The following is a 109,885-nucleotide window of genomic DNA, read 5'->3' as shown; positions in this document are numbered from 1 at the left end:
GATGATAGAGACGTACCAAGGTATAAAGATGATGTCACGCTTTATGAAGTGGATTGCCCTTATTGTCTTCATGTTTGTAATCGATTTAGCTCGTTTTATGGAGGCGCTAGAAAATAGTCTCTCACACGTGAAAAAATGGATCACGAAGAGTTAGAGAAATAGCAAAAAAAAGACCTCGAAAAGAAGTTCTAATTCACAATAATTGAGAGGTACATTAAGAATCCTATTCCCTTACTTTTATTCTAATATCCCGAACCTTAAAAAACACCTATGAAGTCAATAAGTTATAGGGTGGGAAAAATGTTGTGGCGGAGGGGGTGGGATTCGAACCCACGGTACAGTCTCCTGCACGCCGGTTTTCAAGACCGGTGCCTTAAACCGCTCGGCCACCCCTCCAAAACAAATACGTCTTTTTACAAAGTTCTTGCCAAAGGTCAATCATTTAAATGCATTTCTAAACGTTTTTAATAAAATTGCTTGAATACCACTCGAAATAAATTCTAGAATATCCTTTTTTTGAGAATTATACTAAATCTCGTCTTAATGTGAGCACTTGCAAAAAAGTCGCAAGAAATATGATATCTATAGCGAAATTTCATCTCTCATCGTCGATTGAAATTTTGAAGAGACTTTTTTCAAAAGAGTATTGGATGAAATTTTATACAAACTTCATATTCATCATTATAAATACTTATTGAATATTGCAAATAAACTAGCACTACCTTGAGTGTTTTTATTTTTGTCTAGAAATTAGCGGAAATCTATATTTATTGGAATAAAAAACAAAGTCATAAAGTAATACAATTTAGGTTAGGGAAAAATTTCTGGCAAATCTTTTGCCATAAAAACTTCTGATTCTTTTGGTTTTAAAATTTTATGGCACACTTCTTAGAACACTGCAAAATTTTTATAGTGGAATTTTGCAAGTTCAAAGCATTACAAGAAAAGCTAATAAAAAGGAACGCTTTATAGAATCATATTGGAAAATCTTATTCCCGCACCTTTATTCTAGCACCCCTAACCCTAAAAAACATATGAAAAATCAATAACTTATTTATGATATAAAATGCAATGGTGGGCGATGAGAGACTCGAACTCCCGACATCCTCGGTGTAAACGAGGCGCTCTACCAGCTGAGCTAATCGCCCAATGCAATGATCAGCAATCGAATAAGCACTCTTTAAGGAAAAAAAAATGTAAACGCAAGAATAAAGATGATGTTTGACGATTTTTTAAAAAAAATGCACAACTCTGCTTGACATCAACGAATGAACCCCTTACACGACCGCTTATACCAATCGTGAATTGGTTTGAGATGTGCGAGTGTAGCTCAGTTGGTTAGAGTGCTGGCCTGTCACGCCGGAGGTCGCGGGTTCGAGCCCCGTCACTCGCGCCATTTCTAAGTTTCTTTATTAATTCCTGTTTTATTAAGTAAAACGCTTTCGTATGCAGAATATATAGCCATAAAGTGTTGGCTTTAGGATACTCTTTAAAATAGAGATTTTTCTTCTTTTTATGTGCTTTATAAGAATAAGGCTTGCGTCTTTTTTTGCTCTGCGTTACCTATGCTGATAAGAAAAGTACCGCCCAACATGTCATGAAAACTATCTGAGCGGGATTAACAGAGCAGTTAATAATTTCTATTTGATTTAATAATGTGGAGTGATTACGTTAATTCATATCATTTCGTTTAAGGTGGAAGAAGATTATGACTCATTTATTGAGCTCTTATTTACCGGTTTTGATCTTTATCATTGTTTCAGCGGTTATTGCGGGGGTTCTTTTAATTATACCTTATATTGTGGCTTATCGTTCTCCCGATCCAGAAAAATTATCGGCTTATGAATGCGGGTTTAATTCATTTGATGATGCGCGCATGAAGTTTGATATTCGTTTTTATTTAGTATCAATTTTATTTATTATTTTTGATCTTGAAGTTGCTTTTCTTTTTCCTTGGGCAGTTTCGTTTAGTTCGATAGGGATGTTCGGCTTTTGGTCAATGATTGTGTTTTTAGCACTTTTAACTATCGGATTTATATATGAATGGAAAAAAGGAGCTCTTGAATGGGATTAATATCTAACAATTCAATGATGATTGCTCCAAAGCCAAAAGGGGTTATTGATCCCAATACGGGCAAGTTGATAGGTGCTGATGACGAATTCTTTCGTGATGTAAATGCTGAATTATCAGATAAAGGGTTTTTAGTTACCTCGGCAGATGCCTTGATCACTTGGGCGCGTACCGGTTCTCTCATGTGGATGAGCTTTGGTTTGGCTTGTTGTGCTGTTGAAATGATGCAGTGTTCCATGCCTCATTACGATAATGAGCGTTTTGGATATGCCCCACGTGCTTCACCCCGCCAATCAGATGTGATGGTTGTCGCGGGCACTCTCACAAATAAGATGGCACCGGCTTTAAGAAAAGTCTACGATCAAATGCCAGAGCCGCGTTATGTGATCTCTATGGGATCGTGTGCAAATGGTGGGGGATATTATCATTATTCTTATTCAGTTGTACGTGGCTGTGATCGTATTGTGCCTGTGGATATTTATGTTCCAGGGTGTCCTCCTACGGCGGAGGCGTTGCTGTACGGTATATTATTGTTACAGAAAAAAATTCGTCGTACTGGTTCTATAGAGCGATAGAGGCTTCATTGTGATGATGAATGAAACATTGGTTGAACTTGCTATCTATTTGAAAAACAGATTAGGCGATAAGCTTGAAGAAACCGTCTTGGCATTTGGTGAATTGACTATTGTATCGCGTCTTGATGCAATTACAGACGTTTTAATGTTTGTTCGTGATGATTCGCGCTGTCAGTTTATTAATATTACAGATATTAGCGGTGTTGATTATCCATTTCGTGATAAACGTTTTGATGTTTCTTACCAGCTCTTGTCTCCTCGCGAGAATTTGCGCTTGCGTGTTAAAGTGCGTACTGATGAAAATACTCCCGTTGCCTCTGCATGTTCTATTTACCCTGGGGCAGAGTGGTATGAGCGTGAAACATATGATATGTATGGAATTTTATTTTCAGGGCATCCTGATTTAAGGCGGATTTTAACGGATTATGGTTTCGAGGGGCATCCTTTGCGCAAAGACTTTCCTGTAACTGGATTTGTTGAATGTCGTTATGATAATGAGGTAAAGAGAGTGATTTATGAGCCGGTTGTTTTACGCCAAGAGATGCGCAGTTTCGACTTTCTTTCTCCTTGGGAAGGAGGGCAACATGTTTTACCATGTGATGAAAAAGGGAATGTCAATAAATGATATTGAAGCAGGTAAGGCTTAAGATGAGAGTATCAATTCTTAGAATAACCGAGTTCTTAGTATAATGAGCGTTTTTATTAATATTTGATATGAAGTTTTTTAGAAAAGCAAGGGGTTGATTGTGGCTGAGGTCAATGTTCGGAACTTTAATATCAATTTTGGACCGCAGCATCCTGCAGCGCATGGGGTTTTGCGCATGGTTCTGGAATTGGACGGTGAAGTTGTTGAGCGTGTGGATCCGCATATTGGATTGTTGCATCGCGGTACCGAAAAATTAATGGAAACAAAAACCTATCTTCAAGCGGGCCCTTATTTGGATCGTTTAGATTATGTTGCTCCTATGAATCAAGAGCATGCTTTTGTACTTGCTATTGAGAAATTGTTGGGCGTCGAAGTTCCAAAAAGAGGGCAGTTAATACGTGTTTTGTTTTCTGAAATTGGGCGTATTCTTAATCATTTACTGAATGTAACAACGCAGGCAATGGATGTTGGTGCTCTGACACCACCACTTTGGGGATTTGAACAACGTGAAAGATTGATGATTTTTTATGAGCGTGCGTGTGGCGCACGTCTTCATGCCAATTATTTTCGCCCTGGTGGTGTACACCAAGATTTACCAGAGTCTTTAATTGAAGATATTGGTAATTTTATTGATCCGTTTCTTGTTGCTCTTGGTAAGCTTGATGCACTTATAACGCCAAATCGGATTTTTAAGCAGCGTAATGTAGATATTGGAGTTGTGAGTATTGATGAGGCTTGGGCGCGTGGTTTTTCTGGGGTTATGATTCGTGGAGCCGGTGTAGCATGGGATTTGCGGAAGAGCCAACCTTATGAGTGTTATGATGAAATGGAATTTGATATTCCTGTAGGTAAGAATAGTGATTGTTATGATCGTTATTTGATTCGTATGGAAGAGATGCGTCAATCAGCAAAAATTATGCGCCAATGCGTAGATCGCTTGCTTAGTACTGAAAAAAATGGACCAGTTTCGAGTTTAGATCGTAAAATTGTGCCCCCCAAGCGGAGCGAAATGAAAAGTTCGATGGAGGCGCTTATTCATCATTTTAAACTTTATACTGAAGGTTTTCACACCCCTCCTGGTGAGGTATATGCTGCTGTGGAAGCTCCAAAGGGTGAGTTTGGAGTTTATCTTGTTTCTGATGGTACGAATAAACCTTATCGTGTCAAGTTGCGTGCTCCTGGTTTTGCTCATCTTCAAGCTATGGATTTTTTAACCAGAGGGCATATGTTGGCGGATGCTACCGCTATTTTAGGTTCGATTGATATTGTTTTTGGGGAGGTTGATCGCTAATGTCCGTACGCCGTCTTGCAGATGATATCTATCAGCCTAGAGAGTTTTCTTTTACAAAAGAAAATCAGATATGGGTGAAAAATACTATAGAAAAATATCCTGTCGGGCGTGAGCAGTCTGCTGTTATTCCATTGCTCATGCGCGCTCAAGAGCAAGATGGCTGGGTGACACGTGCTGCGATTGAGCATATTGCTCAGATTCTTTCCATGGCTTACATTCGTGTTCTAGAAGTTGCAACTTTTTATACTCAGTTTCAACTCAAACCCGTTGGGACAAAAGCACATATTCAAGTTTGTGGAACAACGCCCTGTATGTTACGTGGATCTGATGAATTGATTAAAGTTTGTCAGAAGAAAATTCATCATGATCCTTTTGTCACCAATCCGGATGGAACATTATCATGGGAAGAGGTAGAGTGTCTTGGTGCTTGTGTTAATGCTCCCATGGTTATGATTTTTAAAGATACTTATGAAGATCTTACAGCTGAACGTCTTGAAGAAATTATTGATGCATTTGAAGCGGGAAAAGGTTCTGAGATAGCGGTTGGTCCACAAAATAGCCGTCAATCATCGGAGCCGATTAGTGGTTTAACTTCCCTTATTGATGAAGAAAAGAAGTCGCTGAAATCTTCAAAGAAAAAGGATAAAGAAGGAATGGAAGCATAATAAATATTTTTTCTGATAAAAGATATTTTATTGTTTTATTCATTGCAGAGACATTTGATGAAAAATAAAAATTTTTGAAAAAATATTTAAGAATTGCGTTTGAGGAAAAGCTAAAAATGCTACGGGTAATAGAAAAAAAGGTGGGGTATGCTAGCTGATAAGGATCGCATTTTCACCAATATTTATGGTTTAAAAGATAAATCACTAAAAGCTGCAATGTCGCGCGGGCATTGGGATGGGACCAAGGCGATTATTGAAAAAGGCCGTGACTGGATCATTGATGAGGTGAAGGCATCAGGTTTGCGTGGGCGTGGTGGTGCGGGTTTCCCTACTGGAATGAAATGGTCATTTATGCCCAAACAAAGTGATGGTCGTCCTCATTATTTGGTTGTAAACGCGGATGAGTCAGAGCCTGGAACATGTAAAGACCGTGATATTTTACGCCATGATCCCCATACTCTCATTGAAGGATGTGCAATTGCTACTTTTGCCATGGGAGCAAATGTTGCTTTTATTTATATTCGCGGTGAATATATTCGTGAGCGTGAAGCGCTGCAAGCTGCTGTTGATGAATGTTATAGTGCAGGTTTACTTGGCAAAAAAACGAAATATGGACATGCATGCGATATTATTATTCATCATGGTGCGGGAGCTTATATTTGTGGTGAAGAAACGGCTCTTCTTGAGAGCCTTGAAGGAAAAAAGGGTCAACCGCGACTTAAGCCACCATTTCCTGCGAATATGGGAATTTATGGATGTCCAACGACCGTCAACAATGTGGAATCTATCGCCGTTGTTCCAACGATTTTGCGTCGGGGGGCTTCTTGGTTTTCCTCGATTGGACGTGCAAATAACGTTGGAACGAAATTGTTTATGGTTTCAGGGCATGTCAATGCGCCTTGTACATTTGAAGAAGCTCTTGGTGTTTCTTTTCGTGAGTTAATTGAAAAACATACAGGCGGTATTCGTGGTGGGTGGAATAATCTTTTAGCAGTTATTCCAGGAGGTGCTTCTTGTCCAGTTGTTCGTGGAGAGGATATGGTTGATGCGATCATGGATTTTGATGGAATGCGTGATGTAGGATCTTCTTTTGGCACTGGGGGTGTCATTGTTATGGATAAATCAACTGATATTATTAAAGCAATTTGGCGTATAGCTGCTTTCTTCAAGCATGAAAGCTGTGGTCAGTGTACACCGTGTCGTGAAGGTACGGGGTGGATGATGCGTCTTTTAGGGCGTATGGTTGAAGGAAGAGCGCAAAAGCGCGAGATTGACCTTTTGTTTGAGGTATCTAAACAAGTAGAAGGACATACTATTTGCGCTCTTGGTGATGCAGCTGCATGGCCTATACAGGGTTTGATACGTAATTTTCGTCCAGAAATTGAGCGTAGAATTGATGATTATACGCGAAATGTCGTGCAAAGAAAAAATCCTGCTTTAGAAGCGGTTGGATAGAGGTTTTTGTTTTATAAAGCAATGAATACAAATTTAAGTGGATTATCCGCAGGCTGGATGAGTGATGATAAATATCAAAGTTGATGGTAAAGAGATTGAAGTCCCTGATTACTACACGTTGCTTCAAGCTGCTGAAGCTGCTGGTGCTGAAGTGCCACGTTTTTGTTTTCATGAAACTTTGTCAATTGCTGGAAATTGTCGCATGTGCTTGATTGAGGTTAAGGGGGGACCTCCAAAACCTCAAGCATCTTGTGCTATGGGTGTTCGTGATTTACGATCAGGGCCTAATGGTGAGGCGCCAGAAATTTTTACCAATACAGAGATGGTAAAAAAAGCACGTGAAGGTGTGATGGAGTTTCTTCTCATCAACCATCCTTTGGATTGTCCTGTCTGTGATCAGGGCGGGGAATGTGATCTTCAAGATCAAGCAATGCTCTATGGACGTGATTGCTCTCGATATACAGAAAATAAGCGTGCTGTAGAAGATAAATATATTGGACCACTTGTAAAAACTGTTATGACACGCTGCATTCATTGCACACGTTGTGTTCGTTTTACGACAGAAGTAGCAGGTATTTCTGAACTTGGATTGATCGGTCGTGGTGAAGATGCTGAAATTACGACATATCTTGAAAAAGCCATGACGTCTGAGTTGCAAGGCAATGTTATTGATCTTTGTCCCGTTGGAGCTTTAACTTCAAAACCTTATGCATTTCATGCACGTCCTTGGGAATTGAGTAAAACAGAATCGATTGATGTCATGGATGCACTTGGGAGTGCAATCCGCATTGATAGCCGTGGTCGTGAAGTCATGCGGATTATGCCGCGGACAAATGAAGATGTAAATGAGGAGTGGATTTCTGATAAGACGCGTTTTATTTGGGATGGGTTACGTACACAGCGCCTTGATAGGCCATATGTACGCAAAGATGGAAAACTTCAACCTGTAAGTTGGACAGAAGCGTTTGAAAAAATTAAAATGGTGCTTTCTAAAACCTTGCCAGAAAAAATAGGGGCAATTGCAGGAGATCTTGCCTCCATTGAAGAAATGTATGCACTTAAAAAATTACTCATTTCACTAGGGTCTAACATCTTTGATTGTCGTCAAAGAGGAATGGCTTTATCTTCTGAATTAGGACGTTCAAGTTATATTTTTAATCCAACGATTGCAGGTATTGAACAGGCTGACGCATTGCTTATCGTGGGCTCTAATCCGCGCCATGAAGCGGCTGTTTTAAATGCGCGTATTTTAAAGCGTCAACGGATGGGACAGTTTCCCATCGCTTTAATTGGTGAGAAAGTCGACTTACGGTATCCTTATTCTTATCTTGGAGCTGGTACTGATGCATTGAGTGCGCTTATTCGTGGAGAAGATGCGTATTTTAATGTCTTAAAAGAAGCGAAAAGGCCGCTTATCCTGATTGGGGAGGGGGCTGTTTCAGGTAAAGAAGGTTTAGCTATTGTAAAAAATCTTGCCAAATTAGCTGATAGTGTTGGAGCTCTGAGCCAGGAATGGAATGGCTTTGCAGTTCTTCACAATGCAGCATCAACGGTTGGGGGATTGGACATTGGTTTTACTTCTGAGCTTGGGGTTGCAAATATTCTTAAAACCTGTGAAGTTTTATTTTTACTTGGTGCTGATGAAGTAGAACTAGCCAATGTAAAAGCGTTTACAATTTATATTGGTAGCCACGGTGATAATGGTGCACATGCTGCTGATGTTATTTTGCCAGCATCAGCTTATACTGAAAAATCAGGACTTTATGTGAATACAGAAGGACGTGTGCAAATGACGAATCGGGCTGGTTTTGCTCCAGGTGAGGCGAAAGAAGATTGGGCAATTTTACGTGCTTTATCGGATATTTTAGGGAAAAAGCTTCCATTTGATTCCCTTTCTCAGTTAAGACAGAAACTCTTTAATGATTATCCGCATCTTTGTGCCATTGATGATATCATACCTTCTGATATAGATAATCTTAAAGCGCTTGGTTCACATATGATTGCTCTGGAACGGCAAGCATTTACTTCTATGGTTAGGGACTTTTATTTGACAAATCCGATAGCGCGTGCTTCTGCAGTTATGGCTGAATGTTCATCTCTTGCGAAAAATCGTGCCACGCAAGCTGTAGAGTAGGGGCAGAGGGAAAAGAATAATGATGTATGATTTCTTTATGACTTGGCTATTACCATTACTCATTATCGTTGGCAAAACACTTCTCCTTTTGGTTGTTCTCTTGGTTTTAGTTGCTTATCTTCTTTACGCGGATAGAAAAATTTGGGCGGCGGTGCAATTACGGCGTGGTCCAAATGTTGTTGGTCCGTGGGGATTGTTGCAGTCTTTTGCAGATTTAATTAAATTTGTTGTTAAGGAGCCTATTATCCCTGCTGGTGCGAATAAGGGTGTTTTTCTTTTGGCACCGTTTGTTTCGGCAACACTTGCTTTGTCAACGTGGGCCGTTATCCCCGTTAATGAGGGTTGGGAGATTGCACATATTAATGTTGGTTTGCTTTATATCTTAGCTATTTCATCTCTTGAAGTGTATGGCGTTATTATGGGAGGATGGGCATCCAATTCCAAATACCCTTTCTTAGGAGCTCTTCGTTCAGCAGCACAGATGGTTTCTTATGAGGTTTCCATTGGTTTTGTACTTGTAACAGTCATTTTAATAAGTGGTTCACTGGATCTCACAACCATTGTTTATCAACAAACTCATGGGTTTGGAACGGCTCTTGGTCTTCCTTTTAACAGTTTTCTTGATTGGAATTGGCTTGTTCTTTTTCCGATGTTTATTATCTTTTTCATTTCCGCACTTGCCGAGACAAATCGCCCTCCCTTTGATTTAGTAGAAGCAGAATCTGAGCTTGTTGCTGGCCACATGGTTGAATATTCTTCAACGCCTTACATGCTCTTTTTTCTTGGAGAATATGTTGCTATTGTTTTAATGTGTGCATTAACAACTATTTTATTTTTAGGTGGTTGGTTGCCTCCTTTAAATGTTTGGTGGCTTAATTGGGTTCCTGGTGTTATTTGGTTTGTTTTAAAAGTTTGCTTTGTATTTTTTTGGTTTGCTATGGTCAAGGCGTTTGTGCCACGTTATCGCTATGACCAACTCATGCGGCTTGGTTGGAAGGTTTTTCTTCCTCTCTCACTAGCAATGGTTGTCATAACTGCTGCGTTTTTAAAGTATACTGGTTTTGCTTAAGAGGAGTTTTTACGATGTCAGGTCTTTTTCAGGCAGCAAAGTCACTCCTTTTATTAGAATTTGTGAGTGCTTTTTTCTTAGCCATGCGTCAGTTTTTTGCACCAAAGCCTACGATTAATTATCCTTATGAAAAGGGTTTTGTTTCTGAGCGTTTTCGAGGAGAACATGCGCTACGTCGTTATCCAAATGGTGAAGAACGTTGTATTGCTTGTAAATTGTGTGAAGCAATTTGTCCCGCACAAGCGATTACCATTGAAGCAGGGCCGAGGCGTAATGACGGTACGCGTAGAACCGTTCGTTATGATATAGATATGGTGAAGTGTATTTACTGTGGTTTTTGTCAAGAAGCTTGTCCAGTTGAAGCTATTGTAGAAGGACCAAATTTTGAATTCGCCACAGAAACGCGAGAAGAACTTTACTATGATAAAGAAAAGCTTTTAATGAATGGAGATCGCTGGGAGCGAGAAATTGCTCGCAATATATTGATAGATGCGCCTTATCGTTAAGTGCATCATTTGAGGTGTCGGATAATTTTTCCGATAAATTGTAATCTGGTATAAAATTTTGTACCAATTTTGTAGTTAATAAGGAGAAGCCTATGCTAACAGATCTAGCAGCGGCATTTTTCTATTTATTTGCTTTTATTATGCTTGCAAGTGCGGTTATTGTTGTAACTGCACGAAATCCTGTGCATTCTGTTTTATTTTTAATATTGGCATTTTTTAATGCTGCAGCTTTGTTTTTGCTTGCAGGGGCAGAATTTTTGGGACTGATTCTCCTCGTTGTTTATGTTGGTGCTGTAGCTGTTTTATTCTTATTTGTCGTTATGATGCTTGATGTTGATTTCGCTGAGTTAAAAAGTGGTGCGCTTCGGTATGCTCCTATTGGAGCTCTTGTTGGGGGCATTGTTGCTGTAGAATTAATTGTCGTTTTTGTCAGTAGCCATTTTTCTCCAGTTCTTAAAACACACATTACCCAGCCAATGCCAGATTTAGCACAGCGAACAAATACACAGGCATTAGGTGATATCATTTATACAGATTATGTTTTCTATTTTCAAACAGCTGGAATCATTTTATTAATTGCAATGATTGGTGCAATTGTTTTAACACTGCGCCATAAGTCAGGTGTAAAGCGGCAATCTATAGCAGTGCAAGTTTCTCGGACAGTAGAAAGTGCAATTGAAATCAAAAAAGTTGAATCAGGCAAGGGCATTTAAGGGGGGGCTATGCACATCGATATTACACATTATCTCATCGTTTCTGCTTTGATGTTTACAATCGGTATTGCTGGTATTTTTCTCAACAGAAAGAATGTCATTATTATCTTGATGTCCATTGAGCTTATATTGCTTTCAGTTAATCTCAATTTTGTTGCATTTTCAGCATTTCTTCATGATCTTGTGGGGCAGATATTTGCCTTATTTATCTTAACAGTAGCAGCTGCTGAAGCTGCAATTGGTTTGGCAATTCTTGTTGTTTTCTTCCGTAATCGTGGTTCTATTGCAGTTGAAGATGTTAATGTAATGAAAGGCTAACCAGTGATGTATTATACGATTGTCTTTCTTCCACTTTTGGGCTTTTTAATTGCTTCACTAGGTGGAAAAACTATAGGAGATCGCCCGAGTGAATTGATAACATGCAGCTTTATGGTAATTGTTGCTGCACTGTCATGGGTTGCTTTTTTAAAGATTGCACTTGGTCATAGTCCAGTGGTTGATGTCTTGGTATTGCATTGGCTTGATGTTGGTGGTTTAAATTTTGATTGGGCTCTCCATATTGATACATTAACAGCTGTTATGCTTATTGTTGTGAACAGTGTTTCGGCATTAGTGCATATTTATTCGATTGGTTATATGCACCATGATCCTTCAAGATCTCGTTTTTTCTCTTATCTTTCTCTCTTTACATTTATGATGCTGATGTTGGTGACATCCAATAACTTACTGCAGATGTTTTTTGGCTGGGAAGGTGTGGGGCTTGCGTCTTATTTGCTCATTGGTTTTTGGTTTCAGAGGGATTCTGCTAATAAAGCTGCGATGAAAGCTTTTGTGGTTAATCGTGTTGGAGATTTTGGTTTTCTATTAGGAATCTTTAGTATTTTTGTTTTATTTCAATCGGTTGATTTTAATTCTATTTTTGCCAAAGCGGCAGACGATAGCTTCGTACAAAATGTGACGTTTTTAGGTTGGCAGTTTGATGGACAAACGGCCATTACTGTTACTTGTCTCTTGTTATTTATTGGTGCAATGGGAAAATCGGCACAATTTCTTTTACATACATGGCTCCCTGATGCCATGGAGGGGCCAACGCCTGTCTCAGCGCTTATTCATGCAGCGACAATGGTAACGGCTGGTGTCTTTATGGTAGCGCGTATGTCGCCCATTTTTGAACTTTCTTCAATTGCTTTGACTGTGATTGTTATTGTTGGAGCCACGACAGCATTTTTTGCAGCAACGGTGGGGTTAGTGCAGAATGATATTAAACGTGTCATTGCTTATTCTACATGTTCACAACTTGGTTATATGTTTGTCGCTCTTGGTGTTGGAGCTTATGGGGCAGCTGTTTTTCATCTTTTTACGCATGCTTTTTTTAAAGCTCTTTTGTTTCTTGGTGCGGGCTCTGTCATTCACGCTGTCTCCGATGAACAAGATATGCGAAAAATGGGTGGGTTACGCAAGCATATAAAGATAACTTATTGGATGATGATGATAGGCACCATTGCCTTAACAGGGGTTGGAATTCCAGGAACAGTTTTTGGGACGGCTGGTTTTTTTTCCAAGGATGCGATTATAGAGTCTGCTTTTGCATCACATAATATTGCTTCAGGATATGCTTTCTATCTTCTTGTTTTTGCTGCCTTCTTAACAAGTTTTTACTCATGGCGGCTTATCTTTATGACATTTCATGGTAAACCACGCGCTACAGTTGATATTATGCATCATGTTCATGAATCTCCCTCAGTGATGTTGATTCCACTGTTTATTTTATCTCTTGGAGCAATATTTGCCGGTGTTATTTTTCAGCCTTATTTTTTTGGTGACTTATATGATGCTTTTTGGAAGGGAGCATTATTTACCAGCAGTCACAACCACATTCTTCATGATGCGCATCATGTTTTGAATTGGGTAAAATGGTCGCCCTTTATAGCGATGGTTCTTGGATTTACAATCGCTTATTTATTCTATATTTCTTTTCCGTCTCTTCCCAAAAAGTTGGCTGGAATTATGCCAGCGATGTATAACTTTCTGTACCAAAAATGGTATTTTGATCAATTATATGACTTTTTGTTTGTTCGTTCTGCTTTCAGAATAAGTTTCTTTCTTTGGAAGGTGGGGGACGGGAAAATTATTGATGGTCTAGGTCCGAATGGTATTGCAGCACGTGTTGTTGATATTACGAACAGAGTTGTTCGGATGCAAACAGGCTATCTTTATCACTATGCATTTGCGATGCTGATAGGTGTTGCATTGCTGATCACATGGATGATGATCGGGGGCGTGAACTGATGACCGATTGGCCTATTCTTTCTACGGTTACATTTTTGCCGCTTGTAGGTGTATTGCTCATTTTGTTTATCAAAGATGATAGCGAGACAGCACGGCATAATATACGCAATGTAGCATTTTTTACCACTGTGTTTGTTTTTATTATTTCCTTAGTGATTTGGGCAGGTTTTGATTATACAAACACGCATTTTCAAATGGTTGAGAAAGTCAATTGGTTAGGGGGTGGCATTAGCTATCATATGGGGGTTGATGGTATTTCTGTTCTTTTTGTTGTTCTCTCAGCTTTTCTTTTGCCTTTTTGTATTTTGGCAAGCTGGGAGAATGTGAAAGATAGATTAAAAGCTTACATGATTGCTTTTCTTCTCCTTGAAGTTGCAATTATTGGTGTTTTTTGCGCTCTTGATGCAATATTGTTCTATGTGTTTTTTGAAGGCAGTCTCATCCCAATGTTTATTATTATAGGTGTTTGGGGTGGAGCACGTCGTGTCTATGCAAGTATAAAGTTTTTCTTATACACTTTACTTGGTTCAGTTCTGATGCTGGTTGCTCTTATGGCTATGTACTGGCAGGTTGGAACACTCGATATCCCAACTTTACTCAACTATCAATTTCCTGCACATATGCAAATATGGTTATGGTTGGCATTTTTCGCTTCTTTTGCAGTAAAAATGCCTATGTGGCCAGTTCACACATGGCTCCCTGATGCTCATGTGGAAGCACCAACGGCAGGTTCGGTTATTTTGGCTGGTGTTTTGCTCAAATTAGGTGGTTATGGTTTTCTGCGTTTTTCTTTACCAATGTTTCCCATAGCTTCAGCTGATTTTGCACCTTTAGTTTTCACCTTATCGCTTATCGCTATTATTTATACATCGTTGGTTGCACTTGTGCAAAATGACATAAAAAAGTTAATTGCCTATTCCTCAATAGCACATATGGGGTACGTGACGATGGGGATTTTTGCTGCAAATGAACAAGCTATCCAAGGAGCTATTTATCAGATGCTATCCCATGGAATTGTTTCAGCAGCTTTATTTCTTTGTGTTGGAGTTATTTATGATCGCTTGCATACACGTGAAATTTCAGCATTTGGTGGTTTAGTGAATAACATGCCCAAATATGCTGTTGTTTTCTTAATCTTTACTATGGCAAATGTTGGATTACCTGGTAGCTCAGGATTTTTAGGTGAATTCTTAACCTTAATAGGTGTTTTTCGAGTGAATAAATTGGTTGTTATTTTTGCTACAACTGGCGTTATTTTATCGGCTGCCTATGCACTTTATCTTTATCGGCGTGTGGTTTTTGGTTCTTTGGATAAAGAGAATTTAAAAGTCCTTATAGATCTTTCTTCAAGAGAGAAATTGATTCTTTATCCAATGGTTGTTCTTACAATATTTTTTGGTGTCTATCCAACGCCACTTCTTAAAGCAACGGCGTTTTCCGTAGAAGCCCTCATCAATAAACTGCACTAGATAGGGAAGAATGCACATGCAAACTGAAATAATAGCACAATTAGTATTAATTCTTCCAGAGATTCTCATAGCATTAGGAGGCGTTGCATTACTTTTAATTGGTGTTTATTCCAGTGCGCGTTCCTTTTTAACGGTAACGGGTCTAGCCATTGCCCTTCTTGTTGCAACTATTATTATTATTGTTGTTTTTCCGAAAAGCGGCTTATTTCAAACCAATGCGCTCATTATTGACTCTTTTGGTCGTTATATGAAAATTCTAACGCTTGTTGGTGCACTTTTTGCTGTTATTATGTCGGTTGGTTTTATCAGTTCTCAAAAGTTCAATATATTTGAATTTCCTGTGCTGGTTCTTTTTGCAACTCTTGGCATGATGCTGATGATTTCAGCGGGTAATATGCTATCACTTTATATGGGGTTGGAATTACAATCCCTAGCTTTATATGTTCTTGCTGCAATCAATCGTGATAATGTAAAATCTTCTGAAGCTGGTATAAAATATTTTGTTTTAGGAGCGTTATCTTCAGGATTACTGCTTTATGGTATTTCTCTGCTTTATGGCTTTACTGGTCAAATTGGTTTTCACGAAATAGCCATTGCTTTAAAAGGTGAAAGCTTACAATTGGGGGTCATTTTTGCAATTGTTTTTATTTTAGCGGGTTTGGCTTTTAAAATTTCTGCTGTTCCATTTCATATGTGGACACCTGATGTTTATGAAGGAGCGCCAACACCTATTACAGCATTTTTTGCTGGAGCTCCTAAAATTGCCGCGATGGCACTTATTATTCGTGTGATTGTTACGGCCTTTATTCCACTGGAGAATACTGACGGTTCTATGCCTGCATGGCAGCAAATTTTGGTCTTCATGGCGATTACATCGATGCTCCTTGGTGCATTTGCTGCAATTGGTCAAAGCAATATTAAGCGTTTAATGGCTTATTCATCAATTGGTCATATGGGATATGCGCTTGTTGGTTTAGCTTCTGGTGATATGCTTGGAATAAAAAGTGTTATTCTTTATATGACTATTTATCTTAGTATGACGCTTGGTTCATTTGCTTTTATTCTTGGGATGCGCTCGAGTAATGGACATGTTGAAAATATTTATGATCTTTCAGGGCTCATAAAGACGAATCCGTTTATGGCTGTTGTGATGACAATACAACTTTTCTCTCTAGCAAGCATACCACCTATGGCTGGTTTTTTTGGGAAATGGTATACATTTTCTGCTGCGGTTCATGCTGGACTGACTCCCCTCGCAGTTATTGGGATGATAGCGTCTGTTGTTGGAGCTTTTTATTATTTACGAGTCATCAAAATTATGTGGTTCGATGATGCAAAAGCATCTTTTGTTGTGTTATCAAAAGAGCTGCAGTTTTGTCTTGGGCTTTCTGCATTATTTGTTTTATTTTATACGCTTTTTGGAGTTTGGTTCATGGAATTGGCAGAAAAGGCAGCAGCCGCATTATTTTAATATGGTCTATATTTTATCAGATTTTGCACAAAAACAAGGATATACTGTTGAAGCATACGAAAGTGTTGATTCAACAAATCTCATTGCACAACAGAAAGCGCAAGCTGGTCACAAAGGTTATCTTTGGGTTGTTGCACAAGAACAAACGAAGGGAAGAGCAAGAAGAGGGAGGGTTTGGTCTAGTCCGAAAGGGAATCTTTATTCTAGCCTTTTATTAATTGATGGCATTGTTCATCAAACTGCTGCTCAGCTTGGTTTTGTTGCTGGAGTAAGTGTGGTAGAGACCATAGAACAATTTACAGAAAATGAAAAGCAAAAGAGCGATATCGTTAGCTTAAAATGGCCAAATGATATTTTGCTGAGAGGAGCAAAAAGTGCAGGAATTTTGCTCGAGATTTTTAAATTGCCATCAATGCAGGACGCCTTGGTTCTTGGTATTGGAATAAATGTAAAACATCATTATGAAAACGCCCCCTATCTCACTTCAAGCTTAAAGAATATTGGTTTGGATATTGAAAGAGAACAGTTATTTACTGTTTTGACGGAGTGTTTTGCTAAAAATTATCTTCTTTGGAAACAGCTTGGAGGATGTGATGTAATCCGCGAAAAATGGCTTTTATATTCTGCTCACCTTGGGCAGCATGTCAAAATAGTGAATGACGAAAAAATCATCGAAGGTATTTTTGATGGTCTTGATCGTGACTTTAACTGCATCATAAAACAAAAAAATGGTGAGAAAAGCATTATAACAGCTGGAGATGTTCATTTTGGTTCGGCAGCTTCTGTTCATGCAGATCGTTATTAAAAAATTTTATTTTACTGTCGGATTGCCTTAATGATTGAGGAGATGTCTATGGTTTCAGCCAATGAAAATGAATTTGTTTTTTTACCTTTAGGAGGAGTAGGTGAAATAGGAATGAATCTGGCTGCTTACGGATTTGGACCACAGAATCTCCGTGAATGGCTGCTTGTTGATATGGGAGTTAGTTTTGCTGGTCCTGAATTACCAGGAGCAGATCTTATCCTTCCTGATATTCGTTTTCTGGAAAGTGAAAAACACAATGTGCGTGGTCTTGTTTTAACCCATGCTCATGAAGATCACTATGGCGGTGTTCTTGATTTATGGCCAAAGCTTAAAGTCCCACTTTACTGTACGCCTTTTACGGCAGGACTATTGGAATCTAAAAGACAATCAGATTTTGAATCCTATAAAATTTCCCCCAATATTTTTCAAGCTGGTGATTGTTTTCAAGTAGGTTCCTTTGCGCTAGAAGCTATAGCCGTTAACCACTCGATACCAGAATCTGTCTCTTTGGCAATTACAACGTCTTTAGGCACTGTCATCCATACGGGCGATTGGAAAATTGATCGTACACCGTCACTTGGGCCTGTAACGGATGAAAAACGATTACGTGCTCTAGGCAATAAAGGTATTTTGGCATTGCTTTGTGATTCTACGAATGCATGTCGGGATGGTCTAACACCCTCAGAACAGCAAGTTCAGACAAGCCTCTGTGAAGTTTTTTCAAAAGTTGAAGGGCGTGTCGTACTTGCAACTTTTTCCTCTAATATTGCTCGAATACGTTCCATTGCTCTTGCAGCTGAATCCGTTGGGCGCAAGGTTCTTGTTATTGGGCGCTCTCTAAAACGAAGTATTATGGTTGCTCAAGAGCTTGGTTATATGGATGGTTTGGCACCATTTGTGACAGAAGATGATTATGGGTATATTTCACGGAAAGATCTCGTTTTAGTCGTCACAGGAAGTCAAGGGGAATCGAGTGCGGCTCTAGCTAAACTTTCACGTGGTGAAATGAGAAATATTACACTTTCTATTGGTGATACTGTTATTTATTCGTCACGTAGTATTCCAGGAAACGAGAAAGCTATCCTTGAGATACGAAATCGTTTTATCGATAGGGGAATAAAAGTGATTACGAATGAAGATGCTCTTGTTCATGTTTCTGGTCATCCTCGCCGCTTAGAACTTTTACAAATGTATGATTGGGTAAAACCACAAATCCTTGTTCCTGTACATGGTGAGGCAATACACCTTACTGCTCAGGCAGATTTAGCACGTCAAGCAGGTATTAAAATTGTTAGGGATATAAGAAATGGTCATATGCTGCGCCTTGCACCAGAGCCAGTAGAAGTTATTGATCAAGTTCCTGTTGGTCGTATCTATAAAGATGGTTGTCTTATTGGAGATGAAGATGAATTAGGAATTCGGGAACGTCGAAAATTAAGTTACGCTGGTCACGTTACTGTTTCTCTCCATATGAATAGCAAGCATGAGTTATTGGGTGATGTCGGTCTTACCACATTCGGTTTGCCTGAAAGCAATGGAAAAGGGGAAAAATTGAAAGATATCCTTTTAGATATTGTAGAGAATACAGTTTATAGCATCCCACGCATAAAACGAAAAAGTAATGACCTCATTCGAGAAGCAGCGCGACGTGCAGTGAGAGCGGCTGTTTATGAAATTTGGCAAAAAAAGCCTCTCTGTACAGTTTTTTTACATCGATCAAAATAGGAGTATTTGAGTATTGCGGTTTTTTCTTTTTAATGAAGAAAAAGAGAAGGGAATTATCAAATCATTTTATTGCTAGAAGCAAGCATCAGAAGCAAGAGAGTTCATAAATTTTTTAACAATCTGTTCGTTATGTTTGCAAGCATTCAGAATGTCGCTATAGATAAGTATATACTCTTTTTAAATTTTTCTCATATGATAGGTCTGATTAGGAGTTCGTTATTTCAATGCGTCTTTCTCAATATTTCCTTCCACTTTTAAAAGAAAATCCTAAGGAAGCAGAAATTGTTTCTCATCGATTGATGTTACGTGCAGGTATGATTCGTCAACAAACTTCAGGGATTTATTCTTGGCTTCCTTTGGGGAAGAAAGTACTCGATAAAGTTTGTAAGATTATTCGTGAAGAGCAAGAACGAGCAGGTGCGATAGAAATATTAATGCCTACCATTCAGTCTGCAGATCTTTGGCGTGAAAGTGGTCGTTATGATGATTACGGTTTGGAAATGCTCCGTATGAAAGATCGGCAAAAGCGTGATTTACTTTATGGTCCAACAAACGAAGAGATGGTAACAGATATTTTCCGTTCCTATGTTCGTTCTTATAAAGATCTTCCGCTTAATTTGTATCATATTCAATGGAAGTTTCGTGATGAAATCCGTCCACGTTTTGGTGTGATGCGTTCACGAGAGTTTTTAATGAAAGATGCTTATTCTTTTGATCTTGATTATGAAGGTTCTCAAACATCTTATAATCGTATGTTTATTGCTTATTTACGTACTTTTTCTCGACTTGGCTTAAAGGCAATTCCTATGCGTGCTGATACAGGCCCAATTGGTGGTGAACTGAGCCATGAATTTATTATTTTAGCAGAAACTGGAGAAAGTGCGATATTTTGTGATAGACAATTTCTTGAACTCACCGTTCCAGATAGTTCAATCGATTTTAGTGATAGAGCTGTTTTGGCTGATATTGTTAAACGGTGGACGTCTTTTTATGCAGCGACAGAAGAAATGCATAATGAAGAAGAATGGGCTAGAGTTTCTGATCAAAATCGTCTTTCAGCGCGTGGCATTGAAGTAGGGCATATTTTTCACTTTGGTACGAAATATTCTGCACCCATGGGAGCAAAGGTTATGGGACAAGACGGAAAAGAGCATGTCGTCTCTATGGGATCTTATGGTATTGGTCCCTCACGTCTTGTTGCAGCCGCGATTGAAGCTTCTCATGATGAAAATGGTATTATTTGGCCAAAGCCGATTGCTCCGTTTGATGTGGGTATCATCAATATGAAGCCTGATGATGAGAAATGCACATATGCATGTGAAACTCTCTATCAGGCGTTAAAATATGCTGGTTTTGATCCATTATTAGATGATAGAAATGAGCGTCCTGGGTCGAAATTTGCAACGATGGATCTCATTGGTTTGCCAACACAAATCATTGTTGGACCTAAAAGCATTGCACAGAATGAAGTTGAAATGAAAGATCGAAAAACAGGTGTCAAAGAATCTTTAACGGTTGAAGATGTACTCAAACAGTTTTCTGTAGTTTGATAGGCAATGTTATGAAGAGGTTGAGCAGTAAATGGTTTTCATCTTATGAGTGGATGATCGCTTTTCGTTATATGATTCCCAATAAAAAACATGTTGTAGCATCTGTGATTTCCATCATTTCTCTGATTGGAATTATGCTGGGAGTGTTTGCTTTGGTCGTCGTCATGGCAGTGATGAATGGTTTCCGTACAGAGCTTCTCAACCGTATTCTTGGTATGAATGGGCACCTTGTTGTTCAAGCAGTTGATTCTGGTTTTACCGATTATAAAACTCTTATTTCTTCTTTAGAAGCTGTGAATGGTGTCAAGTTTTCTCTACCTGTTATTGAAGGTCAAGCGCTTGTTCAAGGTGAGCTTCAAGGAGGGTCTGGTGCGTTAGTTCGCGGTATGCGCAAACAGGATTTAGAGAAGCTTAAAACAGTTTCTCAAAATATTAAGTTAGGTTCAATTGCGCAATTTGATAAAGAGGAAGGTGTCGCAATTGGCAGTGGTTTGGCGGAAAAATTGGGACTTACCATTGGGCGTGATCTTCGTATTATTACTCCAGATGGTGATGACACTCCTTTTGGAGTAACGCCACGTGTTAAAGCGTATAAAGTGACGGCTATTTTTGAAGTTGGTATGTCTGATTATGATTCAATATTCGTTTTTATGCCTCTTCATGAAGCGCAAATGTTTTTTAATTTAGGAGATACGGTTCAATCTTTAGAATTATTTTTGAATAATCCTGATGCCGTTGATCGAATAAAACCAGTTATAGAAAAAGCTATAGGTCAACAAGTTTATTTAATTGATTGGCGTGAACGCAATCAGGCTTTTTTTTCAGCCTTACAAATTGAACGCAATGTTATGTTTTTCATTCTTTCTCTGATCGTTCTTGTTGCGGCTTTGAATATTATTTCAGGACTCATTATGCTTGTAAAAGATAAAAGCCATGATATTGCCATTTTACGTACCATGGGTGCACAACAAAGTACGATTTTACGTATATTTATTGTTACAGGCATGATGATTGGATTCATTGGAACAATATTAGGCTTAGTGTTTGGTGTGATAGCGACCGCGAATATTAATCATATCCAAGATTTTATTTCTTGGTTATTTAATGTCGATGTTTTTAATCCTCAACTTTATTTTTTAACAAAATTGCCGGCGCAAATTGAATGGGGACAGACAGTTCTCGTTGCCATAATGGCTTTATTTTTATCATTTTTAGCAGCTCTTATTCCAGCATGGCGTGCTGCTAAGCTTGATCCTGTCCAAGCTTTGAGGTATGAATAATGGCAGCTATTTTAGAGCTTGTAGAGATTGAGCAGCATTTTTTTGAGAGTCATAAACCTCTCATTATTTTAGATAAAGCAAATTTTACTCTTAATCGTGGAGAACTTGTCGCACTTGTAGCACCATCTGGTGCAGGAAAATCAACTCTGCTTCATATTGCAGGATTATTAGAAAAACCAACGGCTGGTGATGTGATGTTACGGGGCGTTTCTTGCGCAAAACGTTCTGATAGTGAGCGAACAGCTATCAGACGAAATGATATCGGTTTTGTTTATCAATTTCATCATTTGCTTCCAGAGTTTACAGCGTTGGAAAATGTGATGATACCACAAATGATAGCGGGATTTAAAAAATCTCTTGCTGAAGATCGTGCACTTAAATTACTGACATATCTGCGTATTTCTCATCGCGCCAATCATCGCCCATCAGAATTATCAGGTGGAGAACAACAACGTGTCGCTATTGCACGTGCAGTAGCAAATGGCCCTTCAGTGCTTTTGGCGGATGAACCTACCGGAAATCTTGATCCTGTCACTTCAGCTTATGTTTTTCAAGCTTTATCTGCGCTTGTTCGCCAATCTGGTCTTTCTGCTCTTATTGCAACACATAATTACGCTTTGGCTAAACAAATGCATCGTCGAATTACGCTCAAAGAAAAGAAGATTATTGAACTTCCCTAGATGATGAGGGTACAGAATTTATTCTACAAATCGGAAATTTTACTTATACATCATCACTGAATTCAAGGAGACATTTATGGCAGTTTTTGTCGTTGACGAAAATCAATTGGATGCGCGTCGCCGCCGATTGATTTTTCGTGCATGGCACCGTGGTATTCGTGAGATGGATCTCATCTTTGGACACTATGTAAATGCACATATTTCTGGGATGAGTGATAAAACGGTTTCTGAACTTGAGTATATTATGTCTTTTGATGATCGTGATTTATTAACATGGGTTACAGGAGAAGTGTCTCCCCCTGCTGAAGTTAATAGTCCACTTTTTCGTGACATTGTAAATTATCATATTTGCATAGATTTAAATTGATTCCGATGTCTATATTTAAAAAAATTGTTATTCCCCAAAATATTTCTACTCCCATGATTTTTGATGGGATTACCGATGGATTTGAAGCCTTTGCACTTGCTCAATTGCGTTCAAAAATTGCACAAGATAAGCCACTTATCTATGTTATTCGTGATGGAACAAAAATTTCCCATTTACAGCAAGTTTTAAGTTTTATTGAGCCACATTTACCTGTTCTTCAATTTCCTGCATGGGATTGTCTCCCCTATGATCGGGTCTCACCTGGAAGTGCTGTTATGGCAAGTCGGCTCTCGACTTTGGCTCATATAAGCAGTTTGCGTAAAAATCCACAGGCTGCAATTATATTAACAACAGCAAATGCAATTATGCAAAAATTGCCTCCTCGTGAAATAATTGAAACTCAAGTAATTCACGCACGTGTTGGCCAACGTATGGGGATGGGGCATTTCATTCAATTTTTAGAATCTAATGGTTTTGAACGTGTTACAGTTGTTCGTGATGTTGGTGAATTTGCTGTGAGAGGAGGAATTCTTGATATTTTTTCTCCCATTGATACTGAACCATTACGGCTTGATTTTTTTGGAGACACTCTAGAAACCATCCGTGTATTTGATCCTGCAACCCAAAGAACAACAAGCAAACGAACGGAATTTCTTCTACATTCAATGAGTGAGGTGGTTCTTACAGGTGAATGCATCAGCAGGTTTAAAAGTAACTATATTCGTACATTTGGTGTGTCACAAAAAAAGAACATGCTTTATGAAGCTCTTTCTCAAGGGCGACGTTTTTCCGGTATGGAACATTGGTTACCTTTTTTTTATGAGAAACTTGACACTTTTTTTGATCATTGCGGTAATTTACCAGTAGTTTTTGAACATCTCATAGAGGAAGTGCTTATCGAACGCCATCGCCTTATTGAAGATTATTATAATGCGCGTAAAGAGCATGAAAATGATAAAGAAAATCCTACTTCTTATCATCCCATAAAGCCTAACCTTCTTTATTTAACACCAGAGGATGTCGTAGAAATCACTAAAACATCCGGACAACGTATTGATTTTACGCCTTTTAATGTCCCACAAACTTTTGGAAAAACGGTTATTCATGCAAATGTCAAACTGGGATATGATTTTGTAAAAGAGCGCAATGCGCAAGAGAGAAATGTTTTTTCAAGTGTTGTTCATCATATTACTTCACTGCGTTCTGCTGGCAAGAAGGTATTATTAACTGGTTGGAGTGAAGGATCTCTCACACGTTTGCTGCAGGTTCTAGATGAGCATGGAGTGAAAAAAATAGATGTTGTAAAATCATTACAAACGGTAAAAGCAACACCACGTGATCGCATAACAGCAGCTGTTATACGAATAGAGCATGGTTTTGAAGTGGAAGATTTTGCTCTCATAACAGAGCAAGATATTCTCGGTGACCGTTTCATAAGATCACCCAAACGACGGAAACACAATACAAACTTTATTTCTGAAATTGCAGCTTTAAATTCTGGCGATATGGTTGTGCATGTCGACCATGGTATTGGACAATTTGTTGGTCTTAAAACGATTACAACAACCGGAATTTTACGAGATTGTCTTGAAATTAAATATGCTGGAGGCGATAGGCTTTTCTTACCTGTTGAAAATATCGAACTTCTTTCACGTTATGGATCGGAAGGAACCGATGTTACATTAGACAAGTTAGGTGGTGTTGCTTGGCAAGCGCGCAAAACACGACTTAAAAAACATTTATTGGAAATGGCAGGCCAATTAATCCGTATAGCGGCAGAGCGTGCTCTGCGTTATGCACCTGCTCTAGTTCCGCCAATTGGCCCCTTTGATGAATTTGTTGCACGCTTTCCCTATGAAGAAACAGAAGATCAAATGAATGCTATTGACGCTGTATTAGATGATTTGGCATCAGGCAAACCGATGGATCGCTTAATATGTGGCGATGTTGGCTTTGGAAAAACAGAAGTTGCCATTCGAAGTGCTTTTGTTGCCGCTTTAAATGGATATCAGGTTGCTGTGGTTGTGCCGACAACATTACTTTCACGACAACATTACAAAACTTTTCTTTCACGTTTTCAAGGATTACCTATTAAAATTGGTCATGCATCAAGGCTTGTGAAAGCTAAAGAACTAGCACAAGTCAAAAAGGGTATTGCAGATGGTACGATTGATATTGTCATTGGCACACATGCTCTCTTAAGTGATGCCGTTCATTTTTTACGGTTAGGACTTCTTATCATTGATGAAGAGCAACATTTTGGCGTAAAACACAAAGAGCGTTTAAAAGAGCTCAAAAGTGATATTCACGTTCTCACACTCTCGGCAACTCCCATACCGCGCACTTTAGGACTCGCATTATCAGGGGTACGGGAACTGTCATTAATAACCACTCCTCCCATTGATAGAATGGCGGTGCGTACTTTTATTTCTCCCTTTGATTCACTTGTCATACGCGAAACATTGCTTCGAGAATATTACCGTGGTGGACAAAGTTTTTATGTTTGTCCTCGTATTTCTGATCTTGTTTCTGTAGAAGAGTACCTCAAAACACATGTACCTGAACTCAAATTCGTTGTTGCTCATGGGCAAATGCCAGCTGGACAACTTGATGATATTATGAATGCATTTTATGATGGACAATATGATGTTTTGCTATCAACAACCATTATTGAATCAGGCCTTGATATTCCAACAGCGAATACATTAATCGTACATCGTGCTGAGTTGTTTGGTCTTGCTGCTCTTTATCAATTACGTGGCAGGGTAGGGCGCTCAAAACAACGTGCTTACGCACTTTTTACCTATCCCTCAGGTAAAGTTTTAACGCCTACTGCTGATCGTCGTCTTAAAGTCTTACAATCTCTGGATAGCTTAGGAGCTGGTTTTCAATTGGCAAGTCATGATATGGATATTCGCGGTTCAGGAAATTTTTTAGGTGAAAAACAATCAGGACATATCAAAGAGGTTGGATTTGAACTCTATCAAAAAATGCTTGAAGAAGCTGTTGCTGAATTAAAAGATGGCAAACAGAATGAGGATCAACAATGGTCTCCTCAAATTTCACTTGGTACAACAGTGATGATACCAGAAAGTTTTGTACCTGATTTACCATTACGCATGGGGCTTTATCGTCGTTTAACAGAACTTGATAATTTGGAACAAATCGATGAATTTGCTGCCGAATTAATAGATCGCTTTGGTCCTTTGCCATTGGAGGTTCAGCATCTTCTTAAAGTCTTTTATATTAAAACCTTGTGTCGAAAAGCACATGTGGAAAAATTAGATACGGGACCAAAGGGACTTGTTATACAATTCCGCAATAATTATTTTGCAAACAGTGTTGCTCTTGTCCAGTGGATTGGAAAACAAGGTTCAATGGCAAAAATTAGACCAGACCAAACGATAGCTCTGATTCATGATTGGTTAACGGTCGATGAAAGGCTTACTGGAGTAGCAAAAATTATAACACAGCTTGTAGAAATGGCAGAACACCATTCTGTTTAGAATGTTGTTCTGTATTACATTTATAGCAAAATAATTAAAGAATAAAAATAATTGTAACAAATATTTAGTATGTGTCATAATTAATAAAATGAAATTAATTTTTGACGACCCATAATTTTATAAATAGCAGAAAATAACAAAAATATAAATATATACTCAATAAGTTTCTTATACAGTTTTTATTAAGTCAAAGTATATTAAAGTAAAAATTATTATAAAATAAACTATTTTAGATACAAAAAAATCTACGCCATCTAGATGAAAACGCTGTTGGTTTTCGCGTAGAGAATTATATTGTATGACATTGTTCTTTCTATACTATTTTTTAGTATAATATCTATTATGAACATTGAACTTTTTTCATTTCATGAAGAAATTGTAACAAGAGTTTATAGAACTAAATTTTACTAAACCATTCGTGCATATAGAAAAGCATACGACTTATAATATTTTTTCTTTTATTTGGCAAAACTATATTATGCACTCCCTCAAATGCTCTGCAAATCATAGGTATATTTTCCAAAGATGAATCCCCACGTATGACAGCATTTATTATATTGTCATACAACTCTTTTTTATAATGATAAGGTCCTGTTTTTAGAAGTTCTTTAATGCTTTTGACTAACTTTAGATCTATTGACTGGATTGCATCTTTTGCCCAATTGAAATCCTTCTTTTTCCAACCAAAATCTTTGCGCAAAACAGCAGCTATATCACTATGCAAGATGCTTTCAAAGGTTCTGCAAGCAACAACAAAAATAAGATAGTTTTTCATTATCTCATCATTACCTAAAACATTTTCAGTTACTTTCCATTCATTAAAAAATTGAATTCTTTCTAAATATTCCTTTGCTTTAAGACGCTTTTCTTCATATTCTTTTTCCTCATACTCTTGCGCGATGTATGTTCTATATATCAATTTAAGTTTTTCTTCAGCTAACTTATTTAGTTTTAAAGTAAGCCTGAAATGTTCCTGACTGAGGTCATCCTGTTTTTGCAAAAGCTTATTCTGTTCATGCAAAATCTTGGAGTGTTTTATACGAGGAGTACGTTTTATCAAAAGATTCAACTCATCCAGTTTTTCTTCAATGAATCCAATTTCACTGTCAACAATAATTTTTCTATCTTTAAAACGTTGATATTTTTCATCAAGAGTTTCATTAAAAAGAAATGCAGCATAAACATTTTTTACTCCACATATCAAAGCGAGTAATAAAAAGATCATATTTAACAATCTTTGTAATGAGGAAATCATCTTATTTCACTTTATAAATGGTGTTCTCTATTTCAATAGCGCACTGTTTAATATATTTGCCTGATGATATCAACTCAATTATATACAATATGTGTAAAACGTGTCAGTTAAAACACTCAAAAATTTTTATATTTTACCAAAATATCACTTTTAATTAATACATATCGATACAATATTTTTTTAATGACAGTAATAGATTCATATGATTTTTAGAAAGAATGAAATGTTTTCTTTATTACAAAAATTACTTTTATAGCTTTTTTGTTACTCACTTTAATTTGTTGCTTCAAAAATTCTTATGCAGAGTCCAGCTTAGCCAAATTATTTTTTGATGAAAAATATCAGTATTTTAAAGAGAAAAGAGAGAATATTAACAGTAGAGTAAAATTTATTGAAGAAAAACTTGCTAATTTTAATCTTTTTAAAAATCGCAGTTCTAAGAATACAGAATACTATGGACTCTTGCAGGAACAGAATACGCTTTTGCAAGAACAGAAAGATCTGAAGGATGAATGTTATAATTTGGGTTCTAAATTAAATAGTCTCACTGAAAAAACTAAAATTTATATCTAAAATGCATGTGGCAGGGGAGTACTACGTAGAAGAGTATGAGGAAAAGCTCATTAGAGCAAAAAAATATTTGAAAAAGACTCAATTATTTAACGAATTGAAAATGAATGAAGGTGTTAGAGGTGATGATGAAGTAATGAAGAATTATTTAACCTTTACGATTTTTTTAAAACTCTTTGGAACATATTGCAAAGCGATATAGGTGTTATTTTACGCAAAGATTTTGATTGGAACATAAAGATTTTATTTGGGCAAATAATTCAATAAGTCCCGTTTTAATAGGAGTATTAAAGAATTGTTAACGAACAGTTCTGATAGCTATGAAAAAGAACTATTTAACAATATAAAGGCTGCTATTACACAGGATGACATGTTGTTGAAAAGAGATGCACCTATGCTTTGTAAAACCATGAGAGAAGTACATAAATATAATGCTTTCAATTAAAAGGAAGAATATTCTAAATCGGACAGTTTCTCGTATTGAAGAGTGCTTTAATCAAAGGTAGTTGTTTCTATTCTCGTTACACTTTATGTAAAGTGGAAAGGCTTTTAATTTTTGTACAATAATATATTGGGAGCAAAGCATAAGAAATAATGCTGTCATATAGCATGAAACAAACACTTATAGTGAATACATTAAAATTTCAATTAAGGTTATAGAATAAAGATTTACTATATAATTTATAGAAGAGGCTGATAATATGATTTTTGTTAAAAAAATTTATTACAATATGCTATTAGTTTCGTTCTGTTCTTCGCTGAAAAATATTGATATTTCTACGTTTTAGGAAATTCTTATAAGAAGATTTCACATTATTAGCTTTTTAGTTTATGTTTAACTTTATTTACGAATCTTTGTAAATTTATACCATATATAATAAGTACATACTTATTTTTCTAGAGAGCCATTGCATATGGCTATTCTAGATTAAGTAAAATACAGTAAATTTATTAAATAAATTCTAAATTTAAAGAAGAAACATAACGATTTTTTTTTATTTTATGTAAAAAATAAAGCTATTTTTATAAAATTTTATTATTTTTATCAATATGTTATCATAAATAAAATAATTTTTGTTTAATTATTTTTTACTGACACCACCAAACAGGCAGAGATATCCATAAATTGATATATTAGTAGGGTATTTAATGTATGATCAACGCGTTATCCACTGCAGGTAAATGATACAGAGCTATATAGTAACTTCCAGAAATCAGAATTCTATCCAAAGCTCGAACTTCTGCAATGAAATCAACATCTGGTGTGCATCAAGCATGGCTTTTATCATTGCATCTATAGCAAGATCAGTTGCTCCAGAAAAATTAAAACTCCCTTTTAAATTTCGAGAAGTAGAACTCCAACATTTTATTTGTTCGTTTGCTGGAGAGAGCGTTTTTAAATTTTGCTATAATCATATCATAGTTAAACATTCCCAAACGGTTTTGGTATGACTATCATAAACAGTTCTGACTTCAGCGTGAATACTTATGCGTGACAACATATTTTGAAAGGCAAAAGCAATTTTTGCTTTTTCACGTGATTGAGTCATAATTTCAAATTAAAAAGGCAAACCATTACGGGTAATAGCTTTATTATTTTTTTCGTAAATCCTACTTTTTATAAAAGTTTTCAAGCTTTTTTCATCCTTGATCGATCCATACTTGATCCATTTGTTTTGCAAATACACCAGTTTTCATCAAAAACCTCAGAAAGAACTGTATCAGGATAAGGTGCTAAAAGTGTTTTTTCTTTTTCGCTTGCTGGTTTTCCAACAGATAAAAGAAATAGCTACATCCCAATAATCTCCTATTCTACTATAGATATGATTGCAAAGGCAATGATTGGCCAATTCAAACTCAAAAAGGAGAGACAAAGCTCATCATATTTTTTTATCTTTAAAAATGTTACGATGTGTATAAAAACAGATCTTATGAGATCGACAGAAATTCCCTTTGAGAAATTATTCTTTAATAACACGTTCTTCGCGGACAGCTGGAAAATTATAGGAGTGTTGCCCACGATTGGGATTTGCCTCAATAAAAACAACAATCATACCTTTTAAAGAGGTCCAAAATATGCCATATTATTACAAAATATTCCATTTGCATGCTATCAAAGTTATTTAATCCTTTATTAATGGAAAGATTTTTCCTCAATAATGAGGATTGCGTTTATAAATAATTCATTCACTTAGATCAGCATGTTCAATAATATAGGGACTGCTTCCTGAAATTTTATTCGATTCATTTTGCAAAATCATCAACATTAATAATATGTCGAAGTACTATAAGCATTAGGCTTGCCAAAAAAAATGGAAATTTGCGATCTTTTGAACGTCGGAAGCGTATACCATATAATCTTTGATTCTTTCGATAGCTTCTATATATTTCATATAGCGATCAAATTGAGGTCTTCCTTTATCTTTAAGAAGTTTTATTGTGAAGAATACGTTTTCAACTGTAGTAGCTTTGCATTTGAAAATGCGCACTTTTGGATTCAGAAAAAATAATGTCAGTGCGTGGATTATTTAATTCAACTTTTCTGCCGAGAGGTTATTAAAGTGTAAAAGCTTCATCGCGAGATGCATACCATCATTGTTTTATAAACAAGACTAGAAAATTGTTCATCAGAAAAAAGTTCTCTCGCAGTTGTTCTAAAACTGCGAATGATGAAGAGATTTAATCCATCAAATGTACCAACAAAACCTTAAGTAATTCTACTTTTTCAATTTGCATCAGGAAATGCATAAGGAAAATGTTTAAATTTTTCCAGTAATTTAGCAACTCCATGCATTGCAATATCTCTCGCTAGAGCTTTATGGTTTAAAAGAAGAAGTATAAATATAAAAAATTTAAATTAATAATATCTATAGAATAACAGAAGAATTTACTTTAACTATATTATAATACTGATTCGTTTATACAATTTTATCCCATTTCGTAACACTAAAGTATTTTGTGGATCAATTTCATAAAATCTCAATGCTATAAATGGTGGAATCTGTATAAGAATGCATAAGAATTCAGCTGGCAATTTGTAGTTTTTCCTCTAAATTTGACTTTTCTCTTTATATTGAAGTAAGAAGCGTAAAGAGAGGGTGTCATTTCATTGGTTTAATTTAATACACTTGATTGAAATTATATTTAGTATTCCTGTTGTTGGGGATATTATAAAAGCGCGTTGAAAGGATTAACTTAATCATGTCGCATAAAAATATCTATTCTGTTATTTCAGGGGTAGCGGGAGCTATTGCCCTTTTTTTTACAATTCATACTTCTGCAGGGGCGCAGACTTTATCTCAAGGTTGGTATAAGGTTTGCAGTAAGCAGCATGATGTTGATGTTTGTAACACCATGAACACTGTTGTATCAAATACAGGACAGCCTTTAACAGCCTTTAATCTTGTTGAAATAAAAGGAAAACAAAATGAAAAACGTATAGGTATTCAAGTACCTACAGGTCGTTTTTTGCCAGAAGGGGTTCTCATTCAAATAGGAGATAATTTCTCTAAAAAAGTTCCTTATATTATTTGTAACGGTCCTAGTTGTATTGCCAATGATGTGTTAGATGACAAGCTGATTACAGCTATGAAAAGTGGTTCAAAAATGGTTGTCACTACAATTAATTTCCGTGGTTCAGCTAATCCTATTGAATTTTCTCTTAATGGATTCACAGCTGCATACACAGGTCCTGGTATGGAGGAAAAAGATTTTCAACAAGAACAAATAAAATTGCAACAAGCCATTCAATCCAAGCAAAAAGAGATTGAAGATCGTATGCGCGCTGAGCAAGAGAAAGCGAAACAAAACTAACGAATATACGACACAAGTGAAGTATTTTTTGGATCTTTTTCGCTATGTATACTTGTTGAAACCGCCGCAAAATATTTACGGCGGTTTTCTTATATTTAATTTTTAGAAAGATTTCTACGTTTCCACCAACCAATGCGCTCAGTCTTTGGAGAATCATCAGGGGTTGATGATATAACAACAGGAGTATTGATTTTCTCTTCAACTTTGGAGAAAGTTGGTTTGGCAGTTTCCTCACTTACAGTTTTTTGTTCTGAAGTTTCTTGTGTTGTTAACTCTTTAGAGAGTGCTTTTTTACGCGTTCTACGTATTCGTTTTTTGCTATTTTCAAGCGTTTCTTCCGCGATCTCATGTGCAGTTTCATTCACTTTTTTTGTTTTAACCTTACGTTTTGGAGCTGTTATAGGTTTTTCTTCTAAAGACTCTGCTACTATTACATTTTGATCGTTTTCGATATTTTGCTGACTGTGCACTGTTTTTGACGAACGCGCTTTACGCTTTTTAGGTTTAGCAACCGTATCAACTTTTACAATGTCATCTTGTTGTATATTCAAGTGTTGCGTATCGTTTTTTGCTTCTTCTAATGGAACTGATGGAACAGATTTTTCAGCTGGAATACGACGTTTGCGATAGGCTGTCTTGATTTCTTCTAAGGCCTGTTTGGCAAAATCTCCAACTGGTTCCGCATAAGGAATACGAGGTTGATAAAAACTGTTATCCTGATTGTGCCGCCCACCACGACGTCCCCGACGACGTCCCCGACGACGAGTATCATCATTGAGTGCATCATCTTTTTTATGCATGGTGGAAAGAGAATTCTCATTCATTTCGCCTTGACGATTTTTACGTCGACGTTTTTGTTTTGTTTCAACAAGTGTTCTATCTTCGCTAACAGGGTTATCTATTAAAATCTCATCTGCGATTTCCTCTTTATGACTCTCTTCAAAGAGCAATGGAGTCTGAGAAACTGCTTCTGCTATTGTCCCTTTAGAAATAATGAGATGTTGCGTTCCAATGCTATCATCGGCTTCAATACTAATATTAAGTTTAAAGCGCGTTTCTAGATTAACAAGAATACTGCGTTTATGATTTAAAACATAAAGCGCTGTTGTTACGGGCGTGCGCACAGTGATATTGTGTTGCGGATTGTGAAGAAGATATTCTTCAATTGAGCGCATGACATGTAAAGCGATTGATGATTCAGAACGAACATTTCCTGTTCCAGCACAGTGCGGGCAGGGTTGTGTTGTACTTTCTAAAACGGATACGCGAATACGTTGACGGCTCATTTCCAAAAGGCCAAAATGTGAAATGTGACCAACTTGAATACGAGCACGATCACTTTTTAAGCAATCTTTCAATTTTTTCTCAACTAGTCTCACATTACGTTCTTCAAGCATATCGATAAAATCAATCACAATCAAACCAGCAAGATCACGTAAACGTAATTGACGTGCTATTTCTTCTGCAGCTTCAAGATTGGTCTGTAATGCTGTTTTTTCAACAGACAGCTCTTTGGTAGAACGACCAGAATTGACATCAATAGCAACAAGCGCTTCTGTTTGATTAATAACAAGATAACCACCAGATTTTAAAGAAACTTGCGGGTGCAACATTTTATCAAGTTGCATTTCAATATTATTGCGCGTAAAAATCGGAATAGGGTCACGATAAGGCTGTACAACTTTTGCATGACTTGGCATAAGCATACGCATGAAATCTTTTGCTTCACGATATCCTTGGTCACCTGAAACAAGAATTTCATTGATATTTTTATTGTAAAGGTCTCGTATAGAACGTTTTATGAGATTACTTTCTTCATGAACAAGACATGGAGCGGTAGATTTGAGAGTCAAAGTGCGGATAGTATCCCACAATCGGGTAAGATACTCATAATCGCGTTTAATCTCGGCCTTTGTTCTATTTGCTCCAGCCGTTCGTAAAATAACCCCCATGCCTTTAGGAACAGCTAACTCTTTGACAATTTCTTTAAGACGCTTGCGATCTTGTACATTGGTTATTTTTCGCGAGATACCACCCCCACGTGCTGTGTTGGGCATGAGAACAGAATAACGACCTGCTAGGGATAAATATGTTGTGAGTGCAGCACCTTTATTGCCACGTTCTTCCTTGATAACTTGCACCAACAAAATTTGACGCCGCTTAATCACTTCTTGAATTTTATATTGACGTCCTTGTTTTCGTTGATAGGTAGGGAGTTCTTCACGCACATCCTCAGCACCAACCATTTCAATATCATCATGAGCAATACTTGCACTAAAAGCTTCTTCTGCATCATCAACGGTTATTGCTTCAGATCTCATGTCATTTTCAACACCAGCTGCCATGACATCATTACGCTCATCTTTTTTTGTTTTTCTGGAGCGTCGTTTATTCTTTTTTGTTTCTTCAGTAGGGGCATCTACATCATTGTCTCCCACAGCAGCTTTTTCTTCTTCTTCGAGAAGGGCCAAACGATCCGCAATAGGAATTTGATAATAATCGGGATGAATTTCAGAAAACGTCAAAAAACCATGGCGATTACCACCATATTCTACAAAAGCGGCTTGGAGCGATGGCTCTACACGTGTAATACGTGCCAGATAAATATTCCCCTTAAGCTGCTTTTTATGTTCTGATTCAAAATCAAGTTCCTCAATTTTGTTGCCGTGAACGACAACAACACGTGTTTCCTCCGGATGGGAGGCATCTATAAGCATTTTGTTTGACATAAGTTAAAATCCTGAAGGCGACAAGCGCAACTTTATTCAAACGAATAGTATGGCTATTCGCAAATGTGAGGGGCTGTCTGCCATAAAAGGGAAGTACCAGTAAAACAGAACGGGATACTCCATAGAGATGCATGACTGCATTTACAGTAATTCTCATCATCATTTCCCTCTGTTTTTTGTGACTCATAATTTTTGTAAGTCTCCGGTAAAATAATCTTTTAAATAGCTCGGATATCCGAACCAGCGAATCTAAATAACGTAATCCTAGCTTTTGTGACACAAAAAATTTTCATCCATAAAAGCCTGAATGTATAACGTGGTAAGAAATATTCTAAAAAACAACTTAATATGGACTACAGATTATTTAGGTGGTTACTATTGGCTAGGAAGCCGTAAATGTTCTTTTATGTTGATATCATGATTTTGGCAAGTAACAATGTAAATACATATCATTATAATGCCTTTATTGCCTTAATTTAATTTTTAGAGGTATTTTTTAAAGTTGGAGAATTCAGCATTTATTGAAAAAGATGAAATAAATCTGATAGATCGCTTTTATACCATTGAGATCAATTGTTGCTAATAGAGAATTTAAGAGTATTTCACTTATGATAAAAGGGGTTTCTATCAAAAAGCCAAAAGCAGCCTATTGGGATATTATTTTGTACGTCCTATGTTATGTATTCTTTTTTTTAACATTTCAAATAAATATCCAAGCGGCAAATGCTTTAGAACTTGTTGATTTGCGAACTATTGGAGATAGTGCACGAACACGTATTATTGCGGTTTTTAATGCTGAACCCAATGTTCGTTTACAGATTTTGGATAAGCCTGCCCGTTTGATTATTAATTTGCCTACTGTTGATTTTTCCACACAAAATACACCTTTTAAAAAACAGAAGACATTATCAAGTATGTTATCAGATGTTCGTTATGGTTTTTCTGATATACGGACTTCACGCATTATTTTGACGAGTAAAATTGCGTTTGTTGTTGAAAAGAATACAGTCCAAAAATTAGAGAATGGTTTATGGCAACTCCTGATTGATATTCGTAAAACGACACAAGAAGAGTTTAATGAAATATTTGAAAAACAAGAAAGCAACAAGCTTGATACAAAAATACAACGAATAACAACACGTAATTTTCGTGTTGTTCTTGATCCTGGTCACGGTGGAATTGATGGAGGTGCGCGAGGTATTAGTGGGATTTTAGAAAAAGATGTAACACTTGCCTTTGCTCGTGTTTTGCGAGATGAATTAAAAAAATACTCTCATATCACCGTAGCATTAACACGCGATTCTAATATTTTTTTAAGATTGAGTGAAAGAGTTAAAAAAGCGCAAGAATTTGATGCCGATCTTTTTATATCTATTCATGCAGATACTATTAATTTACGTTCTCTTCGTGGTGCTACAGTCTATACCATATCAGACAAAGCATCTGATGCAATTGCAAAGTCCTTAGCTGAAAATGAAAATAGAGTTGATCTTCTGGATGGTTTACCGGCAGATGAATCGCTTGAAGTTACAGATATTTTGCTCGATCTTACCCGACGTGAAACGCACGCATTTTCGGTGAGTTTTGCGAATAGTGTTGTTGCAAATTTATCAAAAAGTAATATCAATCTGATAAATAATCCTCATCGATATGCTGATTTTCAAGTTTTAAGGGCCTCAGACATCCCCTCTGTTTTGATAGAAATTGGTTATTTATCCAATAAAGAGGATGAAGAATTATTAAACAATCCCCAATGGAGAAAACAAATGGCTATCTCAATTGCGCATTCTATCCGCCAATTTGCTGAATATAGGCAGAAAATTATGCAGCCTCTTTAAATTGGTGAGAAAATAAAGTATCAGTATCGGGTTCTGATAGAGTTTAGTATAAACAATAAAAGATAAAAATAGTTTTTCTTTATCTTCCTTCTCGCGGTGATATCCGCGCAGCGTTCGTAAGATAACATATTTTTCTTTAATCAATTCTAAAGGAGTGGATAGCCGTTCTGATGATGATTTTTTTTAGATACCTTTTGAGTTTTGTTATGCTTCTTGGGTTTTTCCGAGCAATGATAGAAGATGCATTCGCAACAGATCAGGCGAATATACTTCCTGATTATGAAGTTTTATCGCTCTATGAACCACCTGTGATGACACGCGTTCATGCTGCTGATGGTAGCCTGATGGCAGAGTTTGCAACGAAGCATCGCCTTTATTTACCGATTCAATCAATACCCAAAATTCTTAAAGAAGCTTTTATTTCCGCTGAAGACAAAAATTTTTATCATCATTTTGGCTTAGATCCCGAAGGACTTTCTAGAGCTTTAATCAATAATATCCGTAATATTGGTTCAGGGAAACGCCCAGAAGGGGCATCAACCATTACACAACAAGTCGCTAAAAACTTTCTTTTAAATTCAGAAGCAACATTAGAACGGAAGTTAAAAGAAGCTATCCTAGCGATGCGTATTGAGAAAACCTATTCAAAAGAACATATTCTTGAGCTTTATCTCAATGAAATTTATCTTGGTCGTGGCACTTATGGTATCGCGGCTGCTGCTTTGACGTATTTCAATAAATCCGTCAATGACCTAACATTAGAGGAATGTGCTTATTTGGCGGCTCTTCCAAAAGGTCCGGGAAATTATGATCCCTTCAAAAATACACAGCGTGCTATTAATCGGCGCAATTGGGTTATAGATCGAATGGTAACAAATGGATATGTTACGCGTGATCAAGGAGAAAAAGCGAAAAACAAGCCCTTAGGAGCGAGATTACGTGGTAGTGATAGTTATGTTTTTGCTGCTGACTATTTTACTGAAGAGGTACGCCGCCGTTTAATGCGTCGTTATGGTGCAAAAACACTTTATGAGGGTGGACTTTCGATTCGTACAACATTAGATCCACATTTACAAATTCTTGCTCGAAAAGCTTTACACGATGGGCTCATTAAATTTGATCATTCACAAGGATGGCGTGGAGCTTATAATCGTATTGATAAAAAAGATGATTGGGGGGGAGAGCTTGCAAATATCACGGGGTTAAGTGATGTTCCTGAATGGCGTTTAGCTGTTGTTCTTTCTGCTAATGCCAATAAAGTAGAGATTGGTTTGCAACCTCAGCGTGAAAATTCAGGTTTATTATCAAAAAAACGGGAAACAGCTATTTTATCTGAGAAGGATTCAAAGTGGGCTTTAAATGTTGTGAAAGAAAATGGCTACCGAAGGGTTGCTCATAATCTATCGCAAGTTCTGCAAGTTGGCGATGTTATTTTTGTTGAAAAAATACCCAATACAAACAATATTTATCGTTTACAACAGATTCCCAAAGTTGAAGGTGCTATTGTTGCGATGGAACCTGAGACAGGACGTGTTCTTGCAATGGTAGGAGGATTTTCTTTTTCTACATCTGAATTTAATCGCGCGACACAAGCCTATCGCCAGCCTGGTTCTGCTTTCAAACCTTTTGTGTATGCAGCGGCGCTCGATAATGGATACACACCAGCATCTGTTGTTTTAGATGGCCCCATCGAAATTCGCCAATATAATGGTGAGATTTGGCAGCCTAAAAATTATGGTGGTACATATGCAGGACCGTCAACACTACGTTATGGCATTGAACATTCCCGCAATCTTATGACCATACGCCTTGCCTATGATATGGGAATGCCTCTTGTTTCTGAATATGCAGAGCGTTTTGGCATTGTTGATAAATTACAACCTTATCTTCCCATGGCCTTAGGAGCTGGGGAGACAACGGTTTTACGAATGGTGACAGCTTATTCAGTAATAGCCAATGGAGGACGCTCTATTCATCCTTCTCTCATAGACAGAATTCAAGATCGTTATGGAAAAACCATTTATCGGCATGATGATCGTCTCTGTGAGAATTGTAATGTTCAGGCTTGGGATAATCAAAATGAACCCAAATTAATTGATGAAAGAGATCAAGTTCTTGATCCTATGACGGCTTATCAGATTACATCAATGATGGAGGGGGTTGTTCAACGCGGTACAGCAGCACGTTTACGTTACCTTAATCGGCATATTGCGGCTAAAACAGGAACCACCAATGATTCTAAAGATGTATGGTTTATGGGTTTTACCCCTGATCTTGTCGTCGGTGTTTTTGTTGGTTACGATCAACCAGCATCATTAGGATATAATGGCACCGGCAGTTCATTAGCTGCACCTATTTTTGGAGAATTTATGGAAGGCGCTTTGAAAGGAAAACCAAATGTGCCATTTAAAATGCCAGAGGGTATGATTTTAATGCCAATTAATCGTAAGACAGGCATGCTTGCAGAAAGAGGAGAGCAAGATGTCATTATAGAAGCATTTAAACCAGGAACTGGACCTGCTGATATCTATCAAGTCATTGGTGGTACAGATTCTTTTCAAGAAGGAGTTCCAGCAATGACCACTTCTCCACAGGTTAATAAAGCTCTTGAAAGCGGTACAGGTGGGCTGTATTAATCACAAAATTCTCTTTTGATATAACGGATGAATGGAATAAACGCATTTTATCTGCTTTTTGCAGTGTCCTACATTAAAACAGATTGATGAGGTGATACCATCCTCTTATTACGATCATTGATTTGTAGAAAATGTTCAAAAATATAACGAGAAAGAATAAAAAATAAAAACGACGGTGTGAAATTATGCGAGCAGAAATAGAAACATTAGTTGATGAAATCCAACAAGCAATTAAATTGCTAAGGGGGCATCTTTGACTGGGATCAATCACTCAAACGTCTCGAATATCTCAATCAAAAAGCAGAGGATCCAACACTTTGGAATGATGCGCAACAAGCACAGGATATGATGCGTGAGCGTCAGCGTCTTGATGATTCAATTCAGGGTCTTCGATCATTTACAAAAACACTTGAAGAGTGCATTGAATTAATCGCGATGGGTGAAGAAGAAAGTGATATCGAAATTATCACTGATGCAGAAAACACCATACGTAATCTTAAGAATGCAATAGAGAAAAAACAGATTGATGTGCTTCTTTCAGGAGAAGCAGATCAGAATGACACTTATCTAGAAGTTCATGCCGGTGCAGGAGGCACGGAAAGCCAAGATTGGGCTTCTATGTTGTTACGTATGTATACGCGTTGGGCTGAACAGCATAACATGAAGGTTGAAATATTAGAAATTCATGATGGAGAAGAAGCCGGCATAAAATCAGCAACTCTTTTCGTAAAAGGACATAATGCATATGGTATGTTGAAAACAGAATCAGGGGTTCACCGTTTGGTACGCATTTCGCCGTTTGATTCTAATGCAAAACGCCATACCTCTTTCGCAAGCATTTGGGTTTATCCAGTCATTGATGATAATATTGAAGTTGACGTATCAGAGGCAGATGTTCGTATTGATACCTATCGTGCATCAGGGGCAGGAGGTCAACATGTCAATACGACAGATTCTGCAGTTCGTATCACACATATAAAAACGGGTATTGTTGTTCAATGTCAAACGGAGCGTTCTCAGCATAAAAATAGAGCAACTGCATGGTCTATGTTACGCGCAAGACTCTATGAAGAAGAGCTCAAAAAGAGAGAAGAAGAAACAAATGCTGTTGAAGCTTCGAAAACAGAAATCGGATGGGGACATCAAATTAGGTCTTATGTTCTGCAACCCTACCAGCTTGTCAAAGATTTACGCACAGGTGTTGAAAACACTGATCCACAATCCGTACTCAATGGCAATTTAGATGCATTCATAGAAGCAGCACTTGCACGGCGCATTTACGGAAAAGCCCAGGAAATTGAAGACATTGATTAACCAAAGGCAATATTTTTAAGATGATTGCTTGATCCGTTAATTCTATTCCCATTGCTAGATTTATGACATCCAGCAATGGGGTGATTTTTACATTTGATAACTATTTGAATACCAACATTTATAAATCTTGATTATGTAAAAGTGTGGCAGCAGCTAACACCTTCTCAGCATGTCCAGACACGCTCACTTTACGCCATTCTTCTGCTATTTTTCCGGTTTTATCAATGAGAAAAGTGCTTCGTTCAACGCCCATATATTTGCGTCCATACATGCTTTTTTCAACCCAAACACCGTAAGCTTCAAGCGTGGTTTTTTCTTCATCGGAAACAAGGATGACATCAAGCCCATGTTTTGTTTTAAATTTATCGTGTTTTTTAACATTATCTGGAGAGATTCCAATAACAACCACTCCTATTTCATCAAATTTTGCTTTTAATTGCGTAAAATCAAGTGCTTCACACGTGCAGCCACTCGTATCATCTTTTGGATAAAAATATAAAATAACGCATTTTCCTTGTAGATCAGAAAGACATATTTTATCTCCCCCATCACGGGGCAAATGAAAATCAGGAGCAAGGGTGCCTTTCATCGATTGTGTCATTTTTTTGACTTTCTTTTTTGTTTAATAACTACAAGTTATCACAATACACACAAAAAGAAATGATTCAACTTTCTAAAATATGATTGTCCAAAAGAGCCATGTATTACAAGGATTGAAGTGAGGAAGAGAAATCAGTCTAAACGGCATGAAAAAAGGAGTATAAAAATTATAAAGCGATTATAGTGGTTTTATCAAAACATGTTTTTTCTTACCGAAGGAAAGTTTAAGGATTCCATCGGCATTGACATCTTCTTCAAGAATAAGACGTGTCTCATCTTCAATGATTTCATCATTAACACGTACACCTCCACCTTGAACATGACGGCGAGCCTCACTGTTAGATTTAGCGAGTCCTGCTTGTACTAAAAGATTGAGTAATCCAATTCCCATTTTTAATTCTGTAGCTTGAATTTCAACAGTTGGAAGATTTTCTCCAAGTGTTTTTTCTTCAAAAGTTTTTCGAGCAGTTTCGGCTGCAGCATTTGCAAAACTGCGCCCATGCAACATTGCGGTAATTTCTGTTGCAAGGATCTTCTTTGCTTCGTTAATTTCACTCCCTTGTAATGCAGAAAGTTTGACAATCTCATCCATTGGCAATGTGGTATAAAGCTTTAAAAATCGAATAACATCGGCATCTTCAGTGTTACGCCAATACTGCCAAAATTGATAAGGTGAAAGCATATCTGCGTTAAGCCATACAGCACCATTCAATGACTTGCCCATTTTTGCACCAGAAGACGTGGTGAGCAATGGTGAAGTTAATGCATATAACTGTACTGTTCCTAAGCGATGTCCTAACTCAATTCCGTTAACAATGTTGCCCCATTGATCAGAACCACCCATTTGCATACGCAGTCCATAACGCCTATAAAGTTCAACAAAGTCATAAGCTTGCAGGATCATATAATTAAACTCCAAGAATGACAAAGAATGTTCACGCTCAAGTCTTAGTCTGACGGAATCAAATGACAACATACGGTTAACAGAAAAATGTTTTCCTACATCACGCAGAAATTCTAAGTAGTTTAAATTGCATAACCATTCAGCATTATTCACAATACATGCATCAGTTTCTTTATCACCAAATGTTAAGTAATGAGCGAAGACCTTTTTAAGACTAGCAATATTTGTCGTAATATCATCTTGTGTGAGAAGGCGCCGTGCTTCATCTTTAAAAGAAGGATCACCAATCAATCCTGTTCCTCCACCCATCAAGATAATAGGGCGATGACCAGTTTTTTGTAACCAATAAAGCATCATAATTTGCAGAAGACTCCCAGCATGCAAGCTCGACGCTGTAGGATCAAATCCAATATAAGCGCTTACAACTTCTTTTGAAAAAAGATCATCTAAGCCTCTTTCATCCGAAATTTGGTGGATAAAACCACGCTCGTGCATAATGTGTAAAAAATCAGATTTAAAGACAGTCACAGATTTGTTTCCTCATTAAAATTGCATTTATTGATAGGATGTTTGCTAACATGCTCTCTCTAGCATAATTAAGACCTATCTCACAAGGGAACGAAAAATACTGGATAAAAAAACAAAAGTATCATTTTACTTGTTTTTCAGCAGAAAATACTTTTTTCTCAAAGAGAATTATCCTTCTTAAGTTTTTGAGTGCAGATAAATGACAGAAAAGGAAAACCAGTGCAAAAAGGTTTTTCTGCGTTACAGGAGTTCTTTTTCACTTTTTATAAATTCTCATTTTAAGTAAGGGAAAGTATTTCAGGCGGAGGAGCGAGGAATTCACCGGTAATATGGTTATCTAAATATTGTGCACATCGTTCAATAAGCTCTTGATGATATCCGCTAAAAAAGTGATTAGCACCCTCCAATATTTCTTGTGTAATAGTGATACCTTTTTGTGTTTTAAGTTTATCTACAAGGGTTTGAACATCTTTTGGAGGAGCCACTTTATCAACAGCACCGTGAATAATAAGCCCAGAGGAGGGACACGGGGCAAGGAATGAAAAGTCATAAACATTTGGTTGAGGAGCAACGGATATAAAGCCCTCAATTTCCGGTCGGCGCATTAAAAGCTGCATACCAATCCAAGCTCCAAATGAATAGCCAGCCACCCAGCAATTTTTAGAATCAGGATGCTGTGCTTGCACCCAATCAAGAGCAGCGGCAGCATCTGAAAGCTCTCCTATTCCATAATCAAATTCACCTTGACTGCGACCAATACCACGAAAATTAAAACGTAATGTCGTAAAGCCACGTTGTTGAAACATATAGAAGAGATCATAAACAATTTTATTGTTCATTGTGCCACCAAATTGGGGATGAGGATGCAAAATAATCGCAATTGGTGCATTTCTTTGTTGAGAAGGCTGATAACGCCCTTCAAGCCGACCCGCGGGACCATTAAAAATAATTTCTGGCATTAAATGCTCCTTAACATACGATAAGCTCTCATTGACCTTGATCGACTTTTACCATAGAATCTCTTAAACAATCACTAGATATTCTTTTTTAAGTGCATTTTTCAAGAAAATTGCACTATTTTTTTAATCAATTCATAGATGAATGATTGCGATATAAAATGGTTATGAAACGCCGATATTTTGATCATAACGCGACAACACCACTGAAAAAAACAGCACGGGTGGCATTACTGGAATCTTTAGAGATATTTGGTAACCCCTCATCGGTTCATACGGAAGGACGTGCTGCAAAAGCGTTATTACAAAAAGCACGTCGACAAGTCGCTGAAAGTCTCAATACCAATCCAGATCACGTTGTCTTTACATCTGGTGCAAGTGAAGCAGCAATGACTTTATTAACACCCTTTTATAATATGGGAAGAGCTAAAATTCAATTTTCTCATCTTTACATTGGGGCAACAGAACATCCATCTGTTGCAGAAGGAGGACGTTTTTCTCAAGAATGCATCACTACAGTTGCTGTTGATCGAGATGGGCTTATTCAACAAGATCAATTAGTCTCTCTCTTAAAAATTCACGATAAAACAAGGGGGCTTCCTCTTGTTGCTATTCAAGCTGCAAATAGTGAAACAGGAGTTCTTCAGCCAATAAAAGAGTTAGCTGCGATTGTTCGTGATTTTGGAGGGATTCTAATTGTTGATTTAGCACAATATGTAGACAAAAATTTTGTTGATATTGATCAGATGGGAGGGGATTTTTTTATACTGTCGGCCCATAAAATTGGTGGTCCTAAAGGGATTGGTGCTTTTGTTTCATCTGGGAGCCTTTTGATGCCAGCGCCTCTTATTATAGGAGGAGGACAAGAAAAAGGGTTACGTGGAGGAACAGAAGCATTGCCACTGATTGCTGCTTTCGGTGCAGCAATCGCTGATTGTTATATAAAAGAAGAGATAAAACAGTTAGTATATTTACGCGATAAATTAGAAAATGGAATACAGAAAATATGTCATGATGTTGAAATTTTTGGCAAAAGAGTTCAGCGTTTGCCAAACACGACTTATTTCACTGTGCGTGGTATAAAAGCTGAAACGATGCAAATTGCTTTTGATTTAGCAGGATTCTCTGTATCAGCAGGTTCTGCCTGTTCTTCAGGGAAAGTAAAACAAAGCAGAGTCTTGGAAGCAATGGGATATCATATTCCCAATGGAGCAATTCGTATTTCAATAGGGCGGTGCACAACTTCTCAAGACATTGATGATTTTCTATTGTTTTTTTCTCAAATTATCAGTAATAGAGAAGGATAGGATTTGTCATTGAATTTAAAAAATTAGAATTATTTTAAATAAAAAGCTTGATTAAAATTTTCCCACTTTGCATATAGCCTAAAGTGCGTATAGCCTAAAAATGAATTATTCATTTTAATCCTGGAAAACACGAGACTTTTAGTCACCGGTTCTTGATGCCAAAAAGGGAGAAAGTTTATGCCGGCAGTACAAGAAACAATACGTCAAGTACGTGAAATAGATGTTGATCAATATAAATATGGCTTTGAAACCAATATTGAGATGGACAAAGCCCCAAAAGGTTTAAACGAAGATATTATCAGATTTATTTCTGCTAAAAAGCATGAACCTGAATGGATGCTAACGTGGCGTTTACAAGCTTTCCACCGTTGGTTAACAATGCACGAACCCAGTTGGGCGCGCATTAAATATCCTCCAATTGATTTTCAAGAGCTTTATTATTATGCTGCTCCTAAAAATCATACAGGACCAAAATCTTTGGATGAAGTCGATCCTGAATTATTGGCAACCTATGAAAAGCTTGGTATTCCCCTTAAAGAACAAGAGATTTTAGCAGGAGTAAGAAAACAGTCTGATTCTTCTACTTTTGATGAAAGTATCTATGCATCAGGGCAGGTCGCTGTCGATGCGGTTTTCGATTCTGTTTCTGTTGTGACAACATTTAAAAAAGAGCTTGCACGTGCGGGCGTTATTTTTTGCTCTATTTCAGAAGCAATTATCGAACATTCTGCTCTTATTAAAAAATATTTAGGAACTGTTGTGCCTGTGGGTGATAATTATTATGCTGCCTTGAATGCAGCAGTTTTTACAGATGGTTCATTTGTTTATGTTCCCAAAGGCGTCCGTTGTCCTATGGAGCTTTCGACCTATTTTAGAATTAATGAACGCAATACAGGTCAATTTGAGCGAACATTAATTATTGCCGATGAAAACTCCTATGTTTCTTATCTGGAGGGGTGTACAGCTCCACAACGTGATGAAAATCAACTGCATGCCGCTGTTGTTGAGCTTATTGCACTGGAAAATGCAGAAATTAAATATTCTACAGTACAAAATTGGTATCCCGGCGACAAAGAAGGGAAGGGTGGCATTTATAATTTTGTTACAAAGCGTGGAGATTGTCGGGGCGATAATTCTAAAATTTCATGGACACAAGTCGAAACTGGTTCTGCGATTACTTGGAAATATCCATCTTGTTTGCTACGTGGTAATAACTCACGTGGAGAATTTTACTCTATTGCTGTTGCAAACGGTTATCAACAAATCGATTCCGGTACAAAAATGATCCACTTAGGTAAAAATACCTCCAGTCGTATTGTTTCTAAAGGCATTTCTGCTGGTTTTTCAAATAACACTTATCGTGGACAAGTAACAGCACATCGAAAAGCACAAAATGCACGTAATTTTACGCAATGCGATAGTTTGTTAATTGGCAATGATTGTGGTGCTCATACGGTCCCTTATATTGAAGCAAAAAATGCGACAGCGCAATTTGAACATGAAGCGACAACATCAAAAATTTCTGATGATCAACTTTTTTATGTTATGCAGCGTGGCATTCCTGAAGAAGAAGCTATCGCATTAATTGTGAATGGTTTTGTAAAAGAAGTTATTCAAAAACTTCCCATGGAATTTGCCGTTGAAGCACAAAAGCTCATTGGCATCAGCCTTGAAGGTAGTGTGGGATAATCGGTGAGCTAAAGGCATCTTTGGTCTAAAAGAGTCGGAACAGGATTTCATTATGTTAGAAATAAAAAATTTGCGTGCGCGTATTGTTGGAACCGATACAGAAGTTATTCGGGGGTTAGACTTGACCGTTCAAGATGGTGAAGTTGCTGCTATCATGGGACAAAATGGAGCTGGAAAGTCAACTTTGTCTTATTTACTTGCAGGTCGTGATGATTACGAAGTCATAGAAGGCGATATCCTTTATAATGGGCAATCACTTTTAGAAATGGATCCAGCAGAGCGTGCAACCTATGGTGTTTTTCTTGCTTTTCAATATCCAATGGAAATACCTGGAGTAGCAACGATGGAGTTTTTAAAAGTTGCGATGAATTCTCAACGAAAAGCACGCGGTGATGCAGAACTTAAAATTCCTGAATTTATAAAATGTGTTAAAGAAGCTTCTTCAAAACTTGATATAGATATGGATATGCTAAAACGTCCATTAAATGTTGGTTTTTCAGGGGGAGAAAAAAAGCGTGCTGAAATTTTACAAATGGCACTTCTTAAGCCGAGACTCTGCATTTTAGATGAAACAGATTCTGGTTTAGATATTGATGCACTAAAAATTGTTGCAGATGGTGTTAATAAACTCAGAGATTCACAACGTTCATTTTTAGTCATTACCCATTACCAACGTCTACTGAACTATATTATTCCTGATACGGTACATGTTCTCTATAAAGGACGAATTATTAAAAGCGGAGATAAATCACTAGCGCTTTATTTGGAACAAAATGGATATGCTGACCTTATTAATGAAGCAGCTTGAGGTTATTGTAATATGAGCGCACAACAAGAATTGATAGCGGTTGAAAAGGAGATACTCAATCATTTCAATCAATCTATAAACAATTTACCTGGTGATAAGAGTGTGCGGGCGGTTCGCAAAAAAGCGATTGAACTGTTTCAAATCACACGTCTTCCTTCACGCAAAATCGAAAATTGGCATTATACTAATCTGCGCACACTCTTGAAATCTGTGAGTGATTTTTTACCAACAAATACGGATGAGCAATACATTGATGCATTACTTCCAGAAAGTACTGTTTTTTCTATTAAAAATGGAAAAACAGCGACACAGCCAAATGTGGCAAATATGACCATAAAGCGGCTTGCTGATGCCTTAAAAGAAAATGAAGTAAAAATAGATCAAATCACTTCGGATGAAGACTTTATTGGACAATTAAATACCGCTTTTGTTACGGATGGTTGGCTTTTTCACATTCCTGAAAATACAAAGTTAACTGTTCCCATTGAATTGCAAAATATCCAAATGGGTGGACAATCGCATATTTTTTCGGACATAAAAATGGGCAAAAACAGTCAAGCTGTGTTTGTTGAACGTGAGATTGGCGATGATAAAGAGAGTTTTGTCAGTTCAATATTTTCGCTACATGTTGCTGCTTGGAGTGATGTAACATGGATCCTTATTCGCAATCGTGGTTTTCATTCTACACAGTTTGGCCGGTTTCGTGCTGTTCTTGAGCAAGGAGCAAAATTATCACTTTATGTAATTAATATAGGCAGTCAACTTAATCGTCAGGAAATTGATGTTGAGTTACAAGGAGAAGATTCTAACTTTCAATTACGCGTCATCAATTTATTATCAGGAGAGACGCATAGCGATCTTACGATGAATGTTCGCCACGTTGAAGAAAAATCAACCTCAACAGAAATTGTACGCAATGTGGTAACAGATAAAGCAGTTGGTGTTTTTCAAGGCATAATACGTGTTGCTCAAAAAGCCCAAAAAACCGATGCACGCATGGCCTGTAATAGTCTCATTCTTTCAGATGAAGCAGAATTTAATGCAAAGCCTGAACTAGAGATTTTTGCTGATGATGTTGCATGTGGTCACGGTGCGACAGTCGCCAATATCAATCATGATTATCTTTTTTATCTTATGGCACGCGGTATTCCTTTTAAAACAGCTCGTGCACTTCTGATTAAAGGGTTTATCTCTGAGTTTATTGATGAGATTAAACAAGAAAATATCCAAACTGTTTTGAAGAATATGATTGGCGAATGGCTAGAAAAAAATGTTTAAGGCAAAATAATGGAAAGTGACATACCAGTATTAAATTATAACGTAGAAGAAATTCGCTGTGATTTTCCTATTTTACAATGTAATGTTTATGGTAAACGGTTAGCTTATCTTGACAGTGGAGCATCTGCTCAAAAACCGCAATTTGTGCTTGATGCGATGGATAATTTTTATCGATGTCGTTATGCAAATGTGCATCGAGGAATGCATTTTTTATCGAATGCAGCGACGCAATGTTATGAGAATGCTCGTGAAACAGTTCGTGCGTTTTTAAACGCTAAAACAGCAAAGGAAATTGTTTTTACGAAAAGTGCTACGGAAGCTATTAATACTGTTGCTTATGGTTGGGGGATGTTTCAATTAAATGAAGGTGATGAAATTATTCTCACCATTATGGAGCATCACTCTAATATTATTCCGTGGCATTTTATTCGTGAACAGAAAGGTATTAAGCTCGTCTTCGTGCCCGTTGATGAGAATGGTGTGCTCCATATTGAAGATTTTCAAAAAGCTTTAACGAATAAAACAAAACTTGTTGCTATTACGCATATGTCTAATGTATTAGGAACCGTGCCGTCTGTTCAAGAAATTATTAAGTTATCACATCAAAATGCCATTCCTGTTCTTGTTGATGGTTCTCAAGGGGCAGTACATTTAACCGTTGATGTGCAAAATCTTGATTGTGATTGGTATGTCTTTACGGGTCATAAACTTTATGGTCCTACAGGTATAGGTGTGCTTTATGGCAAGGAATTGAGGCTAGAGGAAATGCATCCTTTTCAAGGGGGAGGGGAGATGATTGAGGATGTAACCATTGATAAGGTTCTTTATAATGCTCCTCCTCATCGCTTTGAAGCGGGGACTCCTCCCATAGCTGAAGCTGTTGGATTAGCTGCTGCTATTGATTATATAAAGCAGAAAGACAGAAACGCTATTCACGCCCATGAAGCAAAACTTTTATCCTATGCCCATGAAAGACTTGAAACAGTTAAATCGTTACGTATTTACGGACATTCTCCTCATAAAGGAGCTATTATATCTTTTGAAATGCAAGGAATACATGCCCATGATATCGCTATGTTTGTTGACAGGCAAGGTGTTGCTATCCGTGCAGGAACGCATTGTGCACAACCTTTATTACAACATTTTGGTTTGACATCCGCTTGCCGTGCATCATTGGCTATGTATAGTAATTATGAAGACATTGACCAATTAGTGGAAGCATTAGAAAAAGCAAGGATATTTTTTAATGGCTAAAACAATTGAAGAGCATCATTCTACAGAGTCTGTTGGAAATGTAAGCAAAAATGACAAGTCTTACATATCAGCAATTCCAGCAGATGAAATTGATCGTATGACGGATGATATTATTGCTGCTCTAAAAACGGTTTATGATCCGGAAATCCCTGCTGATATTTATGAGCTAGGATTAATTTATCGTATTGATATTGAAGATGATCGTTCAGTAAAAATTGAAATGACACTCACAGCACCAGGGTGTCCCGTTGCTGGAGAAATGCCAGGTTGGGTAGAAAATGCGGTAAGTGCAGTTGAAGGTGTTTCGCATGTTGAAGTTACCATGACATTTGATCCACCATGGACACCTGATTGTATGTCAGAAGAAGCACAAATTGCTGTTGGATGGTACTAAACACTGTTAAGGTAATATAATTTAGTGTATTTATAAATGAGCACAATAAAATTAATTGGGATATCGCTAATAGATTATAGAGGAAAACAAAGACTTCTCTCATTATATTAAACTTATTTATCAGTTTTATCAAACTCGTGAGATACGCCAGTTCGATTGGGATCAATTTTCATAAGAATATATTTCTAGGTTTTTATCATTCTCAATTTTTTATTTATTTCTCTCTGACTCTTAATTAGCTATAAAACTGCCCATTACATTTTGAAAATGCATTTGTTAAGCCCTTAAAAGGAGCCCTTTTATGAGCTGTGTATATTGCTTTAGAGTAACAAAAACAGCCTCTAAAAGGAAAAGCTTTTGGCTCGACTAGCAAAAATATTTTGTTTGCATTGGCAGATTAATTGAAAACATTTAGATCACTCATATATCAAAAATAAAAATAAGCTTTTCTATCTTTTTTAAAAATTTACAGACTTAAATAGCCTGTAAGAGGTTTATTTATTCAATAATACCACATGCTAAACGCGCACCACCCCCGCCAAGCGGTAATGGATGATCTGATTGGTTATCTCCGCCCAAATGAATTATTAATGAATGTCCTTTAATTTCAGAGAGATTTTTAATTCGTGGGGCAAGAACGCTCATTGTTGATTGCCCTTTATCATCAACATAAAGTGCTGGTAAATCGCCTAAGTGACCATAAGTATTATACGGACCAAGATGTTTATCGGTGTGTTCAGGATCGTAGTGTCCACCAGCAGTAGCACCAACAACACCATCTTTCATATCACATGAAGGGTTGTCATGGAGATGAAAACCATGCAAACCTTCTGGTAAGCCAGACAAATTGGGTGTAAAGATTAAACCATGACTATTTTCTTCAATTTCCATCATACCAATAGGCTTTTTTATGTCGTTCTTTTCTAGTTCATAAATCTTGACTTGCATAGAATCTGCTAATGCAACAGAATGATAAGCCAAAAGCATCAGTGAGGATAAGAGAAAGCGTTTTTTATTCATACAGCACCTTTTATACTTTTATTTTACACATTAAATATAAAAGCGCAGCTATACTTGATAATATATTATTGTATTTAAATATTTTCTTTAAATCGTATTATTATACTCTTAAAAAGTATAATAAATGAAAAAATACTCTAGGTTTTAAATGGCTCTTTTTATACACTAGTATGTTTTAAAGGATTACTCCTACTTATCAAAATAATACAGCTTTTATAGAATGATAACTATATTCCATCTACATTTCTTCAAGAGGTGTTTCTAAAAAAATAGACTTTTTAAGATATTGTGAGAAATCAAATAGGAAACTTTTTAAATGACTTTGCTCTTACAATATTCATAATATGATGCAGATTTCATAACAATACGTTTATGAAAGTCGTAAGAGAAATAACTATTGTGGTTTATATAAATATTCCATAAAAGCATAAAATGCACCGACACAAACACCTATTATTGATCCTATCATTGCGCCTATTATCATTCCAATGAAAAATGCTATACCTATACCCATTGTAATAATTGGACCAAATCCTGGCAGAGCAATATAACCATAAGTTGCGAGAATTGCAGCGACTGCTCCTGATAAACTACCGTTTAAACTTCCTATAAAAGCAGGCTCTTTGAGGAAATTCCAAATTTTTTTAAAAAAAATTCTCTTATAGTGATGAGAGTCAATATTACTATAAATTTTAAAATGAATCATATTCTTTTCTTTTATTTTGAATGCTTATGGTTCCAGAATAATCGATTGATATGAGAAAAAGCTTCCTTTTAAATTCTACTAAAGCACGCCAAATACCTTTATCATCGAGACGCAATCGTTTAATGTTTGTAAAACCATTTTGTATGAGACAATTTTTAATTTGCAAAGCAGTAAATGAATTTTGTCCTGGTTTGGTGATGTCTTTCGTAAAGCTATATCTAGAAGCTTTACAATAAGGAGCATAAAAGACCTTACTTATTGAAGTAGTGACTATAGATGAGAGACATAGAATTATTATAAAAAAAATAGTTAATTTAAAAATTTTACTTAATCTCATCTTATTACCATCTCTTGAAACAACACTTCATTAACCGTTGTATTGCCAACAAGTTCCCAAAACTATTTATTTTAAGTGCTATACTTAATGAAGAAAAATTTTCAAAATTTACCTTAATTAACGAAAATCGTTTTTTTCTTATTTTTTATAAAAGGGGAGGCGATTTAGCAAATTTTGCCTATTATTTTAATAAAAAATTCTGATGTTTAATATTTGATTTGCATAAACGCTGGTAGAATATATCTTCTGACATCTCTTAATTGTGATTGTACAAAAGCTTTTCACACACGCTATTTATGAAAGAGATTTGATACGTTTATTTTTTACGCGATCAAATAAAGACATTCATTGATAAACATTTTTCAGAAAAATTTATTTATAATAATATATTATTATGTATGACAGTATATAATCAATACATTGAATAATTATTTCCAATAGAAGGAGAGTTACTGAAAGTTTTAATAACTTCTATATGTAATTCTTAAAAAATATATTATTATTATTTCTTAATAAATATTATTGATTTTGATTATATCAATAGAGTTGGTTAGGTGATTTGATTGGGAATGTTTGCATAATTTCTTTAAAGCCGTATCCAGGATACATTCCTTCTCGCATAAATAAATTACGTAATGGTGAGCAGTTGCGTAATAATCCAAGTCCAATGCTCCGCATAATATGGATAGGCAGCCTATTAGAAAGTAAAGAAGAGTTGAGCATATGAACAGATCCACTTCGGATCAATATATCAGGTCGACGATATTTATTATAATGGGCAACAATTATTTTAGAATGAAAATCAGATATTTGGTTAGGTAAAATATTAATCAAAGTTTCAACATCACGAAATCCTAAATTTAATCCTTGGGCTCCAATCGGAGGAAAGACATGGGCTGCTTCACCCACTAAAACTGTTTGGTTGGCAGCAAAACGGTGAGAGATAAGTCCTGAAAGAGGCCATGCTTGAATTGGTGTTTCTAATTTGAGTGTTCCAAGCATTGATTGCATCTGCTCTTCGATTATTTTTGCAATTTCTGTTGCTTCCATATTTAACAATTCTTCCGCATGAGAAGAACGAACAACCCATACAAGACTGGATTTTTTTCCTGGTAGTGGAACCTGGGTAAATGGACCATATTCTGTATGAAATTCAGTTGATGTATTTTGATGAGAAAAATCATGAGAAAAATTGAGAACAAGAGCTTTTTGTGGATAGTCCCACTCTCTAATACCAATACCCGCAGCTGCTCGTGCGAGAGAGTGGCGTCCATCAGCAGCAACAACAAGCGATGTTTGAATAATTTTATCATCTGCGAGCGTAATACGAACATAATCGTTTTTTTGTTGAAAAGATTTTGCTAAAGAAACAAATCTTATAATATTGGGCATATGTTCAACGGCAGTCATTAAAGCGTTGTTCAACTCTACATTAGGGATATTATAACCAAAAGCCTCTTCACCAATTTCAGCAGAAGAAAAACTGACGCTAGGAGCATGCACAATCCTAGAAGTGATATCTATAATTCTAATGAAAGATAAAGCCGCTGCATGACTTTTAAGAACATTCCAGATATTAAGTTTTTGCAGCATACGGACTGCCGGCATCATAAGAGCAGTAGTCCGTAATTCATCTGCATGAGCAGGTGGCCCAACGAGATAAACAGAATAGCCTTTCTGCGCAAGAAGAAGTGCTGCTAACATACCGATTGGGCCAGCACCAATAACAGCGATGTTTTTGTAATCGTTTTTTTCAAATGTCACAACGACTTGAGCCTTTTTCCATTTACTAAATATTTTAACTTTTCTAAATCAACAATCTCTTTTTATTGTATGAAAGCCTTCTATTATATTATGTAATAAGTAATACGATATAAAAAAGTAACCTTTTTATGATTTTTTTTTACGATAAATTATGCAATGGGTAAAAATGGCGTGTTGGTAGATGGATGAAAATTTAAGAGACGAGGATAAGAAAACTTTGAAACGTAAGCTAACAAAAAAAATCAAAAAAAATGCTGATCTCTTGCGTCACAAAAAAGTAACGATGCCACAAGCAAAAGCTTTTTCTGTTCATTTACTAACAGCGTCAGGATCATTTTTGGCATTTCTTTCCCTTATCTCCGCATCTCAAAAAGAATGGACTGCTATGTTTTGTTGGCTTGGGCTTGCGCTCCTCGTTGATGGTATAGATGGTCCAATTGCACGCAAACTTGACGTTAAATACGTACTTCCAACATGGTCTGGAGAGCTTTTAGATAATATTATTGATTACGTCACTTATGTTTTAATTCCAGCTTTTGCCCTTTATCAAAGCGGTTTAATAGGTTCAGGATTATCATTTTTATTGAGTGCAATTATTGTCATTTCATCAGCTATTTATTACGCAGATACTGGAATGAAAACAAAAGAAAATTTTTTCAAAGGATTTCCTGTTGTTTGGAATATGATGGTTTTTACACTTTTTGTTTTAAGGCCTGGAGAGTGGATCACTTTTACCCTTATTGCTTTATCGGCGATCATATCTTTTTTACCAATTTATTTTATCCATCCAGTGAGAGTTGTCCGTTTGCGTAAGCTTAATTTTCCTATTTTTCTTTTATGGTGTTCCTTTGCAGGTGCCGCATTTTTTTACCAATTAGAAGCTCCATATTGGGTTAAGATAGGAATTTCAATTACAGGAATTTATATATATTGTATTGGTGCCATCATGCAATTATTTCCCCAATTAGGAAAAAAAGTATAATAAAACAATAAAATAGATATTTTAGAACGGGAATAAGATGCAAATTGATTTTGGAGCAGGTGATGACATTTCTTTTACAAAAGAGGGGCATGCTGGTATTATAAAACTTACACGTCCTTCAGCATTAAACGCTCTTAATGGGCGAATGGTTTTGGCTCTTAAAAAAGCTCTTAGCACATGGGAAACAGATGATGAGGTTTTTTGTATTTTAGTTGAAGGAGAGGGGCGTGCTTTTTGTGCTGGTGGGGATGTTGTAGAAATTTACCATATGGGAAAAAAAGCCTCTTCTTACCAATATTTTAGCGATGAATATCGCTTAAATGCTTATATTAAACGTTTTCCCAAACCTTATATTTCTTTTTTGAATGGTATTTGGATGGGAGGAGGGGTAGGTATTTCTCTCTACGGTTCACATCGAATTGTTACAGAAAATACACTTTTTGCTATGCCTGAAGGTGCTATTGGATTTTTTCCAGATGTCGGTGCAAGCTTTTTTTTACCATCTCTTCCCGATCACTTTGGCATTTATCTTGCATTGACCGGAGCAGGCATAAAATGGGGAGATTGCTTAAATTTAAAATTAGCAACACATGCTGTTCCTGAAAGTGAATTAGAATATATTAGAAAAGCAATTATTGAACAAGGAGATCCAAAATTAGTTTTAGATGAGCGGGCAATGAGAAAGGACTATGAAACAAGTCATGAAATACGCTGTATTATCAATACGTGTTTTGGTGCACATACTTTGGAGGAATGTCTTGAATTGCTTCAAAAAAAAAGCAATGAAGGTGTCTTATTTGCTAAAGAATGTTACGATATTCTACAGTCACGCTCTCCAACAAGTTTAAAAGTTATTTGGCAACAAATGAAACAAAATCCACCTCAAACTTTGGAAGATTGTATAAAAATTGAAAATCGTATTGCGCATCATATGATTAATTCTCATGACTTCTATGAAGGAATACGTGCAATGTTGATTGATAAGGACAAAACACCGAAATGGCAACCAGACAAACTTTCACATGTAACAGATGAAATGATAGATGCTTACTTCAAACCTATTGAAAAAGAATTATTATTTTGAAAACGCATCCTCAAAAACAGATTTCAAGAATCTATTTAATTTATAAATGTTATTTGCGATTTTTAGCGCTCATTTGCTTAAGCTTAAGTATTTTTTATTGGATATGTCTTGTTGGTGTATTTCCAAACACTTTATGGCGTTTTGATCTTATGCCATGGCACTGGCAATTCGCATCTGCCACATTAGCTATTGTTTATCCCATCGCCTTAATTGGGCTTTGGATGTATTCACTATGGGGAATTGTTCTATGGTGCATTGCAGCACTGACCGAAATATTAACGATGTACTATTCTAATTCTATTAATCAATCTTTTGTACTGCTATTTCATGGAATATTATTTCTCATTTTTATAATACTACAAATAATGATCTTTTTAAAAAGAAATCGTACAAAAGACGATTAGATAAAAAACATTGCGATTCAAGCTCTCGGACCAGAAATAACTGGTCCGATTGTAAATCTTAAAGTCCAAAATTTTTTAAGAAAAAAGTACCCACCACAAATCCCAAATACTAGTCATTTTTTTTAATGAAGAAAATATCCATATTAATGTTGAGGCTGCTCCCCAAACTGCTACTGCTGTTGTCATTAAAATATGCCCTTTCCACTTAAAAGTTCCATAATATATATTATGCGATAATATGATCACGATAAAAAAAGATCAAAGATCGTTGCCAAATAAAAAACAATGTGACCCCTACTTTAAATACATTATCATATTTATGTCGCATATTTCTTCTTTTAAACAAAATTATGTCAATAATAAGGCATATTTAATTTATTTATTAAATTTGCATAGTTTAAAAAATAGCTTTAAGTAAAAAAAGAAAATTACTTAAAGCTAAAAAACAATATGTATAATAAAATAAAAGAATTACTGTACTAATTTACAACGTTTCATATGTGCAAGATCACTTAAAACAGCATTTCGGTTATTTAAAGCCGAAATTTCATTGCTTTCACTTGACTTTGCGTCTATAAAAAACAAAGCAGGTAAAAATATAACACCCGTTGCAGCTAAAGCTGCATTTTTACCTCTTGCTTTAGAACGCTCTATAATAGTGTCATTAATCTGACGTTTATTAGCATAAAACTCTCGTTGAATATCAGCACAACTCATTGCACTATCATGTATTGTTGTAACTGAAATATTTTTTTCTAGACGCCCCCCACATGCTGATAAGGAAATCGCTGAAATCATAATACATATTGCCCGCGTAGACCATCTATACATAAGAAACCTCACTTTTAACATAAAAAGAACAAAAATAAGACAAAAATGAAGTAAAGGAAAGATAAGACTATTCAAGAAGGTTTTAGTTAACAGGAAATATGGAGTTTCTCGATTTATACATCTGTTTCAAAAATAAGTCCTTGGTATGCAGGTGTAACGTGCGGTGGAACAGAGTTTACCACCTTATTGTAATCAAGCGATCTATCCATATGTGTGAGGATAGCTTGTTTTGGCTGTAAATATTTTATCCATTGTAATGCTTGATCAACAGACAGATGACTTGGATGCGCTTCAAATTGGAGAGCCTCAATAATGAGAACATCCAAGTTCATGAGTTTTGGTAATGTTTTTTCAGGAAATTTGCTAACATCTGTACAGTAAGCAACATTACCAATACGAAAACCTAAAGAATGAATATTACCATGACATTGTAAATGCGTATTAACAATTATCGTTCCACCCTGCCCGTGAATTGTCAAATGACTATCTTCATTGATGAGATGTTCTTTTAAAATAGGTGAATAAGACGAACCTTTTGGAGCTTGGAAACAATATCCAAAAGCATTTTTCAAATGTTTGAGTGTGAAACTATCTGCGTAAATATCGATTAAACATTTTTGTGCGAGTGCATAACTGCGTAAATCATCAATACCATGAATATGATCTGCGTGAAAATGCGTATAAAGTGCAGCGTCAAGATGGTTTACGCGGGCATTGATCATTTGTGATCTAAAGTCTGGACCAGTATCAATAACAATTGTTGTTTTTTTTCCTGATGGTTTAATGCGATCCACTAACAGAGCACTTCTATAGCGTTCATTTTTAGGGTTATGAGGATCACAAGCTCCCCAATCACCATTAGGGCGCGGTACTCCTGGAGAGGGACCACAGCCTAATATTGTGAAACGGTATCGATCAAACATAGCTTTTGCCTTATTTCATTTTGCTAAATAAACGAAAAGCATTGTGTGTTGTAATCTGAGCGACTTCTTCAAGGCTTAAACCAATCGTTTCAGCCAAAATAGCCGCTGTATAGCGTACAAAAGAGGGTTCATTTGTTTTCCCTCGATGAGGAACAGGGGCTAAAAATGGTGCATCTGTTTCCACCAATAAATAGTCTTGAGGTACAATTTTGGCTACCTCACGGATTTCAAGAGCATTTTTGAAAGTCAGAATACCTGAAAAAGAAAGATAACCACCAAGTTCAATGCCAGCACGAGCCAATTGCATTCCAGAGGAATAACAATGAAGTACAAATGGAAAAGCCCCTTCTTTTATTTGTTCGCGTAATATTTTTTCCATATCTGAATCAGCATTGCGTGAATGTATAACAAGAGGCAGCTGGGTTTCTCGAGAAGCGATGATATGTTCTTGAAAAACTTTCTTTTGCTCTTCTGGTGAGGAATAATCATAATGATAATCAAGTCCGACCTCCCCAAATGCAACAATTTTAGGATGCTTTGAGAGGTGAATAAGCTCTTCAGCTGTAATATTTTGTTCGTCACTGGCACTATTGGGATGTGTTCCAACGGAACAAAACACCTGATCATAAGTCTGCGCAATTGCTAAAAGCTTATCCAATTTACGAACATGTGTTGAAATCGTTATCATACGTTTAATATCAGCATCTAAAGCCCGTTGGATAACCCCATCCAAATCTTGTGAAAAATCTTCAAAATCAAGATGGCAATGTGTATCAATGAGCATGATGTTTCTCATCTTTCTGCAAAATATAACGGGGAAAGATTGGTTCTGGCGGTGGAAGATCAAGGCCTTCTTGAATTTTTGCATGACTGATATGATACAATGACCGATGATTTTCAGGAATGGCAAGGCTGTCGAGAAGTTTGGCTGCTGAGTGTGGTATGAAAGGCAAAAGCATAATTCCTATTTGCCGCAAGATTTCTACCGTTATGTAAAGAACTGTAGAAAACCGTTCTGGGTCATTTTTCCGTAAACTCCAAGGCTGTTCACTCGCAAAATAGCGATTAGCATCTGCTACGATTGAAAAGATAGCGGAAAGTGCTAAATGCATCTCGTAAGAAGACATAGCTTCACGCACAAGCTCAAGCGCTTGAAGAGATTGTTCTAAAAGTTGTTTATCTTGGCTTAAAAGAACCGCTGGTATAGGAACTTTTGCATGGCAATTTTTAGCAATCATAGATAAGGAACGCTGTGCTAAATTCCCAAGATCATTAGCAAGGTCTGCATTAATGCGATTTACAAAACTCTCATGGCTATAACTGCCATCTTGTCCAAATGGTACCTCACGAAGCAGAAAATAGCGAAACTGATCAAGACCATAGTGATCAACGAGTTCAAAAGGATCAACGACATTTCCAATGGACTTTGACATTTTTGCACCACGATTGAGCAAAAAACCATGAGCAAAAATATGCTTAGGCAATTCAATTCCAGCAGACATTAAAAATGCTGGCCAATAGACGGCATGAAAACGAAGAATATCTTTTCCAATGATATGCGCATTTGCAGGCCAAAAATGGCGTTTTGTCGCGTTTTCATCAAAAAAACCAATTGCTGAGAGATAATTGGTAAGCGCATCGACCCAAACATACATCACATGCTTTGGATTATTTGGAACTGCAACGCCCCAATTAAAGCTTGTCCGTGAAATAGAAATATCTTTTAAACCCGATTTGATAAAACTGATAACTTCGTTACGCCGTTCAAGTGGAGCAACAAAATCAGGGTGTTTTTCATAATATTCAAGAAGGATCTTTTCATAACGGGAAAGTCTAAAAAAATAACTTTCCTCTTCGTTCCATTCAACTGGAGAGCCTAACTCTTTTTCACGACGAATGTTGTCTTCTCCAACTTCAGTCTCTTTCTCTTCATAATATGCTTCTTGGCGAACGGAATACCAACCACTATAACGACCAAGATAAATGTCGCCATTTGCTTCCATTTTTTTCCAAATTTCTTGACAAGCTTTATAATGGCGCTCTTCTGTTGTACGAATGAAATCGTCATGAGAACAATTTAAGACTGTAAGCATTTTTTGAAACATAGCACTATTACGATCTGCGAGTTGCTGAGGTGTCATATTTAACGCTGCTGCTGTTTGTTGCATTTTTAAGCCGTGCTCATCCGTACCAGAGAGAAAAAATACATTTTTCCCATCTAACCGTTGAAAACGGGCTAAGACATCGCTTGCAATTGCACTATAAGCATGCCCAATATGTGGAGTACCATTAGGATAAAAAATGGGAGTTGTTATGTAATATGTGTCATGCATGTCATACTCGTTGTAAAACACTATAAAAAAGATACCTTGACATAACGCTTGTTAATTACATTGTCACGGAAAAAGCTCACCCTCATGCATGATCTTATGCACTTTAAAAAGCAAGTTAATAATGAACTGCTTCTTATCAAGATTAAAAGATTGTATTTCCCCTATTTCTTGATGAATCTCCAACCACAGTTGTGCGCATTTTTTTGAGAGAGTTAACTCTCCTTTTTCAACAAGCATGATAGCTTTTTTTTGAATTTTATCAAGAATTTCATCACAGAATTGTTGAAATTGAATCATAGAAGAAAGAGAGGAAAGGGTTTGTGCAAGAGTGTGTACAACAGTTGGATTACAAACAGATTGCTCCAAGAGAGTATCAAGAGTTTTAACAATTTCAAAACCACCATGGCAAAGAAGTAAAGCAGCTTTTCTAGCACTTCCTTTGGCTCTTTGAATAATCATTTGAAGAGTTTCTTCATCAGGTAAATCTTGATTTGAAAAAATATGTGTAATGACTTTTTTTATCTCATCATCATACAATGGTCGTAAAGAAATCTGTTGGCATCGTGAGCGAATGGTTGGAAGCAATCTTCCTGAAGAGTGTGTGATGAGAATGAATAAAGTTTTCGCAGGAGGTTCTTCAAGCGTTTTAAGAATTGCATTCGCCGCACTTCTGTTCATATCTTCTGCGGGATCAATAATAACAATACGCCATCCATTGTCTTGTGATGTTTGATTTAAAAAATGCATAACATCACGAATATCATCAATGAGTATCCCTGTTTTAAACTTTTGTGTTTTTAAATCGAAGCGACGTGAAATGTATAAAAGTCCAGGATGACACCCTTGCGTCATTTTGTGCCATGTAATGGAATTATGCTCTGGTTGTAAAAACTTACCCTTTTGAGAGCTTAAAATATTCCAAGCAAGGTGAAATGCTAATGTGGCTTTTCCAATACCACGTTCTCCTTCAAATAATAAAGCATGATGTAAACGCCACTCCTCACGCATTTGTGCCAAAAAATGACGAGCATCCTCATGACCAAAGATCATATGATTCTGTGAAGAGGATAAAATTGTATCGATATCGTCATATTGACGCAAAATATTTACATCACTCATGAAAGTTGATCCAACAATAGCTGATGACAAATATTTTTTATTTTCTGTGCGATAGTTTCCACTGCATCTGTAGCATCAATCACACGAAATCTATGAGGCTCCTGTTTTGCTAATTGTAAGAAAGCTTGGCGCCGTTGCTCTTGAATTTCTAAATTATCTTTTTCAAAATAATCAATCGTTTCAGTTTCCTTTCTTCGCACTTTTACTCGTTTCATACCATATATTGCTGATATATCTAATAAAAATGTTAGATGAGGCATTATTCCATTAAGCGCTATACATTCTAAAACAGAAAGAATAGAAGAGCTTACCTTATCATTCTGTCCTTGATAAACTCGTGTGGAATCAATAAAACGATCGCATAAGATCACTTTGCCTTTTTGTAAAGAAGGCGCAATCACTTCACTCACATGGTCTGCGCGTGCAGCTGTAAACAAAACAGCTTCCATGAAAGGACCATATTGTTGCGCCTTCCCTGATAACAAAGCATATCGAATTGCTTCAGCACCTGCTGTTCCGCCAGGTTCTCGTGTTGTCATAACATCATAACCTTTACTCGAGAGAAACTCAGCAAGCAAAGAAATTTGCGTTGTTTTTCCTGCACCCTCCCCCCCTTCAAATGTGATCAAATAGCCTGACACCGATAAACCTTTATCCTTAAGTAAGCCTGTATTATAAATATTTCCGTAACCATCCAATTGTTATTTCATAGAATGCATTTCTGACTTTTGCCAAAAAGCTTCCTTCCTGAACATTGTTTCCAGCAAAAACAGGTTTTTCGAGAAGAATCCTTTTATCTTCTAAAATTTGCAGAACACCGACCGGTTGTCCTAAAAGGATAGGAGCTTTTAATGGACCATGATATTTAATTTTTGCTTTAATATTCATCTTTTTTTCATTCGAAAGCATAAAACTTACCGGCTCTTTAACAATAAGAGAAACAGAATTTTGCACTCCACCATAAACAGAAGCATGGCCAACGGTTTCTCCTTTGGTAAAAATTGTTTGAAGATCAAAAGCTGTCATTCCCCATTGAAGAATACGTTCTACTTCTTTTGTATGGCCTTTACCTTCTTGCAAACCGTTTATTGCTAAAAAAAGACGTCGATGATTGCTATAAATAGAAACAATCATTGAAAAACCTTCATTTTTACTATAGCCAAAACCAAATCCTTCTACACCAATTTCTTTAAAAATAAGAGGGTTTTTATTACGTTGAAAAATATTATTCCACGTAAAATGAGGTTCGCGGTAAAGTGTATAATAATCGGGATATTCACGAACAATATGACGTGCTAATGTCATCATATCGCGCAATGTCACAAATTGTCCCTCCTCAGGAAGCCCTGTCGCATTAACAAAATGACTATGCGATAGTCCGAGTATTTTGGCTCTCTGATTCATCAGTTTTGCGAAATTAGCCTCATTTCCCGCTATGCCCTCAGCAAGGATAATGGCAGCATCATTTCCATTGACAATAATGAGACCACGTAAAAGATCAGAAACACTAATTTCTGTCTTTACTTTTGCAAACATAGTGGTTGTACCAGAAGGTGCTCCACCTTTGCGCCATGCATTTTCACTCACCTTAAATTTTTGTGTACTGCTTAATAAACCTTCTTTTAATTGGTGAAATATGACTTCAGCAGTCATCAATTTTGTTAACGAAGCTGGGAAAAACGCAAGATCACTTTGTTTTTCAAAAAGTATTGTATCTGTGTCATTATCTATGAACATTAACTGTGATGCAGAATTTTGAAAATCCTGTGCTCTCCCCCACCCGTCCACTATCAATATCTCCAGTAGGGTGAACAAAACCCTTAATGCCATACGCATAACCGCTTCTCCCATCTTTAGAAGCAGCATAAAGAATCTTCCTCTACAAGAAAAGATTTGTTTTTCGATAAATGGATAATCCGATCACAGAATGAAAACAGGTCTCTACTTTTGCTCAGCATCATAAAAATAAATCAATAGGCTATACTTTCATGTTCATCTTTCACCTAGGGTTTATTTTGAATTTTACGCATTAAAAGCCCCCCTTTATTTCATACAATAAAAAAGCGCCCTTTTTCATTTAAACTAAAAAGTTATTTATAATGAAACAGTTTTGATCATTTATCATCTGAAAACATATCAAAAACAAACATCACTCTTTTTATAAAGAGCTGTAATCAGTTAACTCTTACTTTTTTGATTGGTTTGTTTATAAAAGCCACTTGCTCAAAAAGCGTTGGCTTACTAAGCAAAATTGGACCACTTTCCGGTAATTTTACTGAAAAAGTCTTATTGGACTGTTTTTGTTTACTGATAGCTTGCTCCAATCGTCTTTGCAGATCAGCATCAAGTCTCTCAAGCACGATCTTTTCTTTGTCTTTTGAAAGATCCGCTAATGCTAATGAGGATGAAACATCATTCCCTGATGTGTAAGAAGCCATTAAATAAGCACCATCATAATGACCAATAGGTGCCTCAGAAATATATTCCACTTTAACATTTGTTACACCTGCATTTGCATAACCAAGTATCTCCGCAGCTTGCTTTGATAAATCAATGATTCTATCTTTCATAAAAGGACCACGATCATTCACTCTAACAATGATGGAAGATCCATTTTGGAGATTCGTAACACGAGCATAACTAGGCAATGGCATTGTGGGATGAGCTGCAGTCAAGAGATTCATATCATAGATCTCACCATTTGCGGTTAAACGCCCATGAAAATCTGAACCATACCATGATGCTTCTCCAACACGTTTGTAGGTTGGGTCATTTTGCGGATAATACCATTTTCCTTTTATTTGGTAAGGTTTACCGACAACAGCTCGTCCATTTTTCTTTTCTTTTGATTGATTTTGCCCACTGGAATTTTTGTTAGGATTAGGAAGAACGGTAGTTTTTACCTCACTAGCTCTCTTATTGTAAAAACTTTTTATGACAAAATGTGCTGTTTCGCTTGCGCAGCAAGATACCAATAACTGAGATACAACAATGATAGAAAGAAATTGAAATGTTGAATTAAGAATGAAAGTAAACTTTTCTTTGCTATTTAAAAGCATTTGTCAGCCCGCTTATTTCTAATTGAGTATTTACTGCAAAAAATCACACCGCACTTTCTCTATGCGATAGGGAAATTCACATTTTCAGATGATTCCCCTCGCGCGTTTACCATATCCTAAAAATTTACCATTTATCAAGAAATTAATACATTTCATAAAAACATTAATAGATTATTAATGTTTTTATGATTTGCAAAAAAGAAATGCAATGTCATCAAAATAGAAATAATGGATATAAAAAATAAAGAAATCAATATGTTCATCAAAAATATGATACCACCATATAATTGATGAAGAAGTAGAATGATTCTTATACGTTTAAAGGGGCATTGTAATTTAGCGGTTGATAATGCTTTATTAGACAAAAATTCGACTTCTAACATATAACCACTAAAATTCTTTAATCCAGAAGATTTTCTACCATGGACAGAAGAAGGTATTGAAAATGTAATCAATATTGGTCACATGGTTCCCATGAGTGTGTATAGATTGATATTCTTTTTTACATAGGCTTGCTCTGTCGTGACAGCGTTCGTATCGGCGGGAAAAAATCAAAGAGAATATCATTCATCCCAAGACAGAAAAGAGCCAATTTAAAGCAAATATTTTTTTGCCTATTTTACCGGAATGAGCAGAACCCTTATAAATGACTCTCATAGGTGAAAATATTCATTTGCGGAAAAGCAAGACATAAGCTTGTTAAAGAAAGTTTTGTACTCTGTTTTATAAAGCGTATAGTATAGTTGGAATAAGAAAAATCAGCACACGGTTTGAGAAAATAAACATAAATATGTACAGCCAATGCCGGAGCTACCGCATCACAAACTGAAAGCATTTTTTGTTTGAACGCAGCAATCATTATATTTGTTGGCCTCTGCTATTGCTACAGCCTTTGGCACCTGAAACTCTTCATAAGAGACATTGACGTCTTTTCTTAATAGCTTTATCCACATGCTGATCCCGCTTTTAACCTGCAAGCAAATGATTTTGTTTCATTGAATATCAACAGTTTTGGAATAACAGAATGGTATAAAACTCTCTCATTTAGCATGGAAAACAATGAACTATCTTCATAAATCAATGCGATGCGTCTGGATAGAAGAGCAGCAGAGGATCTTTCTATACCCATACAACGGGTAGAAAATAATGAACAATAAATAAAAAAAACTTCAGACTATAAGAAAAAGGAAGCAAAGTTTTCGAACTTTTATATAAGCTATAATTTGGTGAGCGCGCAGGGATTCGAACCCTGGACCTACTGATTAAAAGTCAGTTGCTCTACCAGCTGAGCTACGCGCTCCCACACAAGCCATTTCGCGTGTCGAAAGTGAGAGAAACATACGGTTGACTTTTCATTTGGTCAACACCTTTCGAAAAAAAATATTATTATTCGGTTTAGTTATCAATACTTTTCTGTTTTTTCTCCTTTTCTCATCACTGCGAATACAATTTTTCCCCTGTTTTAAATTTGAATAAAAGAAAAAATGATCAAGATAAAATGCATCATAACTTTTACAATACGAAAAAGGGCATATTTCAAAATAATAAAAAGAACGGTAAATGTACAAAAACAGTCAACTGGAGTGAATAAAGAATCAAAAAAATAACAAACAGACAAAGCTATGATTCCTTGTAGAATTGATGGATAGAGCAAAAGAAAAAATACTTTCATCGTAAGGGAGGTTTATACCCTCTTCCTGAGAAGGAAATCATCTTGAAATAATGGTGATAAATGACCATCTCTGTTAAATTGAGCAGAATACTATTTATTTGAATTCTGTATGATAGAAATTACAATATACCTAAAAGTATTTTTGAAAGAGAGATAACTTTTTTCCTTAAATTAATTACAGAATTTATTTTACGCGGATATTTTTCATTTAAAATAGTAAAACATATTTAAAACATTTTTTATTCAGTAAATAGTAGTAAATATAATATTCTATATTATATTAGAGATAATATATTAAATTTAATGAAATTATTTTTAAAGTAAATTAAAACATAATATTTTAATTTTATCTAAAAATGTATAATAGTTATAAAAAATATATTTTATATTTACTTTCTCTCATTTGTATTCTTATGATTGGAATATTGAATGCTAACATGTAAACAATATGAACTACTGTTGTTCATTCATAATCATATGAAAGAAACTGGCATTCCTCCCTCCTTTGATGAAATGAAAATTGCGTTGGAGCTTTCTTCAAAGTCTGGCATTCATAAGCTTATGATAGCTTTAGAACAACGAGGTTTTATACGTCGTTTGCCAAATCGAGCCCGCGCCGTTGAGGTGATACGACTTCCCGATAAAATAACATTTAATCTTTCTCTAGCGCGTAAAATTTCTCCCAGTATTATAGAGAAAAATAAAAGAAAAATATCACAAAACTTTACTGATGTTGAAAATTTTGAGACAGAAGAAAAAAAGAACGTCACTATACCCATTATGGGCCGCATTTCTGCAAGTATACCTGTCTCCGCTTTATTACAACAAATAGATACCCTTTCTTTACCACAAGATATGATTAGCTCGGGTGAGCACTATGCTTTAGAAGTCAGAGATGATTCTATGATTGAGGCTGGTATTCTTGATAAAGACACTATAATTGTTAAATGCCAAAGTACAGCAACATCAGGTGAAATTATTGTCGCATTCATCGATAAAGAAGAAGCAACTTTAAAACGTTATAGACGTAAAGGAGCCTTTATTGCGTTAGAATCGGCAAATCCTCACTACGAAACACACATATATGGATCTGAGCGTGTGCAGATACAAGGTAAACTTATCGGACTTATTCGCAAATATTAAAAGATAAAAAAACTACTGATACGTTTATACGTTGAGAAAAAAATGATTTGCTCGTTTTGTTATTGCACTATACTCAGTAATAATACATATATACTCAATAAAGTTCTTTAAGAAAAAAAATAGATATTTTTTAAAGCATCTTATTGCATATGTATCAAAAATAAAAAGACTTTTTATTCTTTATATTAAAGTAAAAACAGCAAATAAAACCGCATCATTATAAAATTGCAGGATTGATTAATGGCAGTACCTCGTATTAGTTTTGTTTCCCTCGGATGTCCAAAAGCACTGGTAGATTCTGAGCGAATTATTACCAGACTCCGGTCTGAAGGTTATGAAATTTCACGCAAACATCAAGGAGCTGATGTCGTTATCGTAAATACCTGTGGGTTTCTTGATTCGGCTCGAAATGAATCATTAGCCAATATTGATGAAGCTCTCAAAGAAAATGGAAAAGTTATTGTAACGGGGTGTCTTGGTGCTGATCCTGATGTTATTCGTCAAGCACATCCTCACGTATTGGCCATTACAGGGCCACAAGCCTATGAAAGTGTTATAGAAGCTGTTCATACAGCAATTCCTCCTGTTCATGATCCCTTTATTGATTTAGTCCCCCCGCAAGGTATTCGCTTAACACCTCGCCACTATGCCTACTTAAAAATTTCTGAAGGATGTTCTAATCGATGTAGTTTTTGTATCATCCCTACTCTGCGCGGTAATCTTATTTCACGCCCTATCAATGAAGTTCTTCGTGAAGCCGAAAAACTTGTACAGGCAGGTGTAAAAGAGCTTTTGGTTATCTCACAAGATACCAGTGCTTATGGTATTGATCTTAAATATCTCGAAAGTCCTTGGAAAGACCGCACCGTAAAAACCAAATTTTTTGATCTTTGTCGCGAATTGGGTGATATGGGAATTTGGATACGCATGCATTATGTCTATCCTTATCCTCATGTGGATGAAATTATTGAGCTCATGGCTGCAAAAAAAATTCTTCCCTATTTAGATATTCCTTTTCAACATGCATCACCAACTGTTTTACGTAATATGAAACGCCCTGCTGTTATGGAAAAAACAAATCGTAGAATTGAAAACTGGAGAAAAATTTGTCCAGATCTCACCTTACGATCAACATTTATTGTTGGTTTTCCAGGCGAAACAAATGAAGATTTTAATATACTCCTCGAATGGCTGGAAGAAGTAAAAATTGAACGTGCTGGATGCTTTAAATATGAAGAAGTAAAAGGCGCTGTTGCAAATGATTTGGGATTAGAAAGTATTTCTGAAGAAGTGAAAGAAAACCGCTGGCATCGCTTTATGGCAAAACAACAACAAATTTCCACCCGTCTTTTAAAGAAAAAAATCGGAAAAAGGCTTCAAATTCTCATTGATGAAAGTCAAGGAAAAGTTGCTAAAGGCCGTAGCCAATATGATGCTCCAGAAATAGATGGTGTTGTACATATATCATCACGACGCCCCCTCCGTGTCGGTGAATTTGTCACTGTCAAAATCGAAAAATCAGATTCCTATGATCTCTATGGTATTGCAGTTTAAAGAGAAGGCTTAGAGTTCGTGTGCTAAAAAATTCAGATTTATAATAAGCTATTGAAATCAAAAATATTTTTATCGAGCAAATGACTTGGACGAACATTTGTAAGAGCACGAATCATAGTATCTTTACGTCCTGGCATTCTTCTTTCGATATCTTTTAACATTTCTTTCATGGCGCCGCGTTGTAAACCATCTTGGCTACCACAAAGATTGCAGGGAATAATAGGAAATTGCATTGCTTGTGAAAATTTGTCCATATCTTCTTCAGCAGCATAAACAAGAGGACGCAAAACAAAAAGATCTCCTTCATCGTTTAGAAGTTTCCCAGGCATAGCTGCTAATCGGCCACCATGAAATAAATTCATAAAAAACGTTTCTAAAACATCATCACGATGATGTCCAAGAACTAATGCAGAACATCCCTCTTCACGTGCAATACGGTATAAGTTACCACGCCGCAACCGCGAACAAAGCGAACAATATGTTTGTGTCTCTGTCAATTTATCTGTAACAATGGAATAAGTATCCTGATACTCAATGCGATATGGAATTTGATAAGAGGTCAAAAAATCTGGGAGAATATGTTTTGGAAAACCTGGTTGTCCTTGATCAAGATTACAAGCTAGAATTTCAATAGGCAAAAAACCGCGCCACTTTAAATCCAAAAGAAGCGCGAGTAAACCGTAAGAATCTTTTCCACCTGATAAAGCGATAAGCCATTTTTTTCCTGAAGAAAGCATGGAAAAATCATCCAATGCTTGCCGTATATGACGTAAAAGCCGTTTACGCAGTTTATTAAATTCTACAGTTGAAGGAGCTGCTCGAAATATCGGATGACAATCATCACCAGCTGCTGATGTGATTTTTCTTGCTAAAAGATCAGCTTTCTCTACATTCTCTTGCATTGCTTGATATTCGACTGAAATATTATCCATAATATCATAATCCTGCACAATAAAGAGCTTGTTCTATAAGAATGACAGAGACAACAACAGAGGTTACACAGTATAAACCGATATTCCGTTGAGCTGTAAAATAAATGGTGCTATAAAAGCCGATTGTTATAAAATATAACAATAAACTTAATATAGCACCATCTATAAGAACTATTCATTAGCTTTAAGGACTTATAAAGCAAATTTTGAGCATATAATCAAAAGCAAGAGAGCAACATTCCCTATAGAGAATTTAACGAGAATAAAACTCAACAACCAAATTGGGCTCCATTTGCACAGCATAAGGAACATCTGCAAAAGCAGGAACACGTGTAAAGGTTGCTTTCATCTGTTTATGATCTGCGTCAATATATTCAGGCACATCGCGCTCTGCTAACTGCACAGATTCCAACACCAAAACAAGCTGTTTTGATTTCTCACGAACCTCAATAACATCCCCTGGTTTACAACGATATGATTGAATATTGGTACGCCGACCATTCACATTGACATGACCGTGATTAATAAATTGGCGAGAAGCGAAGATGGTTGGCACAAATTTTGCACGGTAGACAACAGCATCTAAACGCGATTCCAACAGTCCGATAAGATTTTCACCAGTATCACCACGTCGACGAGCAGCTTCTGCATAAGTTTTACGAAACTGCTTTTCTGAGATATCACCGTAAAACCCTTTTAATTTCTGCTTAGCGCGCAACTGCACACCATAATCAGAAAGCTTCCCTTTGCGGCGTTGTCCGTGTTGACCTGGACCATAATCACGACGGTTTACAGGAGATTTCGGACGCCCCCAAATGTTTTCTCCCATTCGGCGGTCAATTTTATACTTGGTTGTTTCGCGTTTACTCATCGCATTTCCTTTTAAAATAGAAAACAAGATCTCAATATAAGATCTCAAGGAAACGCGCCCTCCTCTGCCTTCAAATAAAAGACTGACAGGATATCTTTAACATTAATATGCAAAGTTACCCACGGGACACGTCAATTCATGCCATTTTCTCAAGAGAAAAAGCTAAAAGAACTTCTATTAATCTTATATCCCAAAGTCAACTCCTTTCATGATATTTAAGCAAAATCTTTTTAACAAGCGTTCTGTTGAAGAAGTGATATTTTGCGATGTAAATAAAGCAAAGTCTTTATGTTTCTTTATATTTGGGGGATTTACTCTTTCCGGTAGTAATGATCTTGTGTGTTTGGCGATAGCTTTTGCTGGATCAATCCATTTTACTGGCCATAATGCTTGTTCACGAAAAAAGTGAAGCAAAAAAGGATAATGTGTACAAGCTAAAACAATAATATCAGTATATTTGCCATTTTTCTCAACAAAGCACGGAAGGATTTCATGGCGTAATTCTTCTAAATCTATAGGCTTTCCACGTAAATAATCTTCAGCAAATCCAGCAAGTTTTTCACTTCCAACAAGCTGAACATGACATTGAGTAGCAAAAGAATTGATTAATTCATATGTATAAGCACGTTTAACTGTTCCAGGAGTAGCTAATACTGAAATAAAACCAGATTTTGTTTGTTCAGCTGCTGATTTAATTGCAGGAACAGTTCCTACAAAAGGAATCTGAGGAAATCTCTCTCGTAAATCTGTCATCATAAGCGTAGAAACAGTATTACAAGCAATAACACATAGGACAGGATTATAGAGAGCTAAAAGATTTGTAAAAACCTTTAAAATGCGACTTTTGAGAACATTTTCTTCCCAATTTCCATAAGGAAATCCGGCATCATCAGCAACATAAATAAATTGCATTTCAGGAACAAGGACACGTACTTCCCTCAACACTGTTAAACCGCCAATGCCACTATCAAAGAAAAGAACAGGTCGCTTATCCATCCGTTTTCACACCTGTTTTTAATTTTGTACGCTGACGCTCTAGGGGTGCAGCGATTCCTCGTGGAAATTGAGGAGAAAAATGATCCAATGAAGAGATAATTCCTCGTAGCAAGCGAACCTCAGATTCACTAAAATGAGCACGTGTAAAAACAGAACGCAGATTCGCAAGCATAACCTCTTTACGTTCTCGAGGCCTAAAATATCCACGGACATCCAAAGCTTCTTCTAATTGAGATAAAAAACCATGAAATGTTGCTTTATTTGCTGGCTCCATTTCTGCGGCACGAAAAGCCGTATCGCTTACATTTTCCAAACCTGATTTCATCCATTCGTAAGACATAAGTAAAACCGCTTGTGCAATATTGAGGGATGCAAAAGCAGGATTAACTGGAAAAGTAATAATTTCATCAACCAGACTAATTTCATCATTTTCTAATCCCCATCTCTCTCGTCCAAATAAAATACCTGTTTTATGCCCAAGATTCTCACTCTGACGTAACAAACTGGCTGCTTCAACAGCACTTTTTACTGGTTTAAAACCACATCTTTCACGTGCTGTTGTAGCAAAAACATAATGCAAGTCTGCAATCGCATCAGGCAATTTCTCAAAAACAACTGTATCATTAATAACATGATCGGCTTTACTTGCTGCCGCTCTGGCTTTTTCATTTGGAAATATTTCTCGAGGTTTAACTAACCGAAGCTTAGAGAGCCCAAAATTCGCCATTGCTCTTGCTACCATACCAATATTCTCAGGCAGCTGCGGTTCAACTAAAATAATTATTGGCCCGTTTGTTAAATTCTCACGATTCTTATTAGTTCCAGCCATCAATCTTACCTAATTTTGTACATTATGCTCCTACAGTTGACTTTTTTCAATGCAACCTTTTTTAGAAGAAATATTCCAAGAGATAACCTTTCTCACAACAAATTGGGGGCAATATTATCTTTTCACGTAGAGTTTATGATGAAAAGGATTAATAATGAATTGTGCAAATAAAAACAAACTTTGTTTTTTAGGTCTTAAAGTGGATATGTAAGTTCCTGTAAGGCTAGCGGAACATTTTTTAATGCGCTATAACATTTCTAAATCATAATTTAAGTTGAATTAAAAATTATGCCTTCTAAAAAATATGCTCTTTATTCCCAAACTTTTTCCTGCAAAACTTATCCGTCGTTATAAGCGTTTTCTTGCTGATGTGAGATGGGATAATCAACAGATCTTTACGGTATCAGTTCCTAATACAGGGTCGATGCTTGGGTTAACAATGCAAAACTCTAATGTTTGGCTTTCATATCATAATAATTCCAAACGAAAATACGCATACCGATTAGAAATCGTTGAGACAAATAATACTCTCGTTGGCATTAATACGACTTTACCCAACAAACTTGCATTAGAAGCAATTCAAAAAGGGCTACTACCCGAATTAAGCGCATACAAAACAATTTTGAAAGAACAATGTTATGGGACGCAATCACGGATTGACTTTCTGCTGCGTGATGGCATTCTTCCTGATTGTTATCTAGAAGTTAAAAATGTCCATTTTATTCGCCAAAAAGGATTAGCAGAATTTCCTGATACCGTAACAAAACGAGGTACACGTCATCTTGAAGAACTCATAAAAATTGTGCAACAAGGGAAACGAGCCGCTATGCTTTATGTCATTCAACGGGAAGATTGCTCAGCTTTTACGATTTGCCATGACCTTGATCCAACCTATGGACGTAAATTTGAGTTAGCATTAAAATCAGGAGTAGAATTTTATGCCATAAAATGCCACGTAAGTGTAGAAGGCATTTTTCCGATTCATCGAGTGAAAATAGAAAACAGAAAAAACAATGACTGATTATATTGAATATAATAAAATGCCCTTAAAATTTAACGGGCAAATCCGTATTTTTGATGAGCATGCTTTTACGAAAATGCGTGAAGTTGGTCGTATTGCTGCGGAATGCCTCGATGCACTCATGGATATTATTAAACCAGGTGTTACTACGCAAGAAATTGATGATTTTGTATTTATTTTTGGTGCCAAGCGTGGTGCTCTTCCTGCTGATCTCAATTATCATGGATATAGCCATTCATGCTGTACATCCATCAATCACGTTGTATGCCATGGTATTCCCAATAAAAGACCCTTGCAAGAAGGTGATATCGTTAACGTTGATGTGACTTTTATTCTCGATGGTTGGCATGGAGATTCAAGCCGTATGTATCCTGTTGGAAAAATCAGACGTGCTGCGGAACGCTTGCTCAAAATAACCCATGAAAGTCTTATGAGAGGCATTTCGGTAGTCAAACCTGGTGCTACCACAGGTGATATTGGTGCAGCCATTCAACACTATGCAGAATCGGAACGGTGCTCAGTTGTAAGAGATTTCTGCGGACATGGAATTGGGCAGCTTTTTCATGATGCACCTAATATTCTTCATTATGGAAATCCTCGTGAAGGAATAGAACTAAAACAAGGTATGATGTTTACCATTGAGCCAATGATTAATCTTGGAAAGCCCCAAGTTAAGATTCTCTCTGATGGCTGGACTGCCGTTACACGTGATAGATCCCTTAGTGCACAGTACGAACATACAATTGGTGTAACACATGAAGGGTGCGAAATTTTTACACAATCTCCTAAGAATATTTTTTATATTCCAAGCTCAAGTAGTTAAATAAATGTAGAAATATCATGGCTAGAAAAATCACAAAAAAGGGAGACAACCAAGGTGACCACTTTGCACTGACATCAAATTCCCCACTCAGTCCAATAGCAGAAATAAAAAGTAAAAAGATTCAGAAAAACGCACAGATACATAAGCACTATCAAGGACATCGTGAACGTCTTCGCAAACGCTATTTAAAATCAAAAGGAAATGCTATTGAAGATTATGAATATCTTGAATTACTCCTTTTCCGCACCATACCTCGAGCGAATACAAAACCAATAGCTAAAGACTTAATAGCGCGGTTTGGCTCATTAGCTGATGTATTGGGAGCTGATATTCACCGACTTCAAGAGATTCCAGGCTGTGGTCCAGCAACTGCAATTGACTTAAAAATTATTTCAGACGTTGCTGGGCGTCTTGCTCGTGCAGAATTGTTTAAACGTGATATTTTTTCATCATGGGATAAAGTATTAGCTTATTGTAAAGCTGTTATGGCTCACGAAACACGCGAACAGTTTCGTATCTTATTTCTTGATAAAAAAAACGGTTTACTTGCTGATGAAGTGCAACAAACTGGAACTATTGATCATACGCCCGTCTATCCGCGTGAAGTTATCTCTCGCGCTTTAGAATTGTCCGCATCAAGTCTTATCCTCGTACATAATCATCCTTCTGGTGATGCAACCCCCTCTAAAGCAGATATAACAATGACACATATGTTAAAAGATGCAGCAAATGCACTAGGCATTATTATTCATGACCATCTTATTATAGCGCGAAACGAATACACAAGCTTTAAAGCATTAAAACTGATATGAATCATATTAAACTGAAGAGAAATTCCCCCCCAATTATTCATGAGGAATTAATTTCCTAAATCAATATCTAATATAGCCATTGAGAAATTGTAGGATAGTTCATCCTCATCTTCATCTCGATAGATAATACCTAAAAACTCATTCCCAATATAAACCTCACAAGAATCATCCTTTTTAGGCCGTGCTTTCACTTGCAATGCTGAATTTTGGAATATATTTTTAAAATAACTATCAAGTTTTTTTATTTCATCAGCATTCACTATGCTCTCCTGTCTTTTGAGACTCTTAAATTAAATCCTGAAGGGCAAATAAGGCACTCCTAAGATTCTGTAAAGATAGTAAATCTCAGTTTCCATTTTTATTTATATTACGTATAGTCACAATAGCACTATCTTAACACATTAACGAAAGCACCTTTACTAAAAGGTGCTTTTCATTCTTAATATAACCGTATAGATTAAAAAGTAAAAAAATGGTTAGAAAACCATGAATTTTAAATAATTTCTATCTTATCCCCAATTTCAACACCTGTGTTTACAGACATATTCGGACAAAATATGAATGGAAACGTATATTTTTTCTATTAAAAAGAGATCATGTAAAACAAAAGCACTTTCCTCTTGTATACAGTGACTTTGTTTATAAACAACCTTATTATAATAATAAAACAACTTCTCTTGAACGACTTTCTAGAACAAAATCAGTTAATCCATAAAAAGGAGGCTTTTTCTCTATAAATAGATAAATACACGCATAAAATTTAATTGTTATTCTTACAGTTTTTCATAAAAATTCACACCACAAATAGCCAAATGTTTAGACAAGTTTTTTACCTCATCCAAGAAAAACATAAGATATTTTTACAAACTCTAAAGCTTATAAATTCTTTTCAACGATAGGATAGCGAGAAAGAAAATCGATAACGCCTTTTTTATAGACTTTATCTCCCACAGCAAGCATATGGTCTCGATGAGGAATTGATAGAGCTTCACCACAGGGCAATAAAGCTGCTAATGGCTCTGCTTCACCACTAATTTCATCGAGTGAACCAACAGCAACAAGGGCAGGTTGTTTAATTTTGTAAATCTCAGATGCTGTTAATTCTTGTTTTGATGTGATAATACAAGCAGCCAAAGCACGTTTATCGCTCTTGGTGTGATCTGCAAATTTGCGAAACATCAAACCACGCGGATTGGTAATGGTAGAAAGATCTTCTGCTAAAAGAGCCTCAGCAACGGGTTCCCAATTTCCTGCTCCCGTCACCATACCAATACCTAAACCGCCAAAAATAACGCTATGCACATATGTTGGATACAAAAGAGCCATAAATGCACTAATGCGCGCTCCCATAGAATATCCCATAACATGCGCTTTAGATAATCCCAAATGCTGCAACAATCTCATCGCATCGTAAGCCATAGCTTGAGGTGTATAAAAGTGAGGATCATAACTTTTAACTGAATCCCCATGTCCACGGTTATCAAGAGCAATGACACGATATCCTGCTTCAGTAAGGGTATGAAACCAGCCCGTTGCATACCAATTCACCCGTGCAGAAGAGCCAAAACCATGTATCAACAAAACAGGCACCCCCTGCCCATCTTCTCGATAAGCAAAACGCAAACCATCATATTCAAAAAAACGGATATCTTCCGCTGTCATTTTGTATCGCTTTCGCATTTTCCACAAATTGTAGGGTGAAGAACCCGTTGCCCTTTCTTTATCTGTTTTTCAGAAACTTCACCAGCATTAACCTCAAGTGCGAAAGTTGCAGGTACCTCTGATGAAATAGTATTCGTTGAAAATGGGGTGGTTTTTTCTACAATGGATACGATAATTCCCTCATTGTTAAAAAAAATCATATCTAAAGGCAAAGGCGTATTTGCCATCCACATAAAAATTTTTTGCTTATCTTTTTCACTGTCCTGCTGTTTAAAGAGCATTGCACGATTACGTGGAAAATCAGTGCGATACATTAAACCAGCGCTCGCCTGAGATGGCGTAAAAGCAATCTCTACCTCGTAAGAGACCACACCTTGCTCTGTTTGTATTTCTAAAGGAATCGGATGAACAGGAATCTCTATGGGTTTCTTTGCTTCAACTATATTTGCTTTTACCATAAAAAACAGCATGAATACAACAACGCACCCTCTTCCAAAAGTCCTTAACATTTTTATCTCCACCAAAGGTAACTTTTCAACTTGGTTGCATAAAAAAAAAGAGTAACAGAACTTAAAAAATAAAAAGAATTGGTTCTTACCCTCAATGCAATATCGGTAATCTACTTTATTTTATTGACAGCTTTATAAACAACTTCCTAGTGATGCTAGCTTTACACGCTCTTTCTACTTAGATTTATACAACGATATATCTCTCTAAATCTAAAAAAGACAGCGTAACGTCATAAGCGTAATTCAATGTGTAGAAAATGGAATCCCTATGTCTGGATAAATTTCTGCTGTCATCAAACCTTTTTCGCCTTTACCAAAACGCACAAGAACAACTTGACCAGAACGAAGCTCTGCTAAACCGAAACGGCGCAACGTTTCCATATGAATAAAAATATCTTCTGTTCCTTGCCCACGGCTTAGAAAACCAAATCCCTTATCACGATTAAACCATTTGACAATTGCACGCTCTAGACCACTTTCTGGAGTAACAATAACATGAGTACGGGCTGGAATCTCTGATGGATGAGTGGCTGAAGAACAATCTATCGATTTCACCTGAACACACTTTAACCCCCGTTCAGTTTTTTCCACAGCACAGACAACTTTAGCTCCTTCTAAAGCTGTTTGAAAACCATCCCTACGCATTACCGTGACATGCAACAATATGTCGGGAAAATGAGGCAAATCAGGAACAATAAATCCATAGCCCTTACTACCATCAAACCACTTAATGACACCACTAATTTCAATAATCTCACCACAAGTACTTACACTGTCTTCAGATAGGGAATAATCCTTTAATGTATCCTTACTCGTCATAATAAAACGTGATCCTGTAGCTGTAAATTGTACGATATTGATTCTCTATATTTTAGTAAACATTGCTCTTATATCAACACGCAAGTCCCAAGATAAGATTTCCCCATATTGTCATACCTCTTAAGAAGATAACTGGAATATTTACACAACTGTTTAAGCCTATATTCGATAATATTAAGCACTTGTGGCAAGAAATATAAAAGTTTTTCACACAATGATATTTTCACGCATGTGGAACTTGCATGATGAAGAAGTTCAAGATAAGGTGAAAAGATCACAATTAAAATCAAGGAAAGTGCGTAATGAAGAGAATTCTCACTACGCTCGCATTTTTTACGACACTTGTCGTAAGTGCCTATGCGAGTGAGCCTATAGAAATTGGTGTTTATCTTCCGTTAAGTGGTCAAAATGCATTTGGAGGACAACTCGAAATTAAAGGCATAGAATTGGCACATAAAAAAGTTCCAGAGATATTGGGGCGTAAAGTGGAACTTATTATTATTGATAATAAATCTGATAAAGTTGAAGCCGCAAATGCTGTTATGCGATTGACTGCAAGTGAAGAAGTGAATGGAATCATTGGTAGTTATGGCTCTTCACTCTCGTTGTCTGGAGGTGAAATAGCTGAAAAAGCGAAGACTCCAACTGTTGTAACATCCTCAACAAATCCGCTTGTTACACAGGGTAAAAAATATTCTTTCCGCACTTGTTTCATTGATTCTTATCAGGGAGCTGGTATTGCGACTTATGTAAGTCAAAATTTACATGCAAAGAAAGCCGCTGTCCTTAAAGATATATCAAGCGATTATGCGATTGGTCTTGCCAGTTATTTTACACGTGCTTTTAAAAAATTAGGTGGTGAAGTTATCTCAAATTTGAACTATAATTCTGGAGATCAAGATTTTTCAGCGGTTCTTACACAGATTATAGCGCAGGAGCCTGATATCTTATTTATTCCATCGTACTTTTCTGAAGGTGCGATCATCATAAAACAAGCGCGTGAGCTCGGTGCAAAATTTAGAATCATGGGTGGGGATGCTATGGATAATCCAGAAACCGTTGCCATTGCAGGAAAAGCTGCAGAAGGCTTCTTACATACAACACTCCCCTACAGTGAAAATATGCCCAATATGTCCCCAGCTGCGCAGGAATTTACCAAGGAGTGGAGAACAGCTTATCCTGATCAAGAACCCAATATCAATTCTGTTTTGGGGTATACAAGTTATATGATGTTCATGAAAGCTATTGAAGATGCTGGTAGTGCGGATCGGGAAAAAATCACCACTGCACTTACCCAATTAAAAGATTTTCAAACGCCCTTTGGTGAGATGTCTATGGATCAAAATCATAATCCTAAAATTCCTATTGGTATCATTGAAATAAAGGATGGGAAACGTGTCTATTTAGATGAGGTTAAACCCGCTTTTTAAAAAGTGAGAGATTTTTCTAACTAAAATATTAAGTATGAGTTGAGGATTCTGTTCTCAACTCAAATTTGGGATTTTTCTATTTTATCCTATATGAATTAACAAATGTGGAAGGATGAGAGATGAGCACTGAAATGTTCATCCAGTATTTTTTTAATGCACTGGCATTAGGATCTCTTTATGGACTTATCGCTATTGGTTACACCATGGTCTATGGCATACTGAGGCTTATTAATTTTGCTCACGGTGATATCTTTATGCTGGGAGCGTATTTTGTTTTCTTTTCCACCATTAGCTTTATGCCTGCTTGGGCTGCTTTCCTTCTTTTGTTACTCGCTGTTTTTATTTATTACTCGGTGTTCATAGGATTCAAAAAACGCCCCCCAATTTATTGGATCGCTCTTTTTTCAATTCTGACTTTTGGGTTCATTTATTACTTTAAAATTTCTCCTCAAGATTTTACGCCAGTTTGGTTTTTAGCTCTTTGTTTTGCAATTTTTATTACAAGCGCCGTGGGCATTACTGTTGATCAATTTGCCTATAAACCTTTACGCCATGCTCCGCGTATTTCGGCACTTATCGGAGCAATAGGCGTTTCCTTTTTTATTGAAAATCTTGCTACTGTACTCTTTAGTGGAGTCCCGAAGGGTGTGAAACAACCCGATTTTCTTGTAATACCGTTGCTATGGCATTTAGAATCAGGAGCAGGTAAAGTTATTAGAATTTCTCCCATGTCTCTCATCGTTCCTGCTGTCTCGTTTATTCTTATTATTTTACTGCTATGGATTATCCATAAAACGAAACCAGGTCTTGCTATGCGTGCAATCTCCCATGATATTGAAACAACGCGTTTGATGGGAGTTTCTGTCAATAAAGTCATTGCATTTACATTTGGAATAGGCTCTGCACTTGCTGCTATTGCAGGCATTATGTGGTCACTACGCTATCCTCAGATCCATCCTTATATGGGTGTGCTTCCTGGGCTTAAAGCATTTATCGCTGCTGTTATTGGAGGTATTGGCTCAATTCCAGGAGCAATGTTGGGAGGGTTATTACTTGGATTTATTGAAATTATGATTATCGCGTTTTTCCCTGCATTATCTGGATATCGAGATGCCTTTGCTTTTATTTTATTAATTCTGATTTTATTAATCATGCCTACAGGCTTGATGGGTAAAAAAAGTCAGGAGAAGATCTAATGGTAAAATCAGTGACAAATTTTCTCTCATGTATCAGCATTTTAGGTCTTATTGGTTTTTTGTTTTATGCTGATAACCATTTTAATGATTACACACTTCGTATCATCAATCTTATTGCTATTAATGCGATATTAGCGATCTCACTTAATTTGATTTACGGTTTTACGGGGATGTTTTCTCTTGGACATGCTGGCTTTATGGCTGTTGGTGCTTATGTCTGTGCAATTTTACTTCTTTCTCCTGAACAGAAAGAAATGATGTGGATTCTTGACCCCATAGCTGAGCCATTACATCATCTGCAGTTGCCTTTTTTTCTAGCTGTTATTGTAAGTGGTGTGTGCGCTGCTATCGTCGGTTTATTGATTGCTCTGCCTGTTTTGCGTCTTGGTGGTGATTATCTTGGGATTGCAACCTTGGGATTCGCAGAAATTATTCGCATTGTTATTACAAATGCCACTTCCTTAACAAATGGCTCTTTGGGAATAAAAGGGATACCTCAAAATGCCACATTATGGTGGAACTATGGTTGGTTAGCATTTACAGTGACCTTTATTATTCTCTTATTGCGAAGCAATACAGGGAATGTTTTGCGTGCTATTCGTGATGATGAAATTGCCGCCAAAACAATGGGGATTAATTCCTTTTTTTACCGTAGTTTTTCCTTCACGGTTGGTGCATTTTTTGCAGGTATAGGAGGAGCATTGATGGCTGCTCTTATTTCAACAATTGATCCAAGAATGTTCAACTTCCTTCTTACCTTTAATATTTTGATGATTGTGGTTGCTGGTGGTCTTGGTTCAATTACAGGAAGCATTATTGGTAGCATTATTATTACAGTCATGCTTGAGTGGCTTCGTATTATTGAAAGCCCTTTTGACTTAGGTTTTATACATATTCCAGAGACACCAGGCCTTCGAATGGTTATTTTTTCTCTTTTATTGCTCGTCATTATCTTATTTTGGAGAAAAGGTTTGCTAGGGCAACGTGAATTCTCATGGAATGGGATTTATAGTTTCTTAACACGCAAGAAGCTCTCTAATAATGAAGGAAAGCTATGAACGACGTTATTCTTTCACTCAATGATATCGTGATGCGTTTTGGTGGATTGGTTGCTGTCAATAATGTGAATATGGCAATCAAGCGGGGAACAATTACTGGATTAATTGGTCCAAATGGTGCTGGAAAAACCACCGTTTTTAATATGATTTCAGGATTTTATGCGCCCACAAGTGGGACTATTCTTTTTGATGAACAAAAAGTCTCTGGATCTCCTCCTTATATTATCTGTAGACGTCATATTGCACGAACATTTCAAAATATTCGTCTTTTTTCAGGATTAACAGTTTTGCAAAATGTTATGGTAGGAGCACATGTTCGACAAAAGTATCCATGGTTTTCTTCAGCTTTGTTTTTTCCAAATGCAATAAAAGAAAAAAGAGAAATCCATAAGAACGCTATGGAACTTCTTGAGCGGTTACAACTTGATCACCTTGCCAATCAGTCTGCAACGACCCTGCCCTATGGTGTACAAAGGCGTTTAGAAATTGCACGCGCGTTAGCAACAAAACCAAAATTACTTCTTCTTGATGAACCAGTTGCTGGTATGAATCCACAGGAAAGTGAAGATCTTAGAAAGTTCATAGCAAAAGTGCGAAAAGATTTTGATCTTACGATTCTGCTTATCGAACACGATATGAAAGTTGTTATGGGGCTTTGCCAATATATTTGGGTAATGGAATATGGCTGTGCCATTGCCAATGGCACTCCAGATGAAATTCGTAACAACCCTAAAGTTATTGAAGCTTATCTTGGCGGAGATGTTTATGGATATTCTTAAAATCAAAAATCTTCACGTTCATTATGGTGCCATTAAAGCTATTCAAAATCTTTCGATGTCTATAAAAAAAGGAAGTATAGTTACTTTAATAGGTGCTAATGGAGCAGGGAAAAGCAGCATTGTACGTTCTATTACAGGACTCAATCGATCTGTTCATGGAGAGATTACCTATAAGGGCGCATCAATTATTAAAGAGTCACCAGAAAAAATTTTACGCTTAGGGATTGCTCTTAGTCCTGAAGGACGACGTATTATGCCTCATCTGACTGTTTTAGAAAATCTCCATCTAGGCGCTTATATCCGTCATGATAAGTCGGGGATTGCGCGCGACATCGAGTGGGTATTTGAACTTTTCCCGCGCTTGCGTGAAAGAGCAAAGCAATTGGGGGGAACGATGTCCGGTGGTGAACAACAAATGCTGGCTGTGGGCCGTGCACTCATGAGCAATCCTGAGATGATAATATTAGATGAACCCTCTCTGGGGTTAGCCCCACTTCTTGTAAAGGAACTTTTTTCTATCATCCGAAAGATCAATGACATGGGAAAAACGGTTCTTCTCATTGAACAAAATGCATTTGCAGCACTTTCTATTGCGGATTACGCTTATATTCTAGAGGTAGGGCATGTTTTATTTCACGGTAAAGGAAAAATCATGCTTTCTGACCCACGTGTCAAAGAAGCCTATCTTGGTGGATAAAACTCTAAATTGGAAAAAAGAGGTTATACTTTTCAAAAGCATTTCTCTGATGTGGGAGAAATGCTTTTTTAATTATCACCACCATTTTTCAGCACTAAAGGTTCCAACCGCTTGTTCTATAATATGGGCTATTTGAAAAAGAACTTCTTCAGCAAAAGGTCTGCCAATCAATTGCAAGCCTAGAGGCAAACCATCTGATGAGAGACCAGCAGGAATAGAGATTCCTGGTAAACCAGCCATATTAACTGGCACAGTAAAAATATCATTGAGATACATTGCTATGCTATCATTTTTAATTGTTTCATCTGCGATGCCAAAAGCTGGTGTTGGGGTTGCAGGTGTGAGGATAGCATCAACACCAGAAGCAAAACATTGATCAAAATCACGTTTCACAAGTGTTCGCACTTTTTGAGCTTTAAGATAATAGGCATCATAATAACCCGATGAGAGGACATAAGTACCAACCAAAATACGCCGTTTAACTTCATCACCAAAACCTGCAGAACGGGTATTTTCATACATTTCAATAATGTCTTTTCCCGGTATGCGCAAACCAAAACGAACACCATCATAACGCGCTAAATTAGAAGACGCTTCTGCAGGAGCTACAATATAATAAGCAGGCAAGGCATATTTTGTATGAGGTAATGAAATATTGTGTATTTCAGCACCTGCTTCTTTTAGCCAATTCATTCCTTTTTGCCAAAGCTCAATAATTTCAGGAGACATTCCTTCCAAGTGGTATTCTTTTGGAATACCAATTTTCATTCCTTTGATTGATTGACCAAGGTAACTTTCATAATAAGGAACAGGTAAATTAACAGAGGTAGAATCTTTTTCATCAAAAGAAGCCATTGATTGAAGTAGAAGAGCACAATCGCGGACATCTCGCCCAATAGGTCCGGCTTGATCAAGTGAGGAAGCAAAAGCAATGGTTCCCCACCGTGAACAACGTCCATAAGTTGGTTTAATCCCCACTGTTCCAGTAAATGCAGCAGGTTGGCGTATTGAACCACCTGTATCTGTTGCTGTCGCACCAGCACAAAGCCGCGCTGCAACAGCAGCTGCAGATCCCCCTGAAGAACCACCTGGCACGAGCTTTTCATTGGATTCTTTTTTTCTCCACGGACTCATAACTGGACCATAATATGAGGTCTCATTGGATGAACCCATAGCAAATTCATCCATATTAAGCTTTCCTAACATAACGGCTCCATCTCGCCATAAATTAGCAGTCACCGTTGATTCATAAGATGGTTTAAAATTATCAAGAATATGAGAACAGGCTTGTGTATGGACACCTCGTGTAGCAAAAAGATCCTTAATTCCCAGTGGTATTCCCTCTAAATTTCCTCCCTGCCCTCTCGCCAAACGGCTATCTGATTCAGTTGCCATTTTTTTTGCTTGTTCTGCTGTTATTGTGACATAAGCATTCAAAGTTGGATTAGCCAATTCAATTTCTTTTAAATAAGCTTCTGTTAATTCAATTGCTGTGAACTGTTTTTTGATGAGAGCATCACGGGCTTGTGCAATTGTAAAAGTTGTTAAATCAGTCATATTCATGCTCAAGTTTTTTAATAGAAAAAATTATTCGACGATTTTTGAGACAAGAAAAAAATTGTCTTCCGTAACAGGTGCATTTGCTACGATATCTGCTGCTTTATTCCCATCTGTGATATTATCTTCACGCGTTCGTAAAGTCATTGGTGTCACGGACGTTAATGGTTCAACACGACTGACATCAACTTCATTCAATTGTTCCACAAAACCTAAAATGGCATTGAGTTCTTTTGTTATACGCTGTACTTCATCCTCATGGATAGCAATACGCGCTAAATGCGCTACTCGCTTGACTGTTTCTTGATCAACAGACATATTATGCCTTTCTGTTTTTTATTTTGATCTTTATTATTGGCTATACAAGGCTAAGTTTGCAAGCGCAAGAACATTGATAATGCAAAGAGACTATAACTATGAACCTGAAGTACGAAAAGACCTAAATTATAAATTTTATGGACATTATGAACATCAATGAAGTTATGAACCATCTTTTACCTGGGCAAACGATAGCAGGTTTAGATTTAGGAACCAAAACGATTGGCATTGCGATTTCTGATATGGGATTAACTTTTGCAAATCCGCGTCCTGTACTTCAACGAAAAAAATTTTTAAGAGATGCGCACACACTTATAAAAATTTTTGATGGTGAAAATGTGGGGGCTATTGTCATTGGCTTACCTCTTAACATGGATGGGAGCAATGGTCCTCGCGCTCAAGCAACCAGAACCTTTGTAAGTAATATGAAAGCACATACAGAAATTCCATTTATTTTTTGGGATGAACGTTTATCAACGGTTGCCGCAGAACGCTCTCTGTTAGAAATGGACGTATCGCGTGCTAAAAGAGCACGTCGCATTGATTCGGTTGCTGCTGCATTCATATTGCAAGGTGCTCTCAATAGACTACAAAGTCTTCATCATATGGAGGGATAAAGAACATTGAGCAAATGTCCCGCATTGTATCGTGCAATAAGCATTCCATAGGAAGATCTCCATTGCCCGCCAAGGCGACTTTCCATATAGGCATTTGCGACATGCTCTATATCTGTAGAATGTAATGCTGCTGCTGCTGCTGCGTACGCTACTTGTTCAACAAAAAATCTTCCAGCCCCCTCGTTTGCCGATGCCATCTCTACAGCAGATTTAATGATCTCAATCGCTCTTGGTCCAGCAGGACCAATATCAAGAGCAATTTTTTCTAACAATTTCTGAAACAACCCCGGTGCTTTTTCAGCTATGAGAATTGCATCTTTTACCAATTGATTAGCAGAAATATTTCTCACAATTCGTGCAGGCCCATTACACAACATTTGCGATAATGGATTTCCCTCTATAAAACTCTCGATACCAAGCTGTGCAATAATTTCGCCAATAATAGGTATAACTAATTGGCTCACATGATAAGCAATAATAGGCGTCATGATTCGTGCAAAAGCTGCTTCAGAGCGATCATTTGCAGCATTATCAAAGGCTCGGGCTAAACGTAAAACCAATGCTTGTGCGGCAGCAATATCCAGTGCAATATCTGCAAAAATACGTTCTGTTAAGGATGGTAAAGGCTGATCTGGCATTTTTTGCCGGAAAAAATCTATGCCAAATTGAAGTGCTGCACGCAAAACACCTGCTGATACAACAGATTGATCAAAACGCATCATCGTTTCGATATCTTTAATGACTTTAAGTCCCTCTCCTATATTTCCCAATAGCCAACCATAACTCCCTTGAAAATCAACAACACCTTCTGGTGTTAAAGTTTCTCCAGAACGTTGCAGCAAATGACGAATTTTAATGTTTCCATTTAATGCGCCATTTTCTTGGATACGTGGCACTAAAAAGCAGCTTAAATGACCGTCTAATTCTGCACTTACAAGATACCCATCCACTATAGGATTAATAACATTAGTTTTGACAACATTTAAACGATACAAATCACGCCCCATTTTTTCATCAAAAGAAATTTTCTTAACACTGGGAAAATTGAAAGCGTATTTTTCTCCTTGTTCAACATCATCAAAAGCGCAAGTAAGTGAAGCCGATTTTTTACTATGAATAGGCTTTGAGGATAAATCATATTGTCGTGATAAGAGTAAATTTTGCCATTTTTTAAAAAGCTCAACATCGCTAATTAAGACTGCAATAGTTGCACTTGTTATAATGACCTCATTCAAATGCCCTGTTTCCAAACTAGCAGATAAAGCCAAGCGAATAGCACGTGCTTGATAGCGTACGCCATTTTCTGCTGTAGAGTTTTCCCAAAGCGATGTAACCAAACCAGCCTGTCTAGCATATTGTTGAAGATCCTGATAAGAAGAATGTATCTCTAGTTTTTCTACCTGTTTTCCCCATTCATCGTTATAGCGCAAGATTGGAGGATAACGATTCGCCAAAGAGACAAACTCCCATGCTTCACGACTTGCGACAAAATCTCCTATTTCTTCAAAACTTGCTAATAAAAATTTAGGCAAACTAGAAGCAATACGAAACATCAGCGTATCACTGAGAAACGCATTTTTTCGACGGGCATTTTGCACAAATACAGCTTTCATAGGCATATTCCATTATTCAAATCATTCATATCATAGACTAATAGACTAATTGTCTTTTTGCAGTTAAAAAACATTTATCATATTCAAACAAATGCTCACTTAATCTGTTTAGAGAGAGATAGAAAAGAATGCTATGACTCAAAATATTTTTTTCCCCCATCAACATCTTTTAGGTATCAAAGGTTTGAGTATACAAGACCTGTCTACATTACTTGATCGTGCAGATACAAATGTTACTCTTTCTGAAAAAATTGATAAAACAAAATCTCTATTATATGGACGGACTCAAATTAATCTCTTCTTTGAAGCTTCCACACGAACACGATCCTCTTTCGAATTAGCCGGCAAACGATTGGGAGCAAATGTGATGAATATGGCTATCAGTAATTCATCTGTAAAAAAAGGGGAAACATTGATTGATACAGCCACAACTCTCAATGCAATGAAACCAGATATACTTGTTATTCGCCATAGTAGTGCTGGAGCGGCTGCTTTGTTAGCACAAAAAGTTGATTGTTGTGTGATTAATGCAGGTGATGGTGCCCATGAACATCCAACCCAAGCTCTCTTAGATGCCTTGACAATCAAAAGAACAAAAGGTCGTATTGAAGGATTAACGGTTGCAATTTGTGGAGATATCTTGCATTCACGTGTTGCGCGTTCCAATATCCTAAGTCTCAATGCTTTGGGAGCGCGAGTTCGTGTTGTTGCTCCTTCCACACTCTTACCTACAGGAATTTCTGATATGAGTGTTGAGGTTTTTAACTCCATGAAAGAAGGCCTTAAAGATGCTGATGTTATCATGATGCTTCGCTTACAACATGAACGTATGACAGGTTCGTTTATTCCCTCGATTCGTGAGTATTTTCATTATTTCGGCTTGCATAAAGAAAATTTGGTTTATGCTAAAAACGATTGCATTATTCTCCATCCAGGTCCAATAAACCGTGGTATAGAAATCGCATCGGATATAGCAGATGGACCACAAAGTATGATTCATACACAAGTAGAAATGGGAATCGCTGTGCGTATGGCTGTCATGGAAGCCTTATTGGCTTCACGTCTTCAGCATTGGGGAGAAAAAAAATGACAAAGCCAATTGTCTTTCAAAATGCTCGTATTATTGATCCGTCACGCACAATCGATGAAATGGGTACAGTTATTATTGAAAATGGACGGATTACAGTTGCTGGAAAGGAAGCCTTAAATCAAGGAGTTCCTGATGATGCAGAAATTATTAATGCACAAAACAAAGCAATTCTTCCTGGACTTGTTGATGCGCGTGTTTTTGTTGGGGAACCAGGAAATGAAGACCGTGAAACCATTGCCACAGCAAGTCAAGCAGCAGCAGCAGGTGGCATTACTTCCTTTCTTATGATGCCAGATACAAATCCAATTATTGATAATAGAGCACTTGTTGAATTCATTACGCGGACAGCACAGGAAATGTCATCAGTTAATATTTATCCCGTTGCTGCGATTACGCAAGGTTTCAATGGACAAGAAATAACTGAATTTGGCTTGCTAAAAGATGCGGGAGCAATTGCTTTTAGTGAAGGAAAAAAGACACTGCAAAGTTCATCTGTTATGCGACGTGCAATGACTTATGCTCGCGACCTCGATGTTCTCTTGATGCATGAAACACAAGATAAGGAGCTTACAGGAAAAGGTGTTATGAATGAAGGACTGCTCGCCAGTTGGCTAGGGCTCTCTGGTATCCCTCGCGAAGCAGAAGTTATCCCACTCGAAAGAGATTTACGACTAGCAGCATTAACACAAACACGCTATCACGCTGCCCAAATATCGACAGCCCTCTCTGCCGATGCACTTCGCTTAGGCAAACAACGCAGCGAGAAGATTACAGCCGGTGTATCCATTCATCATTTATCTCTTAATGAAAATGATATTGGTGACTATCATACTTCTTTCCGTTTTATGCCTCCACTGCGTACGGAAGAAGATCGTATAGCAATGATTGAAGCAATAAAAGATAGGACAGTGGATATTATTGTCTCTTCTCATGATCCTCAACATGCTGATACAAAACATTTACCATTTAGTGAAGCATCTTCAGGTGCCATTGGTATGGAAACTTTATTAAGTGCGGCTTTACGCCTTTATCATGATCAGACGATATCTCTTCTACGACTCACTGAACTTTTATCGACAGCACCAGCTAAACTCTTTGGACTTCATGGAGGAACACTTAAAAAAGGTGCTTATGCAGATCTTATTTTGGTTGATCTTGAAGAACCGTGGGTTGTTTCTACAGAAAGGTTGTATTCACGCTCGAAAAATACACCTTTTGAAAAGGCACGCTTTCAAGGGCGCGTTCTCCAAACCTTTGTTAAGGGACAATCAATCTTTAAACTTAATCAGGAAATTTAATGAGATTTTTCATGAATGAAGGTGAAACACTTTTCCAGTTCACTCCATGGTTTATTTTTTTCATGTCCTATCTCGTTGGCTCGATCCCCTTTGGACTAGTTTTTACACGATTGGCTAGGCTTGGTGATGTAAGAAAAATTGGTTCTGGAAATATTGGAGCTACGAATGTTCTACGGACAGGAAATAAAAAAATTGCCGCACTGACACTTCTTTGCGATATGTTGAAGGGAACTGTTGTTATTCTTGTTATAAAATATTTAAATGATCCAACAGAAAATAGTCTCATTATTTCTCTAGCTGGTTTTTTTGCTTTTTTGGGACATCTTTTTCCCATATGGTTAAAATTTAAAGGTGGTAAAGGCGTTGCAACCTATCTTGGTGTTTGCTTAGGAGTCTACTGGCCAACAGCAATTGTTTTCATTGTTGTATGGATGGGGATTTTCCTACTCACACGCTATTCTTCTTTATCTGCACTTATGGCCGTGGTGATAACTCCAATATTTGCTTTTTATTTTTCGGATTCTCATTTTTATTGTATGCTGATAGCGATGAGCGTATTTGTATATATAAAACATTACGCAAATATCGGTAGATTATTCATTGGGAAAGAAAGCAAGATTGGTACGCAAAAAGGAGATAAGTAAAGGAATTCTGCTCACTGATCGTCAACGTCTAAATTGGTTACGATTATTGCGTAGTGAGAATATAGGAGCCGTGAGTTTTCGCAGTCTCATTGATCATTATAAAACAGCAGAAAATGCTCTCGCAGCACTTCCTGAACTCAGTAGAAAAGGTGGTCTTTCTACATCTATTCGCATAACAACAATAGAAGAAGCTGAAAAAGAAATGCAAGAAGCCGAAAGGTTGGGTATTCGTTTTATCGGTGTAGGAGAACCGGATTATCCAACCTTTCTTAAGGTGACAGAAGCTTCACCACCTCTTATTGCCATAAAAGGGAATGTTTCAATTTTTCAAAAACCTTCTGTTGGCATTGTAGGATCTCGAAATGCCTCAGCGGCTGGAAAAAAACTTGCTGCTCAATTTACGCATTTTCTTGGAGATGCTGGCTTTACAACAATTTCTGGACTCGCTCGTGGAATTGATAGCATTGTACATCAGGCAAGTCTCTTAACAGGAACAGTTGCGGTAATGGCTGGTGGAATTGATCACATTTATCCTCCTGAAAACAAAAAACTCTACGAAGATATTATCGCTAACGGTGGTGCAATCATCAGTGAAATGCCCCTTGCTTGGAAGCCACGTGCTATTGATTTTCCCAGAAGAAACCGTATCATTGCAGGTTTATCACTTGGTCTCTTGGTGGTGGAAGCAGCATTGCGATCAGGGTCCTTAATTACCGCACGTCAAGCCGCTGAAATGGGACGATTGATTTTTGCCATTCCTGGCTCTCCACTTGATCCAAGATCTGTTGGTACAAACAATCTCATCAAGGACGGAGCTCAACTCACTACGCACCCCTCTGATATCATAGAAATGCTTACACCGTTAATAGTACCTCCTCCAAATTCCCAACTCAATTTTTTTGAAGAAGAGGAAACAGTCTCCCTACAATTTGAAAAGGACAATTTTAGTACACCTCATGAAAAATACGACAACCCCTCTTGCTTTGGAGATGATAAAGAACGCGCCACTGTTCTCTCCGCTCTTTCCACAACACCCATTGATTTAGATACACTCAGCACCCATTCAGGTGTTGCACTCCCAAATCTCTACCTCTTGCTGGTTGAGCTTGAGCTTGCTGGAAAGCTTACTCGACATGCTGGTGGTTATGTGTCATTGTCGAGTTTGGATCTTCCCCAAGAGCCTCAGCACTATTAATAATGCTTTGCCCTTCTTTGGCAACCATATCCAAAAGTAATGCTAAAAGTGGACTGTGTGCTTGACGTGCCATCTGATTCATTTGTTTGGACATATCTGTAATATATTGGATAACTTTTAAATGATTTATAAACATAATTCTCTATCCTTGAGCATTTTCCCTCCTACTTCTCAACAGATGTTATCTTCGTATTTTGCTATATGTTTTTGTATTAACAGTATAAATAAATCTTACAATTCCATATAGGGTGTATTTTAACAATAACAATTACAAGTTGTACAATATTAATGTTTTTTGTATGACAAATGTTTTTTTATGTGCTCTTCACCAATTGCCATTAGCTATTCGCGTGAAAGAGGATTATAGAAAAGTTTTTATTTCAACATTCAGGTAAAATTATGAATATCGTTATCGTTGAATCGCCAGCAAAAGCAAAGACAATTAATAAATATCTCGGATCTCAATACAAGGTCGTAGCATCATTTGGACATGTTCGTGATTTGCCTGCAAAGGATGGTTCCGTTCTGCCTGATCAAGATTTTTCTATGAAATGGGATATAGATTCTGCTGCAGCAAAACGTTTAAATGAAATAGCAAAAGCAGTGAAAGAAGCTGATAGCCTCATCTTAGCAACCGACCCTGATAGAGAAGGAGAAGCTATTTCGTGGCATATTTTGGACGTTCTTCGTCAAAAAAAAGTTTTAAAAGATAAACCTGTTAAACGGGTTGTCTTCAATGCTATCACCAAAAAGTCTGTGCTTGATGCGATGAACAATCCACGGGATATTGATACATCTCTTGTAGATGCTTATCTTGCACGTCGTGCTCTTGATTATCTTGTTGGTTTTACGCTCTCACCTGTTTTGTGGCGTAAACTTCCCGGTGCACGCTCTGCTGGTCGTGTTCAATCTGTTGCCTTGCGTATTATTTGTGATCGTGAAGCAGAAATAGAACATTTTCTTAAAGAGGATTATTGGTCTCTTACAACAGACTTAAAGACCATCAGAAATGATCGCTTTCAAGCAAGATTAACAATGTTTAATCAAAGGAAGATTGGCAAACTTGATATTAAATCTGAAGAACAAGCAGATCAAATTCGCCTTATGTTGGAGAAAGCAAAATATCGTACCCTCAGTGTTGAAGCAAAGCCGACAAAAAGAAATCCTGCTCCCCCCTTTACAACATCCACTTTACAGCAAGCTGCTTCTTCAAAATTAGGATTTTCAGCTTCTCGCACTATGCAAATTGCTCAAAAACTTTACGAAGGTGTTGAAATTAATGGTGAAACGGCGGGGCTTATTACCTATATGCGTACCGATGGTGTGCAAATAGCGCCAGAAGCCATTGATTCAGCACGAAAAGTCATTCATGAATCTTTTGGCAGTGATTATGTCCCTGAAAAACCGCGTTTTTATTCAACAAAAGCCAAAAATGCACAAGAAGCGCATGAAGCTATCCGCCCCACAGATTTTCAACGTACTCCCAATCAAGTACGAAGTTTCCTCGATAGCGATCAGGCAAAGCTCTATGAGTTAATCTGGAAGCGCGCTATTGCCAGTCAAATGTGTTCTGCTGAAATTGAACGTACAACCGTTGAAATTGAAGCACAGCAAGGAGAAAACCATGCCAATTTACGTGCAACAGGTTCTGTTATTCGTTTTGATGGCTTTATTTCTGTTTACACGGATCAACGGGAAGAAGAAAACAGTGAAGAAAATGAAACAACACGTTTGCCACAAATAAACACTGGTGAAGCACTTGAAAAAGAAAAAGTCGAAGCCATACAACATAGCACAGAACCACCTCCCCGTTATTCTGAAGCGTCCTTAATTAAGAAGCTTGAAGAGCTGGGAATTGGTCGTCCTTCAACCTATGCTTCTACGTTGTCCACATTATGTGATCGCGGATATATTATCATTGATAAACGAAAGCTTATTCCTGATGCTAAAGGACGTATCGTTACAGCCTTTCTTGAAAATTTCTTTAATCGCTATGTAGAATATAGTTTCACAGCAGACCTTGAGGAAAAACTCGACCTTATATCGGATGGAAAACTTTCTTGGAAAGATGTCATGCGCGATTTTTGGGATGGATTTAATGCGTCTATTAGCAATATTAAAGAACTCCGTATAACCAATGTCCTTGATGTTTTAAACGTGACATTAGCTCCTCTTGCTTTTCCTGTCCGTGAAGACGGAAGTGATGTTCGTTCTTGTCCCCTTTGTGCAAACGGTGAATTATCCTTAAAGCTAGGGCGTTATGGTGCATTTGTTGGTTGCTCTAATTATCCCGAATGCAAATATACACGCCAACTTGGCACAGATACTGGAGAAGAGAATGAAGTCATTCGGAATGATGAACCTGTTATGCTTGGTGTCGATCCTCAAACAGGAAAAGATATTTCTCTTCGCAAGGGTCGTTTTGGTCCCTATATTCAACTTGGTGAAAACAAAGAAGCCAAGCGTGCAGGACTACCAAAAGAATGGCAGACAGAAAATATCACACTTGATAAAGCTTTAGCTTTACTATCCCTACCCCGTGAAATTGGTACCCATCCTGAAACAGGCAAAATGATTACAGCAACTATCGGACGCTATGGCCCCTACCTTACGCATGATGGTAAGTCTGCTCCCCTTCTTCATGCAGATGACGTTTTTGATATTGGCATCAATCGTGCTGTTACAGTATTGGCCGAAAAACAAGAAAATAAAACAACACGCAGCAGAACAACATCGGCAGCACTCGCAACATTAGGAGAACACCCTGATGGAGGAACTGTCACCGTACGCAATGGACGTTATGGTCCGTATGTTAATTGGGGCAAAATTAATGCAACATTGCCAAAAGATAAAGAACCAATTAGTGTAACACTTTCAGAAGCGTTAGAACTTATATCAGCTAAAGCATCTCAGAAAAAAACAACAGGTAAGGCTACCAGTAAAAAGGTAACAACAAAAAAAACTCCTTCCAAAAGAAAAGAGACATAAATTTTGGCTCAAGGCGAAAAAAAAACAAAATATTTTCAATCATTCAATATGGAAAAGCTGCCCAGCAAAGCAGAAATCCTTTCCTTTATGAATGAGAATCCTGACCAATCAAGTAAACGAGAAATCGCAAAAGCTTTTAACTTAAAAGGCGATTCTCGTATCTGGCTAAGAGTTATTTTACGTGAACTGAAAGATCAAAACCTCATATCAAAACAGCGTAAAAGAGCAATAAACAAAGGAAAATTGCCGCCAGTTGTTTTAGTAAAAATTAGTGGACGCGATGAAGATGGCAGTTTGATTGCGCAACCTGTTGAATGGGAAGATGATCAAAAACCAAATATTGAAATACACTCTTCCCATCGCATAAAAGGGGTAAGCATTGGGGTTGGAGATCATATTCTTGTAAAAATTTTTCGAACGAAGACATCTCAAAAATTCTCTTATACAGGGCGAATTATTCGTAAAGTTGAGGTGTCACCAAAGAGCATATTTGGTATTGTACGAGAGTTGAAAAAGAACCACTGGCGACTTGATCCGATAGAGCGGAAAGCGGACGAACTCATTATTGAGGGCTCTGATATAACTTCAAATATGAAGATAGAAGCAGGAAACCTTGTTGAAGTTGAAATTAAAAAGAATACCGGTTATGGATTAAAAACTGCACAAATAAAGAGTGTTTTAGGGCATATTGACAGTGAAAAAACACTCTCAATGATTGCGCTTCTTTCAAAAGGCATTCCTTATATTTTTCCTAAAGATGTGCTTGAGCAAGTCAAACATATCAAACCTGCCAACAGAGAAAATCGTGAAGATTGGCGGCAATTACCGCTTGTTACAATTGATCCACTTGATGCAAAAGACCATGATGATGCTGTTTATGCAACAAAAGATCAAGATCCTGCCAATGTTGATGGATGGATTATTGTCGTCGCAATTGCAGATGTTTCTTATTATATCAAAACAGGAAGCCCTTTAGATAAAGAAGCATTAAAACGAGGGAATTCTGTTTATTTTCCTGATCGTGTTGTGCCAATGCTGCCAGAACGCATTTCTAATGATTTATGTTCTCTACGTGAAGGAAAAGAAAGACCAGCTTTGGCCGTTCGGATGATTTTTGATGCAAATGGAAACAAACGAAAACACAGTTTTCACCGTGTTATGGTGCGTGTAGTCGCCAAGTTTTCTTATCAAGAAGTGCAATTAGCAATTGAGGGAAATATAAATAAAAAAACTGCGTCCTTTTTCGAGAATGTTTTACAACCATTATGGGACGCTTATAGGTGCCTCAAAATCGCACGGAATCGTCGACAACCGTTGGAATTAGAAATAGCAGAAAAAAAGATTATTCTTGATCAAAATGGATGTATTAAAGATGTTGTCAGTGAACACCATTTAGAAGCACATCGTTTGATTGAAGAATTCATGATACAAGCAAATATTTCCGCTTCTGAAACATTAAAAGAACATCACCAACCCCTCATCTATCGTATCCATGATAAACCTTCTCTTGCAAAACAAGAAATACTACGAAGTTTTCTACAAAGTTTAGGAATATCACTCTCTAGGGGTGCAGAGCTTACATCAGCACGCCTTAATAATATTTTAGCAAAAGTTATGGATACAAAACAACAGGAGTTGGTCAATCAAGTTATTTTACGCACACAATCTCAAGCAGAATATAATCCTCAAAATATTGGTCATTTTGGTTTAAACTTACATAACTATACACATTTTACATCACCCATTCGCCGTTATGCTGATCTTATTATTCACCGCGCACTCATTAAAGCCCTAAAATTAGGCAATGACCAATTAACAAAAACACAAGAACAAAATCTTGCGGAAATTGCCACGCAAATTTCCTTATATGAACGCCGTGCAATGGTAGCTGAAAGAGAAACCGTTGATCGACTTGTCGCACATTATTTAACCAACAAAATAGGCTGTACTTTTACAGGTCGTGTTTCTGGTGTTACAAAAGCTGGACTTTTTATCTCACTCGATAAACTTAATACAGATGGTTTTGTGCATATTACGACACTTAAAAATGATTATTATTATTTTGATGAAGTACAACACACTCTTGTGGGAAAGCACAGTCACAAAGGCTATCAACTCAGTGATATGGTAGAGGTAAAACTTATAACGGTACAGCCTTTTGCTGGTGCTTTATGCTTTGAGCTCTTAACAGAACCTCGTCCAATAGCTTTTTCATCGAGATCTTACCATAAAAACAAACTTATAACGAAAAAACAAAGACATGCTTTTTATAGAAGAAAAAATCTTAACTAAATGAAAACCAATTATTATCATTTTTATTTAAAAGATTTTAAAAACTCGTGAGAGAAATTTGATAGTTATTTTATTTTCCTCAAATTACACATTATTGATAAAATAACAGCATATTGCTCATTAAAAAAGAAGAAACGCTCTATAACCTTCAGATAAAAATTTGAAAGAACTTTCTGTATTAAATAAATGAAAAATTGACAAAAAATAGGTTTGTATTTTTTTATTCCAAATTAGCTTTTTCTTACGCTTCATAATTAAAGGTATAATTAAGCCATCTACAGGATAAAAAATTTGAACCCTCATAAATAATTCTTTATGTGCAATCGTTGCAGCTATTACAATCTGTAGCACTGTTGGATAGCATTGGAAATATAAATTGTTTTATTTCTCATGATAGAAAAAAGGTCTTTTAAAGAGAGCCATCAACTATAGCAAAATAATTGGTAGAATTGCTAAAATTCTTGCGGCCATCTTTACTACTCGAATCACCTGATAGCGAGGTATTCTTCAAACAATCTTGATAAAGATGATCATAGGAACTTTGCGTTTTTAGGATTCTATTTTTTCAACATATGAATCTGATTTATTTTAAGATTATTACATTTGACGATAACAATTCTTTTTATCCTATCAGAATTTTAAAACAACGGTTGTGCTTCAGTTAAAAAGCATGCCTTAATATTTTCATTTATACTATTATAGTAAAATTTGTAAGAAATCCTAAACTGCTAGCAAAGGTGGGAGCACAGGGGGGAACATCTTTTATGACGGGCTGTATTCTTATTGTATTTTTATACCAATTCTCATAGCATGGAAATAAATCCTAAAGTTTAAAGGAATCAGCTGAGGTAACACACTCTCTATCTTTTTCATGTTCCCAAGCATCAGTGATGGCAGTCCTTATTTACCGAGCTGTCCAAATAGGTGGATTCTTATAAGACTCTTTAATTTATCTATAGGATATAGCGAAAAAGAGGTTGCACACTTTATGGCAACGCGCGCACTTGGTAATATTTTCCTGTTAATCTAGACGGTATTATAAGCGATTATGCAAAAGATCGAAGTTATCCTAGGCAGTGCCGTCTTAGATTTTGGGGGAGCTTTTATAATACTACGGATAACAAAACACCAATGGCTTTTGATATTCGCCCTCTTTCTCTTTTGAAGTTTATCTGCCGCTCTAGACACAATAGAACGCGCACATCTTGGTAGGCTTTTAAAAGGACATGAACAAGCTTCACGTTCACTTTGCTTAGATTTTTATTATGATATATTTATGGGACCAGTCTTATCAGTCAAACTATGGATATCGTTCCTCCTCTTTGGTTTTTCAGTAGCTATCAATTGGTTTTTTGGGTTTATAGTTAATTTTAGTGTTTGTACAACTTATCAGAAAATTAATCAGCTCTTGACTTTTTTTAGAACATCCGTAGTGTTGCTGAAAAATCTGATTATAGGAAAAATAGATTTTAAGAATAAGGCAATATTGTTTTTCGATATAATATAAATAGGAATCTTAAACTATGGCTAAGGCAGCAACCATTAAGATCAAGCTTTTATCAACTGCAGATACTGGTTTTTTCTATGTGACGAAGAAAAACAGTCGTACAATGACAGATAAAATGAGCAAACGTAAATATGATCCAGTTGTAAAAAAGCACGTCGAATTTAAAGAAACAAAAATTAAATAAGTGGGTTATATTGTTTAACTGATAATTTCTAAACCCTAAAAGTATTTTTTGCTCTTCAAAATTATTTTTGGAGAGTGTTTTTTGTTTTTTAATTAAAGAAAGAAATCTATCTGTAAACTATGCATTTTTACGGAATGGGTTGATTTATTTTTTGATTGCCTATCTGCACTATAATAATATCTTATCATGGTATTATCTTTGGTCTATTTTGATATGTAATCAAGATATAAAATGCATGACGATAACAAAATATTTCCATCAGAATAGAGTGATATTTTTATCAAGAAAATGGAAATTCGCGCAGAACTTATAGGAAATTCTCACTCAATAAAACATGTTATAATAGCAGTTTCTTGAATTTCATGAAAAAAAAGTTTTTCTCTTTTGATCAAAAAAACATTAAGTTCAAAATTATTGTTTTTAATATTTTTATTGCTGTGCTCATTATAACAATTTATTTTAAATACATTCAAGTGCTTCCTCAAAAAGACAATTTTTCTTCAAAAACGTCTATTGAAGGTCAAGCATTTGTTATTGATGGCGACTCAATCATGATTTCTTCTATCATGATTCGGCTTGCAGGAATTGACGCCCCTGAACTCCACCAATTTTGCGGTAAAAAGGAAGCACATTATCCATGTGGACTTGAAGCAAAAAAGTATTTAGAACGACTTATAGCCAATCAACCCGTTAGATGTTATTGGCATAAAAAAGATAAATACCGCCGTATTCTTGCAACATGCAAAACAAAACAAGGCAGCAATATCAATGCAACGCTTGTACGGAATGGCTGGGCTGTAAGTTATTATGATTACCCTAAAGAAGAGCAGGAAGCTAAAAAGAAAAAAAAAGGAATATGGCAGTTCAATTTTCAACGACCGAGAGAATGGCGAAAAGCACATCCACGAACAGAATAAGAAAAATACTTTTCAATTCCCTATTTGCCCATGAAGCAACAACATTGTAACCAAATTATCAAACTTGAAAAGCAAATTTATTCTTGTCGTATTTGTACGCAACAACCATGTTATCTCCCTCCTCTTCCTCATGAACCAAATCCCGTTGTTTATTTATCCGATAGGGCTTTAATTGCAATCGCAGGTCAAGCACCTGGGTTGCGTGTCCATGAAACTTCTATCCCTTTTAATGATCGCTCTGGTGAAAGATTACGTTATTGGCTGAATGTCTCGAAAGAAGAGTTTTATAATAGATCTCTCTTCGCTATTGTTCCTATGGGATTTTGTTTTCCAGGTTACGATAAAAATAACTCTGATTTGCCACCAAGACGTGAATGTCGTGAGATATGGCATGAGAAAATATTTCAAGCGATGCCACAAATAAAGCTTGTAATTGCTATTGGAAGTTATGCACAAAAGTGGCATATTACAGAATTAAAGCATAAAACTGTTTCAGCAACCGTCAATGATTGGAGAAATATTCTTTCCATACGTCAACCACGAGGCTATAATGTTATGCCTTTACCTCATCCTTCATGGAGAAACACTTCTTGGTTACAAAAAAATCCATGGTTTAATGATGAGCTTGTTGTGTATTTGCGTAGCTTGGTGCGTAAATTTTTATAAACTGAATATCGAGAAAAAAATATGGATCGTCTTGATCGAAAAATCCTCCATCTTTTGCAAGAAAATGCGACGCTCTCTGTTGCTGATATTGCCAAAAGAGTTGGACTTTCAACCACACCTTGCTGGCGCAGGATTCAGAAACTTGAAGAGGATGGTGTTATCCAGCGTCGTGTTGCTGTCCTTTCTCCAGAAAAAGTAAATGCTCATGTTACTGTTTTTGTTTCTATTCGTACAAACACTCATAGCCATGAATGGTTTAAGCGTTTTTCAAAAATTGTACAGGAATTTCGTGAAGTCATTGAATTTTATCGGATGAGTGGGGATATTGACTATTTATTACGTGTTGTTGTTCCCAATATTGAAGCTTATGATCTTTTTTATAAAAAATTAATTGCTCAAATTGATATCCGTGATGTTTCCTCTTCTTTCGCCATGGAACAGATTAAATATACCACAGAACTTCCACTCAATTACATAAAATTACAAGAAAAGACCAGTGAACAAGATTCTTAAAGGCTTGTGTAAATACATAATCATCCCTCAGGCGGTTAAATTCTCTTTTTCAAAAAACGCCATTTGTGTATGTGTCAGAACAGCAGCCTTGACGATGCCTGCTGCCATAGCTGCACCTGTCCCTTCGCCAAGGCGCATTTTCAAATCTAGAAGGGGTTCTTTGCCAATTTTTTCTAAAAGTTTATGATGCATCACTTCAGAAGAAATATGTCCCACAAGAGTATGGTCAAGAGCACTCGGATGCATTTTATAAAGGATTGCTGCAGCTGCTGTCGCTACAAAACCATCTAAAATAACCGGAATTTTTTCCATTCTTGCAGCCAAAATAGCTCCAACCATAGCAGCGATTTCACGTCCTCCTAATCGACGCATTATTTCAAAAGGATCATGAAAATGATCTTTATGTAAAGAGATCGCTGTCTTGAGCGTCGCTATTTTACGCTGATAAAACTCTCCATCCGATCCCATAGCACTTTCTGTCCATTCCTCAACATCTCCACCAAATAATGCTAAACATAAAGCTGAAGCTATTGTTGTATTGCCAATACCCATTTCACCTATACATAAAAGATCTGTTCCACCAGCAATGGATTCCATTCCAAATGCCATTGTCGCAGCTGCACTACGCTCATCCATTGCAGCATCTTTGGCAATATTCATTGTCGGATATTCCAGTGCTAAATCAAATATCTTCAAACCAAGATCATAAGCGATGCAAATTTGATTAATAGCAGCACCACCCGTTGCAAAATTTTGTACCCTCTTTTGTGTCATAGATTGCGGTAATGGAGTAATATTTTCCTCCGTAACACCATGATTTCCAGAAAAAATAGCAACGAGAGGCCGTTTTATCATAGGCTTTTCTGTTCCTCTCCATCCTGCATACCAAACGGCAATATCTCCCAATTTCCCTAGAGTTCCTTGAGAGTTTGTTAATTTGTTTTGCCGTTTTTTTGCCAAAGTTATAGAAAACGCATCAGCACTAGGTAAATTTGTGAGTAAAGCACGAAAATCATCAAATGGACTAACAGTCATGAAGATACCTTTTCAAATTGACAATATTTTATGGGAATCTCGTCATATATACAGGATATGAATAATTTATTGGTTTTTTAAAAGCAGTGTTTTAAAAATATTAAAGATGATTTGCAAAATTATTTACCGCTTAATTTGCTCACAAACTGAAGGCTCATTAAAATAATAGATTATAAAATATTATCAATATGTTACTGTATATTTTTATATTATAGTCTTAAGCTATTTCCATACGAAGACACATGTATCGAATAGATTATTTAGCGTGCAACATCCTCTCTATATAAGGATGATAGCTTTCTAAAATGCATAATCTGAACTTTCAAAAACCTTCAGGACACAGGAAAACTTTAAGAGAAACGAGTGTTAACATAAACTCATCTGTAAACTGTTATGAAGTGAGGGCAGAAAAAGCTTCTTTCAAAACATGGATGCCCGCATCATTTTTTGTTGCATCATTGGATAATATTTGTCGCCATCGACGTGCTCCATCCCTACCATGAAACAAACCAATCATATGACGTGTCACATGAGAAAGTCGTCCTCCTAATGCGATATGTCGAGCAGCATAATCACACATAGCTTCAATCAGATCACTATCACTCAGATCGCTGTGCAGTTCGCCATATATTTCAAAATCAACCTGTTTTAATAAAGCTGGATCATGATAGACTTGTCGTCCAACCATAGTTGCATCACACAAAGTTAAATGCTCTTTAATTTCAGAAATAGATTTAATTCCCCCATTTATTCCAATGAATTTATTTGGATACTTATGTTTCAGTTTGTAAACTCGTTCATAATTGAGTGGGGGAATATTGCGATTTTCTTTCGGGCTTAATCCTTGTAACCATGCTTTGCGTGCATGTATCCAGAGAGCATCACATCCAGCATTCCAAACTTGATTGGCTAAAACATCTAAAGCGAATTCTTCATCTTGCTCATCCACACCAACGCGACATTTGATAGTGACAGGTATCGTAACCACTTGTTTCATTGCTTCCACAGCATTTGCTACAACATCAGGATGCAACATCAAACAAGCACCAAATACACCGGATTGAACGCGATTTGAGGGACAACCAACATTGAGATTTATTTCGTCATAACCAAATTCTTCAGCAATTCGTGCAGCTTGTGCCAATTTTTTTGGATCTGCTCCTCCTAATTGCAAGGCAACGGGATGTTCTTCATGATTCAAAGCCAATATTTGTTTGCGAGCACCATGAATAACAGCATCCGCTACAATCATTTCAGTATAAAGAAGAGCTTTTTTTGTTAAAAGGCGATAAAAAAATCTGCAATGCTGATCTGTCCAACTCAACATGGGTGCTACAGCAAATTTTACTGATGAAGGAGGACCATAAAATATCATAAGCAACTACTCTCTCTTCTTCACTAAGTGCTTGTCATCATAAGATAAAATTGCCATTTTTTCCTACTACATAGAAATTTTATTCTCTCTACCGAGACATAAAAAGAGAGAAACACATCCTCTATCTTATTACTTTTTATAACTGATCTAAAAGTTTGGCCAAAACAAATATAAAAAAGGAACATAATATACTGCTTTTTTAAAAAAGCATTTCAGATATTATGTCCATGCAACAAATGTTATAAAATATAAAATTATAATAAAAATTGATTTGAACGGTTCTCCTTACCACGCATAGGCTTTTTTTAAGGATTATACGGACATTATCTAGTATAATCTGTCAGCTATTTGAAAATTAATGAATGATAAATGAAAATATTATAGAATGTATCATTATGCCTTTTTTTTATAAGATTTTTCCATTTATGGCATCATAAATAGCATACATAATACCCAATCTTCTCCATCGCCCAAGAGATAAAATACCTCTTCCCCATACACTTAATCAGATCAATTCCTCTTTAATGAATGTACTTCATTTCATAGAATCTACAGGCAAACTTTGCCTCTGAATATCTCATTTAATTTCATTATTTTATATTTTTAATATGCACAAACATTTTTTATATACAAACCTTAAGGAGAATCTATAAAACACTATAAATAAACTTTTTAACAAATTGAAATTATTATTAAATTTTGTTAAATTCATTTTTGGCTTTGCATATAAGTAGAAAGAATCTGAATCTCTTTCTCATTAAATAAAAGTCCAAGTTTTGAACGGCGCCACAACACATCTTCAGATGTTTTTGCCCATTCCTTTTCCATTAACCATTTGACTTCTATTTCATAGAGTCCATGTCCAAAATTTTTTCCTTTATCTGCTTTGCCATTTGCAAATATCACCAATGCTTCTGAACCATAAGAACGTGCAAGTCTACGATATGTAAAAGCATCTAAGCCTGGAAACAAAAGAGCGATTTTCTTTTCAATTGCCTTTAAGCTATCATAGGGAAAATCACCCCCTGGAAGCGTTGAATTTTTTGTCCACGCTGCTCCCTTTGTCCCAAGAGCTTTTTCAACAAATTTCATCGCATCTTCAGCCAATTTGCGATAAGTTGTAATCTTACCACCATAAAGATTAAGAATCCGTGGCACATTTTCTGTACCCATTTCTTTTAAAACATAATCACGTGTAATTTCTTGTGCCTTTGAAGCGCCATCATCATAGAGTGGACGAACACCAGAATAGGTCCAAACAATATTCTCACGCAATATGGGTTGAATAAAATATTCACTCGCCGCTGCACAGATATAATCAATCTCTGCATCTGTAATATGAACATGAGCAGGATCACCCTGATAATCACAATCTGTTGTTCCAAGCAATGTAAACTCTTCTTGATATGGAATAGAAAAGAGAATACGTCCATCACCGTTTTGAAAGATATAAGCACGATCATGGGCATAAAGCTTAGGAATCAGAATATGAGACCCCCTAACAAGCCGTACGGGAGGACTTTCTTTATAGTCTAATACATTTGTCAGAATATGATTAATCCAAGGACCTGCCATATTTGCAATATAAGAAGCTGTCACACAATATTCTTTACCAGTTAATTTATTTCGAAGAATGATCAGCCATTTTTTTCCTTCTCTCTTTAAAGAAAGAACTTCTGTGCGTACTTTGATATCGGCTCCGTGCTTCTCAGCATCACGAGCATTAGTAATGACCAAACGCGCATCGTCTACTCTTGCATCAGAATATTCAAAGCCTTTACGATATTTTTCCTTAAGTGTAGCAGGAAAATCTTTTGAAAAATGAACCGTTTTACTGCGCCATAATTTTTGATTCCAGTTTCCCAAATAATCATAAATGAAGAGTCCCAAACGCAACATCCAAGCAGGACGCAATTCTTCATGATAGGGGAGAAGAAAGCGTAAAGGACGCACAATATGTGGAGCCATATGCCAGATAACTTCTCGTTCTTTTAACGCTTCACGAACCAGTCTAAACTCATAATGTTCAAGATAACGAAGGCCACCATGAATAAGCTTTGTCGATGCACTTGAGGTTCCCGAAGCAAGATCATTCATCTCCGCTAATCCCACTTTAAACCCGCGTCCAGCTGCATCTCTTGCCAGCCCACACCCGTTTATTCCTCCACCAATGATAAACAAATCATAATGCATCATGGTTTTCATAATTTTACTTTTCATCATTCACTTTAATTCATTCTACTGTACTGAATTAAAGTACGAGTAAAATGCTCTTCATAGGATTATCAACGTGCTTTTTTTCATAAGAAACATGTATAAATATTTTAGACATCATCATAAATGAACCCAGATAAAAAGAAAGGAAATTTCAATCTTTAAAGAACATAATCATCGTAAATGTGCATCATATGAAATCTTCTTAGAGAAAAAAGTTGATGTTTTTTCTGCAACCTACTAGATATATGCTATAGTTGGGGGCTTATATTGCATATAAGCAAGAGTTTTCACAGACTTTGACTTTAAGTATTATAATAGAAATATGAAGGCGTATATAAATGATCCATCAGTCTCAACATTCAAAGACAACGTTCATTGCTAGACTTTTAGCAATAATCCTGTTGGGCCTTTTAACCTTTTCATCTTCTCTATCAAATGCAACATCCAGCAATAAAACAGCAAATTATTTAAGCGCAGAAAAACTTAAAACACAACTTCTAGAAGATCCTTCTTTTTTATCTAAACTCAAAGAAAAAATTACACCACAGATTGATAATCATGATATTCAAAAAATTGTAAGGGATTACTTACTCACGCATCCAGAAATTATGATTGAAATGCAGCTCATTCTCCAAGAAAAGCTGGAAAAGAAAAGCGCGCAAGACGCACAAACACAAGCTTCAATCATTAACTTTTTAAAAAAAGAAATTTTTCACTCCCCTCATGATGCTATTTTGGGAAATCCAAATGGTAAAAGAGTGCTGATTGATTTTTTTGATTACAATTGTGGATATTGTAAGATGTCCTATTCATACATAGAAAACTTAATAAAAGAATACCCAGATTTACGAGTCGTCATTAAAGATTTGCCTATTTTAGGATCTGATTCTATGGCAGCACACACTGTTGCCCATGCTTTTCGGAAACAATTTCCAGAAAAATATCCTCAGTTTCATAAAGCACTTTTAACCAGTGAGAGTCGTGCAAATGAAGCTAAAGCCATAAAAATAGCAGTTTCGTTAGGAGCAGATGAAAAAAAATTGCGCGATGCAATAAAAGATCCTAATCTTAAAAATCCTTTTAAAGAAAATATTCAAATTGCCTCTCAGCTCAATATTACAGGTACGCCTTCTTATATCATTGGTGATAAAGTATTTATCGGAGCCGTAAGCCAAGATATGTTAAAAGAAGCCATAAAAAATATACCGTAAATATCGTTTCTCTACCTCGACACTTTTATATAGAATACTGTCAATGAAATGATTTTATGCTTTTTTTTTGGATAACAGACTTATAAATGCAACTTCGCGTAGCAAATACCGGTTTAAGATGACAAAATGTAATTCTAAAAAAGTAGATAGTTTTTAAAAGCCCTCAAAAGGTCATCCGTAGTCTAGAGATATTCAGTCATAAGCAATTAAATAATTGGCGATCTTCATTGATCAAGGAGTTAGAAATAAAATGGCAACAAAAAAGATAGGCGCGGCAAAACATACCGCAATTGATACAAAAATTATTCGCGACCTTGCTGAAATTTTAAATGATACAAATTTAACGAACATTGAGCTCGAACAGGGTGGACTTCGTATTTGTGTCTCACGCCATAATATTTCAACACCACCTGAACAAACAATTTATGCCCCTGTTTCCCCTACAGTTTCTGTAACTTCGCCTCCTATTCCGATATCTACCACTCCTATAAAAGAAGATAAATCTAAAGATGCAGTAACATCTCCAATGGTTGGAACAGCCTATCTTGCGCCTTCGCCAGGAGCTCAACCTTTTGTGGAAGTAGGACAGAATGTTTCTGAGGGGCAAACATTACTTATCATTGAGGCAATGAAAACGATGAATCAAATTCCATCACCACGCTCAGGCACGGTGACCAGTATTCTTGTAAAAGATGGCCAACCCGTTGAGTTTGGCGAACCACTTATTGTTGTTGAATAAAGCGAGAGGCAACTATGATTCGAAAAATCCTCATTGCTAATCGAGGAGAAATTGCTCTTCGCGTTTTACGGGCTTGCAAGGAACTAGGTATCAAAACCGTAGCTGTTCATTCCACTGCTGATGCTGATGCAATGCATGTTCGTCTTGCTGATGAAAGTGTTTGTATAGGTCCTCCCCCAGCGCGTGATTCTTATTTGAGTATTCATCAAATTATTGCTGCGTGCGAGATTACAGGAGCTGATGCTGTCCACCCTGGCTATGGTTTTCTTTCTGAGAATGCAAAATTTGCTGATGTTTTAGAAGCTCATCATATCACATTTATTGGCCCAACCGCTGCGCATATTCGAATCATGGGTGACAAAATCGAAGCAAAGAAAACCGCTAAAAAACTTGGAATTCCTGTAGTTCCTGGCTCAGATGGAGCTGTCAGCGAAGAAGCGGATGCTCTGCGCATTGCGAATGAAATTGGTTATCCGGTTATTATTAAGGCTTCTGCTGGTGGTGGTGGACGCGGTATGAAAGTTGTTCATTCAGAACAAGAATTTGCTATAGCTCTCAAAACAACTCGTTCGGAAGCAGAAGCGGCTTTTGGTAATGATGCAGTTTATATTGAAAAATACTTGGAAAAGCCTCGTCATATTGAAATTCAAATTATAGGTGATGGTGCAGGAAATGCTGTTCATTTAGGAGAGCGCGATTGTTCACTTCAACGGCGTCATCAAAAAATATGGGAAGAAGCGACTTCGCCTGCACTGAATGAAATAGAACGAAAAAAAATTGGTGACATTGTAGCAAATGCTTGTGCACAACTTGAATATCGCGGAGCAGGTACCGTTGAGTTTCTTTATGAGAATGGCGAATTCTACTTTATTGAAATGAATACGCGTTTACAAGTTGAACATCCTGTAACTGAGGCCATTACAGGCATAGATTTAGTTCATGAACAAATTCATATTGCATCAGGCAACAAACTTTCAGTTACACAAGAAGATATTAGCTTCTCTGGTCATGCTATTGAATGTCGTATTAATGCGGAAGATCCCCTTACCTTTACACCATCACCAGGAACGATTACACATTTTCATACCCCTGGAGGTTTAGGAATTCGCGTTGATTCAGGTGCTTATTCAGGTTATCGAATACCTCCTTATTATGATAGCATGATTGGAAAACTAATTGTTCATGGACGAACCCGTTTAGAATGCATGATGCGTTTACGACGTGCTTTAGATGAATTTGTGGTCGATGGAATCAAAACAACATTACCTCTCTTTCGCGACCTCATTAACAATCAAGATGTTGCAGATGGTAATTATAATATTCATTGGCTAGAAAAATATCTTTCTAAGCAGTTGACTTCTCCGGATTCATAATCTGATAACAAAAGGATAAACTCTTATCACTACTTCCCTAGGAAGTCTCATATATGGAAATAACATCCAACATCGTTGTAAAGGGTCGTGAGAAAATAAAGGAACTGATTATTTTATAATTTATGATAAAAGTTTTTAAAATATGCAGTAAAATTGATAATTTTCTATTTTCCTTTTTGTGAGTTTGTGCTACCTCCTTACATGGTTATGCCCTTATAGCTCAGTTGGTAGAGCACCTGATTTGTAATCAGGGGGTCGGGAGTTCGAGTCTCTCTGGGGGCACCATTGCATTTTATGGTACAAATAAGTTGTTGCTTTTGCTCGTATCTTTTGAAGTGAGGGGGGCTACAATAAAAACGAGGGAATAGGATTCTCAATGTACCTCTCAATTATTGCGAATCAGAACTCCTTTCCGAGGTCTTTTTTTGCTATTTCTCTAACTCTTCGTGAGCCATTTTTTCACGTGGGAGAGACTATTTTCTAGCGCCTCCATAAAACGAGCTAAATCGATTACAAACATGAAGACAATAAGGGCAATCCACTTCATAATACGTGACATCATCTTTATGCCTTGGTACGTCTCTATCATCTCATGAAGGAGCTGTTGTTCCGTTTCTGTCAGTTGTTTTGTGTTATTTGTTTTCTTGGACATCTTTCCAACCACATACCTGCGCTCCCTGTTGATTATGCTTTAAAATATCTCTTGCTAGATTGGGACTGATGACCTGAACATCTTGTTTATCCAAATAAATGGGCAACCAACCAACACAAGAAACAGACCTATTTGCTGCGCACCCAACGAGACAGAGCAGCACGCACACCAGAATCACTTTTTTGATTAACTTCATTTTCAACCTCAAGACGTGTTCTCGCTCTCTTTAAGGCTGTCTCTACCTGCTTGTGACGCTCGCTTTGCTTGCCAACATGAAAGGCTTTCGCCAAAGCGATAAAAAAAACGGCTATAGCCGTTAACAGAAGAGACAGATTTCTTTTCAACCAATAAATCACAAGCGCTGTTCCTTAAAGCGCTT

General features: G+C 36.7%; 92 protein-coding genes and 5 tRNA genes. 60 read left to right on the top strand and 37 right to left on the bottom strand.

Annotated elements, in window-relative coordinates; all coding sequences use genetic code 11:
* Positions 1–306 precede the first annotated feature (306 nt).
* A tRNA-Ser gene (locus PVV64_RS04825) sits at positions 307–396 on the bottom strand.
* Between the two features lie 676 nt (positions 397–1,072).
* Positions 1,073–1,148, bottom strand: a tRNA-Val gene (locus tag PVV64_RS04820).
* Positions 1,149–1,319: 171 nt separating this feature from the next.
* Between PVV64_RS04820 and PVV64_RS04815 the strand changes: the two genes are divergently transcribed.
* The 22 genes from PVV64_RS04815 (at position 1,320) to mfd (ending at position 26,267) form a co-directional block, all read left to right on the top strand.
* Positions 1,320–1,396, top strand: a tRNA-Asp gene (locus PVV64_RS04815).
* A gap of 312 nt (positions 1,397–1,708) precedes the next feature.
* Complete coding sequence (locus PVV64_RS04810; RefSeq protein WP_273759997.1) at positions 1,709–2,074, top strand: NADH-quinone oxidoreductase subunit A; 366 nt, start codon at positions 1,709–1,711, stop codon at positions 2,072–2,074.
* Complete coding sequence (locus tag PVV64_RS04805) at positions 2,065–2,646, top strand: NADH-quinone oxidoreductase subunit B family protein (RefSeq protein WP_273759996.1); 582 nt, start codon at positions 2,065–2,067, stop codon at positions 2,644–2,646. The genes PVV64_RS04810 and PVV64_RS04805 overlap by 10 nt, the downstream gene beginning before the upstream one ends.
* A gap of 16 nt (positions 2,647–2,662) precedes the next feature.
* A complete protein-coding gene (locus PVV64_RS04800) occupies positions 2,663–3,271 on the top strand; it encodes an NADH-quinone oxidoreductase subunit C (RefSeq protein WP_273760006.1) in 609 nt (202 codons plus the stop codon).
* A gap of 121 nt (positions 3,272–3,392) precedes the next feature.
* The gene (locus tag PVV64_RS04795) at positions 3,393–4,583 is read left to right on the top strand and encodes an NADH-quinone oxidoreductase subunit D (protein WP_273759995.1); all 1,191 of its coding nucleotides are present in this window, start codon (positions 3,393–3,395) and stop codon (positions 4,581–4,583) included.
* Entirely contained in the window at positions 4,583–5,248 is a 666-nt protein-coding gene (gene nuoE, locus PVV64_RS04790; protein WP_273759993.1) for an NADH-quinone oxidoreductase subunit NuoE, read from the top strand. Before PVV64_RS04795 ends, nuoE begins: the two co-directional genes overlap by 1 nt.
* A 147-nt stretch (positions 5,249–5,395) precedes the next feature.
* On the top strand, positions 5,396–6,703 hold the full coding sequence (gene nuoF, locus PVV64_RS04785; protein WP_273759992.1) for an NADH-quinone oxidoreductase subunit NuoF: 1,308 nt from the start codon (positions 5,396–5,398) through the stop codon (positions 6,701–6,703).
* Positions 6,704–6,767: 64 nt separating this feature from the next.
* Positions 6,768–8,837, top strand: coding sequence for an NADH-quinone oxidoreductase subunit NuoG (gene nuoG / locus PVV64_RS04780; protein ID WP_273759991.1), 2,070 nt, complete (start codon positions 6,768–6,770; stop codon positions 8,835–8,837).
* A gap of 22 nt (positions 8,838–8,859) precedes the next feature.
* Complete coding sequence (gene nuoH, locus PVV64_RS04775) at positions 8,860–9,906, top strand: NADH-quinone oxidoreductase subunit NuoH (RefSeq protein WP_273760005.1); 1,047 nt, start codon at positions 8,860–8,862, stop codon at positions 9,904–9,906.
* 14 nt (positions 9,907–9,920) lie between these two features.
* Positions 9,921–10,412 (top strand): NADH-quinone oxidoreductase subunit NuoI, encoded by a 492-nt coding sequence (nuoI, locus tag PVV64_RS04770; RefSeq protein ID WP_273721347.1) that lies wholly within the window; start codon positions 9,921–9,923, stop codon positions 10,410–10,412.
* A 92-nt stretch (positions 10,413–10,504) separates the two neighbouring features.
* Positions 10,505–11,125: an NADH-quinone oxidoreductase subunit J gene (locus PVV64_RS04765; RefSeq protein WP_273759990.1), complete on the top strand. Its 621-nt coding sequence runs from the start codon at positions 10,505–10,507 to the stop codon at positions 11,123–11,125.
* A 9-nt stretch (positions 11,126–11,134) separates the two neighbouring features.
* Positions 11,135–11,443 carry an NADH-quinone oxidoreductase subunit NuoK gene (nuoK, locus tag PVV64_RS04760; protein ID WP_004860043.1) on the top strand — a complete coding sequence of 103 codons (309 nt, stop codon included), beginning with the start codon at positions 11,135–11,137 and terminating at the stop codon, positions 11,441–11,443.
* A 6-nt stretch (positions 11,444–11,449) separates the two neighbouring features.
* The gene (gene nuoL, locus PVV64_RS04755; RefSeq protein WP_273760004.1) at positions 11,450–13,414 is read left to right on the top strand and encodes an NADH-quinone oxidoreductase subunit L; all 1,965 of its coding nucleotides are present in this window, start codon (positions 11,450–11,452) and stop codon (positions 13,412–13,414) included.
* Complete coding sequence (locus PVV64_RS04750) at positions 13,414–14,883, top strand: NADH-quinone oxidoreductase subunit M (protein WP_273760003.1); 1,470 nt, start codon at positions 13,414–13,416, stop codon at positions 14,881–14,883. The genes nuoL and PVV64_RS04750 overlap by 1 nt, the downstream gene beginning before the upstream one ends.
* A gap of 16 nt (positions 14,884–14,899) precedes the next feature.
* Entirely contained in the window at positions 14,900–16,354 is a 1,455-nt protein-coding gene (gene nuoN / locus PVV64_RS04745) for an NADH-quinone oxidoreductase subunit NuoN (protein WP_273759988.1), read from the top strand.
* A gap of 1 nt (position 16,355) precedes the next feature.
* Positions 16,356–17,159, top strand: a complete 804-nt coding sequence (locus PVV64_RS04740) for a biotin--[acetyl-CoA-carboxylase] ligase (RefSeq protein WP_273759987.1) — start codon at positions 16,356–16,358, stop codon at positions 17,157–17,159.
* A gap of 48 nt (positions 17,160–17,207) precedes the next feature.
* Positions 17,208–18,884 (top strand): ribonuclease J, encoded by a 1,677-nt coding sequence (locus PVV64_RS04735; protein WP_273759986.1) that lies wholly within the window; start codon positions 17,208–17,210, stop codon positions 18,882–18,884.
* 224 nt (positions 18,885–19,108) lie between these two features.
* Complete coding sequence (gene proS, locus PVV64_RS04730) at positions 19,109–20,434, top strand: proline--tRNA ligase (RefSeq protein ID WP_273759984.1); 1,326 nt, start codon at positions 19,109–19,111, stop codon at positions 20,432–20,434.
* A gap of 11 nt (positions 20,435–20,445) precedes the next feature.
* On the top strand, positions 20,446–21,714 hold the full coding sequence (locus PVV64_RS04725; protein WP_273759983.1) for a lipoprotein-releasing ABC transporter permease subunit: 1,269 nt from the start codon (positions 20,446–20,448) through the stop codon (positions 21,712–21,714).
* Positions 21,714–22,394: an ABC transporter ATP-binding protein gene (locus PVV64_RS04720; protein ID WP_273759982.1), complete on the top strand. Its 681-nt coding sequence runs from the start codon at positions 21,714–21,716 to the stop codon at positions 22,392–22,394. The genes PVV64_RS04725 and PVV64_RS04720 overlap by 1 nt, the downstream gene beginning before the upstream one ends.
* Before the next feature lie 76 nt (positions 22,395–22,470).
* The gene (locus PVV64_RS04715; RefSeq protein ID WP_273759981.1) at positions 22,471–22,761 is read left to right on the top strand and encodes a succinate dehydrogenase assembly factor 2; all 291 of its coding nucleotides are present in this window, start codon (positions 22,471–22,473) and stop codon (positions 22,759–22,761) included.
* Positions 22,762–22,766: 5 nt separating this feature from the next.
* Positions 22,767–26,267: a transcription-repair coupling factor gene (mfd, locus tag PVV64_RS04710; protein ID WP_273759980.1), complete on the top strand. Its 3,501-nt coding sequence runs from the start codon at positions 22,767–22,769 to the stop codon at positions 26,265–26,267.
* Between the two features lie 397 nt (positions 26,268–26,664).
* On the opposite strand, the gene PVV64_RS04705 is transcribed toward mfd, so the two are convergent.
* A complete protein-coding gene (locus PVV64_RS04705; RefSeq protein WP_273759979.1) occupies positions 26,665–27,492 on the bottom strand; it encodes a hypothetical protein in 828 nt (275 codons plus the stop codon).
* 3,801 nt (positions 27,493–31,293) lie between these two features.
* On the opposite strand from PVV64_RS04705, the gene PVV64_RS04700 reads away from it, so the two are divergent.
* Positions 31,294–31,905 (top strand): invasion associated locus B family protein, encoded by a 612-nt coding sequence (locus PVV64_RS04700; protein WP_273759978.1) that lies wholly within the window; start codon positions 31,294–31,296, stop codon positions 31,903–31,905.
* Between the two features lie 95 nt (positions 31,906–32,000).
* Here the strand turns inward: PVV64_RS04700 and PVV64_RS04695 are convergent, their stop codons facing one another.
* Positions 32,001–34,634: a ribonuclease E/G gene (locus tag PVV64_RS04695; RefSeq protein WP_273759977.1), complete on the bottom strand. Its 2,634-nt coding sequence runs from the start codon at positions 34,632–34,634 to the stop codon at positions 32,001–32,003.
* Positions 34,635–35,242: 608 nt separating this feature from the next.
* Between PVV64_RS04695 and PVV64_RS04690 the strand changes: the two genes are divergently transcribed.
* The 3 genes from PVV64_RS04690 (at position 35,243) to prfB (ending at position 40,422) form a co-directional block, all read left to right on the top strand.
* Positions 35,243–36,472 (top strand): N-acetylmuramoyl-L-alanine amidase, encoded by a 1,230-nt coding sequence (locus PVV64_RS04690; protein WP_273759976.1) that lies wholly within the window; start codon positions 35,243–35,245, stop codon positions 36,470–36,472.
* Positions 36,473–36,702: 230 nt separating this feature from the next.
* Complete coding sequence (locus tag PVV64_RS04685) at positions 36,703–39,108, top strand: penicillin-binding protein 1A (protein WP_342753411.1); 2,406 nt, start codon at positions 36,703–36,705, stop codon at positions 39,106–39,108.
* A gap of 185 nt (positions 39,109–39,293) precedes the next feature.
* Positions 39,294–40,422, top strand: a protein-coding gene (gene prfB, locus PVV64_RS04680) for a peptide chain release factor 2 (protein ID WP_273759974.1) whose coding sequence is annotated in 2 segments (ribosomal slippage) — positions 39,294–39,362 and positions 39,364–40,422 — 1,128 coding nt in all. Because the reading frame shifts where the segments join, the coding sequence is not laid out codon by codon here.
* 118 nt (positions 40,423–40,540) lie between these two features.
* On the opposite strand, the gene PVV64_RS04675 is transcribed toward prfB, so the two are convergent.
* From PVV64_RS04675 to PVV64_RS04665, 3 genes are all read right to left on the bottom strand, one after another.
* On the bottom strand, positions 40,541–41,023 hold the full coding sequence (locus PVV64_RS04675; RefSeq protein WP_273759973.1) for a peroxiredoxin: 483 nt from the start codon (positions 41,021–41,023) through the stop codon (positions 40,541–40,543).
* 177 nt (positions 41,024–41,200) lie between these two features.
* A complete protein-coding gene (gene tyrS / locus PVV64_RS04670; protein WP_273759972.1) occupies positions 41,201–42,454 on the bottom strand; it encodes a tyrosine--tRNA ligase in 1,254 nt (417 codons plus the stop codon).
* A gap of 278 nt (positions 42,455–42,732) precedes the next feature.
* Positions 42,733–43,413: an alpha/beta hydrolase gene (locus tag PVV64_RS04665; RefSeq protein WP_273759971.1), complete on the bottom strand. Its 681-nt coding sequence runs from the start codon at positions 43,411–43,413 to the stop codon at positions 42,733–42,735.
* Positions 43,414–43,571: 158 nt separating this feature from the next.
* On the opposite strand from PVV64_RS04665, the gene PVV64_RS04660 reads away from it, so the two are divergent.
* The 6 genes from PVV64_RS04660 to PVV64_RS04635 all read left to right on the top strand — a co-directional run bounded on the left by PVV64_RS04660 (position 43,572) and on the right by PVV64_RS04635 (position 50,140).
* Positions 43,572–44,717: a cysteine desulfurase family protein gene (locus PVV64_RS04660; protein ID WP_273760002.1), complete on the top strand. Its 1,146-nt coding sequence runs from the start codon at positions 43,572–43,574 to the stop codon at positions 44,715–44,717.
* A 177-nt stretch (positions 44,718–44,894) separates the two neighbouring features.
* Positions 44,895–46,406, top strand: a complete 1,512-nt coding sequence (gene sufB / locus PVV64_RS04655; protein ID WP_273759970.1) for a Fe-S cluster assembly protein SufB — start codon at positions 44,895–44,897, stop codon at positions 46,404–46,406.
* Positions 46,407–46,458: 52 nt separating this feature from the next.
* Positions 46,459–47,214, top strand: coding sequence for a Fe-S cluster assembly ATPase SufC (sufC, locus tag PVV64_RS04650; protein ID WP_273759969.1), 756 nt, complete (start codon positions 46,459–46,461; stop codon positions 47,212–47,214).
* A gap of 12 nt (positions 47,215–47,226) precedes the next feature.
* A complete protein-coding gene (gene sufD / locus PVV64_RS04645; RefSeq protein ID WP_273759967.1) occupies positions 47,227–48,492 on the top strand; it encodes a Fe-S cluster assembly protein SufD in 1,266 nt (421 codons plus the stop codon).
* Between the two features lie 9 nt (positions 48,493–48,501).
* Complete coding sequence (locus PVV64_RS04640; protein WP_273759965.1) at positions 48,502–49,746, top strand: cysteine desulfurase; 1,245 nt, start codon at positions 48,502–48,504, stop codon at positions 49,744–49,746.
* Positions 49,739–50,140 (top strand): SUF system Fe-S cluster assembly protein, encoded by a 402-nt coding sequence (locus PVV64_RS04635; RefSeq protein ID WP_273759964.1) that lies wholly within the window; start codon positions 49,739–49,741, stop codon positions 50,138–50,140. Before PVV64_RS04640 ends, PVV64_RS04635 begins: the two co-directional genes overlap by 8 nt.
* A gap of 498 nt (positions 50,141–50,638) precedes the next feature.
* Here PVV64_RS04635 and sodC read toward each other — a convergent pair whose 3' ends face one another.
* The 4 genes from sodC to PVV64_RS04615 all read right to left on the bottom strand — a co-directional run bounded on the left by sodC (position 50,639) and on the right by PVV64_RS04615 (position 53,967).
* On the bottom strand, positions 50,639–51,160 hold the full coding sequence (sodC, locus tag PVV64_RS04630; RefSeq protein WP_273759963.1) for a superoxide dismutase [Cu-Zn] SodC: 522 nt from the start codon (positions 51,158–51,160) through the stop codon (positions 50,639–50,641).
* Between the two features lie 394 nt (positions 51,161–51,554).
* On the bottom strand, positions 51,555–51,881 hold the full coding sequence (locus PVV64_RS04625; RefSeq protein ID WP_273760001.1) for a hypothetical protein: 327 nt from the start codon (positions 51,879–51,881) through the stop codon (positions 51,555–51,557).
* A complete protein-coding gene (locus PVV64_RS04620) occupies positions 51,853–52,203 on the bottom strand; it encodes a hypothetical protein (protein ID WP_273759962.1) in 351 nt (116 codons plus the stop codon). Before PVV64_RS04620 ends, PVV64_RS04625 begins: the two co-directional genes overlap by 29 nt.
* 537 nt (positions 52,204–52,740) lie before the next feature.
* Entirely contained in the window at positions 52,741–53,967 is a 1,227-nt protein-coding gene (locus tag PVV64_RS04615; protein WP_273759961.1) for a UbiH/UbiF family hydroxylase, read from the bottom strand.
* 181 nt (positions 53,968–54,148) lie between these two features.
* Here PVV64_RS04615 and pcsA point away from each other — a divergent pair, with 181 nt between their 5' ends.
* The 3 genes from pcsA to PVV64_RS04600 are packed head-to-tail and all read left to right on the top strand — an operon-like array spanning position 54,149 to position 56,437.
* Positions 54,149–54,949: a phosphatidylcholine synthase gene (gene pcsA, locus PVV64_RS04610; RefSeq protein WP_273759960.1), complete on the top strand. Its 801-nt coding sequence runs from the start codon at positions 54,149–54,151 to the stop codon at positions 54,947–54,949.
* A gap of 37 nt (positions 54,950–54,986) precedes the next feature.
* Positions 54,987–56,033: an enoyl-CoA hydratase/isomerase family protein gene (locus tag PVV64_RS04605; RefSeq protein ID WP_273759959.1), complete on the top strand. Its 1,047-nt coding sequence runs from the start codon at positions 54,987–54,989 to the stop codon at positions 56,031–56,033.
* Complete coding sequence (locus PVV64_RS04600) at positions 56,030–56,437, top strand: DUF6163 family protein (RefSeq protein WP_273759958.1); 408 nt, start codon at positions 56,030–56,032, stop codon at positions 56,435–56,437. The genes PVV64_RS04605 and PVV64_RS04600 overlap by 4 nt, the downstream gene beginning before the upstream one ends.
* A 471-nt stretch (positions 56,438–56,908) precedes the next feature.
* On the opposite strand, the gene PVV64_RS04595 is transcribed toward PVV64_RS04600, so the two are convergent.
* The 9 genes from PVV64_RS04595 to PVV64_RS04555 all read right to left on the bottom strand — a co-directional run bounded on the left by PVV64_RS04595 (position 56,909) and on the right by PVV64_RS04555 (position 66,002).
* Complete coding sequence (locus tag PVV64_RS04595; RefSeq protein WP_273759957.1) at positions 56,909–57,268, bottom strand: hypothetical protein; 360 nt, start codon at positions 57,266–57,268, stop codon at positions 56,909–56,911.
* Between the two features lie 113 nt (positions 57,269–57,381).
* Entirely contained in the window at positions 57,382–58,191 is an 810-nt protein-coding gene (locus PVV64_RS04590) for an MBL fold metallo-hydrolase (RefSeq protein WP_273759956.1), read from the bottom strand.
* A gap of 10 nt (positions 58,192–58,201) precedes the next feature.
* Positions 58,202–58,975 carry a TatD family hydrolase gene (locus tag PVV64_RS04585; RefSeq protein WP_273759955.1) on the bottom strand — a complete coding sequence of 258 codons (774 nt, stop codon included), beginning with the start codon at positions 58,973–58,975 and terminating at the stop codon, positions 58,202–58,204.
* A complete protein-coding gene (metG, locus tag PVV64_RS04580) occupies positions 58,965–60,524 on the bottom strand; it encodes a methionine--tRNA ligase (protein ID WP_273759954.1) in 1,560 nt (519 codons plus the stop codon). Before metG ends, PVV64_RS04585 begins: the two co-directional genes overlap by 11 nt.
* Before the next feature lie 63 nt (positions 60,525–60,587).
* Entirely contained in the window at positions 60,588–61,643 is a 1,056-nt protein-coding gene (locus PVV64_RS04575; RefSeq protein WP_273759953.1) for a DNA polymerase III subunit delta', read from the bottom strand.
* Complete coding sequence (tmk, locus tag PVV64_RS04570) at positions 61,640–62,284, bottom strand: dTMP kinase (protein ID WP_273760000.1); 645 nt, start codon at positions 62,282–62,284, stop codon at positions 61,640–61,642. Before tmk ends, PVV64_RS04575 begins: the two co-directional genes overlap by 4 nt.
* 31 nt (positions 62,285–62,315) lie before the next feature.
* Positions 62,316–63,479 carry a D-alanyl-D-alanine carboxypeptidase family protein gene (locus PVV64_RS04565; RefSeq protein WP_273759998.1) on the bottom strand — a complete coding sequence of 388 codons (1,164 nt, stop codon included), beginning with the start codon at positions 63,477–63,479 and terminating at the stop codon, positions 62,316–62,318.
* Between the two features lie 338 nt (positions 63,480–63,817).
* Positions 63,818–64,702: a septal ring lytic transglycosylase RlpA family protein gene (locus PVV64_RS04560; RefSeq protein WP_273759952.1), complete on the bottom strand. Its 885-nt coding sequence runs from the start codon at positions 64,700–64,702 to the stop codon at positions 63,818–63,820.
* 1,224 nt (positions 64,703–65,926) lie between these two features.
* Positions 65,927–66,002 (bottom strand) — tRNA-Lys (locus PVV64_RS04555).
* An 801-nt stretch (positions 66,003–66,803) separates the two neighbouring features.
* Between PVV64_RS04555 and lexA the strand changes: the two genes are divergently transcribed.
* Together lexA and rimO are read left to right on the top strand one after the other, a co-directional pair.
* Complete coding sequence (gene lexA / locus PVV64_RS04550) at positions 66,804–67,517, top strand: transcriptional repressor LexA (RefSeq protein WP_273759951.1); 714 nt, start codon at positions 66,804–66,806, stop codon at positions 67,515–67,517.
* 240 nt (positions 67,518–67,757) lie between these two features.
* On the top strand, positions 67,758–69,071 hold the full coding sequence (gene rimO / locus PVV64_RS04545; RefSeq protein WP_273759950.1) for a 30S ribosomal protein S12 methylthiotransferase RimO: 1,314 nt from the start codon (positions 67,758–67,760) through the stop codon (positions 69,069–69,071).
* 38 nt (positions 69,072–69,109) lie between these two features.
* Here the strand turns inward: rimO and ttcA are convergent, their stop codons facing one another.
* The 4 genes from ttcA to PVV64_RS04525 all read right to left on the bottom strand — a co-directional run bounded on the left by ttcA (position 69,110) and on the right by PVV64_RS04525 (position 72,699).
* Positions 69,110–70,003, bottom strand: a complete 894-nt coding sequence (ttcA, locus tag PVV64_RS04540) for a tRNA 2-thiocytidine(32) synthetase TtcA (RefSeq protein ID WP_273759949.1) — start codon at positions 70,001–70,003, stop codon at positions 69,110–69,112.
* A gap of 253 nt (positions 70,004–70,256) precedes the next feature.
* Positions 70,257–70,874, bottom strand: coding sequence for a 30S ribosomal protein S4 (rpsD, locus tag PVV64_RS04535; protein WP_273759947.1), 618 nt, complete (start codon positions 70,872–70,874; stop codon positions 70,257–70,259).
* Positions 70,875–71,057: 183 nt separating this feature from the next.
* Positions 71,058–71,870: a glutamate racemase gene (gene murI, locus PVV64_RS04530; protein WP_273759946.1), complete on the bottom strand. Its 813-nt coding sequence runs from the start codon at positions 71,868–71,870 to the stop codon at positions 71,058–71,060.
* A complete protein-coding gene (locus PVV64_RS04525; protein WP_273759945.1) occupies positions 71,863–72,699 on the bottom strand; it encodes an RNA methyltransferase in 837 nt (278 codons plus the stop codon). Before PVV64_RS04525 ends, murI begins: the two co-directional genes overlap by 8 nt.
* Positions 72,700–73,003: 304 nt before the next feature.
* Between PVV64_RS04525 and sfsA the strand changes: the two genes are divergently transcribed.
* Genes sfsA through radC form a run of 3 tightly spaced genes read left to right on the top strand, consistent with a single transcriptional unit; the run spans position 73,004 to position 75,355 of the window.
* On the top strand, positions 73,004–73,720 hold the full coding sequence (gene sfsA / locus PVV64_RS04520; RefSeq protein WP_273759943.1) for a DNA/RNA nuclease SfsA: 717 nt from the start codon (positions 73,004–73,006) through the stop codon (positions 73,718–73,720).
* Positions 73,713–74,543: a type I methionyl aminopeptidase gene (gene map / locus PVV64_RS04515; RefSeq protein WP_273759942.1), complete on the top strand. Its 831-nt coding sequence runs from the start codon at positions 73,713–73,715 to the stop codon at positions 74,541–74,543. Before sfsA ends, map begins: the two co-directional genes overlap by 8 nt.
* Before the next feature lie 17 nt (positions 74,544–74,560).
* Positions 74,561–75,355, top strand: a complete 795-nt coding sequence (gene radC, locus PVV64_RS04510) for a DNA repair protein RadC (RefSeq protein WP_273759941.1) — start codon at positions 74,561–74,563, stop codon at positions 75,353–75,355.
* A 47-nt stretch (positions 75,356–75,402) separates the two neighbouring features.
* Here radC and PVV64_RS04505 read toward each other — a convergent pair whose 3' ends face one another.
* The 4 genes from PVV64_RS04505 to PVV64_RS04490 all read right to left on the bottom strand — a co-directional run bounded on the left by PVV64_RS04505 (position 75,403) and on the right by PVV64_RS04490 (position 78,345).
* Positions 75,403–75,615 carry a DUF3126 family protein gene (locus PVV64_RS04505; RefSeq protein ID WP_208440958.1) on the bottom strand — a complete coding sequence of 71 codons (213 nt, stop codon included), beginning with the start codon at positions 75,613–75,615 and terminating at the stop codon, positions 75,403–75,405.
* Between the two features lie 616 nt (positions 75,616–76,231).
* The gene (locus PVV64_RS04500) at positions 76,232–77,017 is read right to left on the bottom strand and encodes an alpha/beta fold hydrolase (protein WP_273759940.1); all 786 of its coding nucleotides are present in this window, start codon (positions 77,015–77,017) and stop codon (positions 76,232–76,234) included.
* The gene (locus tag PVV64_RS04495; RefSeq protein ID WP_273759939.1) at positions 77,014–77,526 is read right to left on the bottom strand and encodes a DUF192 domain-containing protein; all 513 of its coding nucleotides are present in this window, start codon (positions 77,524–77,526) and stop codon (positions 77,014–77,016) included. The genes PVV64_RS04500 and PVV64_RS04495 overlap by 4 nt, the downstream gene beginning before the upstream one ends.
* A gap of 243 nt (positions 77,527–77,769) precedes the next feature.
* Entirely contained in the window at positions 77,770–78,345 is a 576-nt protein-coding gene (locus PVV64_RS04490; protein ID WP_273759938.1) for a cold-shock protein, read from the bottom strand.
* Positions 78,346–78,647: 302 nt separating this feature from the next.
* Between PVV64_RS04490 and PVV64_RS04485 the strand changes: the two genes are divergently transcribed.
* The 5 genes from PVV64_RS04485 to PVV64_RS04465 all read left to right on the top strand — a co-directional run bounded on the left by PVV64_RS04485 (position 78,648) and on the right by PVV64_RS04465 (position 83,505).
* Complete coding sequence (locus PVV64_RS04485) at positions 78,648–79,775, top strand: ABC transporter substrate-binding protein (RefSeq protein WP_273759937.1); 1,128 nt, start codon at positions 78,648–78,650, stop codon at positions 79,773–79,775.
* A gap of 119 nt (positions 79,776–79,894) precedes the next feature.
* Complete coding sequence (locus PVV64_RS04480) at positions 79,895–80,971, top strand: branched-chain amino acid ABC transporter permease (RefSeq protein ID WP_273759936.1); 1,077 nt, start codon at positions 79,895–79,897, stop codon at positions 80,969–80,971.
* A complete protein-coding gene (locus PVV64_RS04475) occupies positions 80,971–82,029 on the top strand; it encodes a branched-chain amino acid ABC transporter permease (protein ID WP_273759935.1) in 1,059 nt (352 codons plus the stop codon). Before PVV64_RS04480 ends, PVV64_RS04475 begins: the two co-directional genes overlap by 1 nt.
* Positions 82,026–82,808 carry an ABC transporter ATP-binding protein gene (locus tag PVV64_RS04470; protein ID WP_273759934.1) on the top strand — a complete coding sequence of 261 codons (783 nt, stop codon included), beginning with the start codon at positions 82,026–82,028 and terminating at the stop codon, positions 82,806–82,808. Before PVV64_RS04475 ends, PVV64_RS04470 begins: the two co-directional genes overlap by 4 nt.
* Positions 82,795–83,505 (top strand): ABC transporter ATP-binding protein, encoded by a 711-nt coding sequence (locus tag PVV64_RS04465; RefSeq protein ID WP_273759933.1) that lies wholly within the window; start codon positions 82,795–82,797, stop codon positions 83,503–83,505. Before PVV64_RS04470 ends, PVV64_RS04465 begins: the two co-directional genes overlap by 14 nt.
* Before the next feature lie 75 nt (positions 83,506–83,580).
* On the opposite strand, the gene gatA is transcribed toward PVV64_RS04465, so the two are convergent.
* Positions 83,581–85,062 carry an Asp-tRNA(Asn)/Glu-tRNA(Gln) amidotransferase subunit GatA gene (gatA, locus tag PVV64_RS04460; protein WP_273759932.1) on the bottom strand — a complete coding sequence of 494 codons (1,482 nt, stop codon included), beginning with the start codon at positions 85,060–85,062 and terminating at the stop codon, positions 83,581–83,583.
* A gap of 30 nt (positions 85,063–85,092) precedes the next feature.
* Complete coding sequence (gatC, locus tag PVV64_RS04455) at positions 85,093–85,380, bottom strand: Asp-tRNA(Asn)/Glu-tRNA(Gln) amidotransferase subunit GatC (protein WP_273759931.1); 288 nt, start codon at positions 85,378–85,380, stop codon at positions 85,093–85,095.
* A 137-nt stretch (positions 85,381–85,517) separates the two neighbouring features.
* On the opposite strand from gatC, the gene ruvX reads away from it, so the two are divergent.
* Positions 85,518–85,997, top strand: a complete 480-nt coding sequence (gene ruvX / locus PVV64_RS04450) for a Holliday junction resolvase RuvX (RefSeq protein WP_273759930.1) — start codon at positions 85,518–85,520, stop codon at positions 85,995–85,997.
* Here the strand turns inward: ruvX and PVV64_RS04445 are convergent.
* The gene (locus PVV64_RS04445; RefSeq protein ID WP_273759929.1) at positions 85,982–87,610 is read right to left on the bottom strand and encodes an acyl-CoA dehydrogenase family protein; all 1,629 of its coding nucleotides are present in this window, start codon (positions 87,608–87,610) and stop codon (positions 85,982–85,984) included. The genes ruvX and PVV64_RS04445 overlap by 16 nt on opposite strands.
* Before the next feature lie 133 nt (positions 87,611–87,743).
* On the opposite strand from PVV64_RS04445, the gene PVV64_RS04440 reads away from it, so the two are divergent.
* From PVV64_RS04440 to dprA, 4 genes are read left to right on the top strand one after another with little or no spacing between them, the layout of a single operon-like run.
* A complete protein-coding gene (locus PVV64_RS04440; RefSeq protein ID WP_273759928.1) occupies positions 87,744–88,700 on the top strand; it encodes an aspartate carbamoyltransferase catalytic subunit in 957 nt (318 codons plus the stop codon).
* Positions 88,697–89,998, top strand: coding sequence for a dihydroorotase (locus PVV64_RS04435; RefSeq protein ID WP_273759927.1), 1,302 nt, complete (start codon positions 88,697–88,699; stop codon positions 89,996–89,998). The genes PVV64_RS04440 and PVV64_RS04435 overlap by 4 nt, the downstream gene beginning before the upstream one ends.
* Positions 89,999–90,009: 11 nt before the next feature.
* On the top strand, positions 90,010–90,642 hold the full coding sequence (gene plsY, locus PVV64_RS04430) for a glycerol-3-phosphate 1-O-acyltransferase PlsY (protein ID WP_273759926.1): 633 nt from the start codon (positions 90,010–90,012) through the stop codon (positions 90,640–90,642).
* Positions 90,599–91,837, top strand: a complete 1,239-nt coding sequence (gene dprA, locus PVV64_RS04425; protein ID WP_273759925.1) for a DNA-processing protein DprA — start codon at positions 90,599–90,601, stop codon at positions 91,835–91,837. The genes plsY and dprA overlap by 44 nt, the downstream gene beginning before the upstream one ends.
* Here dprA and PVV64_RS04420 read toward each other — a convergent pair.
* Complete coding sequence (locus tag PVV64_RS04420) at positions 91,767–91,973, bottom strand: hypothetical protein (protein WP_273720394.1); 207 nt, start codon at positions 91,971–91,973, stop codon at positions 91,767–91,769. The genes dprA and PVV64_RS04420 overlap by 71 nt on opposite strands.
* 263 nt (positions 91,974–92,236) lie before the next feature.
* On the opposite strand from PVV64_RS04420, the gene topA reads away from it, so the two are divergent.
* From topA to PVV64_RS04390, 6 genes are all read left to right on the top strand, one after another.
* Positions 92,237–94,825, top strand: a complete 2,589-nt coding sequence (topA, locus tag PVV64_RS04415; RefSeq protein WP_273759924.1) for a type I DNA topoisomerase — start codon at positions 92,237–92,239, stop codon at positions 94,823–94,825.
* 3 nt (positions 94,826–94,828) lie between these two features.
* Positions 94,829–97,117: a ribonuclease R gene (gene rnr / locus PVV64_RS04410; protein WP_273759923.1), complete on the top strand. Its 2,289-nt coding sequence runs from the start codon at positions 94,829–94,831 to the stop codon at positions 97,115–97,117.
* A gap of 1,523 nt (positions 97,118–98,640) precedes the next feature.
* Positions 98,641–98,808 (top strand): 50S ribosomal protein L33, encoded by a 168-nt coding sequence (gene rpmG / locus PVV64_RS04405; protein ID WP_004864083.1) that lies wholly within the window; start codon positions 98,641–98,643, stop codon positions 98,806–98,808.
* A gap of 362 nt (positions 98,809–99,170) precedes the next feature.
* A complete protein-coding gene (locus PVV64_RS04400) occupies positions 99,171–99,725 on the top strand; it encodes a thermonuclease family protein (RefSeq protein ID WP_273759922.1) in 555 nt (184 codons plus the stop codon).
* 30 nt (positions 99,726–99,755) lie between these two features.
* Complete coding sequence (locus PVV64_RS04395; RefSeq protein ID WP_273759921.1) at positions 99,756–100,391, top strand: uracil-DNA glycosylase family protein; 636 nt, start codon at positions 99,756–99,758, stop codon at positions 100,389–100,391.
* Between the two features lie 21 nt (positions 100,392–100,412).
* Entirely contained in the window at positions 100,413–100,904 is a 492-nt protein-coding gene (locus tag PVV64_RS04390; RefSeq protein WP_273759920.1) for an Lrp/AsnC family transcriptional regulator, read from the top strand.
* Positions 100,905–100,931: 27 nt separating this feature from the next.
* Here the strand turns inward: PVV64_RS04390 and cobT are convergent, their stop codons facing one another.
* The 3 genes from cobT to glpD all read right to left on the bottom strand — a co-directional run bounded on the left by cobT (position 100,932) and on the right by glpD (position 105,537).
* Positions 100,932–101,939 (bottom strand): nicotinate-nucleotide--dimethylbenzimidazole phosphoribosyltransferase, encoded by a 1,008-nt coding sequence (cobT, locus tag PVV64_RS04385; RefSeq protein WP_273759919.1) that lies wholly within the window; start codon positions 101,937–101,939, stop codon positions 100,932–100,934.
* Between the two features lie 391 nt (positions 101,940–102,330).
* Entirely contained in the window at positions 102,331–103,314 is a 984-nt protein-coding gene (dusA, locus tag PVV64_RS04380) for a tRNA dihydrouridine(20/20a) synthase DusA (protein WP_273759918.1), read from the bottom strand.
* Between the two features lie 708 nt (positions 103,315–104,022).
* Positions 104,023–105,537: a glycerol-3-phosphate dehydrogenase gene (glpD, locus tag PVV64_RS04375; RefSeq protein WP_273759917.1), complete on the bottom strand. Its 1,515-nt coding sequence runs from the start codon at positions 105,535–105,537 to the stop codon at positions 104,023–104,025.
* 332 nt (positions 105,538–105,869) lie between these two features.
* On the opposite strand from glpD, the gene PVV64_RS04370 reads away from it, so the two are divergent.
* The 4 genes from PVV64_RS04370 to PVV64_RS04355 all read left to right on the top strand — a co-directional run bounded on the left by PVV64_RS04370 (position 105,870) and on the right by PVV64_RS04355 (position 109,139).
* Complete coding sequence (locus PVV64_RS04370; RefSeq protein WP_273759916.1) at positions 105,870–106,742, top strand: DsbA family protein; 873 nt, start codon at positions 105,870–105,872, stop codon at positions 106,740–106,742.
* A 250-nt stretch (positions 106,743–106,992) separates the two neighbouring features.
* Complete coding sequence (gene accB, locus PVV64_RS04365) at positions 106,993–107,481, top strand: acetyl-CoA carboxylase biotin carboxyl carrier protein (protein WP_273759915.1); 489 nt, start codon at positions 106,993–106,995, stop codon at positions 107,479–107,481.
* Positions 107,482–107,495: 14 nt separating this feature from the next.
* Positions 107,496–108,854 (top strand): acetyl-CoA carboxylase biotin carboxylase subunit, encoded by a 1,359-nt coding sequence (gene accC, locus PVV64_RS04360; protein ID WP_273759914.1) that lies wholly within the window; start codon positions 107,496–107,498, stop codon positions 108,852–108,854.
* 209 nt (positions 108,855–109,063) lie between these two features.
* Positions 109,064–109,139 (top strand) — tRNA-Thr (locus PVV64_RS04355).
* Between the two features lie 151 nt (positions 109,140–109,290).
* On the opposite strand, the gene PVV64_RS04350 is transcribed toward PVV64_RS04355, so the two are convergent.
* Together PVV64_RS04350 and PVV64_RS04340 are read right to left on the bottom strand one after the other, a co-directional pair.
* Positions 109,291–109,518: a hypothetical protein gene (locus PVV64_RS04350; protein ID WP_273759913.1), complete on the bottom strand. Its 228-nt coding sequence runs from the start codon at positions 109,516–109,518 to the stop codon at positions 109,291–109,293.
* 116 nt (positions 109,519–109,634) lie between these two features.
* Entirely contained in the window at positions 109,635–109,862 is a 228-nt protein-coding gene (locus PVV64_RS04340; protein WP_273759911.1) for a hypothetical protein, read from the bottom strand.
* Positions 109,863–109,885: the final 23 nt, after the last annotated feature.

Origin of the sequence: Bartonella sp. ML70XJBT.G, assembly GCF_028618575.1 — a bacterium.
Lineage (GTDB): Bacteria > Pseudomonadota > Alphaproteobacteria > Rhizobiales > Rhizobiaceae > Bartonella.
This window is presented reverse-complemented; position numbering and strand designations above follow the sequence as displayed.

Coding starts and splice junctions, on each gene's coding strand:
- PVV64_RS04810 (WP_273759997.1), top strand. CDS start 1,709: ATGACTCATTTATTGAGCTCTTATTTACCGGTTTTGATCTTTATCATT.
- PVV64_RS04805 (WP_273759996.1), top strand. CDS start 2,065: ATGGGATTAATATCTAACAATTCAATGATGATTGCTCCAAAGCCAAAA.
- PVV64_RS04800 (WP_273760006.1), top strand. CDS start 2,663: ATGAATGAAACATTGGTTGAACTTGCTATCTATTTGAAAAACAGATTA.
- nuoE (WP_273759993.1), top strand. CDS start 4,583: ATGTCCGTACGCCGTCTTGCAGATGATATCTATCAGCCTAGAGAGTTT.
- nuoF (WP_273759992.1), top strand. CDS start 5,396: ATGCTAGCTGATAAGGATCGCATTTTCACCAATATTTATGGTTTAAAA.
- nuoG (WP_273759991.1), top strand. CDS start 6,768: ATGATAAATATCAAAGTTGATGGTAAAGAGATTGAAGTCCCTGATTAC.
- nuoH (WP_273760005.1), top strand. CDS start 8,860: ATGTATGATTTCTTTATGACTTGGCTATTACCATTACTCATTATCGTT.
- nuoI (WP_273721347.1), top strand. CDS start 9,921: ATGTCAGGTCTTTTTCAGGCAGCAAAGTCACTCCTTTTATTAGAATTT.
- PVV64_RS04765 (WP_273759990.1), top strand. CDS start 10,505: ATGCTAACAGATCTAGCAGCGGCATTTTTCTATTTATTTGCTTTTATT.
- nuoK (WP_004860043.1), top strand. CDS start 11,135: ATGCACATCGATATTACACATTATCTCATCGTTTCTGCTTTGATGTTT.
- nuoL (WP_273760004.1), top strand. CDS start 11,450: ATGTATTATACGATTGTCTTTCTTCCACTTTTGGGCTTTTTAATTGCT.
- PVV64_RS04750 (WP_273760003.1), top strand. CDS start 13,414: ATGACCGATTGGCCTATTCTTTCTACGGTTACATTTTTGCCGCTTGTA.
- nuoN (WP_273759988.1), top strand. CDS start 14,900: ATGCAAACTGAAATAATAGCACAATTAGTATTAATTCTTCCAGAGATT.
- PVV64_RS04740 (WP_273759987.1), top strand. CDS start 16,356: ATGGTCTATATTTTATCAGATTTTGCACAAAAACAAGGATATACTGTT.
- PVV64_RS04735 (WP_273759986.1), top strand. CDS start 17,208: ATGGTTTCAGCCAATGAAAATGAATTTGTTTTTTTACCTTTAGGAGGA.
- proS (WP_273759984.1), top strand. CDS start 19,109: ATGCGTCTTTCTCAATATTTCCTTCCACTTTTAAAAGAAAATCCTAAG.
- PVV64_RS04725 (WP_273759983.1), top strand. CDS start 20,446: ATGAAGAGGTTGAGCAGTAAATGGTTTTCATCTTATGAGTGGATGATC.
- PVV64_RS04720 (WP_273759982.1), top strand. CDS start 21,714: ATGGCAGCTATTTTAGAGCTTGTAGAGATTGAGCAGCATTTTTTTGAG.
- PVV64_RS04715 (WP_273759981.1), top strand. CDS start 22,471: ATGGCAGTTTTTGTCGTTGACGAAAATCAATTGGATGCGCGTCGCCGC.
- mfd (WP_273759980.1), top strand. CDS start 22,767: ATGTCTATATTTAAAAAAATTGTTATTCCCCAAAATATTTCTACTCCC.
- PVV64_RS04705 (WP_273759979.1), bottom strand. CDS start 27,492: ATGATCTTTTTATTACTCGCTTTGATATGTGGAGTAAAAAATGTTTAT.
- PVV64_RS04700 (WP_273759978.1), top strand. CDS start 31,294: ATGTCGCATAAAAATATCTATTCTGTTATTTCAGGGGTAGCGGGAGCT.
- PVV64_RS04695 (WP_273759977.1), bottom strand. CDS start 34,634: ATGTCAAACAAAATGCTTATAGATGCCTCCCATCCGGAGGAAACACGT.
- PVV64_RS04690 (WP_273759976.1), top strand. CDS start 35,243: ATGATAAAAGGGGTTTCTATCAAAAAGCCAAAAGCAGCCTATTGGGAT.
- PVV64_RS04685 (WP_342753411.1), top strand. CDS start 36,703: ATGATAGAAGATGCATTCGCAACAGATCAGGCGAATATACTTCCTGAT.
- PVV64_RS04675 (WP_273759973.1), bottom strand. CDS start 41,023: ATGACACAATCGATGAAAGGCACCCTTGCTCCTGATTTTCATTTGCCC.
- PVV64_RS04665 (WP_273759971.1), bottom strand. CDS start 43,413: ATGCCAGAAATTATTTTTAATGGTCCCGCGGGTCGGCTTGAAGGGCGT.
- PVV64_RS04660 (WP_273760002.1), top strand. CDS start 43,572: ATGGTTATGAAACGCCGATATTTTGATCATAACGCGACAACACCACTG.
- sufB (WP_273759970.1), top strand. CDS start 44,895: ATGCCGGCAGTACAAGAAACAATACGTCAAGTACGTGAAATAGATGTT.
- sufC (WP_273759969.1), top strand. CDS start 46,459: ATGTTAGAAATAAAAAATTTGCGTGCGCGTATTGTTGGAACCGATACA.
- sufD (WP_273759967.1), top strand. CDS start 47,227: ATGAGCGCACAACAAGAATTGATAGCGGTTGAAAAGGAGATACTCAAT.
- PVV64_RS04640 (WP_273759965.1), top strand. CDS start 48,502: ATGGAAAGTGACATACCAGTATTAAATTATAACGTAGAAGAAATTCGC.
- PVV64_RS04635 (WP_273759964.1), top strand. CDS start 49,739: ATGGCTAAAACAATTGAAGAGCATCATTCTACAGAGTCTGTTGGAAAT.
- sodC (WP_273759963.1), bottom strand. CDS start 51,160: ATGAATAAAAAACGCTTTCTCTTATCCTCACTGATGCTTTTGGCTTAT.
- PVV64_RS04620 (WP_273759962.1), bottom strand. CDS start 52,203: ATGAGATTAAGTAAAATTTTTAAATTAACTATTTTTTTTATAATAATT.
- pcsA (WP_273759960.1), top strand. CDS start 54,149: ATGGATGAAAATTTAAGAGACGAGGATAAGAAAACTTTGAAACGTAAG.
- PVV64_RS04605 (WP_273759959.1), top strand. CDS start 54,987: ATGCAAATTGATTTTGGAGCAGGTGATGACATTTCTTTTACAAAAGAG.
- PVV64_RS04595 (WP_273759957.1), bottom strand. CDS start 57,268: ATGTATAGATGGTCTACGCGGGCAATATGTATTATGATTTCAGCGATT.
- PVV64_RS04590 (WP_273759956.1), bottom strand. CDS start 58,191: ATGTTTGATCGATACCGTTTCACAATATTAGGCTGTGGTCCCTCTCCA.
- PVV64_RS04585 (WP_273759955.1), bottom strand. CDS start 58,975: ATGCTCATTGATACACATTGCCATCTTGATTTTGAAGATTTTTCACAA.
- metG (WP_273759954.1), bottom strand. CDS start 60,524: ATGCATGACACATATTACATAACAACTCCCATTTTTTATCCTAATGGT.
- PVV64_RS04575 (WP_273759953.1), bottom strand. CDS start 61,643: ATGAGTGATGTAAATATTTTGCGTCAATATGACGATATCGATACAATT.
- PVV64_RS04565 (WP_273759998.1), bottom strand. CDS start 63,479: ATGCGTATGGCATTAAGGGTTTTGTTCACCCTACTGGAGATATTGATA.
- PVV64_RS04560 (WP_273759952.1), bottom strand. CDS start 64,702: ATGCTTTTAAATAGCAAAGAAAAGTTTACTTTCATTCTTAATTCAACA.
- lexA (WP_273759951.1), top strand. CDS start 66,804: ATGCTAACATGTAAACAATATGAACTACTGTTGTTCATTCATAATCAT.
- rimO (WP_273759950.1), top strand. CDS start 67,758: ATGGCAGTACCTCGTATTAGTTTTGTTTCCCTCGGATGTCCAAAAGCA.
- ttcA (WP_273759949.1), bottom strand. CDS start 70,003: ATGGATAATATTTCAGTCGAATATCAAGCAATGCAAGAGAATGTAGAG.
- rpsD (WP_273759947.1), bottom strand. CDS start 70,874: ATGAGTAAACGCGAAACAACCAAGTATAAAATTGACCGCCGAATGGGA.
- murI (WP_273759946.1), bottom strand. CDS start 71,870: ATGGATAAGCGACCTGTTCTTTTCTTTGATAGTGGCATTGGCGGTTTA.
- PVV64_RS04525 (WP_273759945.1), bottom strand. CDS start 72,699: ATGGCTGGAACTAATAAGAATCGTGAGAATTTAACAAACGGGCCAATA.
- sfsA (WP_273759943.1), top strand. CDS start 73,004: ATGCTCTTTATTCCCAAACTTTTTCCTGCAAAACTTATCCGTCGTTAT.
- map (WP_273759942.1), top strand. CDS start 73,713: ATGACTGATTATATTGAATATAATAAAATGCCCTTAAAATTTAACGGG.
- radC (WP_273759941.1), top strand. CDS start 74,561: ATGGCTAGAAAAATCACAAAAAAGGGAGACAACCAAGGTGACCACTTT.
- PVV64_RS04500 (WP_273759940.1), bottom strand. CDS start 77,017: ATGACAGCGGAAGATATCCGTTTTTTTGAATATGATGGTTTGCGTTTT.
- PVV64_RS04495 (WP_273759939.1), bottom strand. CDS start 77,526: ATGTTAAGGACTTTTGGAAGAGGGTGCGTTGTTGTATTCATGCTGTTT.
- PVV64_RS04490 (WP_273759938.1), bottom strand. CDS start 78,345: ATGACGAGTAAGGATACATTAAAGGATTATTCCCTATCTGAAGACAGT.
- PVV64_RS04485 (WP_273759937.1), top strand. CDS start 78,648: ATGAAGAGAATTCTCACTACGCTCGCATTTTTTACGACACTTGTCGTA.
- PVV64_RS04480 (WP_273759936.1), top strand. CDS start 79,895: ATGAGCACTGAAATGTTCATCCAGTATTTTTTTAATGCACTGGCATTA.
- PVV64_RS04475 (WP_273759935.1), top strand. CDS start 80,971: ATGGTAAAATCAGTGACAAATTTTCTCTCATGTATCAGCATTTTAGGT.
- PVV64_RS04470 (WP_273759934.1), top strand. CDS start 82,026: ATGAACGACGTTATTCTTTCACTCAATGATATCGTGATGCGTTTTGGT.
- PVV64_RS04465 (WP_273759933.1), top strand. CDS start 82,795: ATGGATATTCTTAAAATCAAAAATCTTCACGTTCATTATGGTGCCATT.
- gatA (WP_273759932.1), bottom strand. CDS start 85,062: ATGACTGATTTAACAACTTTTACAATTGCACAAGCCCGTGATGCTCTC.
- gatC (WP_273759931.1), bottom strand. CDS start 85,380: ATGTCTGTTGATCAAGAAACAGTCAAGCGAGTAGCGCATTTAGCGCGT.
- ruvX (WP_273759930.1), top strand. CDS start 85,518: ATGGACATTATGAACATCAATGAAGTTATGAACCATCTTTTACCTGGG.
- PVV64_RS04445 (WP_273759929.1), bottom strand. CDS start 87,610: ATGAAAGCTGTATTTGTGCAAAATGCCCGTCGAAAAAATGCGTTTCTC.
- PVV64_RS04440 (WP_273759928.1), top strand. CDS start 87,744: ATGACTCAAAATATTTTTTTCCCCCATCAACATCTTTTAGGTATCAAA.
- PVV64_RS04435 (WP_273759927.1), top strand. CDS start 88,697: ATGACAAAGCCAATTGTCTTTCAAAATGCTCGTATTATTGATCCGTCA.
- plsY (WP_273759926.1), top strand. CDS start 90,010: ATGAATGAAGGTGAAACACTTTTCCAGTTCACTCCATGGTTTATTTTT.
- PVV64_RS04420 (WP_273720394.1), bottom strand. CDS start 91,973: ATGTTTATAAATCATTTAAAAGTTATCCAATATATTACAGATATGTCC.
- topA (WP_273759924.1), top strand. CDS start 92,237: ATGAATATCGTTATCGTTGAATCGCCAGCAAAAGCAAAGACAATTAAT.
- rpmG (WP_004864083.1), top strand. CDS start 98,641: ATGGCTAAGGCAGCAACCATTAAGATCAAGCTTTTATCAACTGCAGAT.
- PVV64_RS04400 (WP_273759922.1), top strand. CDS start 99,171: ATGAAAAAAAAGTTTTTCTCTTTTGATCAAAAAAACATTAAGTTCAAA.
- PVV64_RS04395 (WP_273759921.1), top strand. CDS start 99,756: ATGAAGCAACAACATTGTAACCAAATTATCAAACTTGAAAAGCAAATT.
- PVV64_RS04390 (WP_273759920.1), top strand. CDS start 100,413: ATGGATCGTCTTGATCGAAAAATCCTCCATCTTTTGCAAGAAAATGCG.
- cobT (WP_273759919.1), bottom strand. CDS start 101,939: ATGACTGTTAGTCCATTTGATGATTTTCGTGCTTTACTCACAAATTTA.
- dusA (WP_273759918.1), bottom strand. CDS start 103,314: ATGATATTTTATGGTCCTCCTTCATCAGTAAAATTTGCTGTAGCACCC.
- glpD (WP_273759917.1), bottom strand. CDS start 105,537: ATGATGAAAAGTAAAATTATGAAAACCATGATGCATTATGATTTGTTT.
- PVV64_RS04370 (WP_273759916.1), top strand. CDS start 105,870: ATGATCCATCAGTCTCAACATTCAAAGACAACGTTCATTGCTAGACTT.
- accB (WP_273759915.1), top strand. CDS start 106,993: ATGGCAACAAAAAAGATAGGCGCGGCAAAACATACCGCAATTGATACA.
- accC (WP_273759914.1), top strand. CDS start 107,496: ATGATTCGAAAAATCCTCATTGCTAATCGAGGAGAAATTGCTCTTCGC.